Annotated in this window: 114 protein-coding genes, 1 other RNA gene and 6 pseudogenes (2 of these 121 only partly in view); 92 read left to right on the forward strand and 29 right to left on the reverse strand. The window is 40.5% G+C overall.

Annotation, left to right across the window (positions count from 1 at the left end; genetic code table 11):
* From SPPN_RS01645 to SPPN_RS01865, 43 genes and pseudogenes are all read left to right on the forward strand, one after another.
* A protein-coding gene (locus SPPN_RS01645; protein WP_000017620.1) for a DUF1292 domain-containing protein crosses the window boundary here: on the forward strand, positions 1-18 show its 3' end. It extends 288 nt beyond the left edge of the window; 18 of the gene's 306 nt are visible here — the last part of the coding sequence; its start codon lies beyond the left edge, outside the window; its stop codon occupies positions 16-18.
* Between the two features lie 205 nt (positions 19-223).
* Entirely contained in the window at positions 224-1474 is a 1251-nt protein-coding gene (locus SPPN_RS01650) for a folylpolyglutamate synthase/dihydrofolate synthase family protein (protein ID WP_000464366.1), read from the forward strand.
* 83 nt (positions 1475-1557) lie between these two features.
* Positions 1558-2022: pseudogene (locus SPPN_RS01655) on the forward strand (SP_0198 family lipoprotein).
* A gap of 145 nt (positions 2023-2167) precedes the next feature.
* Complete coding sequence (gene cls, locus SPPN_RS01660) at positions 2168-3700, forward strand: cardiolipin synthase (RefSeq protein WP_000877327.1); 1533 nt, start codon at positions 2168-2170, stop codon at positions 3698-3700.
* Between the two features lie 255 nt (positions 3701-3955).
* Entirely contained in the window at positions 3956-5494 is a 1539-nt protein-coding gene (locus tag SPPN_RS01670) for a hypothetical protein (RefSeq protein ID WP_000118106.1), read from the forward strand.
* A 119-nt stretch (positions 5495-5613) separates the two neighbouring features.
* A complete protein-coding gene (gene nrdD / locus SPPN_RS01675) occupies positions 5614-7821 on the forward strand; it encodes an anaerobic ribonucleoside-triphosphate reductase (RefSeq protein WP_000560903.1) in 2208 nt (735 codons plus the stop codon).
* 11 nt (positions 7822-7832) lie between these two features.
* On the forward strand, positions 7833-7973 hold the full coding sequence (locus SPPN_RS13355) for a hypothetical protein (protein ID WP_000521616.1): 141 nt from the start codon (positions 7833-7835) through the stop codon (positions 7971-7973).
* 194 nt (positions 7974-8167) lie between these two features.
* Positions 8168-8675, forward strand: a pseudogene (locus SPPN_RS01690) (GNAT family N-acetyltransferase).
* Positions 8668-9258 (forward strand): anaerobic ribonucleoside-triphosphate reductase activating protein, encoded by a 591-nt coding sequence (nrdG, locus tag SPPN_RS01695; RefSeq protein ID WP_001064218.1) that lies wholly within the window; start codon positions 8668-8670, stop codon positions 9256-9258. Before SPPN_RS01690 ends, nrdG begins: the two are co-directional and overlap by 8 nt.
* Complete coding sequence (locus SPPN_RS01700) at positions 9255-9872, forward strand: uridine kinase family protein (RefSeq protein ID WP_000725982.1); 618 nt, start codon at positions 9255-9257, stop codon at positions 9870-9872. Before nrdG ends, SPPN_RS01700 begins: the two co-directional genes overlap by 4 nt.
* Before the next feature lie 253 nt (positions 9873-10125).
* On the forward strand, positions 10126-10434 hold the full coding sequence (gene rpsJ, locus SPPN_RS01705; protein WP_001284513.1) for a 30S ribosomal protein S10: 309 nt from the start codon (positions 10126-10128) through the stop codon (positions 10432-10434).
* 216 nt (positions 10435-10650) lie between these two features.
* Entirely contained in the window at positions 10651-11277 is a 627-nt protein-coding gene (rplC, locus tag SPPN_RS01710; RefSeq protein WP_000160203.1) for a 50S ribosomal protein L3, read from the forward strand.
* 24 nt (positions 11278-11301) lie between these two features.
* A complete protein-coding gene (gene rplD, locus SPPN_RS01715; protein WP_000024554.1) occupies positions 11302-11925 on the forward strand; it encodes a 50S ribosomal protein L4 in 624 nt (207 codons plus the stop codon).
* A complete protein-coding gene (locus tag SPPN_RS01720; RefSeq protein ID WP_001055347.1) occupies positions 11925-12221 on the forward strand; it encodes a 50S ribosomal protein L23 in 297 nt (98 codons plus the stop codon). The genes rplD and SPPN_RS01720 overlap by 1 nt, the downstream gene beginning before the upstream one ends.
* A gap of 17 nt (positions 12222-12238) precedes the next feature.
* Positions 12239-13072, forward strand: a complete 834-nt coding sequence (gene rplB / locus SPPN_RS01725; RefSeq protein WP_000512910.1) for a 50S ribosomal protein L2 — start codon at positions 12239-12241, stop codon at positions 13070-13072.
* 103 nt (positions 13073-13175) lie between these two features.
* Positions 13176-13457 carry a 30S ribosomal protein S19 gene (gene rpsS, locus SPPN_RS01730; protein WP_000533766.1) on the forward strand — a complete coding sequence of 94 codons (282 nt, stop codon included), beginning with the start codon at positions 13176-13178 and terminating at the stop codon, positions 13455-13457.
* A gap of 11 nt (positions 13458-13468) precedes the next feature.
* Complete coding sequence (rplV, locus tag SPPN_RS01735; RefSeq protein WP_000818137.1) at positions 13469-13813, forward strand: 50S ribosomal protein L22; 345 nt, start codon at positions 13469-13471, stop codon at positions 13811-13813.
* Positions 13814-13825: 12 nt separating this feature from the next.
* Positions 13826-14479, forward strand: coding sequence for a 30S ribosomal protein S3 (rpsC, locus tag SPPN_RS01740; protein WP_000529936.1), 654 nt, complete (start codon positions 13826-13828; stop codon positions 14477-14479).
* 3 nt (positions 14480-14482) lie between these two features.
* Positions 14483-14896 (forward strand): 50S ribosomal protein L16, encoded by a 414-nt coding sequence (gene rplP / locus SPPN_RS01745; protein ID WP_000960946.1) that lies wholly within the window; start codon positions 14483-14485, stop codon positions 14894-14896.
* A gap of 9 nt (positions 14897-14905) precedes the next feature.
* Positions 14906-15112 carry a 50S ribosomal protein L29 gene (gene rpmC, locus SPPN_RS01750; protein ID WP_000772918.1) on the forward strand — a complete coding sequence of 69 codons (207 nt, stop codon included), beginning with the start codon at positions 14906-14908 and terminating at the stop codon, positions 15110-15112.
* A 24-nt stretch (positions 15113-15136) separates the two neighbouring features.
* Complete coding sequence (gene rpsQ, locus SPPN_RS01755) at positions 15137-15397, forward strand: 30S ribosomal protein S17 (protein WP_000440801.1); 261 nt, start codon at positions 15137-15139, stop codon at positions 15395-15397.
* Between the two features lie 25 nt (positions 15398-15422).
* Positions 15423-15791 (forward strand): 50S ribosomal protein L14, encoded by a 369-nt coding sequence (gene rplN / locus SPPN_RS01760; protein WP_000616545.1) that lies wholly within the window; start codon positions 15423-15425, stop codon positions 15789-15791.
* Positions 15792-15973: 182 nt separating this feature from the next.
* On the forward strand, positions 15974-16279 hold the full coding sequence (gene rplX, locus SPPN_RS01765) for a 50S ribosomal protein L24 (RefSeq protein WP_000497691.1): 306 nt from the start codon (positions 15974-15976) through the stop codon (positions 16277-16279).
* A gap of 23 nt (positions 16280-16302) precedes the next feature.
* Entirely contained in the window at positions 16303-16845 is a 543-nt protein-coding gene (rplE, locus tag SPPN_RS01770) for a 50S ribosomal protein L5 (protein ID WP_000013542.1), read from the forward strand.
* Positions 16846-16862: 17 nt separating this feature from the next.
* Positions 16863-17132 carry a 30S ribosomal protein S14 gene (gene rpsN, locus SPPN_RS01775; protein ID WP_001085703.1) on the forward strand — a complete coding sequence of 90 codons (270 nt, stop codon included), beginning with the start codon at positions 16863-16865 and terminating at the stop codon, positions 17130-17132.
* A 285-nt stretch (positions 17133-17417) separates the two neighbouring features.
* Positions 17418-17816, forward strand: a complete 399-nt coding sequence (gene rpsH / locus SPPN_RS01780) for a 30S ribosomal protein S8 (RefSeq protein WP_000245503.1) — start codon at positions 17418-17420, stop codon at positions 17814-17816.
* Positions 17817-18041: 225 nt separating this feature from the next.
* Positions 18042-18578 (forward strand): 50S ribosomal protein L6, encoded by a 537-nt coding sequence (gene rplF / locus SPPN_RS01785; protein WP_000086622.1) that lies wholly within the window; start codon positions 18042-18044, stop codon positions 18576-18578.
* An 83-nt stretch (positions 18579-18661) separates the two neighbouring features.
* Positions 18662-19018, forward strand: coding sequence for a 50S ribosomal protein L18 (gene rplR / locus SPPN_RS01790; protein WP_000624044.1), 357 nt, complete (start codon positions 18662-18664; stop codon positions 19016-19018).
* A 17-nt stretch (positions 19019-19035) separates the two neighbouring features.
* On the forward strand, positions 19036-19530 hold the full coding sequence (gene rpsE / locus SPPN_RS01795) for a 30S ribosomal protein S5 (RefSeq protein WP_000874202.1): 495 nt from the start codon (positions 19036-19038) through the stop codon (positions 19528-19530).
* Between the two features lie 13 nt (positions 19531-19543).
* A complete protein-coding gene (gene rpmD, locus SPPN_RS01800; RefSeq protein WP_000057241.1) occupies positions 19544-19726 on the forward strand; it encodes a 50S ribosomal protein L30 in 183 nt (60 codons plus the stop codon).
* A gap of 144 nt (positions 19727-19870) precedes the next feature.
* A complete protein-coding gene (gene rplO, locus SPPN_RS01805; RefSeq protein WP_000766086.1) occupies positions 19871-20311 on the forward strand; it encodes a 50S ribosomal protein L15 in 441 nt (146 codons plus the stop codon).
* Between the two features lie 12 nt (positions 20312-20323).
* Positions 20324-21634 (forward strand): preprotein translocase subunit SecY, encoded by a 1311-nt coding sequence (secY, locus tag SPPN_RS01810; protein ID WP_000465393.1) that lies wholly within the window; start codon positions 20324-20326, stop codon positions 21632-21634.
* Positions 21635-21784: 150 nt separating this feature from the next.
* The gene (locus SPPN_RS01815) at positions 21785-22423 is read left to right on the forward strand and encodes an adenylate kinase (protein WP_001050436.1); all 639 of its coding nucleotides are present in this window, start codon (positions 21785-21787) and stop codon (positions 22421-22423) included.
* 116 nt (positions 22424-22539) lie between these two features.
* The gene (infA, locus tag SPPN_RS01820) at positions 22540-22758 is read left to right on the forward strand and encodes a translation initiation factor IF-1 (protein WP_001029883.1); all 219 of its coding nucleotides are present in this window, start codon (positions 22540-22542) and stop codon (positions 22756-22758) included.
* A 24-nt stretch (positions 22759-22782) separates the two neighbouring features.
* Entirely contained in the window at positions 22783-22899 is a 117-nt protein-coding gene (rpmJ, locus tag SPPN_RS01825; RefSeq protein ID WP_001808836.1) for a 50S ribosomal protein L36, read from the forward strand.
* Between the two features lie 17 nt (positions 22900-22916).
* Positions 22917-23282 carry a 30S ribosomal protein S13 gene (rpsM, locus tag SPPN_RS01830; RefSeq protein WP_000090781.1) on the forward strand — a complete coding sequence of 122 codons (366 nt, stop codon included), beginning with the start codon at positions 22917-22919 and terminating at the stop codon, positions 23280-23282.
* A gap of 17 nt (positions 23283-23299) precedes the next feature.
* Positions 23300-23683: a 30S ribosomal protein S11 gene (gene rpsK / locus SPPN_RS01835; protein WP_001118385.1), complete on the forward strand. Its 384-nt coding sequence runs from the start codon at positions 23300-23302 to the stop codon at positions 23681-23683.
* A 42-nt stretch (positions 23684-23725) separates the two neighbouring features.
* A complete protein-coding gene (locus SPPN_RS01840) occupies positions 23726-24661 on the forward strand; it encodes a DNA-directed RNA polymerase subunit alpha (protein WP_000568988.1) in 936 nt (311 codons plus the stop codon).
* 11 nt (positions 24662-24672) lie between these two features.
* Positions 24673-25059, forward strand: a complete 387-nt coding sequence (gene rplQ / locus SPPN_RS01845) for a 50S ribosomal protein L17 (RefSeq protein ID WP_000331493.1) — start codon at positions 24673-24675, stop codon at positions 25057-25059.
* Positions 25060-25323: 264 nt separating this feature from the next.
* Positions 25324-25590 carry an ACT domain-containing protein gene (locus tag SPPN_RS01850; protein WP_000644124.1) on the forward strand — a complete coding sequence of 89 codons (267 nt, stop codon included), beginning with the start codon at positions 25324-25326 and terminating at the stop codon, positions 25588-25590.
* A 42-nt stretch (positions 25591-25632) separates the two neighbouring features.
* On the forward strand, positions 25633-26937 hold the full coding sequence (locus tag SPPN_RS01855) for a PFL family protein (RefSeq protein WP_014017191.1): 1305 nt from the start codon (positions 25633-25635) through the stop codon (positions 26935-26937).
* Between the two features lie 17 nt (positions 26938-26954).
* On the forward strand, positions 26955-28415 hold the full coding sequence (locus SPPN_RS01860; protein WP_000711933.1) for an N-acetylmuramoyl-L-alanine amidase family protein: 1461 nt from the start codon (positions 26955-26957) through the stop codon (positions 28413-28415).
* A gap of 232 nt (positions 28416-28647) precedes the next feature.
* Positions 28648-29340 (forward strand): histidine phosphatase family protein, encoded by a 693-nt coding sequence (locus SPPN_RS01865; protein WP_000241552.1) that lies wholly within the window; start codon positions 28648-28650, stop codon positions 29338-29340.
* On the opposite strand, the gene SPPN_RS13720 is transcribed toward SPPN_RS01865, so the two are convergent.
* The 6 genes from SPPN_RS13720 to SPPN_RS01890 all read right to left on the reverse strand — a co-directional run bounded on the left by SPPN_RS13720 (position 29337) and on the right by SPPN_RS01890 (position 35920).
* Positions 29337-29483 (reverse strand): hypothetical protein, encoded by a 147-nt coding sequence (locus tag SPPN_RS13720; RefSeq protein ID WP_080564649.1) that lies wholly within the window; start codon positions 29481-29483, stop codon positions 29337-29339. The genes SPPN_RS01865 and SPPN_RS13720 overlap by 4 nt on opposite strands.
* Before the next feature lie 111 nt (positions 29484-29594).
* Positions 29595-31253 (reverse strand): ABC transporter permease, encoded by a 1659-nt coding sequence (locus SPPN_RS01870; RefSeq protein ID WP_000440013.1) that lies wholly within the window; start codon positions 31251-31253, stop codon positions 29595-29597.
* A complete protein-coding gene (locus SPPN_RS01875) occupies positions 31243-32334 on the reverse strand; it encodes an ABC transporter ATP-binding protein (RefSeq protein ID WP_001289696.1) in 1092 nt (363 codons plus the stop codon). The genes SPPN_RS01870 and SPPN_RS01875 overlap by 11 nt, the downstream gene beginning before the upstream one ends.
* A gap of 12 nt (positions 32335-32346) precedes the next feature.
* Positions 32347-33393 (reverse strand): ABC transporter substrate-binding protein, encoded by a 1047-nt coding sequence (locus tag SPPN_RS01880; RefSeq protein WP_000731166.1) that lies wholly within the window; start codon positions 33391-33393, stop codon positions 32347-32349.
* Between the two features lie 111 nt (positions 33394-33504).
* Positions 33505-34278 (reverse strand): response regulator transcription factor, encoded by a 774-nt coding sequence (locus SPPN_RS11635; protein ID WP_000475410.1) that lies wholly within the window; start codon positions 34276-34278, stop codon positions 33505-33507.
* A complete protein-coding gene (locus SPPN_RS01890) occupies positions 34271-35920 on the reverse strand; it encodes a sensor histidine kinase (protein ID WP_000019718.1) in 1650 nt (549 codons plus the stop codon). The genes SPPN_RS11635 and SPPN_RS01890 overlap by 8 nt, the downstream gene beginning before the upstream one ends.
* Positions 35921-36067: 147 nt before the next feature.
* Here SPPN_RS01890 and leuS point away from each other — a divergent pair, with 147 nt between their 5' ends.
* The 4 genes from leuS (at position 36068) to SPPN_RS01910 (ending at position 40729) form a co-directional block, all read left to right on the forward strand.
* Entirely contained in the window at positions 36068-38569 is a 2502-nt protein-coding gene (leuS, locus tag SPPN_RS01895) for a leucine--tRNA ligase (protein ID WP_000011747.1), read from the forward strand.
* 138 nt (positions 38570-38707) lie between these two features.
* The gene (locus SPPN_RS01900; RefSeq protein ID WP_001081168.1) at positions 38708-39550 is read left to right on the forward strand and encodes a hypothetical protein; all 843 of its coding nucleotides are present in this window, start codon (positions 38708-38710) and stop codon (positions 39548-39550) included.
* A 55-nt stretch (positions 39551-39605) separates the two neighbouring features.
* On the forward strand, positions 39606-40301 hold the full coding sequence (locus SPPN_RS01905) for a GNAT family N-acetyltransferase (protein ID WP_001144903.1): 696 nt from the start codon (positions 39606-39608) through the stop codon (positions 40299-40301).
* A gap of 11 nt (positions 40302-40312) precedes the next feature.
* Positions 40313-40729 (forward strand): GNAT family N-acetyltransferase, encoded by a 417-nt coding sequence (locus SPPN_RS01910; RefSeq protein WP_000628388.1) that lies wholly within the window; start codon positions 40313-40315, stop codon positions 40727-40729.
* Positions 40730-41305: 576 nt separating this feature from the next.
* Here the strand turns inward: SPPN_RS01910 and SPPN_RS01915 are convergent.
* Positions 41306-41398 carry a type I toxin-antitoxin system Fst family toxin gene (locus SPPN_RS01915; protein WP_000970382.1) on the reverse strand — a complete coding sequence of 31 codons (93 nt, stop codon included), beginning with the start codon at positions 41396-41398 and terminating at the stop codon, positions 41306-41308.
* Between the two features lie 133 nt (positions 41399-41531).
* Between SPPN_RS01915 and ruvB the strand changes: the two genes are divergently transcribed.
* From ruvB to SPPN_RS01980, 12 genes are all read left to right on the forward strand, one after another.
* Positions 41532-42530, forward strand: coding sequence for a Holliday junction branch migration DNA helicase RuvB (ruvB, locus tag SPPN_RS01920; RefSeq protein ID WP_004242086.1), 999 nt, complete (start codon positions 41532-41534; stop codon positions 42528-42530).
* Complete coding sequence (locus tag SPPN_RS01925) at positions 42511-43083, forward strand: nucleotidyltransferase family protein (RefSeq protein WP_014017192.1); 573 nt, start codon at positions 42511-42513, stop codon at positions 43081-43083. The genes ruvB and SPPN_RS01925 overlap by 20 nt, the downstream gene beginning before the upstream one ends.
* A gap of 345 nt (positions 43084-43428) precedes the next feature.
* A complete protein-coding gene (locus SPPN_RS01935) occupies positions 43429-44187 on the forward strand; it encodes an isoprenyl transferase (protein WP_000467312.1) in 759 nt (252 codons plus the stop codon).
* An 8-nt stretch (positions 44188-44195) separates the two neighbouring features.
* Positions 44196-44999 carry a phosphatidate cytidylyltransferase gene (locus SPPN_RS01940; protein WP_000189867.1) on the forward strand — a complete coding sequence of 268 codons (804 nt, stop codon included), beginning with the start codon at positions 44196-44198 and terminating at the stop codon, positions 44997-44999.
* Positions 45000-45020: 21 nt separating this feature from the next.
* A complete protein-coding gene (gene rseP / locus SPPN_RS01945; protein WP_000900660.1) occupies positions 45021-46280 on the forward strand; it encodes an RIP metalloprotease RseP in 1260 nt (419 codons plus the stop codon).
* 12 nt (positions 46281-46292) lie between these two features.
* On the forward strand, positions 46293-48146 hold the full coding sequence (locus SPPN_RS01950; protein ID WP_000814074.1) for a proline--tRNA ligase: 1854 nt from the start codon (positions 46293-46295) through the stop codon (positions 48144-48146).
* A gap of 98 nt (positions 48147-48244) precedes the next feature.
* Positions 48245-49624: a 6-phospho-beta-glucosidase gene (bglA, locus tag SPPN_RS01955; RefSeq protein WP_000943494.1), complete on the forward strand. Its 1380-nt coding sequence runs from the start codon at positions 48245-48247 to the stop codon at positions 49622-49624.
* Between the two features lie 191 nt (positions 49625-49815).
* On the forward strand, positions 49816-51624 hold the full coding sequence (gene glmS, locus SPPN_RS01960) for a glutamine--fructose-6-phosphate transaminase (isomerizing) (protein ID WP_000334311.1): 1809 nt from the start codon (positions 49816-49818) through the stop codon (positions 51622-51624).
* 444 nt (positions 51625-52068) lie between these two features.
* Positions 52069-53838: a PTS mannitol transporter subunit IIBC gene (locus SPPN_RS01965; RefSeq protein WP_000391682.1), complete on the forward strand. Its 1770-nt coding sequence runs from the start codon at positions 52069-52071 to the stop codon at positions 53836-53838.
* Between the two features lie 23 nt (positions 53839-53861).
* On the forward strand, positions 53862-55817 hold the full coding sequence (locus SPPN_RS01970; protein ID WP_014017193.1) for a BglG family transcription antiterminator: 1956 nt from the start codon (positions 53862-53864) through the stop codon (positions 55815-55817).
* Position 55818: 1 nt separating this feature from the next.
* Positions 55819-56256: a PTS mannitol transporter subunit IIA gene (locus SPPN_RS01975; RefSeq protein WP_000764149.1), complete on the forward strand. Its 438-nt coding sequence runs from the start codon at positions 55819-55821 to the stop codon at positions 56254-56256.
* Between the two features lie 61 nt (positions 56257-56317).
* Positions 56318-57454, forward strand: coding sequence for a mannitol-1-phosphate 5-dehydrogenase (locus SPPN_RS01980; protein WP_000682963.1), 1137 nt, complete (start codon positions 56318-56320; stop codon positions 57452-57454).
* A gap of 18 nt (positions 57455-57472) precedes the next feature.
* On the opposite strand, the gene SPPN_RS14135 is transcribed toward SPPN_RS01980, so the two are convergent.
* Positions 57473-57598 carry a hypothetical protein gene (locus SPPN_RS14135; protein WP_256856928.1) on the reverse strand — a complete coding sequence of 42 codons (126 nt, stop codon included), beginning with the start codon at positions 57596-57598 and terminating at the stop codon, positions 57473-57475.
* A 55-nt stretch (positions 57599-57653) separates the two neighbouring features.
* Between SPPN_RS14135 and SPPN_RS01985 the strand changes: the two genes are divergently transcribed.
* The 5 genes from SPPN_RS01985 (at position 57654) to SPPN_RS02005 (ending at position 62033) form a co-directional block, all read left to right on the forward strand.
* Positions 57654-58703, forward strand: a complete 1050-nt coding sequence (locus SPPN_RS01985; RefSeq protein WP_000229791.1) for an LLM class flavin-dependent oxidoreductase — start codon at positions 57654-57656, stop codon at positions 58701-58703.
* 218 nt (positions 58704-58921) lie between these two features.
* Positions 58922-59929, forward strand: coding sequence for a uroporphyrinogen decarboxylase family protein (locus SPPN_RS01990; protein WP_000202170.1), 1008 nt, complete (start codon positions 58922-58924; stop codon positions 59927-59929).
* 9 nt (positions 59930-59938) lie between these two features.
* On the forward strand, positions 59939-60142 hold the full coding sequence (locus SPPN_RS01995) for a hypothetical protein (protein ID WP_000823548.1): 204 nt from the start codon (positions 59939-59941) through the stop codon (positions 60140-60142).
* Positions 60143-60144: 2 nt separating this feature from the next.
* Positions 60145-61143, forward strand: coding sequence for a uroporphyrinogen decarboxylase family protein (locus SPPN_RS02000; RefSeq protein WP_000890777.1), 999 nt, complete (start codon positions 60145-60147; stop codon positions 61141-61143).
* 11 nt (positions 61144-61154) lie between these two features.
* Positions 61155-62033, forward strand: a complete 879-nt coding sequence (locus SPPN_RS02005) for a transporter substrate-binding domain-containing protein (protein WP_000039544.1) — start codon at positions 61155-61157, stop codon at positions 62031-62033.
* Here SPPN_RS02005 and SPPN_RS14140 read toward each other — a convergent pair.
* Entirely contained in the window at positions 62011-62133 is a 123-nt protein-coding gene (locus tag SPPN_RS14140) for a hypothetical protein (protein WP_272941552.1), read from the reverse strand. The two genes, SPPN_RS02005 and SPPN_RS14140, sit on opposite strands and share 23 nt — an antisense overlap.
* Before the next feature lie 77 nt (positions 62134-62210).
* Here SPPN_RS14140 and SPPN_RS02010 point away from each other — a divergent pair, with 77 nt between their 5' ends.
* Genes SPPN_RS02010 through SPPN_RS02020 form a run of 3 tightly spaced genes read left to right on the forward strand, consistent with a single transcriptional unit; the run spans position 62211 to position 64403 of the window.
* On the forward strand, positions 62211-62903 hold the full coding sequence (locus SPPN_RS02010) for an amino acid ABC transporter permease (protein WP_000255468.1): 693 nt from the start codon (positions 62211-62213) through the stop codon (positions 62901-62903).
* Between the two features lie 3 nt (positions 62904-62906).
* Entirely contained in the window at positions 62907-63629 is a 723-nt protein-coding gene (locus tag SPPN_RS02015) for an amino acid ABC transporter permease (protein WP_000362517.1), read from the forward strand.
* Positions 63630-63638: 9 nt separating this feature from the next.
* Positions 63639-64403, forward strand: a complete 765-nt coding sequence (locus SPPN_RS02020) for an amino acid ABC transporter ATP-binding protein (RefSeq protein WP_000942260.1) — start codon at positions 63639-63641, stop codon at positions 64401-64403.
* A gap of 75 nt (positions 64404-64478) precedes the next feature.
* Here SPPN_RS02020 and spuA read toward each other — a convergent pair whose 3' ends face one another.
* Entirely contained in the window at positions 64479-68339 is a 3861-nt protein-coding gene (spuA, locus tag SPPN_RS02025) for an LPXTG-anchored pullulanase SpuA (RefSeq protein WP_001232747.1), read from the reverse strand.
* A gap of 580 nt (positions 68340-68919) precedes the next feature.
* Here spuA and SPPN_RS02030 point away from each other — a divergent pair.
* A complete protein-coding gene (locus tag SPPN_RS02030; RefSeq protein WP_001071076.1) occupies positions 68920-70917 on the forward strand; it encodes a thiol-activated cytolysin family protein in 1998 nt (665 codons plus the stop codon).
* Positions 70918-71182: 265 nt separating this feature from the next.
* On the opposite strand, the pseudogene SPPN_RS12625 reads toward SPPN_RS02030, so the two are convergent.
* Positions 71183-71334: pseudogene (locus tag SPPN_RS12625) on the reverse strand (IS30 family transposase); the annotation flags it as partial.
* Between the two features lie 284 nt (positions 71335-71618).
* Between SPPN_RS12625 and rpsL the strand changes: the two are divergent.
* The 12 genes from rpsL (at position 71619) to pepC (ending at position 84242) form a co-directional block, all read left to right on the forward strand.
* Positions 71619-72032 (forward strand): 30S ribosomal protein S12, encoded by a 414-nt coding sequence (gene rpsL, locus SPPN_RS02035; protein WP_001142332.1) that lies wholly within the window; start codon positions 71619-71621, stop codon positions 72030-72032.
* 19 nt (positions 72033-72051) lie between these two features.
* Positions 72052-72522 carry a 30S ribosomal protein S7 gene (gene rpsG / locus SPPN_RS02040; protein ID WP_000087873.1) on the forward strand — a complete coding sequence of 157 codons (471 nt, stop codon included), beginning with the start codon at positions 72052-72054 and terminating at the stop codon, positions 72520-72522.
* A 278-nt stretch (positions 72523-72800) separates the two neighbouring features.
* Complete coding sequence (gene fusA / locus SPPN_RS02045) at positions 72801-74882, forward strand: elongation factor G (RefSeq protein WP_000090345.1); 2082 nt, start codon at positions 72801-72803, stop codon at positions 74880-74882.
* A 103-nt stretch (positions 74883-74985) separates the two neighbouring features.
* On the forward strand, positions 74986-79377 hold the full coding sequence (locus SPPN_RS02050) for a PolC-type DNA polymerase III (protein WP_000071368.1): 4392 nt from the start codon (positions 74986-74988) through the stop codon (positions 79375-79377).
* Between the two features lie 96 nt (positions 79378-79473).
* Positions 79474-79677: a hypothetical protein gene (locus tag SPPN_RS13725; protein ID WP_237701461.1), complete on the forward strand. Its 204-nt coding sequence runs from the start codon at positions 79474-79476 to the stop codon at positions 79675-79677.
* A complete protein-coding gene (locus SPPN_RS13730; protein ID WP_237701462.1) occupies positions 79643-80092 on the forward strand; it encodes a hypothetical protein in 450 nt (149 codons plus the stop codon). Before SPPN_RS13725 ends, SPPN_RS13730 begins: the two co-directional genes overlap by 35 nt.
* Entirely contained in the window at positions 80082-80258 is a 177-nt protein-coding gene (locus tag SPPN_RS02060) for a hypothetical protein (RefSeq protein WP_000791213.1), read from the forward strand. Before SPPN_RS13730 ends, SPPN_RS02060 begins: the two co-directional genes overlap by 11 nt.
* A 21-nt stretch (positions 80259-80279) precedes the next feature.
* On the forward strand, positions 80280-81521 hold the full coding sequence (locus tag SPPN_RS02065; protein WP_000243966.1) for an aminopeptidase: 1242 nt from the start codon (positions 80280-80282) through the stop codon (positions 81519-81521).
* A 9-nt stretch (positions 81522-81530) separates the two neighbouring features.
* Entirely contained in the window at positions 81531-81761 is a 231-nt protein-coding gene (locus SPPN_RS02070) for a GlsB/YeaQ/YmgE family stress response membrane protein (RefSeq protein WP_000901564.1), read from the forward strand.
* 20 nt (positions 81762-81781) lie between these two features.
* Complete coding sequence (locus SPPN_RS13735) at positions 81782-81985, forward strand: hypothetical protein (protein WP_000693083.1); 204 nt, start codon at positions 81782-81784, stop codon at positions 81983-81985.
* 88 nt (positions 81986-82073) lie between these two features.
* Positions 82074-82796 carry a pseudouridine synthase gene (locus SPPN_RS02080; protein ID WP_001234889.1) on the forward strand — a complete coding sequence of 241 codons (723 nt, stop codon included), beginning with the start codon at positions 82074-82076 and terminating at the stop codon, positions 82794-82796.
* Positions 82797-82907: 111 nt separating this feature from the next.
* A complete protein-coding gene (gene pepC / locus SPPN_RS02090; protein WP_000991655.1) occupies positions 82908-84242 on the forward strand; it encodes an aminopeptidase C in 1335 nt (444 codons plus the stop codon).
* Positions 84243-84403: 161 nt separating this feature from the next.
* On the opposite strand, the gene SPPN_RS02095 is transcribed toward pepC, so the two are convergent.
* From SPPN_RS02095 to adhP, 4 genes are all read right to left on the reverse strand, one after another.
* The gene (locus SPPN_RS02095; protein ID WP_000136861.1) at positions 84404-85315 is read right to left on the reverse strand and encodes a PTS system mannose/fructose/sorbose family transporter subunit IID; all 912 of its coding nucleotides are present in this window, start codon (positions 85313-85315) and stop codon (positions 84404-84406) included.
* Between the two features lie 23 nt (positions 85316-85338).
* Entirely contained in the window at positions 85339-86142 is an 804-nt protein-coding gene (locus tag SPPN_RS02100; protein WP_000022715.1) for a PTS mannose/fructose/sorbose transporter subunit IIC, read from the reverse strand.
* Between the two features lie 27 nt (positions 86143-86169).
* On the reverse strand, positions 86170-87159 hold the full coding sequence (locus tag SPPN_RS02105; RefSeq protein WP_000021975.1) for a PTS sugar transporter subunit IIB: 990 nt from the start codon (positions 87157-87159) through the stop codon (positions 86170-86172).
* Between the two features lie 235 nt (positions 87160-87394).
* Positions 87395-88414: an alcohol dehydrogenase AdhP gene (gene adhP / locus SPPN_RS02110; RefSeq protein ID WP_000649188.1), complete on the reverse strand. Its 1020-nt coding sequence runs from the start codon at positions 88412-88414 to the stop codon at positions 87395-87397.
* A 201-nt stretch (positions 88415-88615) separates the two neighbouring features.
* On the opposite strand from adhP, the gene SPPN_RS11660 reads away from it, so the two are divergent.
* Together SPPN_RS11660 and SPPN_RS02130 are read left to right on the forward strand one after the other, a co-directional pair.
* Positions 88616-89663 (forward strand): IS630 family transposase gene (locus SPPN_RS11660; RefSeq protein ID WP_148255714.1). Its coding sequence is split into 2 segments (ribosomal slippage): positions 88616-89118 and positions 89117-89663, totalling 1050 coding nucleotides; the frame shifts between segments, so codons are not numbered across the junction.
* 116 nt (positions 89664-89779) lie between these two features.
* Positions 89780-91759, forward strand: a complete 1980-nt coding sequence (locus SPPN_RS02130; RefSeq protein WP_000857591.1) for a peptide ABC transporter substrate-binding protein — start codon at positions 89780-89782, stop codon at positions 91757-91759.
* A 141-nt stretch (positions 91760-91900) separates the two neighbouring features.
* Here SPPN_RS02130 and pbp1a read toward each other — a convergent pair whose 3' ends face one another.
* Positions 91901-94096 carry a penicillin-binding protein PBP1A gene (gene pbp1a / locus SPPN_RS02135; protein ID WP_001040026.1) on the reverse strand — a complete coding sequence of 732 codons (2196 nt, stop codon included), beginning with the start codon at positions 94094-94096 and terminating at the stop codon, positions 91901-91903.
* Positions 94093-94689 (reverse strand): Holliday junction resolvase RecU, encoded by a 597-nt coding sequence (gene recU / locus SPPN_RS02140; protein WP_000248774.1) that lies wholly within the window; start codon positions 94687-94689, stop codon positions 94093-94095. The genes pbp1a and recU overlap by 4 nt, the downstream gene beginning before the upstream one ends.
* Positions 94690-94755: 66 nt before the next feature.
* On the opposite strand from recU, the gene SPPN_RS02145 reads away from it, so the two are divergent.
* The 10 genes from SPPN_RS02145 (at position 94756) to cbpF (ending at position 103491) form a co-directional block, all read left to right on the forward strand.
* Entirely contained in the window at positions 94756-95283 is a 528-nt protein-coding gene (locus SPPN_RS02145) for an SLOG family protein (protein WP_000179541.1), read from the forward strand.
* A gap of 69 nt (positions 95284-95352) precedes the next feature.
* Complete coding sequence (gpsB, locus tag SPPN_RS02150; protein ID WP_000146532.1) at positions 95353-95694, forward strand: cell division regulator GpsB; 342 nt, start codon at positions 95353-95355, stop codon at positions 95692-95694.
* A gap of 20 nt (positions 95695-95714) precedes the next feature.
* Positions 95715-96095, forward strand: an RNA gene (gene rnpB, locus SPPN_RS11665) — RNase P RNA component class B.
* Between the two features lie 83 nt (positions 96096-96178).
* Complete coding sequence (locus SPPN_RS02160) at positions 96179-97336, forward strand: THUMP domain-containing class I SAM-dependent RNA methyltransferase (protein ID WP_000711366.1); 1158 nt, start codon at positions 96179-96181, stop codon at positions 97334-97336.
* A 12-nt stretch (positions 97337-97348) separates the two neighbouring features.
* Positions 97349-98755 carry a cell division site-positioning protein MapZ gene (gene mapZ, locus SPPN_RS02165; RefSeq protein ID WP_000039262.1) on the forward strand — a complete coding sequence of 469 codons (1407 nt, stop codon included), beginning with the start codon at positions 97349-97351 and terminating at the stop codon, positions 98753-98755.
* Between the two features lie 75 nt (positions 98756-98830).
* The gene (gene gndA / locus SPPN_RS02170) at positions 98831-100255 is read left to right on the forward strand and encodes an NADP-dependent phosphogluconate dehydrogenase (RefSeq protein ID WP_000158778.1); all 1425 of its coding nucleotides are present in this window, start codon (positions 98831-98833) and stop codon (positions 100253-100255) included.
* An 11-nt stretch (positions 100256-100266) separates the two neighbouring features.
* Positions 100267-100956 carry a response regulator transcription factor gene (locus SPPN_RS02175; protein ID WP_000518020.1) on the forward strand — a complete coding sequence of 230 codons (690 nt, stop codon included), beginning with the start codon at positions 100267-100269 and terminating at the stop codon, positions 100954-100956.
* A 226-nt stretch (positions 100957-101182) separates the two neighbouring features.
* Positions 101183-101479, forward strand: a complete 297-nt coding sequence (locus tag SPPN_RS14385; protein ID WP_000750732.1) for a hypothetical protein — start codon at positions 101183-101185, stop codon at positions 101477-101479.
* Positions 101480-101491: 12 nt separating this feature from the next.
* Complete coding sequence (locus tag SPPN_RS02185) at positions 101492-102451, forward strand: trypsin-like serine peptidase (protein ID WP_000788364.1); 960 nt, start codon at positions 101492-101494, stop codon at positions 102449-102451.
* Positions 102452-102468: 17 nt separating this feature from the next.
* Positions 102469-103491, forward strand: a complete 1023-nt coding sequence (cbpF, locus tag SPPN_RS02190) for a choline-binding protein CbpF (protein WP_000771087.1) — start codon at positions 102469-102471, stop codon at positions 103489-103491.
* Between the two features lie 117 nt (positions 103492-103608).
* Here cbpF and SPPN_RS02195 read toward each other — a convergent pair whose 3' ends face one another.
* The 12 genes and pseudogenes from SPPN_RS02195 to mvaD all read right to left on the reverse strand — a co-directional run.
* Complete coding sequence (locus SPPN_RS02195; protein ID WP_000765697.1) at positions 103609-104841, reverse strand: MFS transporter; 1233 nt, start codon at positions 104839-104841, stop codon at positions 103609-103611.
* A gap of 517 nt (positions 104842-105358) precedes the next feature.
* Positions 105359-105696, reverse strand: a pseudogene (locus tag SPPN_RS13740) (lanthionine synthetase LanC family protein).
* A gap of 495 nt (positions 105697-106191) precedes the next feature.
* Positions 106192-107526 (reverse strand): annotated as a pseudogene (locus SPPN_RS13365) (IS3 family transposase).
* Between the two features lie 147 nt (positions 107527-107673).
* Positions 107674-108666, reverse strand: a complete 993-nt coding sequence (gene cbpJ / locus SPPN_RS02225) for a choline-binding protein CbpJ (protein ID WP_000771146.1) — start codon at positions 108664-108666, stop codon at positions 107674-107676.
* A 17-nt stretch (positions 108667-108683) separates the two neighbouring features.
* Positions 108684-110012 (reverse strand): trypsin-like peptidase domain-containing protein, encoded by a 1329-nt coding sequence (locus SPPN_RS02230; RefSeq protein WP_000750730.1) that lies wholly within the window; start codon positions 110010-110012, stop codon positions 108684-108686.
* Between the two features lie 141 nt (positions 110013-110153).
* Positions 110154-110816 (reverse strand): annotated as a pseudogene (locus SPPN_RS11685) (DNA alkylation repair protein).
* Entirely contained in the window at positions 110817-111449 is a 633-nt protein-coding gene (locus SPPN_RS02245; RefSeq protein WP_000698415.1) for a response regulator transcription factor, read from the reverse strand. It lies immediately after the preceding pseudogene.
* A gap of 13 nt (positions 111450-111462) precedes the next feature.
* Positions 111463-112458 carry an envelope stress sensor histidine kinase LiaS gene (locus SPPN_RS02250; RefSeq protein WP_000743691.1) on the reverse strand — a complete coding sequence of 332 codons (996 nt, stop codon included), beginning with the start codon at positions 112456-112458 and terminating at the stop codon, positions 111463-111465.
* Complete coding sequence (gene liaF / locus SPPN_RS02255; RefSeq protein WP_001224643.1) at positions 112455-113153, reverse strand: cell wall-active antibiotics response protein LiaF; 699 nt, start codon at positions 113151-113153, stop codon at positions 112455-112457. Before liaF ends, SPPN_RS02250 begins: the two co-directional genes overlap by 4 nt.
* A gap of 76 nt (positions 113154-113229) precedes the next feature.
* Complete coding sequence (gene fni, locus SPPN_RS02260; protein ID WP_000210663.1) at positions 113230-114240, reverse strand: type 2 isopentenyl-diphosphate Delta-isomerase; 1011 nt, start codon at positions 114238-114240, stop codon at positions 113230-113232.
* Complete coding sequence (locus tag SPPN_RS02265) at positions 114224-115231, reverse strand: phosphomevalonate kinase (protein WP_000562398.1); 1008 nt, start codon at positions 115229-115231, stop codon at positions 114224-114226. Before SPPN_RS02265 ends, fni begins: the two co-directional genes overlap by 17 nt.
* Positions 115218-115343 carry the final stretch of a diphosphomevalonate decarboxylase gene (gene mvaD, locus SPPN_RS02270; RefSeq protein WP_000373448.1) on the reverse strand. It continues 828 nt past the right edge of the window, so only the last 126 of its 954 coding nucleotides appear in the window; its start codon lies beyond the right edge, outside the window; it ends in the stop codon at positions 115218-115220. The genes SPPN_RS02265 and mvaD overlap by 14 nt, the downstream gene beginning before the upstream one ends.

Raw genomic sequence — 115343 nt, forward strand, 5'->3', positions numbered from 1 at the left:
AGTTTTATGGAGGAGTGATACAGTCTGGGAGACTGTATCAGCCCAACTCCTGAAAATTAGAAGAGTTGGAACATCCAGTGGATGTTTTAGCCCAAGTTAATATTCATAGTTGTTAGTGATTAGCTAACCAGGTGAGAGGTCGGGACGAAAATCCTGACCTCATTTTTTGTTATCTACGGAATTTTACTAGATAATTGATTAGACTTTTGTCAAGGAGATGTGTATGTTTGAAGTAGGAGAATGGCTTTATAGTCGGATTGGTTTGAATTTTCGATCAGGCTTGAGCCGAATGCAACAAGCGGTGGATTTGTTAGGAAATCCTGAGCAGTCTTACCCTATTATCCACGTAACAGGGACTAATGGGAAAGGTTCTACCATTGCTTTTATGAGGGAGTTATTTATGGGGCATGGCAAAAAAGTTGCAACATTTACCTCCCCTCATATCGTATCCATCAATGATCGAATCTGTATTAACGGGCAACCAATAGCTGATGCAGACTTCATCCGTTTGGCTAATCAGGTCAAGGAGATGGAGAAAACGCTTCTGCAAACTCATGACCAGTTGTCTTTTTTTGAGTTGCTGACCTTGCTTGCTTTTCTCTATTTTAGGGAGCAAGAAGTGGATTTGGTTTTACTAGAAGTGGGAATTGGCGGCTTACTTGACACGACCAATGTGGTAACTGGAGAGATTGCTGTCATCAGCTCCATTGGGCTTGACCATCAAGAAACCTTGGGTGATAGTCTAGAAGCAATTGCAGAGCAGAAAGCTGGTATTTTCAAGGCTGGTAAAAAGGCAGTGATTGCGAAATTGCCTCCAGAAGCTAGACTTGTCTGTCAGAAAAAAGCCGAATCTTTAGCTGTTGACCTTTATCAGGCAGGTCAAGATTTTTCAGTGCTGAATGGTGATTTTTCAAGCTCTTTACTAAATCTTTCACAGCTGAACATAGGCTTAGAAGGAGCCTATCAGCAGGAGAATGCGGCCTTGGCGTTGCAAACTTTTCTTCTTTTTATGGGAGAAAGAAAGGAAGCTATTGATGAACAGGCTGTAAGAAAGGCCTTGGAACAGACCCATTGGGCTGGTCGCTTGGAGCGTATTCGCCCACAGATTTACTTGGATGGTGCTCATAACCTCCCTGCCTTGACTCGCTTGGTTGAGTTTATCAAAGAAAAAGAGCAGGAAGCCTATCGTCCTCAAATCCTCTTTGGGTCCTTGAAACGGAAGGATTATCAAGGGATGTTAGGTTATCTGACTGAGAATTTGCCTCAGGTGGAACTCAAGGTAACTGGCTTTGATTATCAGGGAGCTTTGGACGAAAGGGATGTGACAGGTTACGATATAGTTTCTTCTTACCGAGAATTTATCAGCGATTTTGAAGAAAGAACAGATGCTCAGGATTTGTTATTCATTACAGGGTCTCTCTATTTTATCTCAGAAGTACGGGGCTACCTGCTGGGGCATGAACAGATAAATTGACCACCTTTTTTGAACTTGTTATACTAGGGGAATTGCTGGTTAGAGAAAATTTCTCTAAATTGGTAGTAGAAAGGAAATCCATCATGAAATTAAAAAGATTCACACTTTCTCTTGCTTCTCTAGCAAGTCTTAGTCTCGTAGTAGCTTGTTCACAAAGAGCTCAACAGATTCAACAACCAGCAGCTCAAGCACAAATATAACAAACTCAGCAATCACAACCTGCTGCTTCATCGTCTACAGAAAATACAAACCAGGTAGCAACAAGTTCTTCACAAAATGCACCTGAGGCTCAACCGACTGATATTGATGGGACTTATACAGGCCAAGATGACGGAGACCGTATCACTTTAGTGGTAACTGGAACGACTGGTACATGGACTGAGCTCGAATCTGACGGGGATCAGAAAGTCAAACAGGTCACATTTGATGCAGCAAATCAACGCATGATTATTGGTGATGATGTCAAAATTTACACTGTAAACGGTAATCAAATCGTCGTAGACGATATGGATAGAGACCCATCGGACCAAATCGTTTTAACTAAATAAGACTATGCAAGTAGGAAGGGCTGGATTTTTCAGCCTTTTTACTTTTGCTTAGAAAATAATCATAAATACTTGCCTTCTGTCGAATACCTGAGTTATACTAGTATCAATTACTTGTTTTTAGCATTCAAAATATCAAGGAGGGGATATGAAATATAGAAAATTTCAATTATTGATGTCCAAGTATGGCTTTAGTCTTTCGATTATGCTACTTGAACTTTGTCTGGTTTTTGGTCTCTTTCTTTATTTAGGGCGCATGGCCCCCATTTTATGGATTACTGTCCTCATTCTACTGAGTATCATCACAATCATTTCGATAGTCAACCGTAATACGACTCCTGAGAATAAGGTAACCTGGTTATTAGTAGCCTTTGTGCCAGTATTTGGCCCCTTGCTCTATCTGATGTTTGGTGAGAGGCGATTGTCCAAAAAAGAAATCAAACAACTGAAGAAGCTAGGCTCCATGCATTTCCAAGAAGCAAATAGCCAGCTACTAAAAGAGGAATTAAAAGAAAGTGACAAGGCGGCATATGGCGTCATTAAGTCCTTATTGAGTATGGATACCAATGCTGATGTCTATGATCAAACTGCCTCTACATTTTTTCCTAACGGAGAAGCTATGTGGAAAAAGATGGTAGAAGATCTCAAAAAGGCTGAGAAATTTATCTTCTTGGAATATTACATTATAGAAGAAGGTTTGATGTGGAATCGTATTTTAGAAATCTTGGAGCAAAAAGTTGCTCAAGGCATTGAAGTTAAACTGCTCTATGACGATATTGGCTGTATGGCTACTTTAACAGGAGATTATGCACATCGACTTCGTCAGCTAGGCATCGAGGCCCATAAATTCAATAAAGTTATTCCTCGTTTGACAGTGGCCTATAATAACAGAGATCATAGAAAAATATTGATTGTTGATGGTCAGATAGCCTATACTGGTGGGGTCAATCTGGCAGATGAGTACATTAACCACGTCGAGAGATTTGGTTATTGGAAGGATAGTGGAATTCGCTTAGACGGGCTAGCAGTAAAAGCCCTGACACGCTTATTTTTGACCACTTGGTACATCAATCGAGGAGAGATTAGTGATTTTGATCAATATCATTTAGAAAATCATTCTATCCCGAGTGACGGTTTAACCATTCCATACGGAAGTGGACCAAAGCCAATTTTTCGAACGCAGGTAGGGAAAAAGGTTTATCAGAGTTTGATCAATCAAGCAACGGAATCGGTCTATATTACGACACCTTATTTGATCATAGACTACGATTTAACGGAGACAATCAAAAATGCTGCTATGAGAGGAGTTGATGTTCGGATTGTCACCCCTTACATACCAGATAAGAAGTTCATTCAGTTAGTCACAAGAGGCGCTTATCCAGACCTTCTTTCTGCTGGTGTTCGAATTTATGAGTATAGTCCAGGTTTTATTCATAGCAAGCAGATGTTGGTAGACGAAGATTTTGCGGTGGTGGGGACAATCAATCTCGACTACCGAAGCTTGGTACACCATTATGAAAATGCAGTCTTACTCTATAAAACTCCTTCTATAATGGAAATCGCCCGAGATTTTCAAAATATATTTGCAGATTCTCAGGAAGTTTATCCCCATTCTATCAAAACGAGCTGGTATCAAAAGCTTGTAAAAGAAATCGCCCAGTTATTCGCCCCAATCTTATAAGAAATCTAGGACTTAGGAAATGACCGAGTCCTCTTTTTCTTGCTTTTTACGAATAGAAAGATATAGGGAGGGACGATGCTGACTCAGAAAGAATTGGATTATATCATAACATTTAAACAGACACATTTACACCGATTTCGAGAAATTGAAACCTTTGTGAAACTATGCAAAAAATCACTCAAACAGCCATCGCAAGCTGACAATCCTAGGACTTTTTGATATACTAAGACAGATAAATTGAATAGGAGAAACGATATGAGTGTGTATGGTAGAGTAGAAGAAGTTCATCAGGAGAATCGTGAACCTCTAGAATACCAAATCGAACAAGAATCGCATCATCGTGAATCAAGGCGTCTTCCTTTGGTGAAAATTTTACTATGGAGTACGCTTGTAACGGGGATAACTCTAGGAGTACCGCTATTACTCGACTTAATGAGTGCACAGGAAGTGCAGGATTTTTATGCAGGTTGGGCGCTTCATCAGACAGGGAAGATTTACAGCGACTATTATGGAAGTCAAGGTTTGCTTTATTATTTGCTGACTTACGTGAGTCAGGGCGGATTTTTCTTTGCCATCTTTGAGTGGTTAGCCTTGGTAGCAGGCGGATTTTTCCTTTTTAGATCAGCGGACACCTTGACAAATCAAGGAGACCAAGCTGGACAAGTGGTGACTATTTTTTACATGCTAGTTACAGGTCTTGCTTTTGGTGGAGGCTATGCGACTCTTTTAGCGCTTCCTTTCTTATTCGCAGCCTTTAGTTTAGTTGCGGCTTATCTAAGTAATCCAAACCATGATAAGGGATTTGTACGGATTGGGCTAGCTTTGGCAGGCGGATTTTTCTTTGCTCCCTTATCATCGCTCCTGTTTATTGCTGTAGTGAGTTTAGGCTTGTTGGTCTTTAACCTTGGGCATAGACGCTTTGTGCATGGGTTTTATCAGTTTCTTGCAGTGGCTTTAGGTTTTTCACTTGTCTTTTATCCAACTGCCTACTATAGTGTTGCAACAGGAAGTTTTGGGGATGCTATTAGTGGTATTCGCTATCCCATTGACAGTATTCGCTTTGATTTCACTTCTAAAATTTTAGAGAATATGGCTTTTTATGGCTTGTTGTCCCTTGGTTTGGGATTTGTGGTTTGTATCTTTTTAGGTCTCTTTCAATCCAAACCCTCTAAACTATACGTCATTTCGGTTCCTGCAAGTCTTGTGACAATTTTAGGTTTGATTTTACTTTTCTTTTCACAGGAGCCTCTGCACGCTTCCTGTTTGATGGTCGTCTTTCCTGTTTTTCTACTTTTATTGGTAACCAATATTAAGAGTCAACAGAGGGGGCGTAGTGTTAGACGAAGACGAAGAGAAACGCCAGTTAGTCTATGGAGTCGTTTCTTCAAAGGAAATCTATATCTGCCAGTTTTAGGGCTTGTCTATCTTTTGTCTATTCCTTTTTTGATGAAGTTAGTCCTTTATCCGGTACCTTATCAAGAACGTAATCGTCTTGCTGATTTGGTAAAAGAGGAGACAAATACGGAAGATGCTATCTATGCATGGGATGATACTGCGACTCTTTATCGTAAGAGTGAGCGCTTGTCGCCATCGGTGATTTTGTCTCCCGTGCACTATACAGCAACTGAGGAAAACCGGAATAAGCTACTCAATGACTTGAAAGAAAAACAACCCAAGGTGATTGTGGTAAATGACAAGGTGCCAGTCTGGTCTGAAGTAGAAACACTCTTAAAAGAAAATTATCAACCAGTAAAGACAGATTACTCAGAGTTTAAAGTCTATAAAATCAAATAACCAAATCAATATCTTGTGTATTTTTAAAAATTTTAGGATTTTTAACACAAGATATTGATTTTTCTTTTTAGAGTGGTATAATACTTTTTAGAAAGAACATTTTAGAAAAGAGCATGCATATGATTGCACTAGAAGAAAAAATTACAATTTTGCCAACTCTCTTCGTCGAGAAACGAGATGGGAGACGTGTTGTATTTGATGTGGACAAGATTGACAAGACTATCCACAAGGCGGCAGACAAGGTTATGGATGTGACACCCTTGGTCGAAAAACGCCTCAATGCTCTGACCGAGCGAATTGTCACAGAAATTCATAGTCGCTTTCCAAAGGGAGTGAAGATTTATGAAATTCAAAATATCGTAGAACATGAACTCCTTGAAGCCAAAGAATATGCGCTGGCTGAGGAGTATATTACTTATCGGACGCAGAGGGATTTTGAGCGATCAAAAGCTACAGATATCAACTTTAGTATTCATAAGCTTCTTAATAAAAATCAGGCAGTTGTCAATGAAAATGCCAATAAAGACAGCGATGTCTTTAATACCCAGCGTGATTTGACAGCAGGCATTGTTGGGAAATCAATCGGACTGCAAATGCTTCCCAAGCACGTAGGCAATGCCCACCAAAAGGGGGATATTCACTATCACGATTTGGACTACAGTCCCTATACCCCTATGACCAACTGCTGTTTGATTGATTTCAAGGGGATGTTGGAAAATGGTTTTAAGATTGGAAATGCAGAGGTAGAAAGTCCCAAGTCTATCCAGACTGCGACAGCACAGATTTCTCAAATCATCGCCAACGTTGCTTCTAGCCAGTACGGTGGCTGTTCAGCTGACCGTATCGATGAAATCCTGGCGCCTTATGCAGAGAAGAACTATCAAAAACATCTCAAAGATGCAGAAGAGTGGGTCTTGCCTGAAAAACGGGAAGATTACGCTTGGAAGAAAACGCAAAAGGACATCTACGATGCCATGCAATCTCTTGAGTATGAAATCAACACCCTCTTCACTTCAAATGGACAAACACCTTTTACTTCGCTCGGTTTTGGTCTAGGAACCAATCGTTTTGAGCGGGAAATTCAAAAAGCTATCTTGAACATCCGAATCAAGGGACTTGGTTCAGAACACCGCACAGCTATCTTCCCTAAACTTATCTTCACGCTTAAAAGAGGACTCAACTTAGAAGAAGGGACTCCCAACTACGACATTAAGCAGTTGGCTCTTGAGTGTGCAACCAAGCGGATGTACCCAGATGTCTTGTCTTACGATAAGATTATCGAGTTGACAGGTTCTTTCAAGGTTCCTATGGGTTGCCGCTCCTTCCTTCAAGGATGGAAGGATGAAAATGGTGTAGAAGTCAATTCAGGTCGCATGAACCTTGGTGTTGTGACAGTTAACCTACCTCGTATTGCTCTTGAGTCTGAGGGCGACATGAATAAGTTCTGGGAAATCTTCAACGAGCGAATGAATATCGCTGAAGATGCTCTGGTTTACCGTGTCGAACGCACTAAAGAAGCGACGCCAGCCAATGCTCCTATCCTTTATCAATACGGTGCTTTTGGCCATCGTCTAGGTAAAGAAGAAAGTGTTGACCAGCTCTTTAAGAATCGTCGCGCAACCGTTTCGCTGGGTTACATCGGTTTGTACGAAGTGGCTACCGTCTTCTTTGGAAATAGCTGGGAACACAATCCAGAAGCCAAGGAATTCACGCTGGATATCATTCGTGATATGAAACGCCGTGTAGAAGAGTGGTCTGACCAATATGGATACCATTTCTCTATCTACTCAACACCGTCTGAAAGTTTGATAGACCGTTTCTGCCGACTAGATACAGAGAAGTTTGGTTCTATTCCTGATATTACAGATAAGGAATACTACACCAATTCTTTCCACTACGATGTTCGTAAAAATCCAACACCGTTTGAAAAATTAGACTTTGAGAAAGTCTATCCAGAAGCAGGTGCGTCAGGTGGTTTCATCCATTACTGTGAGTATCCAGTCCTCCAGCAAAATCCAAAAGCCTTGGAAGCTGTCTGGGATTATGCTTATGATCGTGTAGGTTATCTAGGGACCAATACACCAATTGACCGTTGCTACAAGTGTGACTTTGAAGGGGATTTTGAAGCAACTGAGAGGGGCTTTGCTTGTCCTAACTGTGGCAACAGTGACCCTAAAACCGTAGATGTTGTTAAACGGACTTGTGGCTATCTAGGTAATCCTCAAGCAAGACCTATGGTCAACGGCCGTCACAAGGAAATCGCTGCGCGTGTCAAGCATATGAATGGTTCAACGATTAAAATAGCTGGCCATCAAGTAACAAATTAGAAAGAAATGAAATGGGAAAATATCAATTAGATGATAAGGGGCGCGCACAAGTGACCCGTTATCACGAGAAACACTCTAAAGGTGGAGCTGGTAAAAAAGAACGCTTGCTCAACCTCAAAGAACAATTTTTAAGCAAGAACAAGAAAAAATAAAAGTGATACTCAATGAAAATCAAAGAGCAAACTAGGAAGCTAGCCGCAGGTTGCTCAAAACACTGTTTTGAGGTTGTGGATAGAACTGACGAAGTCAGTAACCGTACTACGGTAAGGCGACGCTGACGTGGTTTGAAGAGATTTTCGAAGAGTATGAGAGTCAGCTCTCGCTTTTCTCATAGTGGGAGGTAAGGATGGAATTACGCAGACCGACAATAGTAGATAGAGAAGCTGTTTTAGACATGATGGCAGAGTTTGAAAAGAGTCAATCAGTCCATGATGAGGGGCTTTGGGGATGTTGAGGATTTTTCTTACGAGGAGTGGCTAGAAGGTAACCGTAATAAAGAAATGGGAATATGGCTACCTGAAAATCGCGTTCCATCGATACAGTTCGTATTGTTTGGTGAATCAGGTTGTGCTCTAGGATTTTTGAATCTGCGATTGAGACTGAATGAGGGGTTACTGAATTATGCTGGCCACATTGGCTACTCCATCCGTCCATCAGAAAGAGGCAAAGGTTATGCAAAAGAGACTCTCCGTCAGGGCTTGCAAGTTGCTAAGGAAAAGAACATCAAGAAAGCTCTGGTGACCTGTAGTGTGAATAATCCTGCTAGCAGAGCAGTCATTCTAGCAAATGGTGGAATATTTGAGGATGCTCGCAATGGAGTCGAGCGTTATTGGATAGAGGTAGCGAATGAATAATCCAAAACCACAAGAATGGAAAAGCGAGGAACTTAGTCAAGGTCGTATCATTGACTACAAGGCCTTTAACTTTGTGGACGGCGAAGGCGTGCGCAACTCTCTCTATGTATCAGGCTGTATGTTTCACTGCGAGGGATGTTATAATGTTGCGACTTGGTCTTTTAATGCTGGTATTCCCTATACAGCAGAATTAGAAGAGCAGATTATGGCAGATCTTGCTCAACCTTATGTTCAAGGTTTGACTTTGCTGGGAGGGGAGCCTTTTCTTAATACTGGGATTCTCTTGCCACTTGTTAAGCGGATTCGGAAGGAATTGCCAGACAAGGACATCTGGTCCTGGACCGGCTACACTTGGGAAGAAATGATGTTGGAAACTCCAGATAAACTGGAACTCTTGTCACTGATTGACCTTCTTGTCGATGGAAGATATGATCGAACTAAGAGAAATCTTATGCTCCAGTTTCGAGGTTCGTCTAACCAACGAATTATCGATGTGCAAAAATCGCTCAAAAGTGGGCAAGTAGTGATTTGGGACAAGCTCAATGACGGAAAAGAAAGCTATGAACAGGTGAAGAGAGAATGAAGAAAAAAGACTTAGTAGACCAACTAGTCTCAGAGATCGAGACGGGGAAAGTCAGGACACTGGGAATATACGGTCATGGAGCTTCAGGTAAATTAACCTTTGCACAGGAATTGTACCAAGCTTTAGATTCTACTACAGTAAATTTGCTAGAGACAGATCCTTATATCACCTCAGGACGCCATCTGGTAGTACCCAAGGACGCGCCGAATCAAAAGGTGACAGCCAGTCTGCCAGTGGCGCATGAACTGGAGAGTTTGCGGAGAGATATTCACGCAATGCAGGCAGGTATGGATGTCTTAACAATTGAAGAACCTTGGAAGGCTAGTGAGGTCTTGTCTGGAGCAAAGCCAATTCTGATTGTCGAAGGGATGTCTGTTGGCTTTTTACCCAAAGAACTCTTTGACAAAACCATCTGTTTCTACACGGATGAGGAGACCGAATTAAGGCGGCGCCTAGCTAGAGATACGACTGTGAGAAATCGCGATGCATCCTTTATATTGGCTAGCCATCAGATGAGACGGGAGCAGTATCTGCGATACTATAAAGAAACTGAGTCAAGGGCGGACATTCTAGTGGACCAATCAGAAGGTAAATTTGATGTCAAGAGGACTTAACTTATATGGAAGAAAATCCCTAATTTTAAAAAGAAAAAATAGGAAAACAGTTTCATCGTAAAAAAACGAAAAAACAGCAACAAATCCCTTGCAATCGCAGGGGCTTTGTGTTATTCTATTATGGTGCTGTAAATTACAGCTTTAGCTTTGATGCAAGAGGTTGCGACACGCTCGGTTGCATTGCCACGCAACACCGCGTCGGTTTTCTTGTGGAGCTAGCCTATTATCTTAAATAGACGAAAAGGAGAAAAAGATGGCAAACAAAAAAATCCGTATCCGTTTGAAAGCTTACGAACACCGTACGCTTGATACAGCGGCTGCAAAAATCGTAGAATCAGCTACTCGTACAGGTGCACAAGTTGCGGGTCCAATCCCACTTCCAACTGAACGTAGCCTCTACACAATCATTCGTGCGACTCACAAATATAAAGACTCTCGCGAACAATTTGAAATGCGTACACACAAACGTTTGATCGATATCGTTAACCCAACTCAAAAAACAGTTGATGCTTTGATGAAATTGGATCTTCCAAGTGGTGTAAACGTAGAAATCAAACTTTAATCTAAAATATAAAAGAGCAGAGGCTGGTGTTTCAATCTAATTGGACACGGGCTAAACTCGGTGTGAAAAAGATAAACTTCCTAGTGTCTGCTAGACACTGCGTCAGTTTCCTATTTTCACTTTGAGTTTGACGCCCTTTGTATCTTAGACCTGAGCATAAAAAACGCTCGTTAAAAACTTTTTGAATAAAAAATATAGAAAAGGAACTATTTTCTCATGACAAAAGGAATCTTAGGGAAAAAAGTGGGAATGACTCAAATCTTCACTGAAGCTGGCGAATTGCTCCCTGTAACAGTTATTGAAGCAACTCCAAACGTTGTTCTTCAAGTTAAAACTGTTGAAACAGACGGATACAACGCTATCCAAGTTGGTTTCGATGACAAACGCGAAGTATTGAGCAACAAACCTGCTAAAGGACATGTAGCGAAAGCTAACACGGCTCCTAAGCGCTTCATTCGTGAATTCAAAAACGTTGAAGGCTTGGAAGTTGGTGCTGAAATTACAGTTGAAACATTCGCAGCTGGAGATGTTGTTGATGTAACTGGTACTTCTAAAGGTAAAGGTTTCCAAGGTGTTATCAAACGCCACGGACAATCACGTGGACCAATGGCTCACGGTTCTCGTTACCACCGTCGTCCAGGTTCTATGGGACCTGTTGCACCTAACCGCGTATTTAAAGGTAAAAACCTTGCAGGACGTATGGGTGGCGACCGCGTAACAATTCAAAACCTTGAAGTTGTACAAGTTGTTCCAGAAAAGAACGTTATCCTTATCAAAGGTAACGTACCAGGTGCTAAGAAATCTCTTATCACTATCAAATCAGCAGTTAAAGCTGGTAAATAATAAGGAAAGGGGAATACAGTCAAAATGGCAAATGTAACATTATTCGACCAAACTGGTAAACAAGCGGGCGAAGTTGTTCTTAACGATGCAGTATTTGGTATCGAACCAAACCAATCTGTTGTGTTTGATGTAATCATCAGCCAACGCGCAAGCCTTCGTCAAGGAACTCACGCAGTTAAAAACCGCTCAGCTGTTTCAGGTGGCGGACGCAAACCATGGCGTCAAAAAGGAACTGGACGTGCTCGTCAAGGTTCTATCCGCTCTCCACAATGGCGTGGTGGTGGAATCGTCTTCGGACCAACTCCACGTAGCTATGCGTACAAACTTCCTCAAAAAGTTCGTCGCCTTGCGCTTAAATCTGTTTACTCAGAAAAAGTTGCTGAAAATAAATTTGTAGCCGTTGATTCTCTTGAATTTACAGCTCCAAAAACTGCTGAATTTGCAAAAGTTCTTGCAGCTTTGAGCATCGATTCTAAAGTCCTTGTTATTCTTGAAGAAGGAAACGAATTCGCAGCTCTCTCAGCTCGTAACCTTCCAAACGTGAAAGTTGCGACTGCCACAACTGCAAGTGTTCTTGACATCGCAAATAGTGACAAACTTCTTGTTACTCAAGCAGCTATCTCTAAAATCGAGGAGGTTCTTGCATAATGAATTTGTATGATGTTATCAAAAAACCTGTCATCACTGAAAGCTCAATGGCTCAACTTGAAGCAGGAAAATATGTATTTGAAGTTGACACTCGTGCACACAAACTTTTGATCAAGCAAGCTGTTGAAGCTGCTTTCGAAGGCGTTAAAGTTGCAAATGTTAACACAATCAACGTAAAACCAAAAGCTAAACGTGTTGGACGTTACACTGGTTTTACTAACAAAACTAAAAAAGCTATCATCACACTTACAGCTGATTCAAAAGCAATCGAGTTGTTTGCTGCTGAAGCTGAATAATCTAAGGAGGAAATATCGTGGGAATTCGTGTTTATAAACCAACAACAAACGGTCGCCGTAATATGACTTCTTTGGATTTCGCTGAAATCACAACAAGCACTCCTGAAAAATCATTGCTTGTTGCATTGAAGAGCAAGGCTGGTCGTAACAACAACGGTCGTATCACTGTTCGTCACCAAGGTGGTGGACACAAACGTTTCTACCGTTTGGTTGACTTCAAACGTAACAAAGACAACGTTGAAGCGGTTGTTAAAACAATCGAGTACGATCCAAACCGTTCTGCAAACATCGCTCTTGTACACTACACTGACGGTGTGAAAGCATACATCATCGCTCCAAAAGGTCTTGAAGTAGGTCAACGTATCGTTTCAGGTCCAGAAGCAGATATCAAAGTCGGAAACGCTCTTCCACTTGCTAACATCCCAGTTGGTACTTTGATCCACAACATCGAATTGAAACCAGGTCGTGGTGGTGAATTGGTACGTGCTGCTGGAGCATCTGCTCAAGTATTGGGTCAAGAAGGTAAATACGTTCTTGTTCGTCTTCAATCAGGTGAAGTTCGTATGATTCTTGGAACTTGCCGTGCTACAGTTGGTGTTGTCGGAAACGAACAACACGGACTTGTAAACCTTGGTAAAGCAGGACGTAGCCGTTGGAAAGGTATCCGCCCAACAGTTCGTGGTTCTGTAATGAACCCTAACGATCACCCACACGGTGGTGGTGAAGGTAAAGCACCAGTTGGTCGTAAAGCACCATCTACTCCATGGGGCAAACCTGCTCTTGGTCTTAAAACTCGTAACAAGAAAGCGAAATCTGACAAACTTATCGTTCGTCGTCGCAACGAGAAATAATATTAAACTAGTCGCTTAAGCAACTAGTAAATCCGCCAGCTCGGTAGCGCTCCATGTGAGCGCAAGCCGCTGTGGTACAACATTTAAAGGAGAAAATATAAAAATGGGACGCAGTCTTAAAAAAGGACCTTTCGTCGATGAGCATTTGATGAAAAAAGTTGAAGCTCAAGCTAACGACGAAAAGAAAAAAGTTATTAAAACTTGGTCACGTCGTTCAACGATCTTCCCAAGTTTTATTGGTTACACTATTGCAGTTTATGACGGACGTAAACACGTACCTGTTTACATCCAAGAAGACATGGTAGGTCACAAACTTGGTGAATTTGCACCAACTCGTACTTACAAAGGTCACGCTGCAGACGACAAGAAAACACGTAGAAAATAAGGAGAACATAAATGGCAGAAATTACTTCAGCTAAAGCAATGGCTCGTACAGTACGTGTTTCACCTCGTAAATCACGTCTTGTTCTTGATAACATCCGTGGTAAAAGCGTAGCCGATGCAATCGCAATCTTGACATTCACTCCAAACAAAGCTGCTGAAATCATCTTGAAAGTTTTGAACTCAGCTGTAGCTAACGCTGAAAACAACTTTGGTTTGGATAAAGCTAATTTGGTAGTATCTGAAGCATTCGCAAACGAAGGACCAACTATGAAACGTTTCCGTCCACGTGCGAAAGGTTCAGCTTCACCAATCAACAAACGTACAGCTCACATCACTGTAGCTGTTGCAGAAAAATAAGGAGGTAAAATCGTGGGTCAAAAAGTACATCCAATTGGTATGCGTGTCGGCATCATCCGTGATTGGGATGCCAAATGGTATGCTGAAAAAGAATACGCGGATTACCTTCATGAAGATCTTGCAATCCGTAAATTCGTTCAAAAAGAACTTGCTGACGCAGCAGTTTCAACTATTGAAATCGAACGCGCAGTAAACAAAGTTAACGTTTCACTTCACACTGCTAAACCAGGTATGGTTATCGGTAAAGGTGGTGCTAACGTTGATGCACTCCGTGCAAAACTTAACAAATTGACTGGAAAACAAGTACACATCAACATCATCGAAATCAAACAACCTGATTTGGATGCTCACCTTGTAGGTGAAGGAATTGCTCGTCAATTGGAGCAACGTGTTGCTTTCCGTCGTGCACAAAAACAAGCAATCCAACGTGCAATGCGTGCTGGAGCTAAAGGAATCAAAACTCAAGTATCAGGTCGTTTGAACGGTGCAGATATCGCCCGTGCTGAAGGATACTCTGAAGGAACTGTTCCGCTTCACACACTTCGTGCAGATATCGATTACGCTTGGGAAGAAGCAGATACTACATACGGTAAACTTGGTGTTAAAGTATGGATCTACCGTGGTGAAGTTCTTCCAGCTCGTAAAAACACTAAAGGAGGTAAATAACCAATGTTAGTACCTAAACGTGTTAAACACCGTCGTGAGTTCCGTGGAAAAATGCGCGGTGAAGCAAAAGGTGGAAAAGAAGTAGCATTCGGTGAATACGGTCTTCAAGCTACAACTAGCCACTGGATCACTAACCGCCAAATCGAAGCTGCTCGTATCGCCATGACTCGTTACATGAAACGTGGTGGTAAAGTTTGGATTAAAATCTTCCCACACAAATCATACACTGCTAAAGCTATCGGTGTGCGTATGGGATCTGGTAAAGGGGCACCTGAAGGTTGGGTAGCACCAGTTAAACGTGGTAAAGTGATGTTCGAAATCGCTGGTGTATCTGAAGAGATTGCACGTGAAGCGCTTCGACTTGCTAGCCACAAATTGCCAGTTAAATGTAAATTCGTAAAACGTGAAGCAGAATAAGGAGAAGGCATGAAACTTAATGAAGTAAAAGAATTTGTTAAAGAACTTCGTGGTCTTTCTCAAGAAGAACTCGCGAAGCGCGAAAACGAATTGAAAAAAGAATTGTTTGAACTTCGTTTCCAAGCTGCTACTGGTCAATTGGAACAAACAGCTCGCTTGAAAGAAGTTAAAAAACAAATCGCTCGTATCAAAACAGTTCAATCTGAAGCGAAATAATAGACTAGGGAAGGAGAAATTTCAATGGAACGCAATAATCGTAAAGTTCTTGTTGGACGTGTTGTATCTGACAAAATGGACAAGACAATCACAGTTGTAGTTGAAACAAAACGTAACCACCCAGTCTATGGTAAACGTATTAACTACTCTAAAAAATATAAAGCTCATGATGAAAACAATGTTGCCAAAGAAGGCGATATCGTACGTATCATGGAAACTCGTCCGCTTTCAGCTACAAAACGTTTCCGTCTTGTAGAAGTTGTTGAAGAAGCGGTCATCATCTAATCAAACCTGAAAGGAGAAAACTGAAATGATTCAAACAGAAACTCGTTTGAAAGTCGCAGACAACAGCGGTGCTCGCGAAATCTTGACTATCAAAGTTCTTGGTGGTTCAGGACGTAAATTTGCAAACATCGGTGATGTTATTGTGGCATCTGTAAAACAAGCTACTCCTGGTGGTGCGGTTAAAAAAGGTGACGTTGTTAAAGCAGTTATCGTTCGTACTAAATCAGGTGCTCGTCGTGCTGATGGTTCATACATCAAATTTGACGAAAACGCAGCAGTTATCATCCGTGAAGACAAAACTCCTCGCGGAACACGTATCTTTGGCCCAGTTGCACGTGAATTGCGTGAAGGTGGCTTCATGAAGATCGTGTCACTTGCTCCAGAAGTACTTTAATTGGTTGCTCAAAGAAAATTAAAACAAGTCTAGGAAGTAAAACGAAAGCATAACTTAAGTTAGGTGAGTTGAAACTGACGAAGGATTGCTTTGATTTTCGAAGAGCAAAAACAAACAAACTAGTCCCCTAGCTTCAAGCTAGGGTGCCCTTATGGGCGTAAGAAAAATCAAGGAGAAACCTAATGTTTGTAAAAAAAGGCGACAAAGTTCGCGTAATCGCTGGTAAAGATAAGGGAACAGAAGCTGTTGTCCTTACTGCCCTTCCAAAAGTAAACAAAGTTATCGTTGAAGGTGTTAACATCGTTAAGAAACACCAACGTCCAACTAACGAGCTTCCTCAAGGTGGTATCATCGAGAAAGAAGCAGCTATCCATGTATCAAACGTTCAAGTTTTGGACAAAAATGGTGTAGCTGGTCGTGTTGGTTACAAATTTGTAGACGGTAAAAAAGTTCGCTACAACAAAAAATCAGGCGAAGTGCTTGATTAATCACGAAGGAAAGGAGAAGTATAATGGCAAATCGTTTAAAAGAAAAATATCTTAATGAAGTAGTTCCTGCTTTGACAGAACAATTCAACTACTCATCAGTGATGGCTGTGCCTAAAGTAGATAAGATCGTTTTGAACATGGGTGTTGGTGAAGCTGTATCAAACGCTAAAAGCCTTGAAAAAGCTGCTGAAGAATTGGCACTTATCTCAGGTCAAAAACCACTTATCACTAAAGCTAAAAAATCAATCGCCGGCTTCCGTCTTCGTGAAGGTGTTGCGATCGGTGCAAAAGTTACCCTTCGTGGTGAACGGATGTACGAATTCTTGGATAAATTGGTTTCAGTTTCACTTCCACGTGTACGTGACTTCCACGGTGTTCCAACAAAATCATTTGATGGACGCGGAAACTATACACTTGGTGTGAAAGAACAATTGATTTTCCCAGAAATCAACTTCGATGACGTTGACAAAACTCGTGGTCTTGACATTGTTATCGTAACAACTGCTAACACTGACGAAGAGTCACGTGCATTGCTTACAGGCCTTGGAATGCCTTTTGCAAAATAATATAGGAGGTAAATCTAATGGCTAAAAAATCAATGGTAGCTAGAGAGGCTAAACGCCAAAAAATTGTTGACCGTTATGCTGAAAAACGTGCTGCATTAAAGGCAGCAGGGGACTATGAAGGTTTATCTAAATTACCTCGCAACGCCTCACCGACTCGTTTACATAATCGTTGTAGAGTTACGGGGCGCCCACATTCAGTTTACCGCAAATTTGGTCTGAGTCGTATCGCTTTTCGCGAACTTGCGCATAAAGGTCAAATTCCTGGTGTAACAAAAGCATCTTGGTAATTTAAGATATCAAGGGCGTCAAAACTCTAAGTGAAAATAGGAAACTTGACGAAGAAACTGAGGTTTCTAGGAAAGTTTATCTTTTTCACACAGAGTTTAGCCCGGGTTCAGTTGGGCTAGCCAATTTGAACACGAGCTACAGCTTTGGCAAAAAAAGACCAATTTTCTTTGGAGCATCGCTCCTGCATCAAATTGCCTATTTTTGCTCTTGCTGTTACGCTCTTTGTATCATGTATTAACTAGCAAGTGCAACTTGCAAACTACTAGTAAGAGGAGAAAAACAAAATGGTTATGACTGACCCAATCGCAGACTTCCTAACTCGTATTCGTAACGCTAACCAAGCTAAACACGAAGTACTTGAAGTACCTGCATCAAACATCAAAAAAGGGATTGCTGAAATCCTTAAACGCGAAGGTTTTGTAAAAAACGTTGAAATCATCGAAGATGACAAACAAGGCATCATCCGTGTATTTCTTAAATACGGACCAAACGGTGAAAAAGTTATCACTAACTTGAAACGTATTTCTAAACCAGGACTTCGTGTCTACAAAAAACGTGAAGACCTTCCAAAAGTTCTTAACGGACTTGGAATTGCTATCCTTTCAACTTCTGAAGGTTTGCTTACTGATAAAGAAGCACGCCAAAAGAATGTTGGTGGTGAGGTTATCGCTTACGTTTGGTAATTGATGATGTGAGAGCGTTAAAAGAATGCAGTGAAAATAGGAAGTTTGTAGCAGGAGCGATGCTCCAAGACAAACTTATCTTTTTCACCAAATTCTTAGCTCGAACTCAAATCAAGATACAAAGCTCGTTAGAGCGTGTTCAGTTCAGCTCTTGAACTAAATAAGTATCTGAACCCCGTGAAAACTGGCCGTTCTGGCCTGACAATTTAACAGGAGAAAATAAACATGTCACGTATTGGTAATAAAGTTATCGTGTTGCCTGCTGGTGTTGAAATCACTAACAATGACAACCTTGTAACTGTAAAAGGACCTAAAGGAGAACTTACTCGTGAGTTCTCAAAAGATATTGAAATCCGTGTGGAAGGTACTGAAGTAACCCTTCACCGTCCAAACGATTCAAAAGAAATGAAAACTATCCACGGAACTACTCGTGCCCTTTTGAACAACATGGTTGTTGGTGTATCAGAAGGATTCAAGAAAGAACTTGAAATGCGTGGGGTTGGTTACCGTGCACAACTTCAAGGATCTAAACTTGTTTTGGCTGTTGGTAAATCTCACCCAGACGAAGTTGAAGCTCCAGAAGGAATTACTTTTGAACTTCCAAACCCAACAACAATCGTTGTTAGCGGAATTTCAAAAGAAGTAGTTGGACAAACAGCTGCTTACGTACGTAGCCTTCGTTCACCAGAACCATATAAAGGTAAAGGTATCCGTTACGTTGGTGAATTCGTTCGCCGTAAAGAAGGTAAAACAGGTAAATAATGTTGAGTGGTTGATTCTCAACCACCAACCTATTTTCCAACTTTGTGCATAGCACACGATTTAAAACTAAAGAGGTGAAAACTGTGATTTCAAAACCAGATAAAAACAAACTCCGCCAAAAACGCCACCGTCGCGTTCGCGGAAAACTCTCTGGAACTGCTGATCGCCCACGTTTGAACGTATTCCGTTCTAATACAGGCATCTACGCTCAAGTGATTGATGACGTAGCGGGTGTAACGCTCGCAAGTGCTTCAACTCTTGATAAAGAAGTTTCAAAAGGAACTAAAACTGAACAAGCTGTTGCTGTCGGTAAACTCGTTGCAGAACGTGCAAACGCTAAAGGTATTTCAGAAGTGGTGTTCGACCGCGGTGGATATCTATATCACGGACGTGTGAAAGCTTTGGCTGATGCAGCTCGTGAAAACGGATTGAAATTCTAATAGGAGGACACTAGAAAATGGCATTTAAAGACAATGCAGTTGAATTAGAAGAACGCGTAGTTGCTGTCAATCGTGTTACAAAAGTTGTTAAAGGTGGACGTCGTCTTCGTTTCGCAGCTCTTGTTGTTGTTGGTGACCACAACGGTCGCGTAGGATTTGGTACTGGTAAAGCTCAAGAAGTTCCAGAAGCAATCCGTAAAGCAGTAGATGATGCTAAGAAAAACTTGATCGAAGTTCCTATGGTTGGAACAACAATCCCACACGAAGTTCTTTCAGAATTCGGTGGAGCTAAAGTATTGTTGAAACCTGCTGTAGAAGGTTCTGGAGTTGCCGCTGGTGGTGCAGTTCGTGCCGTTGTGGAATTGGCAGGTGTGGCAGATATTACATCTAAATCACTTGGTTCTAACACTCCAATCAACATTGTTCGTGCAACTGTTGAAGGTTTGAAACAATTGAAACGCGCTGAAGAAGTTGCTGCCCTTCGTGGTATTTCAGTTTCTGATTTGGCATAAGAAAGGGGATAAAATGGCTCAAATTAAAATTACTTTGACTAAGTCTCCAATCGGACGCATTCCATCACAACGTAAAACTGTTGTAGCACTTGGACTTGGCAAATTGAACAGCTCTGTTATTAAAGAAGATAACGCTGCTATCCGTGGTATGATCACTGCAGTATCTCACTTGGTAACAGTTGAAGAAGTAAACTAATGAATTTTTAGGGGATGTGCACTATACCATCCCCTAAAACTAGATATAGTCATCTATGATGACGTCGTATAGGCGAGTTGATGGGGGAGACAACCTTTTCTCCCTTATCGGCGCTAGCATTTTACAAAAGAGGAGAAAATAAAAATGAAACTTCATGAATTGAAACCTGCAGAAGGTTCTCGTAAAGTACGTAACCGCGTTGGTCGTGGTACTTCATCAGGTAACGGTAAAACATCTGGTCGTGGTCAAAAAGGTCAAAAAGCTCGTAGCGGTGGCGGAGTTCGCCTTGGTTTTGAAGGTGGACAAACTCCATTGTTCCGTCGTCTTCCAAAACGTGGATTCACTAACATCAACGCTAAAGAATACGCAATTGTGAACCTTGACCAATTGAACGTCTTTGAAGATGGTGCTGAAGTAACTCCAGTTGTTCTTATCGAAGCAGGAATTGTTAAAGCTGAAAAGTCAGGTATTAAAATTCTTGGTAACGGTGAGTTGATTAAGAAATTGACTGTGAAAGCAGCTAAATTCTCTAAATCAGCTGAAGAAGCTATCACTGCTAAAGGTGGTTCAGTAGAAGTCATCTAAGAGAGGTGACCTATGTTTTTTAAATTATTAAGAGAAGCTCTTAAAGTCAAGCAGGTTCGATCAAAAATTTTATTTACAATTTTTATCGTTTTGGTCTTTCGTATCGGAACTAGCATTACAGTTCCTGGTGTGAATGCCAATAGCTTGAATGCTTTAAGTGGATTATCCTTCTTAAACATGTTGAGCTTGGTGTCGGGGAATGCCCTAAAAAACTTTTCGATTTTTGCCCTAGGAGTTAGTCCCTATATTACTGCTTCTATCGTTGTCCAACTCTTACAAATGGATATTTTACCGAAATTTGTAGAGTGGGGAAAACAAGGGGAAGTAGGTCGAAGAAAATTGAACCAAGCTACTCGTTATATTGCCCTTGGTCTAGCCTTTGTGCAATCTATCGGGATTACAGCTGGTTTTAATACCTTGGCTGGAGCTCAATTGATTAAAACTGCTTTAACTCCCCAAGTTTTTCTGACGATTGGTATCATCTTAACAGCTGGTAGTATGATTGTCACTTGGTTGGGAGAGCAAATTACAGATAAGGGATACGGAAATGGTGTTTCTATGATTATCTTTGCCGGGATTGTTGCCTCAATTCCAGAGATGATTCAGGGCATCTATGTGGACTACTTTGTGAACGTCCCAAGTAGCCGGATCACTTCATCTATCATTTTCGTAATCATTTTGATTATTACTGTATTGTTGATCATTTACTTTACAACTTATGTTCAACAAGCAGAATACAAAATTCCAATCCAATATACTAAGGTTGCACAAGGTGCTCCATCTAGCTCTTACCTTCCATTGAAGGTAAACCCTGCTGGAGTTATCCCTGTTATCTTTGCCAGTTCCATTACTGCAGCGCCTGCGGCGATTCTTCAGTTTTTGAGCGCCACAGGTCATGATTGGGCTTGGGTAAGGGTAGCACAAGAGATGTTGGCAACCACTTCTCCAACTGGTATTGCCATGTATGCTTTGTTGATTATTCTCTTTACATTCTTCTATACGTTTGTACAGATTAATCCTGAAAAAGCGGCAGAGAACCTACAAAAGAGCGGTGCCTATATCCATGGAGTTCGTCCTGGTAAAGGTACAGAAGAATATATGTCTAAACTTCTTCGTCGTCTTGCAACGGTTGGTTCCCTCTTCCTTGGTGTGATTTCCATTTTACCGATTGCAGCTAAAGATGTATTTGGTCTTTCTGATGTTGTTGCCTTTGGTGGAACAAGTCTCTTGATCATTATCTCTACAGGTATCGAAGGAATCAAGCAATTGGAGGGTTACCTATTGAAACGTAAGTATGTTGGTTTCATGGACAGAACAGAATAAAAGTATTTACTGAATCAGTAAATGCTGAGGGAGTGGAGGTTTAAACTCTGACATTTGTAAGAGTTGGATCTCCCCTCTTCTATTTTGTTTTTAAATAGGGGTGAAAAGACTTTTTGCTTCTATTTAAAAATAAAATAAGGAGATCAAATCATGAATCTTTTGATTATGGGCTTACCTGGTGCAGGTAAGGGAACTCAAGCAGCAAAAATCGTAGAACAATTCCATGTTGCACATATCTCAACAGGTGATATGTTCCGCGCTGCAATGGCAAATCAAACTGAAATGGGTGTTCTTGCTAAGTCATATATTGACAAGGGTGAATTAGTTCCTGATGAAGTTACAAATGGAATCGTAAAAGAACGTCTTTCACAAGATGATATTAAAGAAACAGGATTCTTGTTGGATGGTTACCCACGTACAATCGAACAAGCTCATGCCTTGGACAAAACATTGGCTGAACTTGGCATTGAACTAGAAGGCGTCATCAACATAGAAGTGAATCCAGATAGCCTCTTGGAACGTTTGAGTGGCCGTATCATCCACCGCGTAACTGGAGAAACTTTCCACAAGGTCTTTAACCCACCAGTTGACTATAAAGAAGAAGATTACTACCAACGTGAAGATGATAAACCTGAGACAGTCAAACGTCGATTGGACGTTAATATTGCTCAAGGAGAACCAATCATTGCTCACTACCGTGCCAAAGGTTTGGTTCATGACATCGAAGGTAATCAAGATATCAATGATGTCTTCTCAGATATCGAAAAAGTATTGACAAATTTGAAATAAAGCGCTTTTCACACTTGCAAAAATCCGCTACAAATGTTATACTGAGATAGTCTGACTTATAATTGTTGTCTCTGTGTCTAGAGGCATCGAATCGAAATTTATGGAGGTGCTTTTGCGTGGCAAAAGACGATGTGATTGAAGTTGAAGGCAAAGTAGTTGATACAATGCCGAATGCAATGTTTACGGTTGAACTTGAAAATGGACATCAGATTTTAGCAACAGTTTCTGGTAAAATTCGTAAAAACTATATTCGTATTTTAGCGGGAGATCGTGTTACTGTCGAAATGAGTCCATATGACTTGACACGTGGGCGTATCACTTACCGCTTTAAATAATCGAAAAACTTGGAGGGATAAGAAATGAAAGTAAGACCATCGGTCAAACCAATTTGCGAATACTGTAAAGTTATTCGTCGTAATGGTCGTGTTATGGTAATTTGCCCAGCAAATCCAAAACACAAACAACGTCAAGGATAAGATAGAAAGGAGAAAACATGGCTCGTATTGCTGGAGTTGACATTCCAAATGACAAACGTGTAGTAATCTCATTGACTTATGTTTATGGTATCGGACTTGCAACATCTAAGAAAATTTTGGCTGCTGCTGGAATCTCAGAAGATGTTCGTGTACGTGATCTTACATCAGATCAAGAAGATGCTATCCGTCGTGAAGTGGATGCAATCAAAGTTGAAGGTGACCTTCGTCGTGAAGTAAACTTGAACATCAAACGTTTGATGGAAATCGGTTCATACCGTGGTATCCGTCACCGTCGTGGACTTCCTGTCCGTGGACAAAATACTAAAAACAACGCTCGCACTCGTAAAGGTAAAGCTGTTGCGATTGCTGGTAAGAAAAAATAATATAGGAGGTAAAAGTCTTGGCTAAACCAACACGTAAACGTCGTGTGAAAAAAAATATCGAATCTGGTATTGCTCATATTCACGCTACATTTAATAACACTATTGTTATGATTACTGATGTGCATGGTAATGCAATTGCTTGGTCATCAGCTGGTGCTCTTGGTTTCAAAGGTTCTCGTAAATCTACACCATTCGCTGCTCAAATGGCTTCTGAAGCTGCTGCTAAATCTGCACAAGAACACGGTCTTAAATCAGTTGAAGTTACTGTAAAAGGTCCAGGTTCTGGTCGTGAGTCAGCTATTCGTGCGCTTGCTGCCGCTGGTCTTGAAGTAACAGCAATTCGTGATGTGACTCCAGTGCCACACAATGGTGCTCGTCCTCCAAAACGTCGCCGTGTATAATCATCGCATTACACTGCTTTTCGTTTAAGAGGGAGTAACTAAATGATCGAGTTTGAAAAACCAAATATAACAAAAATTGATGAAAATAAAGATTATGGCAAGTTTGTAATCGAACCACTTGAACGTGGCTACGGTACAACTCTTGGTAACTCTCTTCGTCGTGTACTTCTAGCTTCTCTACCAGGAGCAGCTGTGACATCTATCAACATTGATGGTGTGTTACATGAGTTTGACACAGTTCCAGGTGTTCGTGAAGACGTGATGCAAATCATTCTGAACATTAAAGGAATTGCAGTGAAATCGTACGTTGAAGACGAAAAAATCATCGAACTGGATGTTGAAGGCCCTGCTGAAGTAACAGCTGGTGACATTTTGACAGATAGCGATATTGAAATTGTAAATCCAGATCATTATCTTTTTACAATCGGTGAAGGTTCTTCTCTAAAAGCGACTATGACTGTTAACAGTGGTCGTGGATATGTACCTGCTGATGAAAATAAAAAGGATAATGCACCAGTTGGAACACTTGCTGTAGATTCTATTTATACACCAGTTACAAAAGTCAACTATCAAGTGGAGCCTGCTCGTGTAGGTAGCAATGATGGATTTGACAAATTAACCCTTGAAATCTTGACAAATGGAACAATTATTCCGGAAGATGCTTTAGGGCTTTCAGCACGTATTTTGACAGAACATCTTGATTTGTTTACAAATCTTACTGAGATTGCTAAGTCAACTGAAGTGATGAAAGAAGCTGATACTGAATCTGACGACCGTATTTTGGATCGTACGATTGAGGAACTGGACTTGTCTGTGCGTTCATACAACTGTTTGAAACGTGCCGGTATCAATACTGTGCATGATTTGACAGAAAAATCTGAAGCAGAGATGATGAAAGTACGAAATCTTGGACGCAAGAGTTTGGAAGAAGTGAAACTCAAACTCATTGATTTGGGTCTTGGATTAAAAGATAAATAAAGGAGGAATACATGGCTTACCGTAAACTAGGACGCACTAGCTCACAACGTAAAGCAATGCTTCGCGATTTGACAACTGACCTTTTGATCAACGAATCAATCGTGACAACTGAAGCTCGTGCTAAAGAAATCCGTAAAACTGTTGAAAAAATGATTACTCTAGGTAAACGTGGTGATTTGCATGCACGTCGTCAAGCAGCTGCTTTCGTACGTAATGAAATCGCATCTGAAAACTATGATGAAGCAACTGACAAGTACACTTCTACTACAGCACTTCAAAAATTGTTCTCAGAAATCGCACCTCGTTATGCTGAACGTAACGGTGGATACACTCGTATCCTTAAAACTGAACCACGTCGTGGTGATGCAGCGCCAATGGCGATCATCGAATTAGTATAAAATCATCAATTTTGTTGAGTGTTATGATGATGGAGTCTTGTGCTCTTAGTCTAGCTCTGGTCTACCGCTAGGATTTCGGTCCTAGCGGGAACACTCATCATAAGTTGGGATAGTAGACGCTTGTTTACGAAATTGTTTTTTTCTTAAGAACAACTTCGTAAGCAGGCGTTTTTGAGTATTTAAGTTGGAATTATGCTATACTATTTAAGAAGAAATCTGCTGAATGTTCAGGTTTCCTATTAAAAGAAGAATTGGAGTTTACTTATGAAAGCCATTATAACTGTTGTTGGTAAAGATAAATCTGGAATTGTGGCAGGTGTTTCTGGTAAAATTGCAGAATTGGGTTTGAATATTGATGATATCTCTCAAACTGTCTTGGATGAATATTTCACGATGATGGCTGTCGTCTCTAGCGATGAAAAGCAAGATTTTACCTATCTTCGTAATGAATTTGAAGCTTTTGGGCAAACTTTGAATGTGAAAATCAATATTCAGAGTGCAGCGATTTTCGAAGCTATGTATAATATCTAGGAGGTGCACATGGATATTAGACAAGTTACTTAAACTATCGCCATGATTGAGGAGCAAAATTTCGATATCAGAACCATTACCATGGGGATTTCCCTTTTGGACTGTATTGATCCAGATATCAATCGTGCTGCGGAGAAAATTTATCAAAAGATTACGACCAAGGCAGCTAATTTAGTGGCTGTTGGGGATGAAATTGCAGCTGAGTTGGGAATTCCTATCGTAAATAAGCGTGTATCGGTGACTCCTATTTCTCTGATAGGGGCAGCGACAGATGCGACGGACTACGTGGTTCTGGCAAAAGCGCTTGATAAGGCTGCGAAAGAAATCGGTGTGGATTTTATTGGTGGTTTCTCTGCCTTGGTACAAAAAGGTTATCAAAAGGGGGATGAGATTCTCATCGATTCTATTCCTCGTGCTTTGGCTGAAACGGACAAGGTCTGCTCGTCAGTCAATATCGGCTCAACCAAGTCTGGTATCAATATGACGGCTGTGGCGGATATGGGACGAGTTATCAAGGAAACGGCTAATCTATCAGATATGGGAGCGGCCAAGTTGGTTGTGTTCGCTAATGCTGTTGAGGACAATCCATTTATGGCTGGTGCCTTCCATGGTGTTGGGGAAGCAGATGTTATCATCAATGTCGGCGTTTCCGGTCCTGGCGTGGTCAAGCGTGCCTTGGAAAAAGTTCGTGGACAGAGCTTTGATGTAGTAGCCGAAACAGTTAAGAAAACTGCCTTTAAAATCACTCGTATCGGTCAATTGGTTGGTCAGATGGCTAGTGAGAGACTGGGTGTGGAGTTTGGTATTGTGGACTTGAGTTTGTCCCCAACTCCTGCGGTTGGAGATTCTGTAGCACGTGTCCTTGAGGAAATGGGACTAGAGACAGTTGGTACGCACGGAACGACGGCTGCCTTGGCTCTCTTGAATGACCAAGTTAAGAAGGGCGGAGTGATGGCCTGCAACCAAGTCGGTGGTTTGTCTGGTGCCTTTATCCCCGTTTCTGAGGATGAAGGAATGATTGCTGCAGTGCAAAATGGCTCTCTTAATTTGGAAAAACTAGAAGCTATGACAGCTATCTGTTCTGTTGGTTTGGATATGATTGCCATCCCAGAAGATACACCTGCTGAAACCATTGCGGCTATGATTGCAGATGAAGCTGCAATTGGTGTCATTAACATGAAAACAACAGCTGTTCGTATCATTCCAAAAGGAAAAGAAGGCGATATGATTGAATTTGGTGGCCTATTAGGTACTGCACCTGTTATGAAGGTTAATGGGGCTTCGTCTGTTGATTTCATCTCTCGTGGAGGACAAATCCCAGCACCAATTCATAGTTTTAAAAATTAAGAAAATAGGAGAAATTGATGAAAAAAGAAATGAAACATGCTTTAGTAGCTTTAGGACTGTCGACTTTACTAGTCCGAACTTTTGCCAGTCAAGTAGTTTTTGCGCAGGAAAATGATACGAATTCAAGAAATGAAAGTCTATATAAAACACAAGCAGATTTAGAGAATGTAGCTAGAAATTATTCTGAACAAGTGAAGAAAAAATTATTGGAAGAAATTGATGGCATTGATTGGAATACTGTACAATTTAAAGATGATGATGTCTTAAAACTCAAGACTGTCGTAGTTAAAAGATTAGCTGAGGTTACAGAGGAAAATATAAATAGATTTTCAAAAAATGGTTACTATTATTCGTTTGAATTCGAAGAAATTGTCAATAGAATAAAAAGTGATGTGCCTAACTTTTTAGGATATGTTTTTGATATAGCTAGAATAAAAAAATATGACTTACTACTTCAGCAAGTAGAAAAAGATAGTAATTTATACTCATCTGTTGAGAAGGAAAAACTAATTAGCGATTTAAAAAGTTTTTACGGACCATTAACAGGCTGGTCGTTACCTCGGTCTCGTCATTTTGGCGATGATGAGCCATACAATGATAGTAACTTAACATTAAAAGAGTATGTTCAAAATTTATCAACTTTTTATAAAAATGTTGATAAATCGAGTCCTAGTTTAATTCCTACGGAAAAAAATATCAGAGAAATTAATGCTGTTGCTTTCATGGAGAAGACAGCCATTAGTAATGATGATACACTTTCAAAAGCAGATAAAGTTTCTATGTTTAGTAAGATTGATGATATAGTTGAAGAGGGGATACACAAAATCAGGAAAGAAGCAGGTCTTGTATATAAGGAAGAGACTGTAAGACACATGTTATCCCCTGAAGAGTTATCTGTCTTTACTAAGCGTATCGAAGATGTTTACCAAGGAAAAGCTAAGCCTAAGGTGACAAAAGAAGAGGCTATTCAAGCAGTTTCTACTGGAACTTCATCCTCAGTTTCAACTTCATCTCAAGCTATTATTACCTCTAATGGAGAGACTAAGAAAAATCATCAAGCAAGTAAGTGGTTTAAAGAGTCTGGCAAATGGTACTATAATGACCTTTCTGGCAATCTTGTAAGAAACAGTTGGGTAGGCCGTTATTATCTAAAATCAGATGCTTCAATGGCTGCAAGTGAATGGATTTATGATGAAGACTATAAGAGCTGGTTTTATGTAGATTCAACTGGTAGTTATGTGGAGAAAGCTTGGCAGGGAGAATACTACCTAAAACGTGGCGGTTACATGGCTAAGAGTGAGTGGGTATTTGATTCTCAGTATGATAGTTGGTATTATCTGAACCAAGATGGTAAGTACGCTCGTAATCAATGGATTAAAGACGGAGATAAGTGGTATTACTTGTTAGCTGATGGGAAATTGGCAAAAAATATGACCATTAACGGCTATAAAGTAAATGAAAAAGGTGAATGGGTATAATTTTTTAAGTTCTATTTAAGGTTAGATGTGTATACTATAATCATTAAATAAAGACCTCCTAATATTATTTGAAACAGATAACTCTGATTTAGTTTGAATTTGATTTTCATCTAATATCTTTATTTAATAGAACTCCTAAACTTTTTCATAATAATCTCCTGCAAAAGTCACCTGTATGGGTGGCTTTTGTTTTATCATCCATGATATAATAGAAGCAAACGGAGGACGGAAAATGGTAAAAGTACGATTGTATTTGGTACGTCATGGCAAGACCATGTTTAACACGATTGGTCGAGCGCAAGGTTGGAGCGATACTCCCTTAACAGCTGAAGGTGAGCGAGGGATTCAAGAATTAGGAATCGGTTTGCGAGAATCTGGTCTACAGTTTGAGCGTGCTTATTCGAGTGATTCTGGTCGCACCATTCAGACCATGGGAATTATCCTTGATGAACTTGGCTTGCAGGGGAAAATCCCTTATCGCATGGACAAGCGTATCAGAGAATGGTGTTTCGGTAGTTTTGACGGGGCTTATGATGGTGATCTTTTCATGGGCATTATTCCTCGTATCTTTAATGTGGACCATGTTCACCAATTGTCTTATGCTGAACTGGCTGAGGGTTTGGTAGAGGTTGATACAGCTGGTTGGGCTGAAGGCTGGGAAAAACTCAGTGGCCGAATTAAGGAAGGTTTTGAAACGATTGCCAAAGAAATGGAAGAACAAGGTAGGGGCAATGCCCTTGTCGTCAGCCACGGAATGACCATTGGAACCATTGTTTATCTGATTAATGGTATGCATCCGCATGGTCTAGATAATGGTAGCGTGACGATCCTTGAATATGAGGACGGCCAGTTTAGCGTAGAAGTTGTCGGCGACCGTAGTTACCGAGAACTAGGACGGGAGAAGATGGAGGAAGCCTCTATTTAATACCCTTCGAAAATCTCTTCACACCGCGTCAACGTCGTCTTGCCGTAGATATGGTTACTGACTTCGTCAGTCTTATCTACAACCTCAAAGCACTGCTTTGAGCAACCTGCGGCTAGTTTCCTAGTTTGCTCTTTGATTTTCATTGAGTATAATCAGTCTAGACTTGCTTGCTCTGAACTAGGGATTTGATAGGAATATCAAGATAAGAAAAAACAGCCGAGGGTAATCCTTTCGGCTGTTTTTGATGGGGGAAACTAAAGTGTAATGCTGTTGCTTTTAGAGATTTTCATGAACAAGAGCAAGGAACCTACTGTTAGAACAGTGAGGATAGTTGACAAGGCTGCGGCTACACCGTAATTTCCTCTGAGAACTTCTGTATAAATGGCTACAGTCATTGTTCTTGTTTTGACATTGTAGAGGAGGATAGAAGTAGAGAGTTCTGAAATCATTGTGACCCAAGATAAGATGGCTCCAGAAATAATACCAGATAGCATCATTGGAGTTGTAATCTTGGCAAAGGTATTGAGACGGCTACTTCCTAAGCTTTCCGCGGCTTCTTCAATACTTGGTGCTATTTGTTGCAAGCTAGCAACAGATGAGCGAATAGTATAAGGCAATCTTCTGACAGATAGGGACATAATCAAGATGAAAGCAGTTCCTGTAATCATAAGAAATCCACTTCCAAATAGGCCAGTATTGAAGGAAGAAATGAAGGCAATCCCTAGAACGGTTCCTGGTACAATATAAGGTACCATACTGAGGCTGTCAATTAAGTTTGTAAACAAATTCCGTTTTCTAACGGCTAGGTAGGAGATAAATGTTGCGAATAAGACAACTAGGACTAAGGCAATCAAAGGGATACGAATGGTATTGAAAATAGCAGAGCCCATACGATTGAAAGCTACCTTGTAACTGTTTAGAGAATAACCTTTGACAAATACCATACCTGATGTTTTTAGGAAAGAGGTATAAATCAAGTAAATTTGAGGTAAAACAGAGATAAAGATAATTCCGTAGACTGTTGCATAAATGGCAGCCATTTTTCCTTTTGTAGTTTTTTTAGGCTCAATTGGATGGAGAGAATTCATGCTGAAACTGTAGCGGTTTGCAATGTGTTTTTGGATAAGGAAAATTGCCAAGGCAATGATAATCGCCATAATTGCTAAAGCAGATGCAAAAGCAGAATTTCCTCCAACCTCGCTAATAAATTGAGTATAAATCAAGACGGGGAAAGTCCGATACCCTTCACCAATCAACATAGGCGTTCCAAAGTCTGAGAATGCTCTCATAAATACAAGTAGGGCAGCAGCTAGTAAGGTTGGAACGAGGAGAGGTAAAATGACCGTTACGATACGCTTAAATCCGAAGGACCCCATACTTTCAGCTGCTTCAAGTAGAGAATTGTCAATACTCTTCATTGCCCCAGCAACGTATAGAAATACCAGTGGGAATAGTTGCAGTGTAAAGACAAGTACAATTCCTTTGAATCCATAAATATCGATAGCTGGAAGATGAAGGGAATTTGTCAGGAATTTAGTAATGACCCCGTTTCGTCCCAGTAAGAGAATCCAGGAGTAGGCTCCCACAAAAGGAGCTGACATGGAAGCAATGATAATCAATATTTGTAGAAATTTCTTCCCCTTGAAGTCATACATAGAGAAGAGATAAGCTAATAGGGTTCCTACGACTAAGGAAGTGACAGTAGCGGTAATGGAAACCTTGAAACTGTTAACAAGTGTCTCAGAGTAGTAGGCTTTACTAAAGAAAGTGACAAAATTAGCTAGTGAAAATTGTCCCTCATGTATGAGTGCTTGCTTGAGCACGGTAACGATAGGATAAACCAGAAAGACAAGATAGGTAAGAAAGATGAAGAAAGAGGAGGCTGTCCAAATATTTAGTTTTTTACGTTCCATGGTTGACTCCTTTTATCAGGTTTTGGGAACCATCTGCAGAAAAGACGTTTAATTTTTGAGTATTGATTCGTAGACGAATACGATCGCCTTTTTGTAGATCTTCTTCAAAAGTTGATTCTTCGCTAACTTGAATTTTTGAGGCAAAACCTGTCTCAATGAAATACTCCGTATTTAGTCCAAGATAGACGCTATCGCTAATAGTTCCTTCAATATCTCCAGATTCATCTTTGATAAACTCTTCAGGACGGATGCTTACATGAATAGCTTGTGCCTCAGCCTGATCAAGGGCTGGCATTCGAAGAGCATAGCCATCTGAAAAAACGATATAAGCGCCGTCACTCCGTTTTTCAAGAGTGGCAGGGATAATATTTGTACGTCCGATAAAGGTTGCTACAAACTCATTAGCTGGTTTATGATAGAGTTCTTTTGGCCGACCGATTTGTTGGATGACCCCATCTTTCATAACAGCAATTTGATCTGAAATAGCTATAGCTTCTTCTTGGTCGTGGGTCACATAGACGGTTGTAATTCCTACTTCGTGTTGGATTTCTCGAATGGCTTGACGCATATCCAAGCGAAGTTTGGCATCCAGATTACTAAGTGGCTCGTCCATGAGGAGAACACTTGGATTAACCGCTAAAGCACGTGCCAAGGCGACACGTTGTTGTTGTCCACCACTAAGTTTATCGGGCTTTCGATCCGCATATTGAGCAATTTGCATGAGTTCAAGATACTTGTTGGTCTGTTGGACCAATTCTTCTTTTGGAACTTTCTTTTGCTTGAGACCAAAAGCAACATTATCTCGAACAGTCAAATGTGGGAAAATAGCGTAGTTTTGGAAAACCATGCCGATATTGCGTTTGCTGGGTTCCATATTATTGATTTTTGTATCATCGAAGTAAAATTCTCCACCTTCGATACTGTTGAAACCTGCAATCATACGAAGAAGGGTCGTTTTCCCACATCCTGAAGGCCCAAGAAGGGTAAAGAGACTTCCTTTTGGAATTGTAATGTTCAAATTCTCAATAACAGGGACATCGTGGTAGATTTTTTTGGCGTTAATAATTTTGATCTCACTCATAGTGAACCTCTTTTACTGTTTAGATTGGATATCTGTAAAGACTTCGTTGTATTTCTTAACGATATCTGATTTATTTTTGATGACATAATCATAATCTTCAGTGAGTGTTTTGATTTTGTCAATTGGTTTCATATTTTCGCTTGTTTTGGCATTTTTACGAACAGGACGGTTAGTAGTGGTTGTACCAAGTGTATCTTGTACTTCTTGAGAGATAATGAAATCGATAAATTTCTTGGCATTTTCCATGTTTTTCGCTTTTTTAACGATAGCAGCACTAGCAGGTAGGAAGACGGTTCCTTCTTTTGGATAGACTACCTTAATGTTAGCTCCGTCATTTAAGAGTTTAACTGCTGGATCTTCATAAGAGAGACCAACAGCCATTTCTCCGTCAGCGACTGCTTTATAGACACCAGATGAGCTTGAACCGATTTTACCATCAATAAGCGTGAAGAGATCTTTTACATAAGACCAGGCTTTATCGTCTTTGTAACCACCTTGAGCTTGTAGCATATTTGTTAATTGAGCAAAGGCGCTAGAAGAGTTTGCTGGGTCAGCAGTTGCAATTTTTCCTTTGAGTTCAGGTTTGAGAAGGTCGCTATATCCTTCGATATTCATGCCTTTCGTTAAATCAGGATTGACGATTAAAACACTACCATCTAGTGTATAAGGAGTAGAGTAGCCAGTTGTGTTTTGATATTCTTTGATAACATTATCATTTTCTTTTGAAGTATAGTTTTCAAAGAGTTCTCCGTGGGTAGCATATTGTGTATAAGAACCACCAAAGATGACATCGGCTACAGGAGCTTCTTTTTCTGACTCTAGTTTTTTGAAAAGTTCTCCAGTACCAGCTTGAATCAGTTCTACTTTGATACCATATTTTTCTTCAAAGGCAGGAATAGTTGCTCCGATTAAGCCCTCTGAGTTTGGTGAATAAACGACTAGCGAACCGCCGTCTCCTTTATCAGATGAACCGCCATCGGCAGATTCATTAGAAGAACAAGCAGCAAGACCAAAAAGAGCTAGTCCGCAAGCAGCATAATACATCCATTTCTTTTTCATGATGGATACCTCCGTTGTGTTATTTAAGTTTATTTTAAAACAGTGTAAGCGTTTTTAAAACCGACAATTCTATTCTATTAGAGTAAAATTCTCTACAAAAAGAAGAATAGCTTATTTTACTATTCTTCCGAGTGATTTCAATTCCTTTGGGGAAATATGGAGATACTTTTTAAATACTTTAGCAAAATATTTATAGTCTGAAAATCCAACTTGATCAGAGATGTCGCTTAGAGGGGAGTTGGGAGATTCAGCCATCTTATCTATAGCTTGTTTCAGACGATATTGTAAGATATATTCATTTAGAGTCATGGGGAAGTCTTCTTTGATCACTTTATATAGATAGCTTTCGCTATAGTTTAAAGCTTCAGCAATAGTCGCAATCGTAAAATGCTCTGCATAATGCTTGTGGACAAAGGAAATAATTTGTTGAATGATTTGGTTTTGTGTATCAACCTGTTGGATAGAGGTGAGTAAAGTTTGATATTCTTCTAAAAAAGGAGTTTCTTGATAGGTGCTACCTTGTAATCGCAAAACAATGTTTTGAAGACATTCTGTCAATTCCTTGGTATCAATTGGCTTGGATAAGAAATCAACTGCTCCATATTGCATGGCTTTTTTGGCATTTTGAAAATCGTTATAACCTGATAAGATAACTTTTTCATAGGAAAGGGTACGAGTGGCTTCGAACATCATAAAAGCATCCATAATTGGCATTGTGATGTCTGTTAAGACAATATGAGGTTCTTTTTCTTGGATGAGTTTCATTCCCTCTTGACCGTGACTGGCAGTTCCTACGACTTGGATACCCAAGGCAGAGTAGTCTACGGCAATCTCTAGCCATTTTCGGATGAGGTGTTCGTCTTCTACGATAATGAGCTTAAACATGAGTTAGTCCTTTCGTTATAAATTTGACCCAAGTTTCTCCTTGGCGATTGACTCCTAAATCTAGCTGGACATCAGAAAAGAAATTGCTCAATCGTTTGTAGCTGTTCACGATGCCATGCTGGGTATGAGGGCTTTCTAAAGAGTCTAAAATAGCGAATCGCTCTTGTTTTGTGAGTCCTCCAGCATTATCCTTGACTAAAAAAGTTAGAGAATCTGCTTCCAAGGTAATTTGGATATCAATATGAAGATCAATACGGTATTGCATCCCATATTTTATAGCATTTTCTACTAGAGGAAGCAAGAAAAGCTTAGGTATAGGCTGATTATCGACAGTTTCTGGACAGACAATATCATAGGAAAAGTGCTCAAAACGAATCTTATGAATAATAAGGTAATCCTCTATAATCTTTAAATCCTGACAAATGGTTGTTTCTTTTTCTAAATCGGTGATACTGTAGCGAAGAATGCGCGTGAGGTTTTGAATCAGATCTTGTGTGAGATCTGCATCCATTAAAGAAGTGATTTTAATCGTCTCAAGTGTATTGTAGAGAAAATGAGGATTGAACTGAGCTTCCAGCATTTTTCTTTCAAAAATCCACTTTTCTTTTTCGATGGTCAACATTTTTTGATGAAGTTGATCTAATTCGTACAACATATTGTTGATTTTTTCTGCCATAAACTCAAACTCATCACCTGTTTGTAGAGAAAGCCTTTTTTCTGCTTGTTTAGGAATTTCTTGAAGTTGGTAAACCAAACTTTCAATAGGAACAGCATTGTGTGTGGCAATCTTATGAGCAATTCGCCTTGCTTGCCAGAAGTAGAGGAAGAATATACATAAGGTGAGAATGGAGGCTAGACCAAGTAAGCTAGGAATGGGAAAAAAGGATTGAAAAGTATAGATTGAAAAAATAGAACCGACTTTTTCTTTTTGAACAATAAGCGGTTCATTCGCATACCAGTGGGTGCGAGAGTGTAGGAGTTTTTCATCAAATTTTTCAAGAGTGGAGCGAGTAAACTGATTTGTATTGTTGGAGAACATATTTCCAAAGCTATCGGTAATGATGTATTTGGAATTGATCATTGGGAAACTTGAGATGAAATCATTCTCATTTACGAAAGCAATAGTATAGGCCTTAACTCGTTGGTTTTGAAGTAGTGGTTTGATAAAGAGTGTGTAGTGTTGCTTGTCTGAAGAAAGTGCAATTTTTTCTGTAACTTTATCTTGAGAAGGATTTTGAATGAGCAGTTTTAGATAGTAGGGTGATAAAATACTTTCTTGATGATTTCGATTGGTACTAAATAGTAATTCACCTGTATCACTTAGGATAATGAGGTCGGAACTAAGTTTTAATTTAGCTTTTGTCTCGTAAAATAAGCTAAAGACTTCTCTCTCTGTGTGTTTGCCATCCAAAAATCCTGTAATCATTTTATGGTTCATAGTAGTCAGGAGCTCATTATTGGCTTCTTTCATCTCTTGAACCTGTTTTACAATCTGTCTCGTATCTTTGGAGAGTTGCTGCTTTTGTAAAACATAGGAAAAACCAAAAAGTAAAATGAGTAGTAAGAGTGAGGTCACAAAGGCTGCGATAGAGCTTCTATGGAGAATTTCTTTTTGGAGAGATTTTTTAAAGGAATGAGACATCCGCTACCTCCTTGGAAGGGTTTTCTGTTATAAGTATAGCAGTTTAAAAATTCTAGAGCAAGGTAAAATAGAAAAGTATAGAATAGAACGAGACCAAATTCTCTCAAAAATGGTATAATAGTAACATCACAAAATTGGAGAGAGACCATGAGTTTTTACAATCATAAAGAAATTGAGCCTAAGTGGCAGGGCTACTGGGCAGAACATCATACATTTAAGACTGGAACAGATGCATCAAAACCTAAGTTTTATGCTCTTGATATGTTCCCTTATCCATCTGGAGCGGGTCTGCACGTAGGACACCCAGAAGGTTATACTGCAACCGATATTCTCAGCCGCTACAAACGTGCGCAAGGCTACAATGTCCTTCACCCAATGGGTTGGGATGCTTTTGGTTTGCCTGCAGAGCAATATGCTATGGATACTGGTAATGACCCAGCAGAATTTACAGCTGAGAACATTGCTAATTTCAAACGCCAAATCAATGCGCTTGGATTTTCTTATGACTGGGATCGTGAAGTCAATACAACCGATCCAAACTACTACAAGTGGACTCAATGGATTTTCACCAAGCTTTACGAAAAAGGCTTGGCCTATGAAGCGGAAGTGCCTGTAAACTGGGTTGAGGAACTAGGAACAGCCATTGCCAACGAAGAAGTCCTTCCTGATGGAACTTCTGAGCGTGGAGGCTATCCAGTTGTCCGTAAGCCGATGCGTCAATGGATGCTTAAAATCACTGCCTATGCAGAACGTTTGCTTAATGACTTGGATGAACTTGATTGGCCAGAGTCTATCAAGGACATGCAACGCAACTGGATCGGTAAATCAACTGGTGCCAATGTAACCTTCAAGGTTAGGGGAACTGATAAGGAATTTACTGTCTTTACCACTCGTCCTGATACCCTTTTCGGTGCGACTTTCACTGTTTTGGCTCCTGAGCATGAATTAGTAGATGCTATCACAAGTACAGAGCAAGCAGAAGCAGTAGCAGACTATAAACACCAAGCCAGCCTCAAGTCTGACTTGGCTCGTACAGACCTTGCCAAAGAAAAAACTGGTGTTTGGACTGGTGCTTATGCCATCAACCCTGTCAATGGTAAGGAAATTCCAATCTGGATTGCGGATTACGTTCTTGCTAGTTACGGAACAGGTGCCGTTATGGCTGTTCCTGCCCACGACCAACGTGACTGGGAATTTGCCAAACAATTTGACCTTCCAATCGTCGAAGTACTTGAAGGTGGAAACGTTAAAGAAGCTGCCTACACAGAGGATGGTCTTCATGTCAATTCAGACTTCCTAGATGGACTCAACAAAGAAGACGCTATTGCCAAGATTGTGGCTTGGTTGGAAGAAAAAGACTGTGGACAAGAGAAGGTTACCTACCGTCTCCGCGACTGGCTCTTTAGCCGTCAACGTTACTGGGGTGAGCCAATTCCAATCATTCATTGGGAAGATGGAACTTCAACAGCTGTTCCTGAAACTGAATTGCCGCTTGTCTTGCCTGTAACCAAGGATATCCGTCCTTCAGGTACTGGTGAAAGTCCACTAGCTAACTTGACAGATTGGCTTGAAGTGACTCGTGAAGATGGTGTCAAAGGTCGTCGTGAAACCAACACCATGCCACAATGGGCTGGTTCAAGCTGGTACTACCTCCGCTATATTGACCCGCACAATACTGAGAAATTGGCTGATGAGGACCTCCTCAAACAATGGTTGCCAGTAGATATCTACGTGGGTGGTGCGGAACATGCTGTACTTCACTTGCTTTATGCTCGTTTCTGGCATAAATTCCTCTATGACCTCGGTGTTGTTCCGACTAAGGAACCATTCCAAAAACTCTTTAACCAAGGGATGATTTTGGGAACAAGCTACCGTGACCACCGTGGTGCTCTTGTGGCAACCGACAAGGTTGAAAAACGTGATGGTTCCTTCTTTCATATAGAAACAGGGGAAGAGTTGGAGCAAGCGCCAGCCAAGATGTCTAAATCGCTCAAGAACGTTGTTAACCCAGACGATGTGGTGGAACAATACGGTGCCGATACCCTTCGTGTTTATGAAATGTTTATGGGACCACTCGATGCTTCGATTGCTTGGTCAGAAGAAGGTCTGGAAGGAGGCCGTAAGTTCCTTGACCGTGTTTACCGTTTGATTACAAGCAAGGAAATTGTTGCAGAAAACAATGGCGCTCTTGATAAGGTCTACAATGAAACAGTCAAAGCTGTTACTGAGCAAATTGAGTCTCTCAAATTCAACACAGCTATTGCCCAACTTATGGTCTTTGTCAATGCTGCTAACAAGGAAGATAAGCTTTATGTTGACTATGCCAAAGGATTTATCCAATTGATTGCCCCATTTGCACCTCACTTGGCAGAAGAACTTTGGCAAACAGTTGCAGCAACAGGTGAGTCAATCTCTTACGTAGCTTGGCCAACATGGGACGAAAGCAAACTAGTTGAAGACGAAGTCGAAATTGTTATCCAAATCAAAGGAAAAGTCCGTGCTAAAGTCATGGTTGCTAAAGACCTATCACGCGAAGAATTGCAAGAAATTGCTCTAGCGGATGAAAAAGTCAAAGCAGAAATTGACGGTAAGGACATCGTGAAAGTAATTGCGGTACCGAATAAACTCGTTAATATCGTCGTTAAATAACGAGTTTATTAGCTCTATCTGCCACCTTCAATAGTCCACTGGACTATTGAAGCCAACTAAATTAGTTAACATTGTTGTGAAATAAAAAGAAGTAACTCTAGAGTATGAACTTTAGAGTTACTTTTAGAATAGGTCAGAATGAATAGATTAGTGAACGATAGCAGGAAGTGTGAAATTTTATTATTTAAGATTTCTATTATTGTAGTGTCAGTTATAGTATTAGTAATGTCAATAGTGGGTGCATATTATTTTAAAAATTGTCTTTGGGACAAGGAAAGTTTAAATTTGACACTCACTTTAGACACTCTCTTTGCAGTTTTTATTACTTTCTTTAGTTTTTCAAATGATAAATCAAGCAATATTTTTGGAATATCTCCAAATGAAATTATAAGGACACAGTCTGAAGTGTATCAATTTTTATTTACAAAATCTTTTGCAACTCTATTAATAGTGACAAATTTGTTATCCATTATTCATTATTTTGGAGCCAAAAATTTAATAGTTTCTTTTAATGAAACTTATCCTCGTATTCAATCCAGTGTTGGTATCATGTGGCTACCACTGTTTGGTATTCTGATAATCTATTTTATTTGGCTCTTAATAGAGGGATTAAAATATATCAGAAAAATAAATTATATTATTCAAAATAGGGAAATAATCTATTTTTATTCGCAGGTAAAAGTTGTAGATAAACTTACTGATTCTGAATCGAAAAAATACGGTGAATATATTGATTTGTACGAATCGTGTCGTCAGAACAATTTAAGTGTTCTACTTAACTTTCTTCAAAATTCGGATGATAAACGAGGAGTTATTGCTAGTAACTCAGTGAGAATTATGTTTGAATCTTTGGATAAAGCAGACCAAATTGCGGCCCTGAATATTTGTAGAAACTATGTAGCACGAGAAAATGTTTTAAATAAAGAAGATGCAAAAAAATTGTTAAATGAAATTGATAAAAAACTTGAAATTAGCAGATAGGACAATTCAAATAGAGTTGAGTAAAAAGTTTGAAAAGTGAAACAAGGAGAAAGCTATGCCAGTAAATGAATATGGTCAGATGATTGGTGAGTCAATGGAAGGTTATACACCCGGTGCACTGCCTTCTATTGATTTCTTAGAAGGGCGTTATGCTAGGATAGAGGCTCTCTCGGTAGAAAAACATGCGGAGGATTTGCTAGCTGTTTATGGCCCGGATACTCCTCGGGAGATGTGGACCTATCTTTTTCAGGAGCCAGTAGCAGATATGGGGGAGCTGGTTAGCCTTTTAAATCAGATGTTGGCTCGTAAGGACCGTTTTTACTATGCAATCATAGACAAGGCGACTGGTAAGGCTTTGGGAACTTTTTCTCTCATGCGCATTGACCAGAATAACCGAGTAATAGAAGTCGGAGCAGTCACTTTTTCTCCAGAGCTAAGGGGTACACGGATAGGAACTGAGGCTCAGTATCTCCTAGCTCGCTATATTTTTGAGGAGCTAAACTATCGTCGCTATGAGTGGAAATGCGATGCTCTTAACCTGCCATCCAGACGAGTTGCGGAGCGTTTGGGATTTGTCTATGAAGGAACCTTCCGCCAGGCGGTGGTTTATAAGGGACGGACGAGGGATACGGATTGGTTGTCTATGATTGATAAGGACTGGCCTCAAGTCAAAGATCGTTTGGAAACATGGCTGCGTCCTGAAAATTTTGATAAAAATGGACAGCAGTACAAGAGCTTGAGAGAACTTTAAGAGGTGTTGAGATGATTACTATTAAAAAGCAAGAAATTGTCAAGCTAGAGGATGTTTTGCATCTCTATCAGGCTGTCGGTTGGACAAATTATACCCATCAACCAGAGATGCTGGAGCAGGCCTTATCGCATTCATTAGTAATTTATCTGGCACTTGATGGTGATGCTGTGGTGGGCTTGATTCGTTTGGTAGGAGATGGATTCTCATCAGTTTTTGTACAGGATTTGATTGTTTTACCAATCTATCAGCGTCAAGGGATTGGTAGTGCCCTAATGAAAGAGGCCTTAAAAGATTACAAAGATGCTTATCAAGTCCAGCTGGTGACAGAAGAGACAGAAAAAAACGTGGGATTTTATCGTTCTATGGGCTTTGAAATCTTATCCACCTATAATTGTATAGGGATGACTTGGGCGAATCGAGAAAAATAACAAAACTTGTTTTTTCTTAAGCAAAGTTTAAGGATGGTCTAGTATTATATAGTCATTAAATAAAGACCTCCTAACTTTATTTAATGAAATCCTAAAACTTTTTTTTATCATAATCTCCTAATGAAGTCACCTAATCAGGTGGCTTTTTGTGAGGTGATAGTGATAGTGATTTTCTGCAAAATGGTAGAATCTGAGAAAAAGTTAAGCTAGTTTTAAGCTTCGTCTTGTATCATATAGTTATTAAATAAAGACCTCCTAACTTTATTTAATAAAATCCTAAACTTTTCTTTTTCATAATAATCTCCCTTAACTCCACCCAATCAGGTGGAGTTTTTTGGCTCTATTTCAGGCTTTTCGGAAGTTTTCTAAATATCATTTTTCAATAGCTTTCTCTAAATCTTATAAACTTTATTGGACAGATTCTAAAGTTGGAGAAGCTGAATGGATGAGGATATAAACCTTTGACAAATTTTGTGAACTATGGGATAATAAAGAGGAATTGAGTACTAGTTCTATATCATAGGCTAGAAAAGACCCCAAGCTCACGTCCAAATAAGCTAGGGGTCTTTTTTGACACTATTTGTCCTTGTTTAGCCATTTATCGACTAATCGAAGAACGACACCGACCACAATTGGTCCGATGATAGTTTTGAGTACTAATTCCATCATGGGCTAATTCACCTCCTTTCGTAGGCGGTGTAGCAGTGCCGAACAATATTATACCACATAAGTGCTAAACTCGGGAGTCACCCAATCGGGTGGCTTTTTTGTTTGTGGCTTGGTTTTTTGATATAATAGAGCCATGAGTAGAATTTTAGACAATGAGATAATGGGGGATGAGGAGTTAGTAGAACGCACACTCCGTCCTCAGTATTTACGTGAATATATCGGGCAGGATAAGGTCAAGGATCAGCTCCAAATCTTTATCGAAGCTGCCAAAATGCGGGATGAAGCGCTGGATCATGTCCTTTTATTTGGACCTCCAGGCTTGGGGAAAACGACCATGGCCTTTGTTATTGCCAACGAACTGGGTGTCAATCTCAAGCAGACGTCTGGGCCTGTCATTGAAAAAGCCGGTGATCTAGTAGCGATTTTGAATGACTTAGAGCCTGGGGATGTCCTTTTTATTGATGAGATTCATCGCTTGCCCATGTCTGTGGAAGAGGTGCTTTATAGTGCCATGGAGGACTTCTACATTGATATCATGATTGGTGCTGGTGAAGGCAGTCGCAGTGTTCATTTGGAGTTGCCACCTTTTACCTTGATTGGTGCGACGACTCGGGCTGGTATGCTCTCAAATCCGCTACGGGCACGTTTTGGGATTACAGGTCATATGGAGTATTATGCTCATGCTGACTTGACGGAAATTGTTGAGCGGACGGCAGATATTTTTGAGATGGAAATTACTCATGAGGCAGCGTCTGAGTTAGCCCTACGTAGCCGTGGGACCCCTCGTATTGCCAATCGTCTCCTCAAGCGCGTGCGCGATTTTGCCCAGATAATGGGGAATGGGGTGATCGATGATCTTATTACCGATAAGGCTTTGACCATGCTGGATGTTGACCATGAAGGTTTGGACTATGTGGACCAAAAAATCCTTCGGACCATGATTGAGATGTACGGTGGTGGCCCTGTTGGTCTAGGAACTCTTTCTGTTAACATAGCAGAAGAGCGTGAGACGGTTGAGGATATGTACGAACCTTACCTAATCCAGAAAGGTTTTATCATGCGGACACGGTCTGGACGAGTGGCGACTGCTAAGGCATATGAGCATTTGGGGTATGAGTACAATGAAAAATAAGCAAGAAATTCTGGAAGCTTTCAGAGAAAATCTGGATATGATGGCTATTCTGACTATCATCCGAAACCTTGGTCTGAAAGATTCCTGGTTGGCAGCAGGTTCTGTCAGAAATTTTATCTGGAATCTCTTGTCAGACAAATCCCCTTTTGACTGTGAAACAGATGTAGATGTGATTTTCTTTGATCCAGATATTTCTTATGAGGAAACCTTGTCCCTAGAGAAAAAGCTGAGAGAGGACTTTCCTCAGTACCAGTGGGAATTGAAAAATCAAGTCTATATGCACCAGCACAGCCCTCATACTGCTCCCTATACCAGTTCCCGTGATGCTATGAGTAAGTATCCAGAACGATGTACGGCTGTTGGATTACGCTTGAATGAAGAATCCGTTTTGGAACTCTTTACTCCATACGCTTTGGAGGATATTTTGAATTTTCAAGTTCGTCCAACTCCTCATTTTTTAGAGAATGAAGACCGAATGGAATTTTATCGAACACGTCTATCCAAGAAAAATTGGCAGGAGAAATGGAAAAATTTGATTTTTAAAAATACTTAAGGAAACTTTAAGCTAGGAAGTGTATACTAAGTTCATAAGTTAAGAAGACCTTAACTTAAACTCCTAAAACTTTTTCATAATAATCTCCCTATAAAAAATAAAGTCGCCAAATCAGGCGGCTTATTTTTTTGAAAAAAGGGCTTGGTGCCTGATAATAATACTCAATGAAAATCAAAGTGTAAACTAGGAAGCTAACCGCAGGTTGCTCAAAACACTGTTTTGAGGTTGCAGATAGAGCTGACGTGGTTTGAAGAGATTTTCGAAGAGTATAAATAGCTTAGTGATAGAAGAAAATAGGGAAATATGGTATAATGAAACGATAGATTTTTGAATAGGAATAAGATCATGTTTGGATTGTTTAAGAAAGATAAGGCTGTGGAAGTAGAGGTTCCGACACAGGTTCCTGCTCATATCGGCATCATCATGGATGGCAATGGCCGTTGGGCTAAAAAACGTATGCAACCGCGAGTTTTTGGACATAAGGCGGGCATGGAAGCATTGCAAACTGTGACCAAGGCAGCTAACAAACTAGGCGTTAAGGTTATTACGGTCTATGCTTTTTCTACAGAAAACTGGACCCGTCCAGATCAGGAAGTCAAGTTTATCATGAACTTGCCAGTAGAGTTTTATGATAATTATGTCCCGGAACTGCATGCGAATAATGTTAAGATTCAAATGATCGGAGAAACGGACCGCCTGCCTAAGCAAACCTTTGAAGCTCTGACCAAGGCTGAGGAATTGACTAAGAACAACACAGGTTTGATTCTTAATTTTGCTCTTAACTATGGTGGACGTGCTGAGATTACACAGGCTCTTAAGTTGATTTCTCAGGATGTTTTAGATGCCAAAATCAACCCAGGTGACATCACAGAGGAGTTGATTGGTAATTATCTTTTTACCCAGCATTTACCTAAGGACTTACGAGACCCAGACTTGATTATCCGTACCAGTGGAGAATTGCGTTTGAGTAATTTCCTACCATGGCAGGGGGCCTATAGTGAACTCTATTTTACAGATACCTTGTGGCCTGATTTTGACGAGGCGGCCTTGCAGGAAGCCATTCTTGCCTACAATCGTCGTCATCGCCGATTTGGAGGAGTTTAGGAGGAAATATGACACAGGATTTACAGAAAAGAACCTTGTTTGCAGGGATTGCACTGGCTATTTTCCTACCGATTTTGATGATTGGGGGACTCTTGCTTCAGATAGCAATCGGAATCATAGCCATGCTAGCCATGCATGAACTTTTGAGGATGAGAGGTCTAGAGACCATGACGATGGAGGGCCTCTTGCCCCTCTTTGCAACCTTTGCCTTGACCATTCCCTTGGAGAATTACCTGACTTTTTTGCCAGTTGATGGGAATGTGGTTGCCTATAGTGTTTTGATTTCAATTATGTTAGGAACGACTGTGTTTAGCAAGTCTTATACGATTGAGGATGCGGTTTTCCCTCTTGCTATGAGCTTCTACGTGGGCTTTGGATTTAATGCTTTACTAGATGCTCGTGTTGCAGGTTTGGACAAGGCTCTCTTAGCCTTGTGTATCGTCTGGGCGACAGACAGTGGTGCCTATCTTGTTGGGATGAACTATGGGAAACGAAAGTTAGCACCAAGGGTATCGCCTAATAAAACCCTTGAGGGTGCCTTGGGTGGTATTTTAGGAGCAATTTTAGTAACCATTATCTTTATGATAGTTGACAGTACAGTTGCTCTTCCATATGGAATTTACAAGATGTCAGTCTTTGCTATTTTCTTTAGCATTGCTGGACAATTTGGTGATTTACTAGAAAGTTCGATCAAACGTCATTTTGGTGTTAAGGATTCTGGGAAATTTATCCCTGGACATGGTGGTGTTTTGGATCGTTTCGATAGTATGTTGCTTGTATTTCCAATCATGCACTTATTTGGACTCTTTTAATCAAAAGACGGAGGAAACGCTATGCTCGGAATTTTAACCTTTATTCTGGTTTTCGGGATTATTGTAGTGGTGCACGAGTTCGGGCACTTCTACTTTGCCAAGAAATCAGGGATTTTAGTACGTGAATTTGCCATCGGTATGGGACCTAAAATTTTTGCTCACATTGGCAAGGATGGAACGGCCTATACCATTCGAATCTTGCCTCTGGGTGGCTATGTCCGCATGGCCGGTTGGGGTGATGATACAACTGAAATCAAGACAGGAACGCCTGTTAGTTTGACACTTGCTGATGATGGTAAGGTTAAACGCATCAATCTCTCAGGTAAAAAATTGGATCAAACAGCCCTCCCTATGCAGGTGACCCAGTTTGATTTTGAAGACAAGCTCTTTATCAAAGGATTGGTTCTGGAAGAAGAAAAAACATTTGCAGTGGATCACGATGCAACGGTTGTGGAAGCAGATGGTACTGAGGTTCGGATTGCACCTTTAGATGTTCAATATCAAAATGCGACTATCTGGGGCAAACTGATTACCAATTTTGCAGGTCCTATGAACAATTTTATCTTAGGTGTCGTTGTTTTTTGGGTTTTAATCTTTATGCAGGGTGGTGTCAGAGATGTTGATACCAATCAGTTCCATATCATGCCCCAAGGTGCCTTGGCCAAGGTAGGAGTACCAGAAACGGCACAAATTACCAAGATTGGCTCACATGAGGTTAGCAACTGGGAAAGCTTGATCCAAGCTGTGGAAACAGAAACCAAAGATAAGACGGCACCGACTTTGGATGTGACTATTTCTGAAAAGGGGAGTGACAAACAAGTCACTGTTACACCCGAAGATAGTCAAGGTCGTTACCTTCTAGGTGTTCAACCGGGGGTTAAGTCAGATTTTCTATCCATGTTTGTAGGTGGTTTTACAACTGCTGCTGACTCAGCTCTCCGAATTCTCTCAGCTCTGAAAAATCTGATTTTCCAACCGGATTTGAACAAGTTGGGTGGACCTGTTGCTATCTTTAAGGCAAGTAGTGATGCTGCTAAAAATGGAATTGAAAATATCTTGTACTTCTTGGCAATGATTTCCATCAATATTGGGATTTTTAATCTTATTCCGATTCCAGCCTTGGATGGTGGTAAGATTGTGCTCAATATCCTAGAAGCCATCCGCCGCAAACCATTGAAACAAGAAATTGAAACCTATGTCACCTTGGCCGGAGTGGTCATCATGGTTGTCTTGATGATTGCTGTGACTTGGAATGACATTATGCGACTCTTTTTTAGATAATCGAGGAATATTATGAAACAAAGTAAAATGCCTATCCCAACGCTTCGCGAAATGCCAAGCGATGCTCAAGTTATCAGCCATGCTCTTATGTTGCGTGCTGGTTATGTTCGCCAAGTTTCAGCAGGTGTTTATTCTTATCTACCACTTGCCAACCGTGTGATTGAAAAAGCTAAAAACATCATGCGCCAAGAATTCGAAAAGATTGGTGCTGTTGAGATGTTGGCTCCAGCCCTTCTTAGTGCAGAATTGTGGCGTGAATCAGGTCGTTACGAAACCTATGGTGAAGACCTTTACAAACTGAAAAACCGTGAAAAATCAGACTTTATCTTAGGCCCAACTCACGAAGAAACCTTTACAGCTATTGTCCGTGATTCTGTTAAATCTTACAAGCAATTGCCACTCAACCTTTATCAAATTCAGCCCAAGTATCGTGATGAAAAACGCCCACGTAATGGACTTCTTCGTACACGTGAGTTTATCATGAAGGATGCTTATAGTTTCCACGCTAACTATGATAGTTTGGATAGTGTTTATGATGAGTACAAAGCAGCCTATGAGCGTATTTTCACTCGTAGTGGTTTAGACTTCAAGGCTATTATTGGTGACGGTGGAGCCATGGGTGGTAAGGATAGCCAAGAATTTATGGCCATTACATCTGCTCGTACAGACCTTGACCGCTGGGTTGTCTTGGACAAGTCAGTTGCCTCATTTGACGAAATTCCTGCAGAAGTGCAAGAAGAAATCAAGGCAGAATTGCTCAAATGGATAGTCTCTGGTGAAGATACCATTGCTTACTCAAGTGAGTCTAGCTATGCAGCTAACTTAGAAATGGCAACAAACGAGTACAAACCAAGCAACCGTGTTGTCGCTGAAGAAGAAGTTACTCGTGTTGCAACGCCGGATGTTAAATCAATTGATGAAGTTGCAGCCTTCCTCAACGTTCCAGAAGAACAAACGATTAAAACTCTTTTCTACATGGCGGATGGTGAGCTTGTTGCAGCCCTTCTAGTTGGAAATGACCAGCTTAATGAAGTTAAGTTAAAAAACCACTTGGGAGCAGATTTCTTTGACGTTGCTAGTGAAGAAGAAGTGGCGAATCTTGTTCAAGCAGGTTTTGGTTCACTTGGCCCAGTTGGTTTGCCAGAGAATGTTAAAATCATTGCAGACCGTAAGGTGCAAGATGTCCATAATGCAGTTGTCGGTGCTAACGAAGATTGCTACCACTTGACTGGTGTGAACCCAGGTCGTGATTTTACTGCAGAATATGTGGATATCCGTGAAGTTCGTGAGGGTGAAATTTCACCAGACGGGCAAGGAGTCCTTAACTTTGCGCGTGGTATCGAAATTGGTCACATCTTTAAACTTGGCACTCGCTATTCAGCAAGCATGGGAGCAGATGTTTTGGATGAAAATGGTCGTGCTGTGCCAATCATCATGGGATGTTACGGTATCGGTGTCAGCCGTCTCCTTTCAGCAGTGATGGAGCAACACGCTCGCCTCTTTGTTAACAAAACACCAAAAGGTGAATACCGTTACGCCTGGGGAATCAATTTCCCTAAAGAATTGGCCCCATTTGATGTGCACTTGATCACTGTCAATGTCAAGGACGAAGAAGCGCAAGTCTTGACAGAAAAGCTTGAAGCAAGCTTGATGGGAGCTGGTTACGAAGTCTTGACAGACGACCGTAATGAACGTGTCGGAGTTAAATTTAGCGACAGCGACTTGATTGGGTTGCCAATCCGTATCACTGTTGGGAAGAAAGCGGCCGATGGCATCGTAGAAGTGAAGATTAAAGCGACTGGTGACACTATCGAAGTTCATGCAGATAACGTGCTCGAAACGCTTGAAATCCTCAGCAAGAAATAAAAACTATAATCAGAAGAAAAACAAGGAAAAAATGTAACTAGTTTTTACCTTGTTTTTTCTGTATAATGGGAAAAATGAGTAGATAAAGAGGTAAATGTATGCTAAGATTTCCAAAGGATTTTGTCTGGGGATCCTCTACTTCTGGGCCGCAGACAGAAGGACGTATAGCTGGTGACGGTAAGGGAGATAATCTCTGGGATTACTGGTTCCAAGTGGAGCCAAATCGCTACTATAATGGAATTGGTCCAGATAAAACATCAAGCTTTTATGAAAACTGGGAACAGGATATTGAGCTACTGTTAGAAACTGGTCACACGGCCTTTCGGATTTCTATTCAGTGGTCACGGATTTTTCCACAAGGATGTGGAAAAGTCAATCCTCAAGGTGTGGATTTCTATCGTAAGGTTTTTGAGGCTATTAAGGCTAAGGGGATTCGTCTTTTAGTCAATCTCTACCACTTTGATTTGCCTTTTGCTCTTCAAGAAGCTGGTGATGGTTGGGAAAATAAGGCGACTGTCTCAGCCTATGAAAACTATGCTCGTTTTTGTTTTGAGACTTATGGAGATCTAGTGGATCAATGGATTACCTTTAACGAGCCCATCGTTCCAGTAGAATTTGGCTATTTTTACGATGCCCATTATCCACATAAGGTGGATGCAGAGGCAGCCGTTAAAGTAGCATATCATACACAATTGGCCAGCAGTCGGGCGGTTAAGGCTTGTCATGAACTTTTGCCAGATTCCAAGATTGGGATTGTCCTCAACTTGACACCGGCTTATCCACGTAGCCAGCATCCTGCTGATGTCAAGGCAGCTCGTATTGCGGACCTTTTTCAGGCCCAATCTTTCTTAGATCCATCTGTCTTGGGGACTTATCCACAGGAGTTGGTAGAAATCTTACATGAATACGGTCTCTTGCCTGATGCTACAGAGGAGGAGTTGGAAGTCATTCGTGACAATACGGTAGACTTCCTTGGTGTCAACTACTATCAACCTTTGCGTGTTATGGCACCTCGATTTGCTAAGAATCCAGAGAGTCCTCTTTTGCCAGAACATTTTTATGAGCCTTATGTAATGCCTGGACGTAAAATCAATCCTCATCGTGGCTGGGAGATTTATGAGCAAGGGATTTATGACATCGCCCAAAATATCAAGGAAAATTATGGCAATATTGAGTGGATGTTGACAGAGAATGGTATGGGTGTTGAAGGAGAGGAAAAATTCCGTGAGAATGGAATGATTCAAGATGATTACCGTATTGACTTTGTAAAAGCTCATCTTCGTGAACTTCACCGTGCCATTGAAGACGGAGCCAATTGTAAGGGCTACTTAATTTGGACCTTTATCGATTGTTGGTCATGGCTTAACAGCTATAAAAATCGCTATGGTTTGGTCGAATTAGACTTGGAAACGCAAGAACGTCGTCTGAAAAAATCAGGGTACTGGTTCAAGGAATTAAGCGATAATAATGGATTTTAAAAAGGACTCTGACTGATTATCCAAATTGGTCAGAGTTTTTTACTTATAGGAGTTTAATTTGAACTATACCAATTTTTACTCTTGACAAGTGAAAGAAACAAGTATATACTGTTTTTGCTGATTCTATAAAAGAGGAATTAGACTATACCAATTTTAAGGAGGAAGCACAGCTTGCCTGTGTCGTATATACTATGTGTGGAATTGTTGGTGTTGTTGGAAACACAAATGCAACTGATATTTTGATTCAAGGGCTTGAAAAGCTCGAATACCGTGGCTATGATTCTGCGGGAATTTTTGTCCTAGGTGGTGCTGAAAACCATCTAGTCAAAGCTGTAGGTCGTATTGCAGAATTATCTGCTAAGACAGTTGGTGTTGAGGGAACAACTGGTATCGGACATACTCGTTGGGCAACTCATGGGAAACCAACGGAAGACAATGCTCACCCACACCGCTCTGAGACAGAACGTTTTGTCTTGGTTCACAATGGGGTGATTGAAAACTACCTTGAAATTAAAGAAGAATACCTTGCTGGGCACCACTTCAAAGGGCAAACAGATACGGAAATCACCGTACATTTGATTGGAAAATTTGCGGAAGAAGACGGTCTCTCAGTTCTTGAAGCCTTTAAAAAAGCTCTTCATATTATCCGTGGTTCATATGCCTTTGCCTTGATTGACTCTGAAAATCCAGATGTCATCTATGTAGCGAAAAACAAATCTCCACTTTTGATTGGTCTTGGGGAAGGCTACAATATGGTCTGCTCAGATGCTATGGCTATGATTCGTGAAACCAACCAATACATGGAAATTCATGACCAAGAGTTGGTAATCGTCAAGGCTGATAGCGTGGAAGTTCAAGACTATGATAGTAACAGTCGTGAACGTGCTAGCTATACTGCGGAACTTGACTTGTCAGATATCGGTAAGGGAACTTACCCTTACTACATGCTCAAGGAAATTGACGAGCAACCAACAGTGATGCGTAAGTTGATCCAAGCCTACACAGATGAGGTTGGTCAAGTAGTCGTAGACCAAGCTATCATCCAGGCTGTTCAAGACGCAGACCGCATCTACATCCTTGCAGCTGGGACATCTTACCACGCAGGATTTGCTTCTAAGAAGATGCTGGAAGAATTGACAGATACACCAGTTGAACTTGGAATTTCATCTGAGTGGGGTTACGGTATGCCACTTCTCAGCAAGAAACCACTCTTCATCTTTATCAGCCAGTCTGGTGAAACAGCAGATAGCCGTCAGGTTTTGGTCAAGGCTAATGAAATGGGAATCCCAAGCTTGACAGTGACAAACGTCCCAGGTTCAACTCTTTCTCGTGAAGCCAACCATACCATGCTCCTTCATGCAGGTCCTGAAATTGCCGTGGCATCAACCAAGGCCTATACAGCGCAAATTGCAGCCCTTGCCTTCCTTGCAAAAGCAGTCGGAGAAGCAAATGGCAATGCCAAAGCGCAAGCCTTTGATTTAGTTCATGAGTTGTCAATCGTAGCTCAGTCTATCGAATCAACTCTTTCAGAGAAAGAAACCATTGAAGTCAAGGTTCGTGAGCTACTTGAAACAACTCGTAACGCCTTTTACATCGGACGTGGTCAAGATTACTACGTAGCCATGGAAGCAAGTCTCAAACTTAAAGAGATTTCTTACATCCAGTGTGAAGGCTTTGCGGCAGGAGAACTTAAGCACGGAACTATTGCCTTGATTGAAGAAGGAACACCTGTTTTGACTCTCTTGTCAGATCCAGTCCTTGCCAACCACACTCGTGGAAATATCCAAGAGGTGGCAGCCCGTGGTGCAAAAGTCCTCACTATCGCAGAAGAAAATGTTGCTAAAGAGACAGACGCTATCGTCCTTACGACTGTACACCCTTACCTCTCACCAATTTCAATGGTCGTACCAACACAATTGGTCGCTTACTTTGCAACCCTCCACCGTGGCCTCGATGTGGACAAACCACGTAACCTTGCCAAGTCAGTAACGGTAGAATAGAATCTATGAATATACGGGCGTAAAGCCATAGGTTTATCCTATAAGGTTTTACAGCCTATTTTTTATGTTACAAATGATGATAAGGGTTTACTTTTCAATAATTATAGCAGATTGAATTTAGAACAGTACACAGGAATACTAAAATATTTCTAGAAATTAATTTGAATTTTCCAATTGATTTGTTCGTATCTTATTTCAAACTACTATAAAAAGAGGAAGCTGGGCAAAAACTCAATTTGAAGAGAAAATTCAGTAAATCTTTCCATGATAAAACGCATCATATTAAGGTTTTGTACACCTGATATGATGCGTTTTATCATTTTTAAGCCTTTTTGCCCAGCCTCGTCAAAAGTAAAGTTTTGGCACAAAATCTGTGACAAAACTTTAGTTTTAAAGGTTTTTAACTTTGTATATACTAGTTTTAAGAAAAGGAGGATGATCCTAATGGAAGAAAAAGTATCATTGAAAGTCAGAGTTCAAAAACTAGGGACATCGCTTTCAAATATGGTTATGCCCAATATTGGAGCATTTATTGCTTGGGGAGTGTTGACTGCCCTCTTTATCGCTGATGGCTATCTGCCAAATGAACAGTTAGCTACTGTTGTTGGTCCTATGTTAACGTATTTATTGCCAATCCTGATTGGTTACACAGGTGGATATATGATCCATGGTCAACGTGGTGCCGTTGTAGGAGCTATTGCTACTGTTGGTGCAATCACAGGTTCTAGTGTTCCTATGTTTATCGGAGCTATGGTAATGGGCTCACTGGGAGGATGGACTATCAAGAAATTTGATGAAAAGTTCCAGGAAAAAATTCGTCCCGGATTTGAAATGTTAGTTAATAATTTCTCAGCTGGTCTCGTTGGTTTTGCATTATTGCTTTTGGCTTTCTACGCAATCGGTCCAGTCGTATCGACTCTTACTGGAGCTGTTGGGAATGGTGTTGAGGCTATTGTTAATGCTCGCCTCCTTCCTATAGCTAATTTTATTATCGAACCGGCTAAAGTCCTTTTCCTCAATAATGCCCTCAATCATGGCATTTTTACTCCTCTGGGAGTAGAACAGGTAGCTCAAGCTGGTAAGTCAATTCTCTTCCTATTGGAAGCTAATCCTGGACCAGGCCTGGGAATTCTATTAGCTTATGCTGTATTCGGTAAAGGTTCTGCTAAATCTTCTTCTTGGGGGGCAATGCTTATTCATTTCTTCGGAGGGATTCATGAAATTTACTTTCCTTATGTTATGATGAAGCCTACTCTATTTTTAGCTGCTATGGCAGGAGGTATCTCTGGAACTTTTACTTTTCAACTCTTAGACGCTGGTCTTAAATCTCCAGCTTCACCAGGTTCTATTATTGCGATTATGGCTACGGCGCCAAAAGGCGTTTGGCCCCATCTAAATGTTCTTCTAGGTGTTTTAGTGGCAGCAGTTGTTTCTTTCCTTGTAGCAGCCCTTATTCTTCATGCAGACAAGTCAACTGAGGATTCGCTCGAAGCTGCTCAGGCGGCTACCCAAGCAGCTAAGGCTCAGTCTAAAGGTCAGTTAGTATCAACTTCTGTTGATGCAGTTGTTTCGACAGACTCAGTGGAAAAAATCATTTTCGCCTGCGATGCTGGTATGGGAAGCTCTGCTATGGGAGCTAGTATTCTTCGAGATAAGGTTAAAAAAGCAGGTCTAGAGATTCCAGTATCTAATCAGGCAATCTCAAATTTGCTTGATACACCAAAAACATTAATTGTTACTCAGGAAGAACTGACACCAAGAGCTAAAGACAAGAGTCCAAGTGCTATTCATGTTTCTGTTGATAATTTCTTAGCGTCCCCTCGTTATGATGAAATTGTAGCTTCATTAACAGGAGCTTCTCCAATAGCAGAAATTGAAGGAGATATATCAACTTCAGCATCAGTAGATAGTCAGGAAATTGACCTTAACCATATTGATGCTGTAGTAGTTGCTTATGGTAAAGCACAGGGATCTGCAACTATGGGCTGTGAAACGATTCGGGCTATCTTTAGAAACAAGAATATTCGTATTCCAGTTTCTACTGCCAAAATTTCAGAATTAGGTGAATTTAATTCTAAAAACATAATGATTGTAACAACTATTTCTTTACAGGCAGAAGTGCAGCAAACAGCACCGAATTCTCAATTTCTTATTGTGGATAGTTTAGTAACAACACCAGAATATGACAAAATGGCTGTTAGAATGTACAAATAGAACTAGAGGTTTCTAAATTACGAATGCTATTAACCAAACGAGAAGAACAATTATTGAAGGCTTTCCTACATGTAGGGAAGCTTTCAATGCAAGACATGACTGAAATCTTACAGGTTTCATCTAGAACAATTTATCGAACTTTATCAGATTTGACAGATAGCATGGAGCAATATGGAATCGAAATAACGAAGCATGGGAAATACTATATTTTGACTGGAGAGTTGGATGATTTGCCGACAGAACTTGAAGTGTTAGTTGAGTATAGTCCCCAAGAAAGACAAGAGTTGATTACCTATCGCCTTCTGACTGAGAGTGGTTTTGTCACCAATGAAGCATTGCAAGAGTGCATGAAAGTCAGTAATGTAACTATTATTCAGGATATTTCAGATATTGATAAGCGTCTTTTAGACTTTGATCTGAAAATTGAACGACAAAAAGGTTATCGTATTTCTGGTGATTCAGTTGGTAAGAGAAGATTTTTGGCTATTTTACTGACAAACTGTATCTCAGTAGCAGATTTTTCAACCGGTAATTTTGGGAGCTTTGATATTTTAGAAGCAGATAGAACTAGGCTGGCCAGTCAGATTGTTAATAAGCAACTGTCAGGTTTTCCAGATATGGATGCTAGGATGAAGATGTTTTTTGCGATCTTGTTATCTCTTATAGGTCAGGAGCAAAACATTGAAAATTCACCTAATACTAGTAAGCAGGCTTTGGAAATTTCTCAAAAAATTTTTCAAGCTTACTCTAAGCAGACTGCACAATTTTATAGTATTCAGGAAATTATCTATTTTGCGAGCATCTTGGATGAATTAATCATTAAACGTCAGGACAATCCGCTCTTTACGGAGAAATTTGATGGTGAATTTTTCTACAATATTTCAAATCTGATTGATACGGTTTCCATGTATACCAAGATTGACTTTTTTAAGGACAAGGTTTTATTCAATTTTCTTTTCCATCATATTCGGCTCAGTTTAGGCGTCCCTATCCTTTTTCAGGGTGAAAATTTGCCAGAATCTGTCCAGATTTTAGTTGAAAGGAATAAATTTCTTTATACAGTCATCAGTCTTTTAGTAAATGATATTTTTCCGAAATATCTTCATACAGAGTATGAGTATGGCATGATTGCCCTACATTTTATCTCTAGCTTAGGCCGTAGTCCAGAGATTTATCCAGTCCGTGTTTTGCTTTTAACGGATGAACGTCGGGTCACTAGAGATTTATTAGTCAGTAAAATTAAGAGTGTTGCTCCTTTTGTAGAGTTGATAGATATTCAGTCTCTAGTAGATTACCACAGTATTGATCTCAGTCAGTATGATTATATTTTATCTACCAAGCCGCTGACTAATCAGGAAATCGATGTAATTTCTAGTTTTCCAACCGTCAAAGAACTGCTTGAATTACAGGAACGACTTCAGTATGTACAGGCACATCGTACAATTGTCGCGCGTGATGCTATCGCTCCAGAGAAAAGTTATGACTTGCAAGATTATTTAATATCTAGTAGTCAGCTTTTGAGTCAATTCGAGTTGGTTCAATTGGAGAATAATCAATCATTTGAGCACACGGTAGAACAAATCATCCAATATCAGAAGAATGTGAGTGACAGAGATTACCTAACAAGAAAATTGTTATCTCACTTCCAGAATAGTCCTATGGCTATTCCTAATACTGGTCTGGTGCTTTTACATAGTCAGTCTAGCAAAGTAACAACAAATAGTTTTACTATGTTTGAACTCAAACTACCTATCTCCGCATTGTCAATGAAACGAGAGGAAGAAGAGGTCAAAAGGTGTCTGCTAATGCTAATGTCTAAAGAAGCTAGCGAGGAAGCTAGAGATTTAATGACAGCTATTAGTCAGTCGATTATTGAAAATCATCTTTATACAGAGATTTACAAGACGGGAAATCAATCCATTATTTATCAGATGCTAAATACTATTTTTAAAGAAAAAATTAAGAAATTGGAGAACTAATATGAAACTTGAAAAACATTTGATTAAGCTTAATAAACAATTTTCTAACAAGGAGGAAGCTATTTGTTATTGTGGGCAAGTTCTTTATGAGGGTGGATATGTTAATGAAGACTATATTGAAGCCATGATTGAGCGAGATAAAGAGCTATCTGTTTACATGGGTAACTTTATCGCCATACCGCATGGAACAGATGCAGCAAAAAATGATGTCCTCAAGTCTGGTATTACAGTCGTTCAAGTCCCTAGAGGGGTTGATTTTGGGAATGTATCTAACCCTCAAGTGGCAACGGTTCTTTTTGGTATTGCTGGTATTGGTAATGAACACTTAGAAATTATTCAGAAAATTTCTATCTTCTGTGCAGATGTAGATAATGTTCTTAAACTAGCAGATGCTCAGTCAAAAGAGGAAGTGTTGCGCTTATTTGATGCTGTTGAATAATTGAATTTCGTCATTTGTCATCTAGTATATATGTCCCTCAAATAGGAAAAGGAGAAATTGAATGAAACATTCTGTTCATTTTGGTGCCGGTAATATCGGTCGTGGTTTTATAGGTGAAATTCTATTTAAAAATGGTTTCCATATTGATTTTGTGGATGTCAATAATCAGATAATTCATGCTCTAAATGAAAAGGGCAAGTATGAAATTGAAATTGCACAGAAAGGACAGTCTCGTATAGAAGTAACTAATGTGGCTGGCATTAATAGCAAAGAAGACCCTGAGCAAGTCATTGAAGCGATTCAAAAGACGGATATTATTACTACTGCAATCGGACCTAATATACTCCCTTTTATCGCTGAACTTCTAGCCAAAGGAATCGAAGCTCGCCGAGTTGCAGGAAATACACAGGCATTGGATGTTATGGCCTGTGAAAATATGATTGGCGGGTCTCAATTTCTTTATCAAGAAGTCAAGAAATATTTAAGTCCGGAAGGTTTGACATTTGCTGATAACTACATAGGTTTTCCAAATGCTGCAGTAGACAGGATTGTTCCAGCACAAAGTCACGAAGATTCCCTTTTTGTTGTGGTCGAACCCTTTAATGAATGGGTCGTGGAAACCAAGCGTCTTAAAAATCCAGATTTACGTCTAAAAGATGTGCATTATGAAGAAGATTTAGAACCCTTTATTGAGCGAAAACTTTTTTCAGTCAATTCTGGACATGCAACTTCAGCTTACATTGGTGCGCATTATGGTGCCAAGACAATTTTGGAAGCTCTTCAAAATCCTAATATCAAATCTCGGATTGAATCTGTATTAGCTGAAATTCGGAGTCTCTTGATTGCCAAATGGAACTTTGATAAAAAAGAATTGGAGAATTATCACAAAGTCATTATAGAACGGTTTGAAAATCCTTTCATAGTGGACGAGGTTAGTCGCGTAGCTCGTACTCCAATCCGAAAATTAGGCTATAATGAACGATTCATCCGGCCGATACGTGAATTGAAAGAACTCAGTTTGTCATATAAAAACCTACTTAAAACAGTTGGCTATGCCTTTGACTATCGCGATGTAAATGATGAAGAAAGTATTCGATTAGGTGAATTGTTGGCTAAACAATCAGTCAAAGATGTTGTTATACAAGTTACAGGTTTAGACGACCCAGAATTGATTGAGCAAATTGTAGAGTATATTTAATCTTTTTCGAAAATCTCTTCAAATCAGGTTAGTATCGCTTTGTCTTAGGCATATGTTACTAACTTCGTCAGTTCTATCTACCACCTCAAAGCAGTGATTTGAGCAGCCTGCGGCTAGCTTCCTAGTTTGCTCTTTGATTTTCATTGAGTATTAGAATAATTTTTCAAATTGAAGGACAGAGTAGATAGGGAGAATCACAATGGTAGAATTGGGAATTTCAACATTTGGGGAAACAACGGAGCTTGAAGGGATTGGGCAAACTTACAGCCATGACGAACGCATTCGCCAGTTGCTAGCAGAGGTTGAACTGGCTGACAAGGTTGGTTTGGATGTGTATGGGATTGGTGAGCACCATCGAGAGGATTTTGCAGTATCAGCCCCAGAGATTGTACTGGCAGCTGGGGCAGTCAATACCAAGAAAATCCGTTTGACCAGTGCAGTCAGCATTCTCTCGAGCATGGATCCGATTCGCTTATTCCAACAATATGCCACTATCGATGCTTTGTCAAATGGACGTGCGGAGATTATGGCTGGAAGGGGTTCTTTCACGGAATCATTTCCTCTGTTTGGCTATGATTTGAAAGACTACGAAGCCCTTTTTGATGAGAAATTAGACTTGCTCCAGTTAGTCAATGAAAAGACAAAGCTAGACTGGAAAGGTCGATTGACCCAAACGATTGCTGGTAAAGAAGTTTATCCTCGTCCAGTTCAGGACAAATTACCCTTGTGGATAGCGACAGGTGGTCATGTCGAATCAACAGTAAAGATTGCTCAGGCAGGCCTACCGATTGTCTATGCCATTATTGGTGGTAACCCTCGTTATTTTAAAAAGTTGATTCAGGCTTATCGTGAGATTGGGAGCGAAGCAGACCATGCCAGTCATGAACTAAAGGTTGGGGTCCATTCTTGGGGTTGGATTGCTGAAGATGGCGAGCAGGCTGTGAAAGATTATTTCCATCCGACCAAGCAAGTAGTGGATGCTATTTCCAAAGACCGTCCACACTGGCAAGAATTGCGTTATAAGCAATATTTGGAGCAGGTAGGATCAAATGGCGCCATGTTTGTGGGCAATCCAGATCAGGTGGCCGAAAAATTGATTCGCATGATAGAGGATTTAGATTTGGACCGCTTCATGTTGCACCTACCTCTTGGTTCTATGCCTCATGATCAGGTTCTGAGAGCTATTGAACTATTCGGAACACAAGTAGCACCCAAAGTCCGGGCTTACTTTGCCATGAAAGAGGCTTAATAAAAAATACTAATCAGGCTGATAAAAAATCTATATAACAACTATTTTAAAAAGCAATAAACAGAAAAAATCTCTGAAAAGCTAGTAAAATCAAGCTTTTCAGAGATTTTTTTCTCTATTGATATAAACAATCCCAATCAAGTCGATAGTCAATATATATTGGGAAAAGGTCAAAAGGAGTGGTAAGATGGTTTCAATCCAAATGGAAGGAGAGAAGTATGACAAGTAAAAGAGAGCTAGTTTTTAGAGCTATTCGAGGAGAAGAGGTGGAACGGGTTCCTGTTGGCTTTTGGTTTCATTTTGTAATACTGGAGGAAAAAGGACAAGGTTTAAATAATCCACGTATCTTTCAAAAAAGTGTAGAGGGACATCGGAAGTACGTTGAAAGAATCCATCCTGATTTTGTCAAAATGATGAGTGACGGATTTTTCATTTATCCAAGTAATGTCTACAGTCCTAAGGTTACAAGTCTTCAGGAGTTAGCTTCTATTGAGTCGATTGGTGAAAACCATCCTTGGATTCAGCAACAAGTAGAAGTGGTAGAGGCTATTCGAGCAACCTTCACTGAGGACATTGCATCATTTTACAATATTTTTTCTCCGATCTCCTATTTGAAAAGGTGGTTTCGTACAGAGACTTCTAGAGGTGATAAGGAGGTTTCAGATCTTTTTCTTGAAAATCCAGAGCTATTCAGGGATGTTTTAGACGTGATAGCTGAGGATATCGCTATCCTAACTAAAAAAATCATTCAGGATGGTGGAGCAGATGGAATCTATCTCAGTACACAAGAAATTCAGGATGAGCGCATCACAGCAGAATTGTATCAGACCTATATTGAGCCAAGTAACATAAAGGTTTTAGAAGCTGCCAATCAGGTAGGTGGGGTAAATATCCTGCATATCTGCGGTTTCCAAGGTGCCAGTAACAATGTGACTATTTTTAAAGATTATCCAGCCCAGGTTTTCAACTGGGCAACCCACCATGAAGCAGTCAGTTTACCTCAAGGTCAGGAGCTATTTCATGGCAAAGCGGTCTTGGGTGGTTTTGAAAATGGGAAGCAGAGCCTGCTTTACGGAGGTAGAAAGGCTGCACTACAAGAGGAAACTAAACGATTGTTGGCTGAAGCTGGGACTAGAGGAGTCCTTCTTGGAGCGGATTGCACGGTTCCAGATGACTTTGAATTAGAAAGATTGGACTGGATTCGTCAGGCTGCTATGTTAGAATAGGAGAGCCTTATGAAAAGAAAAAAGTGGCTATTGGTAGGGACGGCCCTCGGCTTTGTCATCTTACTTGCGATCAGTCTTACAAAGGGACTTGCTTGTAAGGAAGGGCCAAGATGTCATGGGATTCAGGATTTTCAGAAGAGAAGTCTTCCCTTTATTCAAACCAATGATATTGCCAGTGTTTTATTAGTTGAAAAAGAAAGAAATGGAGAATAGAGATGTTAGAAAAAAGAGAATGGGTTTTAAAAGCATTTAGAGGAGAAGTGGTTGACCGTGTACCTGTAGGTTTTTGGCACCACTTTACATCAGAAGAGGAATGGTTAAAGGGATTTTCCAATCCTGTGATTATTGAAAAGAACATACAAGGTCACAAACGTTTTATCCGTGACCTACATCCAGACTTTATCAAGTTGATGAGTGATGGCTATTTTGCTTATCCAAATCCAGTTATTGCCAAAGGGAAGTCACTCCAAGAGCTGTCGGAGATTCAACCTCTGGGTAAAGATCATCCGTGGATTAGAGAGCAGGTAGAATTAGTGAAGAAGATTAAGCAGGAGTTTACGGAAGATATTGTTGCTATTTACAATATTTTTGCGCCTGTGACCTACCTCAAATGGTTACTTGGAGAAGTGTCTGGTGGAGATGATCTCATTGCAGACTTCTTAGTTCAAGATTCTCAGAAATTGAAAAAAGTACTTGATGTGATTGCGCAAGATATCGCTAGCTTGAGTCAAGCTATTATTAAAGATGCAGGAGTAGATGGTATTTATCTCAGTGTGCAAAGTATTCAGGATGCGCGTGTTTCTGCTGAAGCCTATCAGGAGATTATTGAGCCGAGTGAACTGACTGTTTTAAATGCGGCTAAGTCGGTTGGTGGGGTAAATATCCTTCATATCTGTGGCTATGAAGGAGCCCGAAACGATATTCATATCTTTGCAGACTATCCAGCTCATGTTTTTAACTGGGCAGTTGGTCCAGAAGGGATTAGTCTAAAAGAAGGTCGTGAGATTTTCAAGGGTCGTGCTGTTCTGGGAGGATTTGAAAACGGTAAAGATGGCCTTCTCTATCGAGGCAGTAAGGAAGAAATTCAGGCTGAAACCAAACGATTGGTAGAAGAAACAGGGAAAGATGGCCTCATACTTGGAGCAGATTGTACCATTCCAAACGATATTGCAGTGGAGCGTATCCAGTGGGTGAGAGAAGCAGTAGCTAAATAAAGGAGAAGAATATGAGTAAGAAAACATGGATTGTTGGTGGAGTTGCGGTTGTGGCAGTGCTTGGAGCAACGATTATTGGTAGGACTTTGTCGGGAGCATCTGCTAAAGGTGCAGATGCAGCTTCGTCTGGACAAGTAACAACTTTAAAAGTTGCCCATACTCAAAACTATGTCCCTTATGATTTTATTGACGAAAAAGGGGAATCAGATGGTTATGAAGTCGCTGTTTTAAAGGCGGTTGATGAGAAATTAGCAGATTATAAATTTGAGTATACTGGAACTAGTGATGATGATCTCTTGATTGGACTTGAGTCTGGCAAGTACGATATTGGAACTAAAGGTGCTTGGTATACAGATGAACGGGCTAAGAAATTCATTATTCCATCTGAGCCAGTAGGAGCCAGCATTATTGGTTTTACTGTCAGAAAAGGAGATGAAGCTAAATATAAGAATATTGATGATTTCGCCAAAAATAAAGGAAAATTAGTACCCATCTCTCCTCAAAATGCCCAGTGGAATGTGATTAATAGCTATAATGACAAGTACAAGGATACACCAATTGAGTTGACAGCTGCTGAATCTTTCAAGGTGGCAGATGCTTATGCTTGGGTTTTAGAAGGACGTTATGATGCTTTCTTTGACATCAAGTTGTCTTTTGAAAAAGCGGTGACAACAGAGGATGGCTCTTACCACCAATATGCGGACAAACTTAGCTGGTTCCCTTATAAAGGAATTCCAACCTATCCCTTGATTCACCGTGATGAAAAGGGTGAGAAGTTTGCTAAAGAGTATGAAAAAGCGATTAAAGAATTAAAAGAAGACAGTACTCTAGCTAAACTTTCTCAAAAATACTTTAAAGAAGATGTCTTTAGCTACGTTGATAAAGATTAGATGAGCAATCAGGCATGTTATGCTCTTCGAAAATCTCTTCAAACCGCATCAACGTCGCCTTGCCGTAGGTATGGTTACTGATTTTGTCAGTTCTATCCACAACCTCAAAACACTGTTTTGAGCAACCTGCGGCTAGTTTGCTTTTTGATTTTCATTGAGTATTAGAAAGAGGTTTATATGGTTTCATATGATTTTTCAAGAGTGTTCCAATTTTTACCAACCTTATGGCAGGCTCTTCCTATGACCTTGTCCATTCTCTTTTTTACTACAGTCCTCGGTTCCCTTTTCGGTGGCTTACTGGCTTGGGCTCAAGTGGGAGAAGACAAGACTTTTGCAGGTCTTTCTAAGGGCTATATTTTCACTCTTCGCTGTACTCCCCCTATTGTTTTACTATTCCTTGTCTTTTATGGTTTACCTGAATTTTTAAAATGGTGGCTGAATTTAGATATCAACAACTGGTCTACGACGGTCTTCGTCTTATTCACCATGGTCTTGCTATTTGCGGCTATCATTGCAGAAGTATTTAAGGCGTCCTATCAGGCAATTCCCAAAGGTCAGATGGAAGCTGGAGTCAGTATTGGTTTGACCCCTAGTCAGACATTTTGGAGAATCATTTTTCCTCAGGCTTTTCAAGTGGCTCTTCCAAATATGACGACCGCTATTCTAAATTTGATGCGGGACGCTGCCCTAGCCTATACGATTGGTTTTGTGGATGTCATGGGAGCTGGGAATCTCTTAATCAGTCGCAATTTGGGGAATTACTCTCTTGAAACCTATACAGCGGTTGCCATTCTTTATTGGGGTGTAGCCTTGGCTGTTTCCTTCTTGAGTCGCTTGTTAGAAAAATCTTTGGAAACGAAAGGGAGATAGGATATGGATTTAGACTATATTGCGAAAACTTTTTTAGAGACCTTAAAAGGGGTGCCAACCACCTTAATCATTATGATTGTAGCCATGGTCTTAAGTTTTGGACCAGCCTTGTTTTTAGCTCTGGGACAAATATATAAAGTCAAAGGTGTTAGAACTTTCTCTCTCGTGTATCTAGCTTTTATAAGAGCAACACCTCCGATTTTGCTGATTCTTTTCTTTTATAGTTTGTTTCCGAGTTTGCTCAATCAATTTCTCAAAAGCATAGGGAGTGATGTTGATATCTTTAAACTCAATCCGATCTATTATGCTTTTATTATCTATAGTTTGATGACAACAGGTAGTTTATCAGAAATCTTACGTTCGGCTATTTTGACTGTGGATAAGGGACAATTAGAAGCTGCACAAGCGATTGGTTTAACCACTAGTCAGGCTTATGTGAGGATTGTTTTTCCACAGGCCTTGCAATCAGCCTTGCCCAATCTGGCTAATCTAGTCATAAATATTGTAAAAGGAACCTCTTTGGTCTTTGTGATGACCATTAAGGATATTACAGCCATTGCCCGTGTTGAAGCGTCTTATGGTTATCAGTATTTTGAATCCTATTTTGTGATCTTTTTACAGTACATTCTTATTTGCGGATTGATTCAATGGGGCTTTTCAATCTTAGAGAAACGCTATATTCAAAGAAGAAAGGGACAAGTAGTGCCCAGTACAGGTTTAGCATAGGAGGAGACAATGTTACAAGTAGAACATGTTGCAAAAAAATTTGGAGACAGACAAGTCCTGGGAGATGTTAATCTCAAGGTCAACCAAGGGGATGTGGTTGTAATATTGGGGCCATCTGGATCAGGTAAAACGACTTTTCTCAGATGTCTCAATCATTTAGAAAAAGCCGATAGTGGCTCTTTGAAGCTTGCTGATAAAGAATACGACCTTGGAAAATTGACTAAAAAAGATATTTTAGAAATTCGCAAGAAGATTGCTTTCGTTTTTCAACATTATAATTTATTTGCTAATAAAACGGCCTTGGAAAATATTTTGGAGGGCTTGATTATTGCTCGGAAAATTCCTAAGGAAGAAGCAACAAAACGTGCGGAAGCTGCCTTAGAAAAAGTTGGTTTACTAGCTTATAAAGCTTACTATCCCTCTCAGCTTTCTGGAGGCCAGCAACAACGAATCGGTATTGCGCGTGCCATTGCTGTGAAACCAGAGGTCATTTTATTAGATGAGCCAACATCGGCCTTGGATCCAGAGTTGGTAGGGGATGTTTTAGATGTTTTAAAACAGTTAGCTAAAGAAGGAGTTACTATGGTAGTAGTGACTCATGAGATGGGTTTTGCTAGAGATGTAGCCAATCATGTTATTTTTATGGACGGTGGGAAAATTGTTGAAGAAAATAATGCCCATGATTTCTTTAGTCGTCCAAAAGAAGAACGAACCAAGCAATTTTTGGCACGAATACTCTCGGATGCGACCTATAGTGTAGAATATATGATTTGATAGATAGGCTTATCAGGGCAAAAATCAATCCCCCGAGCGTTAAGGCTTGGGGGATAGTTCTATAGGAGGGCTAGTTTAGTTCTCTTTTTTATTTTTTAGTAAGAAACCGAGACCAAGGAGCGTAAGGAGGCTGATTCCTGCAAATAGGAGTTTGTTTTCGTTTTTGATTCCTGTATTTGGAAGTTCAGCTTGTTTATCTGGGGTTGCAGGTATATTTTCCTTGCTAGAGCTTTCTACCGATTCGTTTCGAACCGCTTCTTTTACAGATGATGCTTGTGCTTCTTGTGCTGGTTGTTCAGCTTGTGAATCAGTTGTAGCTTGGCTAGGTTTATTTTCCGCATCAGCTACTTTTGCATCCGGTTTAGTAGAATCAGGTCTAGCTTGTGGAGCTGGATCTTGATGTGCAGGGTGAGAAGCTTCATTTTGATGTTCAGGCTTGGAAGGGGTTGAGTCTGGTTTCTCTTCTGCAGTTGACTCATGGCTAGTTCCATTTTGAGAGACTCGAAGAACAGTAGCTGTGAGGGCATTCAATTTCAAGCCTTTTTCAGTCCACTCAAGTCCTTTCGGGTTGGTAATTCCTACTGGTCCTGCTTGGTTCTCATCTGCCAAAACTTCAGCATTTCTGAGGTGGGCGAAGGCAGTTCCCAAATTAAATTCGCGAGCTTTTTCATCCGCATTGACAAAGACTGCGTAGATATCACCGTTTGGAGCAGTAATTTGGTAGCCAATTACTACGTCCTCTTTTTCCACGCCATTTTGACCTGGGACAGTGATGAGGTGGACACGGTCTTTAATATCTTGGAGACTCTTAAGTCGGAAGGCATCTGTAGATTGACGAAGGGCAATCAACCCTTTCATATAGTCACGGCTCTTGACATTTTCAGGATATGCTTTTCCATCTGTAGCCTTAGTCCAGTCAAACTTGTTAACTGCGTCGCTAGAATCGTAAGAATCATGGATGAAGTAAGGATAGTCAAATGGGTTGCCGTCCTTATCACGCAACAAGTGAGATTTGTTTGGTTGTTTGTCCTCTGCTACTGGAGTCTTGTAGGCTGGATCACGGAATTGTTTGGTACGTCCGTATTCCTGACCAGAGTGGATAAATGGAGTTCCTTGAGCTGTCAAGACCATGAGATTTCCAAGTCGCAAACGACGGTGGATTTCAGCATAGTTCTCAGCCTTGCTTGGGTCTTTTTTAATAGACTGAGCGATGATGTCAAAGAGGGTCAAGTTATCATGGGCTGCGATGTATTGGATGACATCTCCAGGACTGTCTGCTTCAAAGTTGGTTGGTTGAGCAATGAGATTTTTGAAGACAGTGTTGACATCACGCTTGCCACCTGTGATAAAGGCAGGTTGACCTTCGTTTGGATAACCAGATTTGAGGTTGTTACGGATGTCATCTGAAAAGACAGCGACAGTATCGGTATGTTTCATCCAATCTTGGTCAGCAGCTTTAGTAGGCATATTTTCATCACCAGCATAGGTTCTCCAACCTTCACCAAGCATGATTAGGTTTGGATTGAGGGCGCGTGCAGCCTTGTAAGCCTCTTCGATAGAAGCGGCGTCATGGTCTCCCATCATATCGAAACGGAAGCCATCCACTTTGTAGGTATCAACTAGATATTTGATAGAGTCAACTAGGATCCGTTTGCTCATATGGTGGGTTGTCCCCAAGCGTCCACCACCAAAGCTAGTTCGAGGTGTCCCATCAGCATCCATAAAGTGGTAGTAGTTTGGTTCTAAATCTTCAAAGAGATCGACTTTGGCTGTATGGTTATAAACTACGTCTAGGATAGCTCCCATGCCACGTTTGTGGATCTCATTGATGAGGTTTTTAAATTCTGCGATTCGTTTTTCTGGATTCTTAGGATCGCTTGAGTACATACCAGTCAATGAGAAGTAGTTTTGAGGGTCATATCCCCAGTTGTAGTTGCTGTTGCTTGAAGCATAGTCAGACAAGCGTTCATGGTTTTTCAATTCATTGACAAAGTAGTAAGACAAGACTGGAAGGAGCTGGATGTGGGTCACACCTAAGTCTTTGAGGTAGTCTAGTTTTTCAATAAAGGCTTCAAATGTACCAAATGGTTTGGTTAAGTCTTTTGCAATGGCAGGATCTGAAGTGAAGTCACGCACATGAGCTTCGTAGATAACGGCATCTTCACGAGTCTTGAAGTTGTGAATCTTACCATAAGTCAAGTCTTGAGGTCCTAGTTTGGCTGGATCTACAAAGGCAGCTTTAGCTACTTTATGGGCATCGTCAATCTTGGCATCGTCACTATTCCAAGCAGCGAGGGATTTAGCGTAAGGATCGAGTGCAAGAACAGTTTTCCCTTGACGCTCGATTTGGTATTGATAATAGTATCCAGTGAAATCTTTGATGCCTAATTTGTTTGTGCTATCTAGAGTTTGTTTCCAAGTTCCTCTTTCCCCTTTTTCAAGAGCGACAGTTCCAACTACTTTTTCAGGGTCATTCTTGTCGTAGACAACAACAGAAACCTTGTCAGCACTTGGTGACCAAAGGGTTAAATCAACTTGTTTTCCTTCTTCTTTGAGATCAGCTCCAAGTTTACCATCATAGCTGTAAGCCTCATCTTTCAGGCGCCAGCTTGTTTTGGTAGTGAATTGGCCGGAATTGTAGCTAACAGTATATGGGTGTTTTGTGTCAGAGAAATCTCCGCTGTAGGTCACTTTTTTACCAGCTTCATCTATTGCAACATCGGTGATAGCTACTTTATTTCCTAGGTGATTAGTGATGTTGGAGTGTTTGAGGATATCCTCTTTTTTAGCACCGGCAAGTGTTGAAAAACTACTTTCAATGCTAGAAGTTCCTACGTGTTGGGCACCTGTCATACGGATATCATGGACATAGTATGGATTTGTGTAAATTGATTCGTCATCGTCTTTTAGGAAAATTTGGCTATGATTTTTCAAATCTGTGAATTTATAATCTTCTTTACGGATTTTCACGTCGTCTCCTTGTTTGCTCTCATCTAGTAATAAAAATCCAAATTCTCTTGCGGCTTCATTAAGAGGAATGTCGATATAGCGGCCATATTTGCCTGTAGCCGTAAAGTCTGTTCCGTCAGGCCATTGAGCGCTACTTGGATTTTTCACATCTCCCCAGTACCAGAGAGATTTCTTGTCATAGTTGCCATCTGTGCGGTAGTAGTTGACGCGAACAGTTCCTGCAGGCTGTGGCTCGTAAGAGAAAACCTTGTAATCTTGGTCTAACCAAGCCTCGTTCATTTTTGGAACTAGTTTTTCTATAGATTTATCGCCGGTTAGATTTTTTCCAGCTGTATTGTTGATGAGGAAGCTAATTTTCTTGGCTTCTTCTCCCTTTAATTTGACATCTAGGTAATAGCCGTAGTCATCTTTTTTGGCATCCTTGAAGGACAAGGCTCCGTTTGGCCAATTTTCAGATGGTTTTTCAACATCGTCCCAAGTCCATAGTCCTTGAGCATCCTTGTTTTTTTCAGGAAGTTTTTTGACATGGATACGGAAGTAGTTATCTTCGATGGGCTCTTCTGCCTTAGTTTCAGTCGTTACTGGACTAGTGGAAGTAGTTGTCTCACTTGAACGATCTTGTCCAGTTTGTGGTGCTGGATCGGCTGGGCTTGCAACAGGAGTGGTCGCCTCTGTTGCAGGTTTTTCTTCTTTCTCTAGGGAAGCGCTTGCATTATTAGGTGAAGAAAAATCGCTTTCTTTCTTACCAGTGCTAGTTGCTGTATCAGTAAGAGGCTGGGCAAGGGCAGTAGTAGTTTCACTATTATTTGCGTTAGTGGTTGGTGTACTTTCGTCTGCTGAGATAGTTGGTGTAGCCATGGCAAGCAAGACAAGGCTTGCGCCGATAAGGACAGAACCAGTTCCATTTTTGAGGGAACGGATGCTGTAGACCATTTTTTTCTCAGTTTGAGCTGGTGTTTTTCTCATGATGATTCTCCAATCAATAAATTTCTATACCAGTATAGCATGTAGTAAAACAATATGCAAGCGTTTTCTTTGGTTTGTCAAAGAAATTCTTACTTTTGAGAAGTTTTCCGTATTATTTTATATATCAGTATAAATAATGGAAATAATACTCAATGAAAATCAAAGAGCAAACTAGGAAACTAGCCGCAGGCTGTACTTGAGTACGGCAAGGCGACGTTGACGTGGTTTGAAGAGATTTTCGAAGAGTATAAAAATGTCACATAAGACAAGACGTATTATTAGGAAGATGATGTGTTCCCAGCTATTTTTATTCAGAAATTGATCTCTAATATTTCTTTTAAAAAGTTCATCTAGCGAAACTATAAATAGGAAGAGAAAAAGCTAGCGCTTCTCAAGTTTTATCTAGTTTCCAAACTATAGTATTTACTGGAAATCTAAAGAAAATATCAGAAAAATTCAGCAAACGTTTTCTTCTTATTTTCTTGACTTTTTTGCTGATTTGTGCTTGACTTTTACTTGAAATTTGATAAACTATAGACAAATAGGAAAACGTATTCATTTAAAAACGGAGGAATAAGGAATGAATCAAGAAAAACGTTTGCATCGCTTTGTCAAAAAGTGTGGACTCGGTGTGTGTAGTGCTGTTGTTGCGGCCTTTTTATTGAACGCTCAGGGAGTAGCTTTGGCTACAGAGCAAGGGAATCGTCCAGTTGAGACAGAAAACATCGCTCGTGGAAAACAAGCTAGTCAAAGTTCTACTGCTTATGGAGGAGCTGCTACACGAGCAGTGGATGGTAATGTTGATAGTGACTATGGGCACCATTCTGTAACGCATACAAACTTTGAAGACAATGCTTGGTGGCAAGTTGATCTTGGAAAAACAGAGAATGTTGGAAAAGTTAAACTTTACAATCGTGGAGATGGGGCTGTAGCTAATCGTCTTTCCAATTTTGATGTTGTTTTGTTAAATGAAGCAAAACAAGAAGTTGCTCGTCAACACTTTGATAGTTTGAACGGGAAGGCAGAACTTGAAGTTTTCTTCACAGCCAAAGACGCTCGTTATGTAAAAGTGGAGTTGAAAACTAAAAATACCCCATTGAGCTTGGCAGAAGTGGAAGTATTCCGTTCAGCAACAACTCAAGTTGGACAGGATAGAACTGCACCAGTAGTAGATCAAACATCAGCATTGAAAGACTACCTTTTTGGCTTAACTTATAATCCTTTGGATATTTTAACTCGCAAGGGAGAGACCTTAGAAAATCGCTACAACACAAGTGCTAAGGAACAAAATGGAGAGTTTGTCGTTGTAGAAAAAATCAAGAAAACCCTCTCTACAGGCACAGCAGATGTTTCCATCAATGGAAATCAAAATGTCTTCCTAGGTGGCTTGTATAAGGCAAACCAAAATCTACTAGAAAATCAGCCAGAATTGATTAGTCTTGCCCGTGCAAAGGGGACAGTCAGCGTCGATTTACCTGGTATGATTCATTCTGAAAATCAAATCGAAGCAAATCCTACAACTAGTGGTATGCAAGAAGCAATGAATACCTTGGTTGAAAAATGGACAAAGAACTATTCATCTAGCCATTCCGTTCCTGCCCGTGTTCAGTATGAATCAACTACAGCCTATAGCATGAACCAATTGAAAGCAAAATTTGGTGCAGACTTTGAAAAAGCAGGCGCACCGCTCAAGATTGACTTTGAGGCTGTGCAAAAGGGTGAAAAGCAAATTGAAGTTGTAAACTTTAAACAAATCTACTATACAGCGACATTTGATGCACCGACCAATCCAGCAGCTGTATTTGACAAGAGTGTGACACCTGAAGATTTAAAACAAAGAGGTGTTGATTCACAAACTCCACCTGTATATGTATCAAACGTTTCTTACGGACGTCAAATCTATGTTAAGTTTGAGTCAACAAGTAAGTCTACTGAATTAAAAGCAGCTATCAATGCGGTTATCAAAGGCGCAACAATTGCTCCAAATTCTGAATGGAGCCGTCTATTGAAGAATACTTCTGTAACAGCGGTAATTGTAGGAGGTAATGCTAGCGGTGCTGCCAAAGTTGTCACAGGAACAGTCGAAAACTTGAAGGAACTCATCAGAGAAGGAGCTGACTTTAGCGCTCAAAGTCCAGCTGTGCCAATCTCATATAAGACTGCCTTCCTAAAAGATAATGCCCAAGCAACTTTACAAAATAGTACAGACTATATCGAAACGAAGGTTACTTCTTATAAAAATGGCTTCTTGAAACTTCATCATAAGGGTGCTTATGTTGCGCGTTACTACATCTATTGGGATGAAATTACATATGATGAACAAGGAAATCCAGAAATTCGTTCACGTCAATGGGAAGATAACGGAAAAAACAGAACTTCAGGCTTCCAAACAGAGATTCAATTTAAAGGAAATGTCCGTAATCTTCGTATCAAGGTTCAAGAAAAGACGGGTCTTGTATGGGAACCATGGCGTACAGTTTACAACCGCACAGACTTACCACTAGTACAACAGCGTACAATTACACATTGGGGAACAACTCTAAACCCTAAAGTTGATGAAAAAATTGTGAATGAGTAACGATTTGATTTACTTGATTCGATAGTAAACAGTGAAGAGGAGGAACTTCGATTTCTCCTCTTTTATGATTGACTTTTGAGAGAATGAAAAGATGAAAATGGGAACTTCTATAGCAGATTGAAACTAGAATAGTACGTTGTTGCTATTAAAACATTTCTAGAAATTAAGTTGACTTTCCCAATAGATTTGTTCATGTCTTATTTCAATTCAATATAAAACTAACTTTCAGTTTTCCACAACCTAGCTTTTAGTATGAGAAAAACGCGTTGTTACAGACATAAGGAGCTTTTTGAGAAGTGGGCAATCCGTGCAATCAGATTTGACGGATGTTGGATGCATGATGCGATTGCGCTTAATTTTCTTTGAAATCGTTGACGGACCTATTCCCATATTCTCAACGATGGAACGGAAAGTTTCACACTTAATTCTAGCATAATTCGTCCTCTGAGACTAACTTCCGGTTTTGGGAGAGAGGTGGAAGTTACTTTGAGAAGTTAGCCAGAGCTAAAATTAACAATAAAAAAGAAAAATATCTTGACAACCAATGGAAAATTTTGTTACAATAATAGACGGTACTTTTTACTTTTGGTCTCTCAAGAGTGTACAGGGACGTGCTGACAAATGTTGCAAAAGTACACACAGATGATAGCTGTCACCAAGTGTATCATCACCAAAAATAAAAAAAACACAGGAGAATGTAGATGCCTACAATTAACCAATTGGTTCGCAAACCGCGTAAATCAAAAGTAGAAAAATCTAAATCACCAGCTTTGAACGTTGGTTACAACAGTCATAAAAAAGTTCAAACAAACGTTTCTTCACCACAAAAACGTGGTGTTGCAACTCGTGTTGGAACAATGACACCTAAAAAACCTAACTCAGCCCTTCGTAAATTCGCTCGTGTACGTTTGAGCAACCTTATCGAAGTTACTGCCTACATCCCAGGTATCGGACACAACTTGCAAGAGCACAGCGTGGTTCTTCTTCGTGGTGGACGTGTAAAAGACCTTCCAGGGGTACGTTACCATATCGTCCGTGGTGCACTTGATACTGCAGGTGTTAACGATCGTAAACAAGGCCGTTCTAAATACGGTACTAAACGTCCAAAAGCATAAGGAAAGGGGATAAAGAGAAATGAGTCGTAAAAATAGAGCTCCAAAACGTGACGTATTGCCAGATCCGCTTTACAATTCACAACTAGTTACTCGTCTTATCAACCGCGTTATGCTTGATGGTAAACGTGGTACAGCTGCTTCAATCGTTTACGGTGCTTTTGAGCAAATCAAAGAAGCTACTGGCAACGATGCACTTGAAGTATTTGAAACAGCTATGGAAAACATCATGCCTGTACTTGAAGTACGTGCACGTCGTGTTGGTGGTTCTAACTACCAAGTCCCAGTTGAGGTTCGTCCAGAACGTCGTACAACACTTGGACTTCGTTGGTTGGTAACAATTGCTCGTCTTCGTGGTGAACACACAATGCAAGACCGTCTTGCAAAAGAAATCTTGGATGCTGCTAACAACACTGGTGCAGCTGTTAAGAAACGTGAAGACACTCACCGTATGGCTGAAGCTAACCGTGCATTCGCACACTTCCGTTGGTAAGATTAAGATACTAAGGGCGTTAAAAAAGCGACTGAAAATTAGGAAGCTTGACGAAGAATCGAAGATTCTAGGAGAGCTTATCTATTTTCCGAGCTTTTAGCCCGGGTTCAAATTAGCTAAATCGATTAGTATTAGCTATAACTCAACTTACCAGCTCGTAAGTCGAAACCAACAATAGCATGAAAACATTGAGAACGGGTAGGTCCTGCCTATCCGTTTTTATTAAAATCGTGTTATAATAGAATAGAAATCAAAAATAAATAGGAGAAACAAACCTCATGGCACGCGAATTTTCACTTGAAAAAACTCGTAATATCGGTATCATGGCTCACGTCGATGCCGGTAAAACAACAACTACTGAGCGTATTCTTTACTACACTGGTAAAATCCACAAAATCGGTGAAACTCACGAAGGTGCGTCACAAATGGACTGGATGGAGCAAGAGCAAGAACGTGGTATCACTATCACATCTGCTGCAACAACAGCTCAATGGAACAACCACCGCGTAAACATCATCGACACACCAGGACACGTGGACTTCACAATCGAAGTACAACGTTCTCTTCGTGTATTGGATGGTGCGGTTACCGTTCTTGACTCACAATCAGGTGTTGAGCCTCAAACTGAAACAGTTTGGCGTCAAGCAACTGAGTATGGAGTTCCACGTATCGTATTTGCCAACAAAATGGACAAAATCGGTGCTGACTTCCTTTACTCTGTAAGCACACTTCACGATCGTCTTCAAGCAAATGCCCACCCAATCCAATTGCCAATCGGTTCTGAAGATGACTTCCGTGGTATCATCGACTTGATTAAGATGAAAGCTGAAATCTATACGAACGACCTTGGTACAGATATCCTTGAAGAAGACATCCCAGCTGAATACCTTGACCAAGCTCAAGAATACCGTGAAAAATTGATTGAAGCAGTTGCTGAAACTGACGAAGAATTGATGATGAAATACCTTGAAGGTGAAGAAATCACTAACGAAGAATTGAAAGCTGGTATCCGTAAAGCGACTATCAACGTTGAATTCTTCCCAGTATTGTGTGGTTCTGCCTTCAAAAACAAAGGTGTTCAATTGATGCTTGATGCGGTTATTGACTACCTTCCAAGCCCACTTGACATCCCAGCGATCAAAGGTATTAACCCAGATACAGACGCTGAAGAAACTCGTCCAGCATCTGACGAAGAGCCATTTGCAGCTCTTGCCTTCAAGATCATGACTGACCCATTCGTAGGTCGTTTGACATTCTTCCGTGTTTACTCAGGTGTGCTTCAATCAGGTTCTTACGTATTGAACACTTCTAAAGGTAAACGTGAACGTATCGGACGTATCCTTCAAATGCACGCTAACAGCCGTCAAGAAATCGACACTGTTTACTCAGGTGATATTGCTGCTGCCGTTGGTTTGAAAGATACTACAACTGGTGACTCATTGACAGATGAAAAAGCTAAAATCATCCTTGAGTCAATCAACGTTCCAGAACCAGTTATCCAATTGATGGTTGAGCCAAAATCTAAAGCTGACCAAGACAAGATGGGTATCGCCCTTCAAAAATTGGCTGAAGAAGATCCAACATTCCGCGTTGAAACAAACGTTGAAACTGGTGAAACAGTTATCTCTGGTATGGGTGAGCTTCACCTTGACGTCCTTGTTGACCGTATGCGTCGTGAGTTCAAAGTTGAAGCGAACGTAGGTGCTCCTCAAGTATCTTACCGTGAAACATTCCGCGCTTCTACTCAAGCACGTGGATTCTTCAAACGTCAGTCTGGTGGTAAAGGTCAATTTGGTGATGTATGGATTGAATTTACTCCAAACGAAGAAGGTAAAGGATTCGAATTCGAAAACGCAATCGTCGGTGGTGTGGTTCCTCGTGAATTTATCCCAGCGGTTGAAAAAGGTTTGGTAGAATCTATGGCTAACGGTGTTCTTGCAGGTTACCCAATGGTTGACGTTAAAGCTAAACTTTACGATGGTTCATACCACGATGTCGACTCATCTGAAACTGCCTTCAAGATCGCGGCTTCACTTGCTCTTAAAGAAGCTGCTAAATCAGCACAACCAGCTATCCTTGAGCCAATGATGCTTGTAACAATCACTGTTCCAGAAGAAAACCTTGGTGATGTTATGGGTCACGTAACTGCTCGTCGTGGACGTGTAGATGGTATGGAAGCACATGGTAACAGCCAAATCGTTCGTGCTTACGTTCCACTTGCTGAAATGTTCGGTTACGCAACAGTTCTTCGTTCTGCATCTCAAGGACGTGGTACATTCATGATGGTATTTGACCACTACGAAGATGTGCCTAAGTCAGTACAAGAAGAAATCATTAAGAAAAACAAAGGTGAAGACTAATCAGTCCTCGCTATAGAAGGAAGTCACTTAGTGGCTTCCTTTTGTCTTTAGAAAATACCTCTAAATATGGTAAAATAGTAGGAGAATAATGTGAGGAAAATGAATGTCAAACAGTTTTGAAATTTTAATGAATCAATTGGGGATACCTACTGAAATGAGACAGGCTCCTGCTTTAGCACAGGCCGATATTGAGCGAGTTGTGGTTCATAAAATTAGTAAGGTATGGGAGTTTCATTTCATATTTTCTAATATTTTACCGATTGAAATCTTTTTAGAATTAAAGAAAGGTTTGAGCGAAGAATTTTCTAAGACAGGCAATAAAGCTGTTTTCGAGATCAAGGCTCTCTCTCAAGAATTTTCAAACCAACTTTTACAAGCCTATTATAGAGAGGCTTTTTCTGAGGAGCCATGTGCTAGTCAAGGATTTAAATCTCTTTATCAAAATCTGCAAGTTCGTGCTGAAGGCAATCAACTATTTATTGAGGGCTCTGAGGCTATTGATAAGGAATATTTTAAGAAGAATCATCTTCCTAATTTAGCTAAACAACTTGAAAAGTTTGGTTTTCCAACTTTTAATTGTCAAGTCGAGAAGAATGATGTGCTGACCCAAGAGCAGGAAGAGGCCTTTCATGCTAAAAATGAGCAGATTGTTCAAGTGGCCAATGAGGAAGCGCTCCGTGCTATGGAACAACTGGAACAGATGGCACCTCCTCCAGCGGAAGAGAAACCAGTCTTTGATTTTCAGGCCAAAAAAGCTGCAGCTAAACCCAAGCTAGATAAGGCGGAGATTACTCCTATGATCGAAGTGACGACGGAGGAAAATCGTCTGGTCTTTGAAGGGGTTGTTTTTGATGTGGAGCAAAAAGTGACCAGAACAGGGCGTGTTTTGATCAACTTTAAAATGACGGACTACACTTCAAGTTTTTCTATGCAAAAGTGGGTCAAGAATGAGGAAGAGGCCCAGAAGTTTGATCTCATTAAGAAAAATTCTTGGCTTAGAGTTCGTGGGAATGTGGAGATGAATAATTTCACACGCGATTTGACTATGAACGTGCAGGATGTGCAGGAAGTTGTTCACTATGAGCGGAAGGATTTGATGCCAGAAGGTGAGCGTCGGGTTGAGTTTCATGCTCATACTAACATGTCGACTATGGATGCTTTGCCAGAGGTAGAAGAAATCGTTGCGACAGCTGCTAAGTGGGGACACAAGGCGGTTGCCATCACGGATCATGGAAATGTCCAGTCCTTCCCACATGGCTATAAGGCGGCTAAGAAAGCGGGAATCCAGCTGATCTATGGTATGGAAGCCAATATCGTTGAGGACCGTGTCCCTATCGTCTACAACGAAGTGGAGATGGATTTATCAGAAGCAACCTATGTGGTCTTTGACGTGGAAACGACGGGTCTATCAGCCATCTACAATGACTTGATTCAGGTTGCGGCTTCTAAGATGTACAAGGGGAATGTCATTGCTGAATTTGATGAATTTATCAATCCTGGGCATCCTTTGTCAGCTTTTACTACTGAGTTGACTGGAATTACAGATGACCATGTCAAAAATGCCAAACCACTAGAACAAGTTTTGCAAGAATTCCAAGAATTCTGCAAGGATACGGTCCTAGTTGCCCACAATGCGACCTTTGACGTTGGATTTATGAATGCCAACTATGAGCGTCATGGTCTTCCAAGGATTAGTCAGCCAGTTATTGATACGCTGGAGTTTGCTAGAAACCTCTATCCTGAGTATAAACGTCATGGTTTGGGACCTTTGACCAAGCGTTTTGGTGTGGCCTTAGAACATCACCACATGGCCAACTACGATGCGGAAGCTACAGGTCGCCTGCTTTTCATCTTTATCAAAGAGGTGGCAGAAAAACATGGTGTGACCGATCTAGCTAGACTCAACATTGATTTGATTAGTCCAGATTCTTACAAAAAAGCTCGAATCAAGCATGCGACTATTTATGTCAAGAATCAGATAGGTCTAAAAAATATCTTTAAACTGGTTTCTCTGTCTAATACCAAGTACTTTGAAGGGGTGCCACGAATTCCGAGAACAGTTCTAGATGCCCATCGAGAAGGTTTGATTTTAGGCTCAGCTTGCTCTGAAGGTGAAGTTTTTGATGCAGTCGTTTCCCAAGGTGTGGATGCGGCGGTTGAGGTGGCCAAGTATTATGACTTTATCGAGGTTATGCCACCAGCTATCTATGCGCCATTGATTGCTAAGGAGCAGGTCAAGGATATGGAGGAACTCCAGACCATTATCAAGAGTTTGATAGAAGTTGGAGACCGTCTTGGTAAGCCCGTTCTAGCTACGGGAAATGTCCATTATATCGAACCGGAAGAAGAGATTTACCGTGAAATTATCGTCCGTAGCTTGGGACAGGGGGCTATGATTAACCGAACTATCGGGCATGGAGAACATGCCCAATCAGCACCACTTCCAAAGGCTCATTTTAGAACGACAAATGAAATGTTGGATGAATTTGCCTTCTTGGGAGAGGAATTAGCTCGTAAACTGGTTATTGAAAATCCCAATGCCTTGGCAGAAATCTTTGAACCTGTTGAAGTTGTTAAGGGGGATTTGTACACGCCTTTCATCGACAAGGCGGAAGAAACGGTCGCTGAATTGACCTATAAGAAAGCTTTTGAGATTTATGGAAATCCGCTGCCAGATATTGTCGATTTGCGGATTGAAAAAGAACTGACTTCCATTCTGGGGAATGGATTTGCTGTGATTTATCTGGCTTCCCAGATGCTGGTACAACGTTCTAATGAACGGGGTTACTTGGTTGGTTCTCGTGGGTCTGTCGGATCTAGTTTTGTTGCGACTATGATTGGGATTACAGAGGTCAATCCTCTCTCTCCTCACTATGTCTGTGGTCAGTGTCAGTACAGTGAGTTTATCACCGATGGTTCGTACGGTTCAGGATTTGATATGCCCAATAAGGACTGTCCAAAATGTGGTAACAAACTCAGCAAAAATGGGCAAGATATTCCTTTCGAGACCTTCCTTGGTTTTGATGGGGACAAGGTTCCCGATATTGACTTGAACTTCTCGGGAGAAGATCAACCTAGCGCCCACTTGGATGTACGCGATATTTTTGGTGAGGAATATGCCTTCCGTGCAGGAACGGTTGGTACGGTGGCTGCCAAGACTGCCTATGGTTTTGTCAAGGGTTACGAGCGGGACTATGGCAAGTTTTATCGTGATGCAGAGGTAGAACGCCTCGCTCAAGGTGCTGCTGGTGTCAAGCGGACAACAGGACAACACCCGGGGGGAATCGTTGTTATTCCGAACTACATGGATGTCTATGATTTCACGCCTGTTCAGTATCCAGCGGATGACGTGACGGCTGAATGGCAGACGACTCACTTTAACTTCCACGATATTGATGAGAACGTCCTTAAACTTGATGTACTGGGACATGATGATCCGACCATGATTCGAAAACTCCAGGACTTGTCTGGGATCGATCCTAATGAAATCCCTATGGATGATGAAGGCGTGATGGCCCTCTTTTCAGGGACAGATGTGCTAGGGGTAACTCCTGAACAAATCGGAACACCGACGGGTATGCTGGGAATTCCAGAGTTTGGAACCAACTTTGTACGTGGGATGGTAGATGAGACGCATCCGACGACTTTTGCAGAGCTGCTTCAGCTCTCAGGTCTGTCCCATGGTACCGATGTGTGGTTGGGAAATGCTCAGGATCTGATTAAGCAAGGAATTGCGGACCTATCAACCGTTATCGGTTGTCGGGACGACATCATGGTTTACCTCATGCATGCCGGTCTCGAACCTAAGATGGCCTTTACCATTATGGAACGGGTACGTAAGGGCTTGTGGCTCAAGATTTCCGAAGAGGAGCGAAATGGCTACATTGAAGCCATGAAGGCCAATAAGGTGCCAGAGTGGTATATCGAGTCCTGTGGGAAAATTAAGTACATGTTCCCTAAAGCCCATGCGGCAGCCTACGTTATGATGGCCTTGCGTGTAGCTTACTTCAAGGTTCATCATCCCATTTATTATTACTGTGCTTACTTCTCAATCCGTGCTAAAGCCTTTGATATTAAGACTATGGGTGCGGGCTTGGATGCCATCAAACGCAGAATGGAAGAAATCTCTGAAAAACGGAAGAACAATGAGGCCTCTAATGTGGAGATTGACCTCTATACAACTCTTGAGATTGTCAATGAAATGTGGGAACGTGGTTTCAAGTTTGGCAAACTCGATCTCTATCGTAGTCAGGCGACAGAGTTCCTTATCGATGGGGATACCCTCATTCCGCCATTTGTAGCAATGGATGGTCTGGGAGAGAACGTTGCTAAGCAGTTGGTGCGAGCGCGTGAAGAGGGAGAATTCCTCTCTAAAACAGAACTACGCAAGCGTGGAGGGCTCTCATCAACCTTGGTTGAAAAGATGGATGAGATGGGGATTCTCGGCAATATGCCAGAGGATAACCAGTTGAGTTTGTTTGATGAGTTGTTTTAATAGTTTGAAATGTCTTGTGTAGGTTTGAGGTTGTATCATGATGGAAAAGAAAAAAGAGCAACACCCTGGAAACCAGGGAAAGTTATTTCCATAAGTTTGCGAAATGGCGTTTACGTATTAGCACAAATGGTGCGTGATCCCTATCTGGTATTTTTCAACCATTTTAACGAGGAAAATAATTGGAAGGGAGTGACCTTGAAAGAGGAGGATATCCTCTTTTGTAAGGCTGTTACTCGCCAGTTTCTACGCTATAGTCCTGTAGCGATTGTCAAAGAAGTTACCCCCCCTGTTAAATTATGAACTGCCTAAAGAATGGATTTATAGCCATATTGGAGGGCATCCTATTACTGTTTCGGTAAAGGGAAGGGAGCGCCAACTTGTTGGTTTTGGTAGACGTTGTTCTTTGGTCCTGGCGGATAAAGACAGTGGACTACCAGAAGATAATCCACTTATGGGACTCTTCCAAACCTATATCATATCAGATATCAAAGAACAGGATTGGGATCGGGTAGGTCAGGCTGAACTTATGTCTATTGAAGTATTTCCAACACTCAACGAACGTCTCTATCTTTGCTTTCTTTATGGAAAAAATATAAATTCAGAACAAGATATCTTTTTAGAAAAGCCTCTACCTGATGACTATGAAACCTATATAGATATCCTCACAAATAGTACAGAGGCACGACGCCTCTACCTAGGGGAGCATGAAGAATAAGAAAGGACATTTCATAAAACTAAGAATTTTTGCGGAAGACAAGCCAGCTGAGAAAGTATTTGAATATCAATTAGAACTTGCTGATCAGACAATTCTTCTATCAACAGCACTTTTGTCAGGTGTCATTGCTTTAGCAGGATTATTCTCTGCTGTGAAAGAAAAATAAAAATAGAAAAGAGAAAACAGAATGGTTTTACCAAATTTTAAAGAAAATCTAGAAAAATATGCGAAATTGTTGGTTGCGAACGGAATTAACGTGCAACCTGGTCACACTTTGACTCTCTCTATTGATGTGGAGCAACGTGAATTGGCTCACTTAATCGTCAAAGAAGCTTATGCCTTGGGTGCGCATGAGGTTATCGTTCAGTGGACAGATGATGTCATTAACCGTGAGAAATTCCTCCATGCCCCGATGGAGCGTTTGGACAATGTGCCAGAATACAAGATTGCTGAAATGAACTATCTCTTGGAGAACAAGGCTAGCCGTCTTGGAGTTCGTTCATCTGATCCAGGTGCCTTGAACGGAGTGGATGCTGACAAGCTTTCAGCTTCTGCTAAAGCTATGGGACTTGCCATGAAGCCTATGCGTATCGCAACTCAATCTAACAAGGTTAGCTGGACTGTAGCAGCTGCAGCAGGACTTGAGTGGGCTAAGAAAGTCTTTCCAAATGCTGCGAGCGATGAAGAAGCAGTCGATCTCCTTTGGGACCAAATCTTTAAAACTTGCCGTGTCTATGAAGAAGATCCTGTTAAGGCTTGGGAAAATCATGCAGCTATCCTTAAGAGCAAGGCTGATATGCTTAATAAAGAACAATTTTCAGCCCTTCACTACACAGCGCCAGGGACTGATTTGACCCTTGGTTTGCCGAAGAACCACGTTTGGGAATCAGCTGGTGCTATCAATGCACAGGGCGAAGGTTTCTTGCCAAATATGCCGACAGAAGAAGTCTTTACAGCTCCAGACTTCCGTCGTGCAGATGGTTATGTAACCTCTACAAAACCGCTTAGTTATAACGGAAACATTATTGAAGGTATTAAGGTGACCTTTAAGGATGGAGAAATCATAGATATTACTGCTGAGAAGGGTGATCAGGTTATGAAGGATCTTGTCTTTGAAAATGCGGGTGCGCGTGCCTTGGGTGAATGTGCCTTGGTACCAGATCCAAGCCCAATTTCTCAGTCAGGTATTACCTTCTTTAACACTCTTTTCGATGAAAATGCGTCAAATCACTTGGCTATCGGTGCAGCCTATGCGACTAGCGTCGTTGGTGGAGCGGAGATGAGCGAAGAGGAGCTTGAAGCTGCAGGGCTTAACCGTTCAGATGTTCACGTAGACTTTATGATTGGTTCTAACCAAATGGATATCGATGGTATTCGTGAGGATGGAACGCGAGTACCTCTTTTCCGTAATGGGAATTGGGCAAATTAAGGAGATAATATGTTAGGAAGTATGTTCGTTGGTCTCCTAGTGGAATTTTTAGCAGGTACTCTGACCAATCGTGGAGAGCGAATGGGATGTTTTGGAAAAATGTTTCTCGGTTGGATCGGAGCCTTTCTAGGTCACTTGCTCTTTGGAACTTGGGGGCCAGTTTTATCAGGAACAGCTATTATCCCAGCTGTTTTAGGTTCCATGATTGTCTTAGCAATTTTCTGGAGACGAGGAAGTTAATTTCTTAAATCTGATACTCAATGAAAATCAAAGAGCAAACTAGGAAACTAGCCGCAGGTTGCTCAAAGCACTGTTTTGAGGTTGTAGATAGAACTGACGAAGTCAGCTCAAAACACTGTTTTGAGGTTGCAGATAGAACTGACGAAGTCAGCTCAAAACACTGTTTTGAGGTTGCAGATAGAACTGACGAAGTCAGTAACATATATACGGCAAGGCGACGTTGACGCGGTTTGAAGAGATTTTTGAAGAGTATGAAACGAAAAGGAGGTAGGTCATTGTACTAGCCTCCTTTTGATATGATATAATAGTTCTATGAGATTAGATAAATTTTTAGTTGCCTGTGCGGTGGGAAGTCGGACTGAGGTCAAAAACTTGCTCAAGGCTGGGCGCGTGACTGTAAATGGTAAAAAAGAAAAATCAGCTAAATTGCAGATTGATGAAGAAAGAGATGAGATTCGCTTTGATGGGCAAGTGTTGGAGTATGAGGAGTTTGTCTACTATATGATGAACAAGCCCCAAGGAGTTATCTCAGCGACTGAGGATCCCAAGCACAGAACCGTTCTGGACTTGTTGGATGATATTGCTCGGAGCAAGGAAGTTTTCCCAGTAGGGCGCTTGGATATCGATACGCATGGACTCCTGCTCCTGACCAATGACGGTCAGCTTGCCCATGCTCTTCTTTCACCCAAGCGTCATGTGGATAAGACCTATCTGGCTCAGGTCAAGGGAATTATGACACAAGAAGATGTGGAGATATTTGCCAAGGGTATTCCTCTCAAAGACTTTACTTGTCAACCCGCTAGACTGGAGATTCTTTCCACAGATGCAGAAAAGAATCAGAGCCAAATCCGTGTGACTATTGCAGAAGGAAAGTTTCATCAGGTCAAGCGTATGGTGGGCTACTGTGGCAAGGAAGTGGTGGACTTGCAACGATTGACTATGGGAACTTTAGTATTAGATGAGAACCTGGAACGAGGGGAATGGCGTCGCTTGACCAAGGAAGACTTAGAAATTCTCCTTGCTAGTATTGCTTAATTTGATTTATATTTGAAAAAGGTGGGGAAGAATGTCCTTGCCTTTTATGTTTTTTAGTTGCTTCCTTTGTGAAAAGAGTTATAATAGACTGTAGAATAAAAGGAGGAATCTATGAACGCGATTCAAGAATCATTTACTGATAAACTATTTGCCAACTATGAAGCAAATGTAAAATACCAAGCGATTGAAAATGCTGCTAGCCACAACGGAATTTTTGCAGCTCTGGAACGTCGCCAAAGCCATGTAGACAACACACCTGTTTTCTCATTGGATTTAACCAAGGACAAGGTCACTAACCAGAAAGCGTCTGGTCGTTGCTGGATGTTTGCGGCTCTCAACACTTTTCGCCACAAACTCATCTCGCAATACAAATTGGAGAACTTTGAGTTGTCACAAGCCCACACTTTCTTCTGGGACAAGTATGAGAAATCAAACTGGTTCTTGGAGCAAGTCATTGCGACTGCAGACCAAGAATTGACGAGCCGTAAGGTTAGCTTCTTACTCCAAATACCACAACAAGATGGTGGTCAATGGGATATGGTCGTTTCCCTCTTTGAAAAATACGGTGTCGTGCCTAAGTCAGTTTATCCTGAGTCTGTTTCATCTAGTAGCAGCCGTGAGCTAAATGCAATCCTTAACAAATTGCTGCGCCAAGATGCTCAAATCTTGCGTGACTTACTAGCTTCTGGCGCAGACCAAGCGACTGTTCAAGCTAAGAAAGAAGACCTCTTGCAAGAGATCTTTAACTTCCTTGCCATGTCACTAGGACTACCACCACGTAAATTTGACTTTGCTTATCGTGATAAGGATAATAACTACCAAAGCGAAAAAGGTATTACTCCACAGGAATTTTACAAGAAATATGTCAATCTTCCTTTAGAAGACTACGTTTCTGTTATCAATGCTCCAACTGCTGATAAACCATACGGTAAATCTTACACAGTTGAGATGTTGGGAAATGTGGTTGGTAGCCGTGCGGTTCGTTACATCAACGTTCCAATGGAGCGCTTGAAAGAATTGGCGATTGCCCAAATGCAAGCAGGTGAGACTGTTTGGTTTGGTTCTGATGTTGGCCAGCTCAGCAACCGCAAAGCTGGAATCCTTGCGACAGATGTTTATGACTTTGAATCAAGCATGGACATTAAACTTACTCAAGACAAGGCCGGACGTTTGGACTATAGCGAAAGCTTGATGACCCACGCCATGGTCTTGACAGGTGTTGACTTGGACGAAAATGGTAAATCAACCAAGTGGAAGGTTGAAAACTCATGGGGAGACAAGGTCGGTACAGATGGTTACTTTGTTGCCTCAGACGCTTGGATGGACGAATACACATACCAAATCGTTGTTCGTAAGGAATTGCTGACAGCAGAAGAACAAGCTGCCTATGGAGCAGAACCAATCGTACTTGCACCTTGGGATCCAATGGGAGCCTTGGCAGAATAATACTCTTCGAAAATCAAATTCAAACCACGTCAGCTTCGCCTTGCCGTACTCAAGTACAGCCTGCGGCTCGCTTCCTAGTTTGCTCTTTGATTTTCATTGAGTATAAAAGCCTAGAAAAAAGGAATCAGATTTTAGAACCTGGTTCCTTTTTAGTTGCTTGATTACATGATGTGAAGAACATGTGCCACAATACCCACTGCGAAGAGGGCAAGGATAATAGTGATTGGAGATACTTTTTTCTTAAGTAAGTACATGCAAAGTAAAGTAAGGAGTAGTCCTGATAATCCAGGAATCAACATATCCAAGTTTTGTTGGAAAGTAGTAACTTTTTCAGGAGTTTGAGACAATCCTTGTCCTACTTGTGCGAATGCTTCTTGGATACCTTTAGACCCTTCTGGCAATTTATCCCAATGGATATAAGCCTTTTCATCTAGTTGAACTTTAGAAACATCGAAAGCAAATTTAATATTTACCCAACGTTGAACAAGGACAGCAAGAATGAACATCCCAAGGATAGAAGCTCCTTTAGTGATATCTTGAAGGATGCCGCCAGACATATCTTTAGTGATTTCTGATCCAGCCTTGTATCCAATCTCTTGAACATACCACAAGAATGACATACGAATCAAGTTCCATGCAACAAAGAAGAGGAGTGGGCCCAAGATATTGCCAGTAAGGGCAAGTGAAGCACCGAGAGATCCAAGGATTGGGCGTACTGTAAACCAGAATACTGGGTCACCGATACCAGCAAGAGGTCCCATCATACCGATTTTAACCCCTTGGATAGCAGCGTCATCGATTTCCACACCGTTAGCACGTTCTTCTTCAAGCGCAAGAGTAACCCCCATGACTGGAGCAGCTACGTATGGATGAGTGTTGAAGAACTCAAGGTGACGCTCAAGAGCAGCGATTTGATCTTCTTTTTTAGTATAGAGTTTTTTGATAGCTGGAATGAGTGTATAAGCCCAGCCCAAGTTTTGCATCCGTTCAAAGTTCCAAGACCCTTGTAAGAAGGTTGAACGCCACCAAACTTTTTTACGATCTGATTTAGTTAATTGAAGTTTTTCAGTCATGATGTTTTCAGTCCTTTCTTATCTTAGTAGTCTTCTAGGATATCGCCGATTGGGTCGTTAGAAGTTGCAGCTCCTCCGCCACCATTTCCACCAGTTTTAGAAAGGTGAAGGTAGATAAGCGCGATAGCAACACCGATAGCACCGAATCCGATTAGAGTAATGTCTGACACAGCAGCGAGAACGAAACCAAGAGCGAAGAATGGCCATACTTCACGAGTTGCCATCATGTTGATAACCATGGCGTAACCAACGGCAACGACCATACCACCACCGATAGCCATACCATCTTTGAGCCAGTCTGGCATGGCACTAAGGATACTTTGTACAGTTTCAGTTGGTACCATAAGGAGAAGAGCTGCAGGAAGTGCGATACGAAGTCCTTGGAAGAGTAGCGCAATGAAATGCGCACGCTCCACAGCGCCGAAGTCACCTTTTTTAGCGGCAGCATCTGCAGTATGAACCAAACCAACTGAAATTGTACGAACAATCATTGTCAAGAAAAGTCCAGCTACGGCAAGAGGGATAGCAACCGCTTGGGCAACACCGATACCAGTCTTGGTAAAGTCACCACCAAGAACCATGATAATGGCAGCAGCGACAGAAGCAAGTGCAGCATCAGGAGCGATAGCAGCACCGATATTTGACCAACCAAGGGCAATCATTTGAAGCGATCCACCGAGGATAATCCCTGCTTCCAAGTGACCTGTTACAAGCCCAATAAGGGTACAGGCTACAAGTGGTTGGTGAAATTGGAACTGGTCGAGGATGCCTTCAAGACCTGCAAAGAAGGCTACAACGACTACTAAAACCATAGAAATAATAGACATGTTTAAAATCCTTTCATAAATAATGGCTTATTTGACATTGGCTTTGTTAATCAAGTCAAACAAATCTTTTTTAGAATCATTTGGTACTTTACGGACATCAAATTCAACACCCAAGTCACGCATTTTTTCAAATGTAGCAACATCTTCTTTGTCCATAGACAAAACGGTATTGACCAATGTTTTACCTGTTGAGTGAGCCATAGAACCAACGTTAAGAGTCTTGATTGGCACGCCGCCTTCGATGGCACGAAGGGCATCTTGAGGTGTTTCAAACAAGATAAGGGCATGTGTTTCTCCAAAACGTGGGTCTTTTGAAATCTCAATCAGTTTTTGAATTGGAACCACGTTAGCCTTGACATTACCTGGAGCTGCTTGTTTAATCAATTCTTTACGAAGGTCGTCTTTAGCCACGTTATCTGAAGCAACGATGATACGATTTGCTTTTGAATCTGGAGTCCAAGCAGTTGCAACCTGACCGTGAAGTAGACGTGTGTCAAGACGAGCAAGATTGATTTTCAATTTACCGTCTCCGATAACAGTTCCTTCTGGGATAGCAGTTTGGGCAACTGGAGCAGCTGCAGCGCTTGCAACTTCCTCAACTGGGTTGAGCTCTTCTGGAAGAGCCTTGATGCCATCTTTGGCTTCTTTAATGATATTAGCAGCGACTTTTTCTACACCTGCAGCAGCGTCCATGAGGCGCTCTGTGTAGGCTTGAATCAACATCGGTAAGTTAAGTCCTGTGATGATGGCAAACTTACGTTCGGGATTTTCTCCCATCACGCGACTAGCTTGGTTAAATGGAGATCCACTCCAAAGGTCAGCCAAAACTAGAACCTCATCTTCTGCGTCAAATGCAGCAACAGCGTTATTAAACTTAGCGTATAGATCATCAGGGCCTTCATTTGGCATAAAGGTTACAACTTGAACCTTTTCTTGTTCACCAAAGATCATAGATCCTGACTGATGAATACCCGCAGCAAATTCGCCGTGGCTCGCAATAATGATTCCGATACTCATTATTGTCATTCCTCCTTTTTTGTTTTAGTTTTCATTTAAGAAAACTTTAAGACTGTCTAAGTATAAACCGTTTTCATGTAAAAAGCAACTATTTATCATAAAAAATTAAAAAAACTTTTACTTTTGGATGTTGATATATTGAGTTTTTTGAGGAGTAATATTGAATCCACATTTAAAAATTTAATATAAAAAAGTTGAAAGAAGCTTCCAACTTTTAAAATAGGTTTCTATTAGATTAGTGGGTGAAGTCGAGTACCATACGTCCTTGGATTTGACCTTTTTCCATTTCGTCGAAAATGGCAACAGCATCTTCTACTGGACGTTTTTGAACAACTGGAACTACCAAACCTTCTGCACCGAATTGGAAGGCTTCTTCCAAGTCTTTACGAGTTCCAACGCGAGAACCGATGACTTGGATTCCATCTAGAACGGTTTTTACGATACTTAGTTCCATCATTTCAGAAGGAAGGCCGACAGCGACGACGTGACCACCAGCACGAACTGAGTCAACAGCCTGGTTGAAGGCAACTTTAGATACAGCAGTTACGACAGCTGAATGAGCTCCACCATCAGTTTTTTCCTTGATGAGTCCAGCTACATCTTCAACTTCGAGGCCGTTAATCACAATGTCAGCGCCTACTTCTTTTGCAAGGGCAAGTTTGTCATTGTTGATATCGACTGCGATAACATGAGCATTGAATACTTTTTTAGCGTATTGAACAGCGAGGTTACCAAGTCCACCAGCACCGTAAAGAACAACCCATTGGCCTGGTTCAACTTTTGCTTCTTTGATAGCTTTATAGGTTGTTACTCCAGCACATGTGATAGAAGGAGCTTGGGCTGAATCAAGTCCGTCAGGAACTTTGACAGCATAGTCAGCAGTTACGATACATTGTTCAGCCATACCACCGTCTACTGAGTAGCCAGCATTTTTCACTGTACGGCAAAGGGTTTCGCGACCAGTTGTACAGTATTCGCAAGTGCCACATCCTTCAAAGAACCAAGCAACGCTGACGCGGTCACCGACTTTAAGGCTTTTCACATCTGGAGCAATTTCTTTAACGATACCAACACCTTCGTGGCCAAGGACACGTCCTGGTACCTGACCGAAGTCACCATGAGCAACGTGAAGGTCGGTGTGGCAAACACCACAGTATTCAATTTCTACAAGTGCTTCCCCAGTTTCAAGTGGACGGAGTACTTTTTCTTCAACAGCAACACCAGTGCTTTCTGGATTTACAACAACAGCTTTCATAGCTATCCTCCTTGATATTGACCGAGAACAGGGACAACGGGACTGGATTGATTTTTTCAACAGAGTCGAGTGTGACGAGCTCTCTTGTATTTATATGTGAAGTATATCACAAAAGAAAGCCTTTTCCAAGGTTTTGGAGGCAAAAAGTAGAACAATCGATTAATACTAAACTAAAATCAAAAAGCATTATATAATAGTGATATGAAATCAACTAAAGAAGAAATCCAAACCATCAAAACACTTTTAAAAGACTCTAGTACAGCTAAATATCATAAACGCCTTCAAATCGTTCTATTTCGTCTGATGGGTAAATCTTATAAAGAGATTATAGAGCTTTTAGACTGTAATCAAACAACGATTTGGCCAACTGTAAAAAAATATGAGGAGTTCGGACTCGATTCTCTCCTTCAAGAAACACGTGGTTGTCGTAACCATGCATATATGACAATTGAGGAAGAGAAAGCCTTTCTTGCCCGTCATTTGAAGGCTGCAGAGGCAGGAGAATTTGTTACAATTGATGCCTTATTTCAGGCTTATAAAAAGGAGTTAGGTTCTTCCTACACACGTGATACCTTCTATCAACTCTTGAAGCACCATGGTTGGCGAAATATTAGGCCACGTCCAGCACATCCCAAGAAAGTAGACTCTCAAACCATTGTCGCGTCTAAAAATAAAATCTCAATTCAAGAAGAAAAGAAAGTGCTTTAAAACCAGGAGACCTTTTCGTAAGGTTCGCTTGATGTACCAAGATGAGTCTGGTTTCGGTAGAATCAGTAAACTGGGATCTTGTTGGGCTTCAATAGGAGTAGGTCCACATGTCCATAGTCACTATATACGAGAATTTTGCTATTGTTATGGAGCTGTTGATGCCCATACAGGCGAATCATTTTTCTTAATCGCTGGTGGATGTCATACTGAGTGGATTAACGTCTTTTTAGAAGAGCTTTCACAAGCTTATCCAGATGATTATCTTTTACTCGTTATGGACAATGCCATATGGCATAAATCAAGTACCTTAAAGATTCCGACTAATATTGGCTTTACCTTTATTCCTCCATACACACCAGAGATGAACCCCATTGAACAAGTGTGGAAAGAGATTCGTAAACGTGGATTTAAGAATAAAGCCTTTCGAACTTTGGAAGATGTCATGAATCAACTTCAAGATGTTATACAAGGACTGGAGAAGGAGGTGATAAAGTCCATCGTTAATCGGAGATGGACTAGAATGCTTTTTTGGCATAAATGAACAATTTTATTTTTCAGAATATATCAAATATAACAAATAACTCTTAAAATTCAGAAAATTCTATTGACAGGACTTGAAAAAGAGTCTATAATGAATAAAAAACAAAGGAGAATACTATGAAAACAAGAAAAGTATTGGCTCTTGCGGGAGTAACCTTATTAGCAGCTGGTGTTTTAGCTGCTTGTTCTGGGGGTTCAGGTGCTCAAGGTGAAAAAACCTTTGCATTTACTTACGAGACACATCCAGATAATCTCAACTATTTGACAACTGGTAAGGCAGCAACTTCTGAGATTACTAGTAATGTGATTGATGGATTGCTTGAAAATGATAAATACGGGAACCTTGTTCCTTCATTGGCAGAAGACTGGTCAGTTTCTAAGGATGGCTTGACTTATACTTATAAGATTCGTCAGGATGCCAAGTGGTATACATCTGAGGGAGAAGAGTACGCTCCTGTTAAGGCTCAGGACTTTGTAACAGGACTTAAATATGCAACAGATAAGAAAGCAGAAGCCCTTTACTTGGTACAGGATTCAATCAAAGGTCTGGATGCCTATGCCAAAGGTGAAATCACAGACTTCACTCAAGTCGGGATTAAAGCCCTTGACGACCAAACAATCCAATACACCTTGAACAAACCTGAAAGTTTTTGGAATTCCAAAACAACAATGGGTGTGCTTGCGCCAGTTAATGAAGAGTTTTTGAATTCAAAAGGGGATGATTTTGCCAAAGCTACGGATCCAAGTAGTCTCTTGTATAACGGTCCTTATTTGTTGAAATCCATTGTGACCAAATCTTCCGTTGAATTTGCGAAAAATCCGAACTATTGGGATAAGGACAATGTGCATATTGACAAAGTTAAATTGTCATTCTGGGATGGGCAAGATACCAGCAAACCAGCAGAAAACTTTAAAGATGGTAGCCTTACAGCAGCTCGTCTTTATCCAACAAGTGCAAGTTTCGCAGAGCTTGAGAAGAGTATGAAAGACAATATCGTCTATACTCAACAAGACTCTACGACTTATCTAGTAGGGACAAATATTGACCGTCAATCTTATAAATACACATCTAAGACTAGCGAAGAACAAAAGACATCTACTAAAAAGGCTCTCTTAAATAAGGATTTCCGTCAGGCTATTGCCTTTGGATTTGACCGTACAGCCTATGCCGCTCAGTTGAATGGAGAAACTGGAGCAAGCAAAATCTTGCGCAATCTCTTTGTGCCACCAACATTTGTTCAAGCAGATGGGAAGAACTTTGGCGATATAGTCAAAGAAAAATTAGTGACTTATGGGGATGAATGGAAGGATGTCAATCTTGCAGATTCACAAGATGGTCTTTACAATCCAGAAAAAGCTAAAGCAGAATTTGCCAAAGCCAAATCAGCCCTACAAGCTGAGGGAGTACAATTCCCAATTCACCTAGATATGCCTGTTGACCAGACAGCAACTACAAAAGTTCAACGTGTCCAATCTATGAAACAATCCTTGGAAGCAACTTTAGGAACTGATAATGTCGTTATTGATATCCAACAATTGCAAAAAGATGAATTGCTTAATGTAACTCTATTTGCCGAAAATGCTGCTGGCGAAGACTGGGATTTATCAGATAATGTCGGTTGGGGTCCAGACTTTGCCGATCCATCAACCTACCTTGATATTATCAAACCTTCTGTAGGAGAAAGTACTAAAACATATTTAGGATTTGACTCAGGGGAAGATAATGTAGCTGCTAAAAAAGTAGGTCTATATGACTACGAAAAATTGGTTACTGAAGCTGGTGATGAGACTACAGATGTTGCTAAACGATATGATAAATACGCAGCAGCCCAAGCTTGGTTGACAGATAGTGCCTTGATCATCCCAACAACTTCTAAAACTGGTCGTCCAATCTTGTCTAAGATGGTACCATTTACAATACCATTTGCATTGTCAGGAAATAAAGGTACAAGTGACCCAGTCTTGTATAAATACCTTGAACTTCAAGACAAGGCAGTTACTGCAGATGAATATCAAAAAGCTCAAGAAAAATGGATGAAAGAAAAAGCAGAATCCAATAAAAAAGCGCAAGAAGAACTCGCAAAACATGTGAAATAAGATAAAAAGAAGTTAGTTGTAAGCTAACTTCTTTTGGTTTATTGAAAATGAGTTGAAACCTCTCTTCACTTTCAAAGATTATGAAGCTAATTTTTTTGTAGAAAAAATCCTGAGTTTTTATTCTCAGGATTTTCTTTCATCTCACTGTTGTGGTTGTTGAACTTGTGGATTTTGTGGCGTTGGTTGTACTGGTTGTGTCGGTTGACCAGCTTGACCAGCTTGTCCTTGGTTAGGATCAGTTGCTGGAGCATTATTGGGTTGTTGTCCAACCGTCGAACTTGCCTGTGTAGTTGTACTTTCAGCTGTTGTAGAGGAATTCTCTACTATTTGCGTTTGTTGTGAACTTTGTTGTGTAGTTTGATTATTCCAAGTATTTTTTGTACTATTTTTGAAGATAAATTCGCCATTTCGGAACAGGCCATCTGGCATCGTCCAATCTTCAGGTTGCTCATCTTCTGATAAATACGATATCATTGAGCGATAAACCTTGGCAGCAACTAGGAAACCATCTCCAACTATTGGAGTAAAACGGTTTGAGTATCCAGTCCATACAGCCATAGAATACTTAGGAGTATATCCTACAAACGATTCATCTGGAGCTACGTAACCAGTGTTTTTGACATATTTTTCGATTTCTTCATCAGTATAGTTAGAAGTACCAGTCTTACCAGCTTGTGGAAGCCGTGGTAGGTAGGCACCACGTCCGATACCATAAACTAAGACTGTTTTCATCATTTCGGTCATCATATAGGCTGTAGTCTCTTTCATAGCTCGTGTACCGGCATCAGAAAATTCTTTTTCACTACCATCACTGAAGACTATTTTATTGATATACATTGGTTTATGGTAAATACCACCATTAGCAAAGGCTGCGTAGGCAACTGCCATTTTTTCACTACTTGCACCGTACTGTTTGTTGGATTCAGTTGTGTTACTTGAAATGGCGTTTGCATAATACATGCTTGGATAGTCGATACCAAGACCATTAAGGAAGGTTTTAGCTCTATCTAGACCGACCTTATTCAAAGTCTCAACGGCTGTGACATTTCGTGATTGTTGAAGAGCATACTGGATTGTAATGTTTCCAAAGTAGCCATGATCCCAGTTGTAGAGTGGAGTATCAGTGCCAGGATAGTTATAAGGAACATCATGTACAATAGACGCAGTAGAGTCATAGACTCCATATTCTAAAGCGGGAGCATAGTCAGTGATTGGTTTCATACTAGAACCCCAGTCACGATTGGTTTCAACGGCTTGGTTGATTCCGAAAGATACATTACTTGATTGGTGACGGGCACCTAACTGAGCAATGACTTTACCATTTGTTACATCCACGACCGTAGATGCGACTTGCAAATCATCGTCAGGGTAAGAGACGTATTGATCGGAGTTGTAGATATCCCACAGACGTTTTTGAGCCTCTTGGTCTACATTTGTGTAGACATCCATCCCAGTAGTTAGAAGGTTATAGCCTGTTTCTTCTTCAACTTGATTGATGACCTCTTTGAGGTAGTTGTCCATATAGGCTGGATAACTATTGGCTGATTTCAAGCTCTGGAGACCATCAGTGATAGGAGTATTAATTGCTTTTTCATACTGTTCTGCACTGATATACTTCTGTCCCTTCATTTCTGAAAGTACCAAGTTACGACGCTCTAGAGCAGCTTCTGGATGGGAATATGGATCATATTGGTTTGGTGCTTGAGGCATTCCGGCTAGGAGTGCTAACTGTGGCAAGCTTAAATCCTTCAAGTCTTTTCCATAGTAATTTTCGGCTGCGGTTTGCATTCCATAGTTACCGTTAGACATGTAGACTTTGTTGATGTAGTAGGTCAGGATTTCTTGCTTGGTTGCTTTTTGCTCTAATTGAACGGCTAGCCAAGCTTCTTGGGCTTTACGTGACAAGGTTTGATCGGCAGTTGAAGTAGAGAAATAAGTTAATTTAATCAATTGCTGAGTCAAGGTTGAAGCCCCTTGGAGCCCTCCTTTCCCTTGGAGGTTTCTCAATGCCGCCCCCATGATACGGATGGTATCAATCCCCCTGTGGTCGAAGAAGCGATGGTCTTCGATAGAAACGATTGCCTTAACCAAATCTGTGGGAATATCATTAGCTTGGGCATTGACGCGGCGTTCAGAACCCAAGTCAGCAATGAGTTGATTTTTATTGTCGTAGATTTTACTAGAGGTTGTTGCAACTAGTTTACTCTCGGATAGGCTAGGAGCCTTGCTAACGTAGTAGAAAAAAACTCCTCCGCCTAAGACAATGGCTGCGATAACCAAGCTTAAGAAGCTAATGCTCAGATACTTGATTAGGCGCAGAATCGTTGGTTTGTTCATCTTGTTTTACCACCTAATAAATGTTCTTTGATAACATTGAGATAAGGAATTTGAGGGAAGGCACCAGCCTTGATTTCATATCCATATTCTCGAATATATCCAAGTGGCATTGATTTTTGTCCCTTATCTTGATGATAGAAGCGAATCAAATCGAATGCCGGCAATAAGTAGGTTTCTTGCTGAGAAGAAAAGTGAAGAAGGACAAAGCAGATTCCTTGTTGGGCAAGGACTTGTTCCATATGCTGAATCTGATGTGGATGAAAATTTTTCATCGGAATCGCACGTTTTTGTTTTGTTTCCTTGGCTTCAAAGTCGATGTAATATCCATTATAAACGCCAGAATAGTCCGTCGTTGAAGCTTGTCGAAAATAGGCTTCAACAATCTTGGCACGACTTCGTTGTGGATAGTCCACTCGTACGATTTGAATAGGGGTTGGTTTCTTGTGTATAACAGCCAAGCCCTGAGACAAATAGTAGTCGTTGGTAGCATTGATCATCTTTTCAAAAGACATTCCTCGATTTGCGAAATTTTTGGGTTGAGAAAGAGATGGTTGTCTTTTTTGTGATGAAAGTTTATGTGGATAGTTGACCATAATTCTCCTTATTGGTACAATAACATCACTCTATTATACCATAAATTTGCACAGAAAGGGTTAAAAATGGCTACAGCTTTGGTTTTGGGCTATTCTGCTTTTGATTTGGGTTTGTTTTCTGATAAGGATCCTCGTCTTAAATTGATAAAAAAAGCAATACGTAAAGATTTAGAGGCTATGGCAGCAGATGGGGTGTCTTGGCTTGTGTTTACAGGAAGTTTGGGTTTTGAATATTGGGTTTTAGAGGTTGCTCAGGAGATGAAAACCGAGTACGGTTTCCAGTTGGCCACCATTTTTGCTTTTGAAACCCATGGGGAAAATTGGAATGAAGCCAATCAGATGAAACTGAGCCGTTTTAAGCAGGTAGACTTTGTCAAATATGCTTATTCTCGCTATGAACACAAGGGGCAGTTAAGAGATTATCAGCAGTTTTTACTGGAAAATACGAATAGCTCCTATCTTTTTTATGATGAAGAAAATGAAACGAAATTAGCTTATTTTTACCAAAAGATGAAAAATCAAGAGGACTATTTTATAAAGAGATTAACATTTGATCAATTAAATGAACTTGCTGAAAATTTTTCCGAAAATTGAAGCTTTGACCTTGATTTTTGTTTGCCTTTTTTTATATAATAATACTAGCAATCGAGAATGGAGAGAGACATGGCAAGTATTATTTTTTCAGCAAAAGATATTTTTGAACAAGAGTTTGGGCGTGAAGTCCGTGGCTATAGTAAGGTAGAAGTTGATGAGTTTTTAGACGATGTCATCAAGGACTATGAAACCTATGCTGCCTTGGTCAAGTCACTTCGTCAGGAGATTGCGGATTTGAAGGAAGAATTAACTCGTAAACCGCAAGTGAGCTCGGCTCCAAGTCCTAGTCACCCAGATCCAATTGATGTGGCTGCTTCATCTTCTATGACGAATTTTGATATTTTGAAACGCTTGAATCGTCTTGAAAAAGAAGTATTCGGTAAACAAATTTTAGACAATACTGATTTGTAATTCAGGTCTTGTTACATGCAATTTTTGGATAATCGCGTGAGGAGAATTGCTTCTCATGAGGAAAGTCCATGCTAGCACAGGCTGTGATGCCTGTAGTGTTTGTGCTAGGCGAAACCATAAGCCTAGGGACGAGAAATCGTTACGGCAGTTGAAATGGCTAAGTCTTTTGATAGGTCAGAGTAGGCTTGAAAGTGCCACAGTGACGGAGTCTTTCTGGAAACGGAGAGAGTGGAACGCGGTAAACCCCTCAAGCTAGCAACCCAAATTTTGGTCGGGGCATGGAGTACACGGAAACGAACGTAGTATTCTGACTGCTATCAGCTGGAGCTGTTAGTGGTAGACAGATGATTATCGAAGGAAGTGGTCCTAGTCACTTCTGGAACAAAACATGGCTTATAGAAAATTGCATATAGGTTGGGGCTGAGAAATTTTCTCAACCTCATTTTTTAAAGTGAACAAAAGAAAGGTCTTACAAGACTGTAACATGAAAAAAGAATTTAATTTAATTGCAACTGCGGCAGCAGGACTTGAAGCTGTTGTAGGACGAGAAGTGCGAGAGTTGGGCTACGATTGTCAGGTTGAAAATGGTCGTGTTCGTTTTCAAGGAGACGTGAGAGCTATTATCGAAACCAACCTCTGGCTTCGGGCAGCAGATCGTATCAAAATTATCGTAGGAACGTTCCCAGCTAAGACTTTTGAAGAGCTGTTTCAGGGAGTTTTCGCCCTAGATTGGGAAAATTATTTACCACTTGGAGCTCGGTTCCCGATTTCAAAAGCCAAATGTGTTAAATCTAAACTTCACAATGAGCCCAGTGTTCAGGCTATTTCTAAGAAAGCTGTTGTCAAGAAATTGCAGAAACACTATGCTCGCCCAGAAGGTGTTCCTCTGATGGAGAATGGCCCAGAGTTTAAGATTGAGGTCTCTATTCTCAAAGATGTGGCAACTGTCATGATTGATACGACAGGATCCAGTCTCTTTAAACGTGCCTATCGTACGGAAAAGGGTGGGGCTCCTATCAAGGAAAATATGGCAGCAGCTATTTTGCAACTCTCTAACTGGTATCCAGACAAGCCTTTGATTGATCCGACCTGTGGTTCGGGGACTTTCTGTATTGAGGCAGTTATGATTGCTCGAAAGATGGCACCAGGACTTCGTCGCTCTTTTGCCTTTGAGGAATGGAACTGGATTAGTGATCGCTTGATTCAAGAAGTGCGTACAGAAGCGGCTAAAAAAGTAGACCGTGAGCTGGAACTGGATATTATGGGCTGTGATATTGATGCTCGCATGGTGGAAATTGCTAAGGCCAATGCTCAGGCAGCGGGTGTTGTAGGAGACATTACTTTTAAGCAGATGCGCGTGCAGGATTTGCGTTCCGATAAAATCAATGGTGTAATCATCTCCAATCCGCCTTACGGGGAGCGTTTATCAGATGATGCAGGGGTGACCAAGCTTTATGCTGAGATGGGTCAAGTATTTGCACCACTGAAAACTTGGAGCAAATTTATCTTGACTAGTGATGAAGCCTTTGAAAGCAAGTATGGTAGCCAAGCAGATAAGAAGCGTAAGTTATACAACGGAACCTTGAAAGTGGATCTGTATCAATATTTTGGTCAGCGTGTCAAACGGCAAGAGGTAAAATAGAAAGGGATACTCATGAGTAAAAAAAGACGAAATCGTCATAAAAAAGAAGGTCAAGAACCGCAATTTGATTTTGATGAAGCAAAAGAGCTAACAGTTGGTCAAGCTATTCGTAAAAATGAAGAAGTGGAAGCAGGAGTCTTGCCTGAGGATTCCATTTTGGACAAGTATGTTAAACAACACAAAGATGAAATCGAAGCAGATAAGTTTGCGACTCGCCAATACAAAAAAGAGGAGTTAGTTGAAACTCATAGTCTGGATGATTTAATTCAAGAGATGCGTGAGGCTGTAGAGGAGTCAGAAGCTTCTTCGGAGGAAGTTCCATCTTCTGAAGACATCTTACCACCCTTGCCTTTGGACGATGAGGAGCAAGGCTTGGATCCTCTATTGCTAGAGGATGAAACTCCAACAGAAATGACTGAAGAAGTGGAAGAGGAGCAAAACCTTTCTCGTCTGGATCAAGAGGACTCAGAAAAGAAAAGTAAAAAAGGCTTTGTTTTGACCGCTTTGGCGCTTGTATCAGTGATTATCTGTGTCAGTGCTTATTATGTCTATCGTCAAGTGAATCGCTCGACCAAGGAAATTGAAACTTCTCAATCAACTACAGCCAATCAATCAGATGTGGATGATTTTAATACACTTTATGACGCCTTCTACACAGATAGTAATAAAACGGCTTTGAAAAATAGCCAGTTTGATAAACTGAGTCAACTCAAAACCTTGCTTGATAAACTGGAAGGTAGTCGTGAACATACGCTAGCCAAATCTAAGTATGATAGTCTAGCAACGCAAATCAAGGCCATTCAAGATGTCAATGCTCAATTTGAGAAACCAGCTATTGTGGACGGTGTGTTGGATACCAATGCCAAAGCCAAATCGGATGCTAAATTTACGGATATTAAAACTGGAAATACGGAGCTTGATAAAGTGCTAGATAAGGCTATCAGCCTTGGTAAGAGCCAGCAAACAAGTACTTCTAGCTCAAGTTCAAGTGAAACTAGTAGCTCAAGCACTAGTCAAACAAGCTCAAATACGACTAGTGAGACAAGCCCAAGTAGTTCAAATGCTGCCTCAAATGAGACTAGAAGTTCTCGTAGCAAAGTCAATATGGGCGTATCAAGTGCGGGTGTTGCTGTTCAAAGAAGTGCCAGTCGTGTTGCCTATAACCAGTCTGCTATTGATGATAGTAACAACTCTGCCTGGGATTTTGCGGATGGTGTCTTGGAACAAATTCTAGCGACTTCACGATCACGTGGCTATATCACTGGAGACCAATATATCCTTGAACGTGTCAATATCGTTAACGGCAATGGTTATTACAACCTCTACAAGCCAGATGGAACCTATCTCTTTACCCTTAACTGTAAGACAGGCTACTTTGTCGGAAATGGCGCTGGTCATGCAGATGACTTGGACTACTAAGCAGTCGTTACAAAATTCTTTCTTTTCAAAAGTAAAAATGATAAAATAAAATAAATGAAACAAGAGGAGTGTCAAATGACAAAAGCTAACTTTGGTGTCGTAGGTATGGCCGTAATGGGTCGTAACCTTGCCCTTAATATTGAATCTCGTGGTTACACAGTTGCTATTTACAACCGTAGTAAAGAAAAAACGGAAGATGTGATTGCTTGCCATCCTGAAAAGAACTTTGTACCAAGCTATGACGTTGAAAGTTTTGTAAACTCAATCGAAAAACCTCGCCGTATCATGCTGATGGTTCAAGCTGGACCTGGTACAGATGCTACTATCCAAGCCCTTCTTCCACACCTTGACAAAGGTGATATCTTGATTGACGGCGGAAACACTTTCTACAAAGACACCATCCGTCGTAATGAAGAATTGGCAAACTCAGGTATCAACTTTATCGGTACTGGGGTTTCTGGTGGTGAAAAAGGTGCCCTTGAAGGGCCGTCTATCATGCCTGGTGGACAAAAAGAAGCCTACGAATTGGTTGCAGATGTTCTTGAAGAAATTTCAGCTAAAGCACCAGAAGATGGCAAACCATGTGTGACTTACATCGGTCCTGATGGAGCTGGTCACTATGTGAAAATGGTTCACAACGGTATCGAGTATGGGGATATGCAATTGATCGCAGAAAGCTATGACTTGATGCAACACTTGCTTGGCCTTTCTGCAGAAGACATGGCTGAAATCTTTACTGAGTGGAACAAGGGTGAATTGGACAGCTACTTGATCGAAATCACAGCTGATATCTTGAGCCGTAAAGACGATGAAGGTCAAGACGGACCAATCGTAGACTACATCCTTGATGCCGCGGGTAACAAGGGAACTGGTAAATGGACTAGCCAATCATCACTTGACCTTGGTGTGCCATTGTCGCTAATTACTGAGTCAGTATTTGCTCGCTACATTTCAACTTACAAAGAAGAACGCGTGCATGCTAGCAAGGTTCTTCCAAAACCAGCTGCCTTCAAATTTGAAGGAGATAAGGCTGAATTGATTGAAAAAATCCGTCAAGCCCTTTACTTCTCAAAAATCATCTCATACGCACAAGGTTTTGCGCAATTACGTGTAGCTTCTAAAGAAAATAACTGGAACTTGCCATTTGCAGACATCGCATCTATCTGGCGTGATGGCTGTATCATCCGTTCTCGTTTCTTGCAAAAGATTACAGATGCTTACAACCGTGATGCAGACCTTGCCAACCTTCTTTTGGATGAGTACTTCTTGGATGTTACTGCTAAGTACCAACAAGCAGTGCGTGATATCGTAGCTCTTGCAGTTCAAGCTGGTGTGCCAGTACCAACCTTCTCAGCAGCTATTACTTACTTTGATAGCTACCGTTCAGCTGATCTTCCAGCTAACTTGATTCAAGCGCAACGTGATTACTTTGGTGCCCACACTTACCAACGTAAAGACAAAGAAGGAACCTTCCACTACTCTTGGTATGACGAAAAATAAGTAGGTCTGCCATGGGGAAACGGATTTTATTACTTGAGAAAGAACGAAATCTAGCTCATTTTTTAAGTTTGGAACTCCAAAAAGAGCAATACCGAGTTGATCAGGTTGAGGAGGGGCAAAAAGCCTTCTCCATGGCTCTTCAGACAGACTATGACTTGATTTTATTGAATGCTCATCTGGGGGATATGACAGCCCAGGATTTTGCAGATAAGCTGAGTCGAACTAAGCCAGCCTCAGTCATCATGATTTTAGATCATTGGGAAGACTTGCAAGAAGAGCTGGAAGTTGTTCAGCGTTTTGCAGTTTCATACATCTATAAGCCAGTCCTTATCGAAAATCTGGTAGCGCGTATTTCGGCGATCTTCCGAGGTCGGGACTTCATTGATCAACACTGCAGTCTGATGAAAGTTCCAAGGACCTACCGCAATCTTAGGATAGATGTTGAACATCACACGGTTTATCGTGGTGAAGAGATGATTGCTCTGACTCGCCGTGAGTATGACCTTTTGGCGACACTTATGGGAAGCAAGAAAGTTCTGACTCGTGAGCAGTTGTTGGAAAGTGTCTGGAAGTATGAAAGTGGGACCGAGACAAATATCGTAGATGTCTATATCCGTTATCTACGTAGCAAGCTTGATGTAAAAGGTCAAAAAAGCTACATTAAAACCGTGCGTGGTGTTGGTTACACCATGCAAGAATAGAAAAGCAGTTGCAGTTGTGTAACTGCTTTTTTCAAATGGAGAAAGGGATGTCTTTCCGTTTTTTTCTTTGTATAGTGGATTGAAACTAGAATGGTACACCACAACTGCTAAAACTTTTCTAGAAATTAATTTAACTTTCCTAATCGATTTGTTCACATCTTATTTCAATTTACTATATTGACAGGGACGAACAGATGTGTTACAATTTTTTTAGGAGGATAAAATAATGAAGAAAACATTTTATCGCAAATTCGGTATTTCAATTATTGCGGGTACTTTATTAGCTAGCCTGCTATCGACAGTATCTGCTTTGACTGTTATTTCAAGTACAGGCGAGGAGTATGAGGTAAGTGAAACATTACAAGAGAGTCCAGGAACTAATAATTTTTCACTTCCCGATGTTTCACCGACTTATGGTCAATATTATACAAATCAGTCAGAAGTCATTATTGGTAAAAATGATTTAGTTAAGGTAAAAAATACTTTACAATATCCTTACTCTACATCAGCTTATGTAGAGTAAGAATTTTGTGGTGTGAAAAATGGTAAAGATGTAACTTATCGAGGGAGTGCCAATTTTATAAAGGATAATGTCCTTATTACTGCTGCTCATAATATTTATAAACATGAGTTTGGTAAAGATGCAGAAGAACTATATGTTACTCCTGCTCGTACTCCAAATAGTGTGCCGTTTGGTCGGATAAAAGTAAAAGAAGCTCGCTATTTAAAAGAATTTCGAAATACTGATCCAGATGAGCTTACTACCTATGACTTAGCAGTTTTAATTTTGGAAGAACCGATTGGCGCTCAATTGGGGACGTTAGGACTTCCCAATAATTTAGAAAATACTAAAAATCTAGATGTAACAGTTACGGGATATTCTGCTGTTAATAAGGATATTAAGCAGATGTATACTGATACAAAAACGATACTTCAAGATACAAATGATTTTTTATTCTATCAAGTAGATACTTTGCGTGGTGCAAGCGGTTCAGCAGTATATGATTCTACCAATAGGGTTGTCGGAGTTCATACCAATGGGAGTAAGGCAGAACAGATGAATTATGCTGTTAAGTTAAATGAGAAGGCTCTATCTTTCATCTACTCTGTTATTAAAGGGCATTCTATTGATGGATGGAAGTTGATTAGTGATACTTGGTATTATTATAAGAATAGTAATAAACAAACAGGTTGGCAAAGTATAAATGGCAAATGGTATTATCTTGAAACCTCTGGTTCAATGTCCACAGGTTGGAAATATGTACGAGGAAGATGGTATTATTTAGATAAGACCAATGGTGATATGAAGACTGGTTGGTATAAAGATGGTTCAACATGGTACTATTTAGATCCTACTAATGGAGATATGAAAACAGGTTGGATAAAAGTATCAGGTGAATGGTATTATCTCAATTCAAGTGGTGCTATGGTTACAGGTAGTCAGACGATTGATGGTAAAGTTTATAACTTTGCTTCATCTGGTGAGTGGATTTAATATTGGAGGGTATATACATGAAACTTTTGAAAAAAATGATGCAAGTTGGATTAGCAGCAATATTCTTTGGTTTTCTAGCTACAAATGTAGTATTTGCAGATGATTCTGAAGGATGGCATTTTGTCCAAGAAAACGGAAGAACCTACTACAAGAAGGGGGACCTCAAAGAAACGGACTGGCGAGTGATTGATGGTAAGTACTATTATTTTGATTCTTTATCTGGAGAGATGGTTGTCGGCTGGCAATATATACCTGCTCCATACGAAGGGGTTACGATTGGTTCTTCTCTAAGGAAAGATATTGCTTTTAGACCAGATTGGTTTTACTTTGGTCAAGATGGGGTACTACAAGAATTTGTTGGCAAGCAAGTGTTAGAAGCAAAAACTGCTACAAATACCAACAAACATCATGGGGAACAATATGATAGCCCAGCAGAGAAACGAGTCTATTATTTTGAAGATCAGCGTAGTTATCATACTTTAAAAACTGGTTGGGTTTATGATAATGGGGACTGGTATTATTTGCAGAAGGATGGTGGCTTTGATTCTCGCATCAACAGATTGCCTGTTGGGGAGATAGCACGTGGTTGGATCAAGGATTATCCTCTAACCTATGATGAAGAGAAGCTTAAAGCGGCTCCATGGTACTACCTAGATCCAGCAACTGGCATCATGCAAATAGGATGGCAATATCTAGGTAATAACTGGTACTACCTTCGTTCATCAGGAGCTATGGCAACTGGTTGGTATCAGGAAGGCTCAACTTGGTACTATTTAGATGCTGAAAATGGTGATATGAAAACGGGCTGGCAATACCTTGGTAACAAGTGGTACTATCTCCGTTCATCGGGAGCTATGACAACTGGTTGGTATCAAGATGGTTCAACTTGGTACTACCTAAATGCAGGTAATGGAGATATGAAGACAGGTTGGTTCCAGGTTAATGGCAAATGGTACTATGCTTATAGCTCAGGTGCTTTGGCAGTGAATACGACCGTAGACGGCTATTCTGTCAATTATAATGGTGAATGGGTTCGGTAATGACAGGGAGCTTATAATTATATTAGAACACTCGCTTAATCAAAGAAGTGACTTTGTTGTACTTGACCTGACGATTGGGGAGATTAAAAGCATGTGAAATCTACACATGCTTTTTCGTTAGTTATGAGTGTTGAACTTGACTAACCATTGACAAAAGATAAGAGCAATCAAAATAAGATACAAAAATATCAATGCTAACTGCACCGAAACGCTCGATGCTATGGATAGGGCTAATAGGGAGAGCAGGGACGGGGCGAGAATGTCCACTGTGCTCAGAGCAGAGCCCACCGTCCCCATCTTGTCACTGGGGATATAGGCAAAGACAGCTGCTTGTAGGCGAGGGCTGAGAATGCCGATAATCGTAGAACTGATGAAACTGGTCATGAAAATTACGATATAGGCTTGACAAAGGATACTAGTTATTAGAGCCAATAGGGAAATCTCACAGAAAACCAAGAGGTGCGTGAAACGGATATTTTTAAATAGATTACTGCTGGTCATATTGCCAAGGATAGCTCCACAAGAAATGATGATGGAGAGCAGGGCGAGGAGTTGCCCAATGCTCAGTTGTGCTAGTGTCTGTTGGATGAAGCGGAGGGCAATCAACCGAGGAGACACATCCAAGATGGCAATCATACTGGTCGTCAGAAACAGTAGTATGACGGTATCTTTTAACCTCAGGAGCACAGCCAGCGACTGTTTAAGATGTTGAAAATATTTCTTAAAACTCAGTGCTGTATGTGACATTTCAATCCTTTTTTCAACCTCATACAAGGTATGTCGAATAACATACAGGCCCCAAAAGGCAATGACAAAAGTCAGAGTGTTGATAAGGGAAATAGTTTGAATACTCATAACATTGATAAGGAATGCACCAGCTAGATTGGCGACAATGCGGACAACCCTCATCAGAGACTGCCTGAACCCCATGGCATCATGCAGGTCGTCCTTAATTATACTGATGTAGAGGGCGTTCATCATGTAGGCAGACAGGTAGCTCAAGGTGTCAGAGATAAGGTTGATGATGACAATCATAATGACTGAAACTAATGAAAAGGGCGACAAGACGAGAAATACTGTCAAAATAGCGTAGAGCAGGATTTTGATTTTGGCAATCCAGAGTGCGTGTTTGACTCTATTTTCTTGAAAATCTCCTAGAATTCCGAGAAAGAGTTGCGATAGTAGGGGAACCACCTCTGAAATGGAAATCAGTAAAATCGCTAGCGGAGCGAAATTGTACTGAGCCACATAATTGATAATGGCGAGGTAGAAAATACTGTCGCCGAATGATGAAAAACAGCTGTTTAGCAGCAACTGTCTATATATGTTGTTTGTCCAAAATAATTTCATACTTTTCTCCTTATTTCTGCACATCGAATGGGAATTTATTATTTAATAGACACCAATATACCCCCATGCTTCAAACAAATCTGCTTTACTCCTATCTCCTTGAAACATCAGTAAATCGTGATCATCTCGTTCAGAACATGCTAAAATTACCTGTTGGATTTTTTTCATCAGTAATTTGTTTTGATTGTAGACAGTGGTTTGTAGTAAGCTAGTTATTCCGTGGCAATATCCTGTCATCATTTTTAGATGATGGTTAAAAACAAATTATTGATATTTACTAATAATATCTTTGTTTCCGTCACAATCGTACATACAAAGATATAAGATTATTCCGGAAATTCCTTTGCACCAAGAAAGTTGTAAATTTCCTAAATTTTTAGTATTAGAAGTAACTTTTTCTAATAATTTTTTTAATTCAGTATGGAATGTATGGAGATCATTATAGAACATAGAAGGTTCTAAGACTTTAGAATAGGCAAATAAAGCCTATGCAATTCCACAATATCCATGAGCAAAGCTATAGTCTAAAATTCTTTCTTTGGCTGTATCTCTTTGTAGGAAATAATGCTAAATTTCCCCTATACTATTGTGGATGAAAATTTTAAGAGTATTGTCATTGGTAAATTGATAGTATTTTATTAATGACAATAGGACACCAGATTTTCTCAATGCAAAGTCTATTTCCTCTAGAGTATCATAATTCTCTATTAATTTCTTAGCGGTGACGTTTGCTAATTGTAGATAGTATTGATTTTTACTGATAGAAAATAAATGTAGGAGTAACCATAGATAGCCTGAATCACCAAATAGCAGCGAGTATTGATATTCATATGTGTGTGTCGTTCTAATTGTCACTGCTTTCTTGATGATAGAGAGTATTTTAGAATCCAGTTCTGGGGGGGCAATTTATTTAGAGGAAACAGTAGTCCAGCTATTCCGTGTTGGAATGATAAATTACTTACGAAATTTCCAAATTCTGTTGAAGAAGTGATCCTTCCTTCAGAATTTACAGTTTTATCTAGTAAAAATCGTAGAACACTATTACATTCCGTTTTGTAATCATATTTATGTTCCTCTATTTTTTTAATTTTGACTAAATTATTTGTTTGACTTAAATTTAGTAGGTATTGTAACCAAAATAGTTGCTCATCTGTGAGCTGACCTTGAGTATGTGATAGTTCTAGTAATTGAATAGGATCCTTTAGTTAGATTCGATCAATCCATAACATAACAACATTTTTAGGACAACTTGTCAAATATTAGTATATATTTTTACATCTTGAATTGTCAAATTAAGTGCATAACTTTCCCGTAGCATATGTACTGACCCCCAAAAGTTAGACAATTAATTTATCCAAAGGATTTAGTTCTGTACTGCACAGGACTAAGTCCTTTTAGTTTTACCTTAATTCGTTTATTGTTGTAGTAATCAATATAGTCTACAATAGCTTGTTCCAATTGCTTAAGCGACTGAAACGACTTCTCATAACCGTAAAACATTTCCGATTTCAGAATCCCAAAGAAGGACTCCATCATACCGTTGTCTGGGCTGTTGCCCTTGCGTGACATGGATGCTTGAATTCCCTTACTCTCTAGGAACCGATGATAAGAATCGTGTTGATATTGCCAGCCTTGGTCACTATGGAGAATCGTATTCTCATAGCGCTTCTCTTTGAATGCCTGTTCCAACATTGTTTGTACTTGTTCTAAGTTGGGTGAAGTTGAAAGATTATAGGCGATAATTTCACTATTAAAGCCATCTAAAACTGGTGATAAGTAAAGCTTTTGAGTACTTGCTGGAATGGCAAATTCTGTCACATCTGTGTAGCACTTTTCCATTGTTTTAGAGCCTTCAAATTGACGTTGAATGAGATTCTCTGCTTTCTTACCAACGTCTCCTTTATGAGAAGAATATTTTCGTTTCTGTCGCATTTTAGCTTGTAAATTGAGTACTTTCATCAAGCCTTGAACTCTTTTATGATTTACTAGATAACCACGATTTCTTAGTTCTAAATAAATCCGACGATAAGCATAATTTCCCTTGTGTTCGATAAAGATGGATTGAATTTCAGCTTTAAGCTCTTGGTCCTTATCTGGTTTATCTAGCTATTTCAAGTGATAGTAGTAGGTCGAACGAGCTAGTTTAATGGCTTTTAAAAGAAGATCTAACGAAAACTCAGTCATTAATTCTTGAACAATTTCTGTCTTTCTTCTTTCTCTTCTTTCTCTTTTTCCTCCTTCAATCGGAGTTCTCTTAACTTTTTTAGGATGGCATTCTCCGCTCTCAGGTACTCATTTTCTGCTTGAAGACGTTCTAATTCTGTCCTCTCTTCAGGTCTCGTTTTTGGCTTACGTCCCATTTTAGGTACTCTCCCTCTTGTTTTCTCAACAATAGTATACCCGTTTTTCCTGTATCGTACGACTTGGGAGGCCGTATTCAAGAGAAACTCTATCTTTAGTCCAGCCTTCATGTATGACTTTATCAATCATTTCTTGTTTTAAATCAGGAGAATAGTAACGATTTTTTCCTTTTTTGACGAACTCTATTCCGTAACGATCAATCAATTTAATCATGTACCTAATATTAGAATTGTTTATCCCAAATTTATTTGAAAGCTTCTCTAAGCTATATCCTTGTTTTCTAAGTTCATAGATCTGAACTTTATCATCATAAGTTAATTTCATAATAAAAATACCCCAAAAGTTAGATTTTGTCTGTCTAACTTTTGGGGTGCAGTTCACCTAATATTATGCGTTTTTTCCTATTTTAAAGACTTTTATCCACCTATTATACAAAGTTAAATATCCATCACAGTTTACCATTAGCCTTCATTACTTAACCCATTCGCCATTATAGTTTAAGTAGTAACCACCTACTGTGGTATTAACAGCTAAAGCACCTGAACCATAGGCATAGTACCATTTACCATTGACTTGGAACCAGCCTGTCTTCATATCTCCATTACTTGCATTTAGGTAGTACCAAGTTGAACCATCTTTCACCCAACCAGTTGCCATAGCACCTGATGAACGAAGGTAGTACCAACTGTTACCAACATAAGCCCAACCTGTCTTCATATCACCATTTTGAGCATCTAGATAATACCAAGTTGAACCATCTTTCACCCAACCAGTTGCCATAGCACCTGATGAACGGAGATAGTACCAGTTATTACCTAGATATTGCCATCCTGTTTGCATTGCAGCAGTTGTTGGATCAAGGTAGTACCAAGCTGAACCATCATTTATCCAACCTGCACGTCTTTCACCACCAATATAGTTTTCTCCATTAATTTCTGTTTTAGCTAGATAATACCAGTTAGACTGATCATAAAGCCAACCTGTCTCTAAAGAATGATTCTGATTAAAGTAATAGTTCGTGTAATAACGCTTCTCTTCTTTATCTTCTGAATCTTCACGTTTTTCCCCGTACTCTTTTCCAACACTGTCTTTTGTTTTAATCTCTAATGCTTTCCAGCCAACAAATTCTTGTAGTACCCCATCTTGTCCAAAATAGTACCACTTGTGTTGAAGGCCGATTTCATTAACTGGTTGGTTATCTAATAAATCATCACGATAACCTGTTCCAGGAATTTCTAAGTATTGCCATCCAACTACCATTTCTCCTTTATCACCAAAATAGTAAGTTTTTCCGTCTATTTTATGCCAATAGATTGCTTTATGAGCATCTTTTACATAATATTTTCTATTATCCTTATCAACAAATTGGCCACCTGTGGTATCCGCAAAAACAGTATTTGTAGCTAGCAAACCAAAGAAAAATGCTGTCAGTCCAACTTGCATAGTTTTTTTCAAAAGTTTCATTTATATGTCCTCCAATATTAAATCCACTCACCAGATGAAGCAAAATTATAAACTTTACCATCGATAGTTTGGCTACCTGTTACCATAGCTCCACTTGAGTTAAGATAATACCAGTTTCCTCCTACTTTTATCCAACCTGTTTTCATGTCTCCATTAGTAGGATCTAGATAGTACCATGTTGAACCATCTTTATACCAACCAGTCTTCATATCACCATTTTTATTATCTAAGTAATACCATCTGCCTCGTACATTTTTCCAACCTGTTGCCATTGAACCAGAGGTTCCCAAATAATACCATTTTCCATTTACTTTTTGCCAATCTGTAAGCATCTTACCAGAAGCATCTAGATAGTACCAAGTATCATCTATTTTCTGCCAACCCGTTTGTTTATCATGTTGTTTATAATAGTACCAACTGCCACTTAATTTTTTCCATCCTTCAAGAGAATATCCTTTAAGTACTGAATAAATAAATGATAAATTCTGTTCATTTAATTTTACTGCGCTATTAACTTGGTTAGCTTCATCTCCCAAAGTATGTACTCCGACTACACGGTGACTAGCATCATAAACAGCAGATCCACTTGATCCCCCCAAAGTATCAACTTGATAATTCAAAAAAGTACCATCATCACTTAAAACTTGTTTTTTATCTGTATACATTTGATGAATTCCAAAATCATATGATGGATATCCTGTAATCGTCACTGGTGTTCCAGCCAAATTTTTCTGACTATTTGGAAGCCCCAGTGTTCCCAATTTTGCGCCAACAGGCTCTTCTAGAATTAATAGAGCCAAGTCATATTTCGATGCATCTCTAGAATTTAAAGTTCTAAATTCTTTCAAATAACGAACTTCCTTAACCTTGATCTTTCCAAATGGTTCCTGATCTGGACTAGCTGCTGGAAGTACATAAATAGCATCCGCTTCTTTTCCATATTTATGACTGTAGAAGTTATGAGCTGCTGTAATTAAAACATTATCTTTAATAAAATTCGCGCTTCCTCTTCCTTCTATATTCGTTCCATTGGCTACACCATTGTACTCAGACAAAACCATAGCTGAAGTTGAATACGGATATTGTAGAGTATTATCAATTTTAACCAAATCATCATTACCGATAATTACTTCTGATTGATTTTGGTAATATGAACCATATGTTGGCGAAATCTCAGGAAGTGAAAAATTATTAGTTTCTGGACTTTCCTGTAATGTTTCACTCACCTCATATTCTTCACCTGTACTAGAAATAACAGTCAAAGCAGATACTGTCGACAACTGGCTAGCCAATAAAGTACTCGCAATAATTGAAATACCCAATTTTTTATAAAACGTTTTCTTCATTATTTTTATCCTCCTAATGTGATTATAGCATACTATTCTAAATTTCTCAATCTACTATAGAATCAAGAAATCTATCACCTTCTGTAAATACCCTCCATTATCACATAAACAGGTAAACTTTTCAATTAATGACTGCGCTTTTCAATCACGATAGAGGTACTTGCTTGCTTCTTTGATACTAAGTTCAGCCATTCTTTCCTTGTTTTTCTCAATAAAGCATGTTACCCAAGTTGGATTCGTTTTGGAGTAGTCTCGCAGAGTCCAGCCAATGGCTTTATTGGTAAAAAATTCTGTTTGGTTCAAGTTATGAAGGAGAATCTTTTCCATTAATTGAGTATTGGTCTTCTCTTTTCTTAATAACTGGTGGTCAATAGCGACGCGTCTCAACCAGATATTGTCTGACAGGCTCCATTGGAGGGTTATTTTTTCCAGTTCCTGCTTCTCATACACCAAACTCCCTACTACTCGATCTAGGATATCCACCGTATCCCACCAAGACTTGGTAACAACCAACTGCTCTAGCTTAGGCAAATCGCTGTCCTTTAAATAAGACTGCATTGCTTTCAAATAGTTAGCAGCCACATACTGGTATTCTCTAGATTCTTTTTCCCAGCAAGTATCTGCAAAATCCCAATCGATAATCTTTGTTTTTTCGCTTCTGGAAAATATTTTTATAGAGTTTATTTCTTTCAGGCACCGCAATACCTAGAAAAGAAAATTGATGGCGCATATGGGCTTCCATGGGTCTTGCTTTTTAGAGTCTTTTGCTGCTTCTAGCTCCTCAAGTAAATCTGCTAAACTCATCTAAAACTCCTCATGCCCCACCAAGTGGTGCTGAAAGGCATAGACCGCTGCCTGGGTGCGATCGCTGACCTCAAGTTTGGCAAGGATATTGGACACATGGGTCTTGACCGTCTTAAGAGAGATAAAAAGTTCATCAGCGATGCGCTGATTTTCGTAACCCTTGGCAATCAGTTGGAGAACATCTCGCTCACGCGCAGTTAGGTCCTCATGAAGTTCCATGTGATTTCGGTGATATTCGACCTTCTTGCTGACCTCTTGCTCAATGGCCAGCTCCCCAGCAGCCACCTTACGGACGGCATGGAGTAGTTCGTCGGCACTAGAAGTCTTGAGCATATAGCCCCTAGCACCAGCATTTAAGACAGGCATGATTTTTTCATTGTCCAAGTACGAAGTTACAATCAAAATCTTGGCTTCAGGCCATTCTTTAAGGATAGCCAAGGTCGCGTCAATTCCATTCATCTCAGGCATGACAATATCCATGACAATAACATCTGGACGCAATTCCAATGCCAAGTCAATACCTTGAGACCCATTTGCAGCCTCGCCCACAACTTCTACATCGTCTTGGAGGTCAAAGTAGCTTTTCAAGCCCAATCGGACCATTTCATGGTCATCTACCAGTAAAATTTTCATCTTTACTCCTTTATCATTCCTTATCGAGCAGGGGAATACGAATATCAACTGCCAGTCCTTGCTTGGGAGCTGTCAATAACTGAACCGTCCCTGCCATATCTTCAACCCGCTCCTTGATATTGCGTAGTCCATAACTCAGGTCGTCTAAACTCCCTAACTGGAAACCAATCCCATTGTCCACCACCTTCAGCTGCAATTCAACATCTGTCTGATAGAGATAGACATCCAGACAAGATGCCTGGGCATGGCGAAGGGTATTGCTGATCAACTCTTGCAGAATACGGAAGATATGCTCCTCGATTTTTTTAGGCAATTTCGTCACATTTTGCTTGAAACTAACCTTGAGATCACTCTTATCCTCAAGCTCTTTTAAAAGGATTTGAATTCCTTCAACCAGACTCTTCTGCTCCAGCTCAACTGGTCGCAAATGCAAGAGCAAGACCCGTAAATCCTTCTGGGCAGTTTCTACAATAGCTGTGACACTCTGCAACTGGATCTGCATCTTTTCTCTATCCAATTTCAAAGCCTGTTGACTGACACCTGACAAAATCATGTGAGCCGCAAACAACTCCTGACTGACGGTATCGTGCAAATCCCGAGCAATTCGCTTCCGTTCTTTCTCGATGATTTCCTCTTCCTGAGCAAGGCTGTGATTTTCAGCCTTTTGAAGAGCTTCTGTCAAAAGGTTAAGTTTACCTGACAAGGACTTGAAACTGACATCCAAATCTGGATCTGCAACTTGAACCACTTCTTGCCCTGCCAATAAACGCTTGAGATTAGCCTGCATTTTTCTTAGAGAAAGCTCTTCAATACCTCGCCAAAATAGGGCTAAGAGACAGGTCATGGACATGCTGAACACCAACAACAAAAAGACAAATTTTTCTGTTTTTTCGACATCATGCAAGAAAATAGACCAGTCAAAATCAAGGATTTCCATCAAGCTGTGGGAGAAAAACAAGACAAATAAGATGGAGGTGAGAACAATGATTACATAGGCTTGTTTTTTCATCCTCTGACCACCTCCACATCCCCAATCATAGTAGTCAAGAAAATCTTGACACTCTTGTTACTCTTGAGATAGTCTCTTGTTTCTTGATGATAGTGTTCATTGCGAAGGGCTCGCTTGGGCTGATTGAAAAAATTCAAATCCCCATAGAGACAGTTAACGCTAAGGCTGACTTCCACATCTACAGGTACAATGATTTTGGTCGTTCCTACCATCTTTCTGAGGATAATGACATTGTCATGATTGGTTAGAATCACCCTCTCCAGATGAATGGTGTCCTTGCCCATGAGACGAAAGAGATTGATATCATCAAACTGGCAAGTTTGATAACTTGAAAAATGATGGAGATTGCCAAACCAACGATTTTTCTCCTTCTTAACCGTCACAACCTCTTCAAAAACCAAATTTGTCTGCTCTTTTTCCTGGTTCATCATCGGGTAAAGAAGAAAGAGACTATAGATGACCGCAACAAAAATAGCTAGAATCACAAAAGGATTGAGCATGACGATGAAAAAGAAGAGAATGCTTGCCACCACTAAAAGAAGATTATTGCCCTCTTTACCAGTGTAATAGCGAATCAAAAGCAAAAAGAGGAATAAAATCAGCAGAAAACGTGAAAAATGCTCTGAAACCATCAAAATCAGAGCTCCCGTCAAAAGACAGGCTTCGATAAATAAAAAGATTTTAAATTTTCTCATAGGTTGATCCTCTCCTTTCTATTTTATCACACTTCAAAAAAGTCACCTCAGTCTGAGGATGGAAAAAAGGCGGTGGTCACGCCTTTTTCATCTGATCCTTTGCTTCTTTTAATTTTCCATAAAGAAGATAGTCTACTTTTTGCAAATCTGCTATGGTGGCACAATTAAGAGCACACATAATCAAACGCAGATCGTCTTTCCAGCCTTGAACAATACCAATCACTTCTTCAACTGAATAGGTTTCAACCAATTCCAGAACTGTTCGTGACAGTCCTACAGCTTTGGCACCAAAGACCAAACACTTAATCATATCCAGCGGATTCCGAACGCCTCCACTAACCAAGAGTTCGACCTTGTCTTTCCATTCTTGGGCGTTGAGTAGGGCCTGCACGGTAGACTGTCCCCATTGATTGAGGTAATCACGCTGGCCACTGCGACGGTTTTCGATATAGGCAAAGCTGGTGCCACCACGACCTGATAAATCCACTGTACGAACACCCAGTTCATAGGCTCTCTCGATGGTCTTGGCATCCATTCCAAAGCCCACTTCCTTGAGAACAATAGGAACAGGAATTTGCTGGCTATAGTCTGCCAGATGCGATTGCCAGCTTCTGAACTTCCTTTCTCCCTCAGGCATAAGCAATTCCTGCATGACATTGACATGCACTTGCAGGAGAAGAGGATGCATCTCTTCTACAGTCTGAAGGCCTAACTCGACAGGCTTGTCCAATCCAATATTGGTTCCAAGGAGGAGATTGGGATGACTAGACTTGACAGAAAAAGAGTCATCTGCTGGATCTTTGAGTGCTGCGCTATAAGAACCCGTTACAAATAAAATACCACAGGCTTCTGCCACTTGAGCCAACTTTTGATTGATTTCTTTACCTTTTTCACTCCCACCTGTCATGGCATTGATATAAAAAGGAAAATCCCACTTTCGACCAGCAAACTCTGTCGACAGATCGATTTCATCCAGATTGTAAAGAGGCAAGGAAGAATGAAGCAGCTCCACCTCATCAAAGCTATTATAGGAACTTTTCTGCTCAAGGGCATAGCGGATGTGCTCATCCTTACGATTTGTCGTCATGTCCTATCCTTTCTTGGTATAAGAGCTCAATCCCCAGATCGGCCCAACGGTTTTTTAGGGTTTCAGTTGATTGCTCATCAAAACTCAAGGCAATACCACAATCACCACCACCAGCGCCACTGCTTTTGGCAACGGCTTGCAAATCTTGACTGGCTTCTTTCAGCTGTCTAAGCGAAGGCGTATAAATATCTGCGCTCAAGCCTTCTAAGAGATTGCTGGCTGTTTCCACCTGCTCAATAACTTTTTCGGATTTCCCCTGCTCCAAGGCTTCTACCAGAGAAGCCACTGTTTCTTTTGAGGAACTTAAAAAATTCTGATTGATATTTTGCTTGATTTGTTGAACCATATCACTAGATACAGCCACTTCCTTGGTCCATCCCACTAGGAAATCACATTCTAAAGTTGGTTTCACTTGTGAAATTGAAAAGTCCCAATCACGCTCTAAAACAGTCGCCAAATTTTCTTCTTTCAACCAAGCTGCTACCTGCTGGCGATCAAATGACTGGTAAAGAACCAAATCCTCTGCCACAATACAGGCAAGGTCCCCCATAGACCCATTGTCTCCGCGCTTGAGCAAGACAGCGCTAGCCAGCTTGAACAAGAGCTCCTGATCAACCGAAAGCTTATACAGAGCTAGCAGAGCCTTGATGACCAAAACAACGACGCTACCGCTAGAACCTAGACCAAACTTTTTCCCTTCCCGTTCCATTTTTCCTCGAATTTCTAGAGAAAAATGTCTTAAAGTTTGACCTCGATAAGTCAGGAAATCTTCCACTAAAGCAATCGTTTCTTGAATCAAGCTGTAGTCAGAATTTGGCGCCAAATCTACTGCGAAATCAAACAGATCTGAATAAATACGGTAGCTGTCAGAAAAAGCAATATCGCCCTTCATATAGATGGGAATGGCCTTTATCAAGGCCAACTGTCCGGGCTCTAAAATAGCATATTCACCTGCCCAATAGAGCTTTCCACAAGTTTTAACAGCAATCATCTTGACTCAAATCCTTTGTTTTTGACACAATCAAGCGGTAACGTTGACCGAAGATTTTTGATAAATGCTCCAAGTCTTTCTCTTGACAAAGAACTTTGACATTAGGACCGGC

The organism is Streptococcus pseudopneumoniae IS7493 (genome assembly GCF_000221985.1).
In the GTDB taxonomy this organism is placed as follows: Bacteria; Bacillota; Bacilli; order Lactobacillales; family Streptococcaceae; genus Streptococcus; species Streptococcus pseudopneumoniae.

Coding starts and splice junctions, on each gene's coding strand:
- rpsS (WP_000533766.1), top strand. CDS start 13,176: ATGGGACGCAGTCTTAAAAAAGGACCTTTCGTCGATGAGCATTTGATG.
- SPPN_RS02160 (WP_000711366.1), top strand. CDS start 96,179: ATGAAAAAAGAATTTAATTTAATTGCAACTGCGGCAGCAGGACTTGAA.
- rplE (WP_000013542.1), top strand. CDS start 16,303: ATGGCAAATCGTTTAAAAGAAAAATATCTTAATGAAGTAGTTCCTGCT.
- pepC (WP_000991655.1), top strand. CDS start 82,908: ATGAACGCGATTCAAGAATCATTTACTGATAAACTATTTGCCAACTAT.
- rpsH (WP_000245503.1), top strand. CDS start 17,418: ATGGTTATGACTGACCCAATCGCAGACTTCCTAACTCGTATTCGTAAC.
- SPPN_RS01905 (WP_001144903.1), top strand. CDS start 39,606: ATGCCAGTAAATGAATATGGTCAGATGATTGGTGAGTCAATGGAAGGT.
- rplN (WP_000616545.1), top strand. CDS start 15,423: ATGATTCAAACAGAAACTCGTTTGAAAGTCGCAGACAACAGCGGTGCT.
- rpsJ (WP_001284513.1), top strand. CDS start 10,126: ATGGCAAACAAAAAAATCCGTATCCGTTTGAAAGCTTACGAACACCGT.
- liaF (WP_001224643.1), bottom strand. CDS start 113,153: ATGAGAAAATTTAAAATCTTTTTATTTATCGAAGCCTGTCTTTTGACG.
- SPPN_RS01980 (WP_000682963.1), top strand. CDS start 56,318: ATGAAACATTCTGTTCATTTTGGTGCCGGTAATATCGGTCGTGGTTTT.
- SPPN_RS01890 (WP_000019718.1), bottom strand. CDS start 35,920: ATGTCTCATTCCTTTAAAAAATCTCTCCAAAAAGAAATTCTCCATAGA.
- SPPN_RS02195 (WP_000765697.1), bottom strand. CDS start 104,841: ATGAAATTATTTTGGACAAACAACATATATAGACAGTTGCTGCTAAAC.
- SPPN_RS01970 (WP_014017193.1), top strand. CDS start 53,862: ATGCTATTAACCAAACGAGAAGAACAATTATTGAAGGCTTTCCTACAT.
- SPPN_RS13355 (WP_000521616.1), top strand. CDS start 7,833: ATGGGAAAATATCAATTAGATGATAAGGGGCGCGCACAAGTGACCCGT.
- rpsM (WP_000090781.1), top strand. CDS start 22,917: ATGGCTCGTATTGCTGGAGTTGACATTCCAAATGACAAACGTGTAGTA.
- cls (WP_000877327.1), top strand. CDS start 2,168: ATGAAATATAGAAAATTTCAATTATTGATGTCCAAGTATGGCTTTAGT.
- SPPN_RS02080 (WP_001234889.1), top strand. CDS start 82,074: ATGAGATTAGATAAATTTTTAGTTGCCTGTGCGGTGGGAAGTCGGACT.
- SPPN_RS02100 (WP_000022715.1), bottom strand. CDS start 86,142: ATGTCTATTATTTCTATGGTTTTAGTAGTCGTTGTAGCCTTCTTTGCA.
- SPPN_RS02065 (WP_000243966.1), top strand. CDS start 80,280: ATGGTTTTACCAAATTTTAAAGAAAATCTAGAAAAATATGCGAAATTG.
- SPPN_RS02020 (WP_000942260.1), top strand. CDS start 63,639: ATGTTACAAGTAGAACATGTTGCAAAAAAATTTGGAGACAGACAAGTC.
- mapZ (WP_000039262.1), top strand. CDS start 97,349: ATGAGTAAAAAAAGACGAAATCGTCATAAAAAAGAAGGTCAAGAACCG.
- SPPN_RS01950 (WP_000814074.1), top strand. CDS start 46,293: ATGAAACAAAGTAAAATGCCTATCCCAACGCTTCGCGAAATGCCAAGC.
- rpmJ (WP_001808836.1), top strand. CDS start 22,783: ATGAAAGTAAGACCATCGGTCAAACCAATTTGCGAATACTGTAAAGTT.
- SPPN_RS02030 (WP_001071076.1), top strand. CDS start 68,920: ATGAATCAAGAAAAACGTTTGCATCGCTTTGTCAAAAAGTGTGGACTC.
- SPPN_RS01925 (WP_014017192.1), top strand. CDS start 42,511: ATGAGTACAATGAAAAATAAGCAAGAAATTCTGGAAGCTTTCAGAGAA.
- rplD (WP_000024554.1), top strand. CDS start 11,302: ATGGCAAATGTAACATTATTCGACCAAACTGGTAAACAAGCGGGCGAA.
- SPPN_RS02005 (WP_000039544.1), top strand. CDS start 61,155: ATGAGTAAGAAAACATGGATTGTTGGTGGAGTTGCGGTTGTGGCAGTG.
- nrdD (WP_000560903.1), top strand. CDS start 5,614: ATGATTGCACTAGAAGAAAAAATTACAATTTTGCCAACTCTCTTCGTC.
- rplX (WP_000497691.1), top strand. CDS start 15,974: ATGTTTGTAAAAAAAGGCGACAAAGTTCGCGTAATCGCTGGTAAAGAT.
- SPPN_RS01875 (WP_001289696.1), bottom strand. CDS start 32,334: ATGAGTGAGATCAAAATTATTAACGCCAAAAAAATCTACCACGATGTC.
- SPPN_RS14385 (WP_000750732.1), top strand. CDS start 101,183: ATGAAGAAAACATTTTATCGCAAATTCGGTATTTCAATTATTGCGGGT.
- SPPN_RS01915 (WP_000970382.1), bottom strand. CDS start 41,398: ATGATGGAATTAGTACTCAAAACTATCATCGGACCAATTGTGGTCGGT.
- SPPN_RS02070 (WP_000901564.1), top strand. CDS start 81,531: ATGTTAGGAAGTATGTTCGTTGGTCTCCTAGTGGAATTTTTAGCAGGT.
- rplV (WP_000818137.1), top strand. CDS start 13,469: ATGGCAGAAATTACTTCAGCTAAAGCAATGGCTCGTACAGTACGTGTT.
- SPPN_RS01870 (WP_000440013.1), bottom strand. CDS start 31,253: ATGGAACGTAAAAAACTAAATATTTGGACAGCCTCCTCTTTCTTCATC.
- SPPN_RS01865 (WP_000241552.1), top strand. CDS start 28,648: ATGGTAAAAGTACGATTGTATTTGGTACGTCATGGCAAGACCATGTTT.
- SPPN_RS01900 (WP_001081168.1), top strand. CDS start 38,708: ATGAATAGATTAGTGAACGATAGCAGGAAGTGTGAAATTTTATTATTT.
- gpsB (WP_000146532.1), top strand. CDS start 95,353: ATGGCAAGTATTATTTTTTCAGCAAAAGATATTTTTGAACAAGAGTTT.
- SPPN_RS01670 (WP_000118106.1), top strand. CDS start 3,956: ATGAGTGTGTATGGTAGAGTAGAAGAAGTTCATCAGGAGAATCGTGAA.
- SPPN_RS02095 (WP_000136861.1), bottom strand. CDS start 85,315: ATGACTGAAAAACTTCAATTAACTAAATCAGATCGTAAAAAAGTTTGG.
- SPPN_RS13735 (WP_000693083.1), top strand. CDS start 81,782: ATGAAAATCAAAGAGCAAACTAGGAAACTAGCCGCAGGTTGCTCAAAG.
- recU (WP_000248774.1), bottom strand. CDS start 94,689: ATGGTCAACTATCCACATAAACTTTCATCACAAAAAAGACAACCATCT.
- SPPN_RS13720 (WP_080564649.1), bottom strand. CDS start 29,483: ATGAAAATCAAAGAGCAAACTAGGAAACTAGCCGCAGGTTGCTCAAAG.
- SPPN_RS01935 (WP_000467312.1), top strand. CDS start 43,429: ATGTTTGGATTGTTTAAGAAAGATAAGGCTGTGGAAGTAGAGGTTCCG.
- nrdG (WP_001064218.1), top strand. CDS start 8,668: ATGAATAATCCAAAACCACAAGAATGGAAAAGCGAGGAACTTAGTCAA.
- SPPN_RS02130 (WP_000857591.1), top strand. CDS start 89,780: ATGAAAACAAGAAAAGTATTGGCTCTTGCGGGAGTAACCTTATTAGCA.
- SPPN_RS01855 (WP_014017191.1), top strand. CDS start 25,633: ATGATTGAGGAGCAAAATTTCGATATCAGAACCATTACCATGGGGATT.
- rpsL (WP_001142332.1), top strand. CDS start 71,619: ATGCCTACAATTAACCAATTGGTTCGCAAACCGCGTAAATCAAAAGTA.
- SPPN_RS01720 (WP_001055347.1), top strand. CDS start 11,925: ATGAATTTGTATGATGTTATCAAAAAACCTGTCATCACTGAAAGCTCA.
- SPPN_RS02245 (WP_000698415.1), bottom strand. CDS start 111,449: ATGAAAATTTTACTGGTAGATGACCATGAAATGGTCCGATTGGGCTTG.
- fusA (WP_000090345.1), top strand. CDS start 72,801: ATGGCACGCGAATTTTCACTTGAAAAAACTCGTAATATCGGTATCATG.
- gndA (WP_000158778.1), top strand. CDS start 98,831: ATGACAAAAGCTAACTTTGGTGTCGTAGGTATGGCCGTAATGGGTCGT.
- SPPN_RS01940 (WP_000189867.1), top strand. CDS start 44,196: ATGACACAGGATTTACAGAAAAGAACCTTGTTTGCAGGGATTGCACTG.
- rpmD (WP_000057241.1), top strand. CDS start 19,544: ATGGCTCAAATTAAAATTACTTTGACTAAGTCTCCAATCGGACGCATT.
- SPPN_RS02250 (WP_000743691.1), bottom strand. CDS start 112,458: ATGAAAAAACAAGCCTATGTAATCATTGTTCTCACCTCCATCTTATTT.
- SPPN_RS02230 (WP_000750730.1), bottom strand. CDS start 110,012: ATGAAGAAAACGTTTTATAAAAAATTGGGTATTTCAATTATTGCGAGT.
- SPPN_RS11635 (WP_000475410.1), bottom strand. CDS start 34,278: ATGTTTAAGCTCATTATCGTAGAAGACGAACACCTCATCCGAAAATGG.
- fni (WP_000210663.1), bottom strand. CDS start 114,240: ATGACGACAAATCGTAAGGATGAGCACATCCGCTATGCCCTTGAGCAG.
- rseP (WP_000900660.1), top strand. CDS start 45,021: ATGCTCGGAATTTTAACCTTTATTCTGGTTTTCGGGATTATTGTAGTG.
- SPPN_RS02060 (WP_000791213.1), top strand. CDS start 80,082: ATGAAGAATAAGAAAGGACATTTCATAAAACTAAGAATTTTTGCGGAA.
- cbpF (WP_000771087.1), top strand. CDS start 102,469: ATGAAACTTTTGAAAAAAATGATGCAAGTTGGATTAGCAGCAATATTC.
- SPPN_RS02000 (WP_000890777.1), top strand. CDS start 60,145: ATGTTAGAAAAAAGAGAATGGGTTTTAAAAGCATTTAGAGGAGAAGTG.
- SPPN_RS01850 (WP_000644124.1), top strand. CDS start 25,324: ATGAAAGCCATTATAACTGTTGTTGGTAAAGATAAATCTGGAATTGTG.
- adhP (WP_000649188.1), bottom strand. CDS start 88,414: ATGAAAGCTGTTGTTGTAAATCCAGAAAGCACTGGTGTTGCTGTTGAA.
- rpsE (WP_000874202.1), top strand. CDS start 19,036: ATGGCATTTAAAGACAATGCAGTTGAATTAGAAGAACGCGTAGTTGCT.
- cbpJ (WP_000771146.1), bottom strand. CDS start 108,666: ATGAAACTTTTGAAAAAAACTATGCAAGTTGGACTGACAGCATTTTTC.
- SPPN_RS02175 (WP_000518020.1), top strand. CDS start 100,267: ATGGGGAAACGGATTTTATTACTTGAGAAAGAACGAAATCTAGCTCAT.
- rpsN (WP_001085703.1), top strand. CDS start 16,863: ATGGCTAAAAAATCAATGGTAGCTAGAGAGGCTAAACGCCAAAAAATT.
- spuA (WP_001232747.1), bottom strand. CDS start 68,339: ATGAGAAAAACACCAGCTCAAACTGAGAAAAAAATGGTCTACAGCATC.
- SPPN_RS01650 (WP_000464366.1), top strand. CDS start 224: ATGTTTGAAGTAGGAGAATGGCTTTATAGTCGGATTGGTTTGAATTTT.
- SPPN_RS02015 (WP_000362517.1), top strand. CDS start 62,907: ATGGATTTAGACTATATTGCGAAAACTTTTTTAGAGACCTTAAAAGGG.
- glmS (WP_000334311.1), top strand. CDS start 49,816: ATGTGTGGAATTGTTGGTGTTGTTGGAAACACAAATGCAACTGATATT.
- rplC (WP_000160203.1), top strand. CDS start 10,651: ATGACAAAAGGAATCTTAGGGAAAAAAGTGGGAATGACTCAAATCTTC.
- SPPN_RS01840 (WP_000568988.1), top strand. CDS start 23,726: ATGATCGAGTTTGAAAAACCAAATATAACAAAAATTGATGAAAATAAA.
- rplQ (WP_000331493.1), top strand. CDS start 24,673: ATGGCTTACCGTAAACTAGGACGCACTAGCTCACAACGTAAAGCAATG.
- ruvB (WP_004242086.1), top strand. CDS start 41,532: ATGAGTAGAATTTTAGACAATGAGATAATGGGGGATGAGGAGTTAGTA.
- SPPN_RS02050 (WP_000071368.1), top strand. CDS start 74,986: ATGTCAAACAGTTTTGAAATTTTAATGAATCAATTGGGGATACCTACT.
- SPPN_RS01880 (WP_000731166.1), bottom strand. CDS start 33,393: ATGAAAAAGAAATGGATGTATTATGCTGCTTGCGGACTAGCTCTTTTT.
- SPPN_RS01995 (WP_000823548.1), top strand. CDS start 59,939: ATGAAAAGAAAAAAGTGGCTATTGGTAGGGACGGCCCTCGGCTTTGTC.
- SPPN_RS01815 (WP_001050436.1), top strand. CDS start 21,785: ATGAATCTTTTGATTATGGGCTTACCTGGTGCAGGTAAGGGAACTCAA.
- leuS (WP_000011747.1), top strand. CDS start 36,068: ATGAGTTTTTACAATCATAAAGAAATTGAGCCTAAGTGGCAGGGCTAC.
- SPPN_RS01860 (WP_000711933.1), top strand. CDS start 26,955: ATGAAAAAAGAAATGAAACATGCTTTAGTAGCTTTAGGACTGTCGACT.
- SPPN_RS01985 (WP_000229791.1), top strand. CDS start 57,654: ATGGTAGAATTGGGAATTTCAACATTTGGGGAAACAACGGAGCTTGAA.
- rpsQ (WP_000440801.1), top strand. CDS start 15,137: ATGGAACGCAATAATCGTAAAGTTCTTGTTGGACGTGTTGTATCTGAC.
- SPPN_RS01990 (WP_000202170.1), top strand. CDS start 58,922: ATGACAAGTAAAAGAGAGCTAGTTTTTAGAGCTATTCGAGGAGAAGAG.
- SPPN_RS02145 (WP_000179541.1), top strand. CDS start 94,756: ATGGCTACAGCTTTGGTTTTGGGCTATTCTGCTTTTGATTTGGGTTTG.
- secY (WP_000465393.1), top strand. CDS start 20,324: ATGTTTTTTAAATTATTAAGAGAAGCTCTTAAAGTCAAGCAGGTTCGA.
- SPPN_RS01965 (WP_000391682.1), top strand. CDS start 52,069: ATGGAAGAAAAAGTATCATTGAAAGTCAGAGTTCAAAAACTAGGGACA.
- rplO (WP_000766086.1), top strand. CDS start 19,871: ATGAAACTTCATGAATTGAAACCTGCAGAAGGTTCTCGTAAAGTACGT.
- SPPN_RS01975 (WP_000764149.1), top strand. CDS start 55,819: ATGAAACTTGAAAAACATTTGATTAAGCTTAATAAACAATTTTCTAAC.
- rpmC (WP_000772918.1), top strand. CDS start 14,906: ATGAAACTTAATGAAGTAAAAGAATTTGTTAAAGAACTTCGTGGTCTT.
- SPPN_RS01910 (WP_000628388.1), top strand. CDS start 40,313: ATGATTACTATTAAAAAGCAAGAAATTGTCAAGCTAGAGGATGTTTTG.
- SPPN_RS02105 (WP_000021975.1), bottom strand. CDS start 87,159: ATGAGTATCGGAATCATTATTGCGAGCCACGGCGAATTTGCTGCGGGT.
- bglA (WP_000943494.1), top strand. CDS start 48,245: ATGCTAAGATTTCCAAAGGATTTTGTCTGGGGATCCTCTACTTCTGGG.
- SPPN_RS02010 (WP_000255468.1), top strand. CDS start 62,211: ATGGTTTCATATGATTTTTCAAGAGTGTTCCAATTTTTACCAACCTTA.
- rplP (WP_000960946.1), top strand. CDS start 14,483: ATGTTAGTACCTAAACGTGTTAAACACCGTCGTGAGTTCCGTGGAAAA.
- SPPN_RS14135 (WP_256856928.1), bottom strand. CDS start 57,598: ATGAAAATCAAAGAGCAAACTAGGAAGCTAGCCGCAGGCTGCTCAAAT.
- SPPN_RS02265 (WP_000562398.1), bottom strand. CDS start 115,231: ATGATTGCTGTTAAAACTTGTGGAAAGCTCTATTGGGCAGGTGAATAT.
- rpsG (WP_000087873.1), top strand. CDS start 72,052: ATGAGTCGTAAAAATAGAGCTCCAAAACGTGACGTATTGCCAGATCCG.
- rplF (WP_000086622.1), top strand. CDS start 18,042: ATGTCACGTATTGGTAATAAAGTTATCGTGTTGCCTGCTGGTGTTGAA.
- pbp1a (WP_001040026.1), bottom strand. CDS start 94,096: ATGAACAAACCAACGATTCTGCGCCTAATCAAGTATCTGAGCATTAGC.
- SPPN_RS01700 (WP_000725982.1), top strand. CDS start 9,255: ATGAAGAAAAAAGACTTAGTAGACCAACTAGTCTCAGAGATCGAGACG.